A 115,343-nucleotide genomic window follows, 5' to 3' on the forward strand; every position below is an offset into this window, starting at 1 on the left:
CCGCCGAGCCAGGCCAACCGGGTGGAGCAGGCGCTGCTGGAGGCCCGGGACGAGGGGCGGATTCGGCTGCCATTGTTCGAGCTGGTCGCGGACACGTCGCGGGGGCCGCTGCGGTTGACGTCGTTGGAGTTTCCGCACCGCTACGCCGACGCCTACCTGCGCGACAGCGAGCTGGACGGGGTGCGGTTCGACAAGACCGAGGTGGGTCGGCGGCTGCGGTCGGCCTCGGCGGTGGACGTGCGCCCGCTGTACGAGTGGTCGCCGGAGTCTCTGCTGTTCGGCGCCTGGGACTCGCACCGCAAGGGCCGAGCCGCGAAGTTCCCACGCGTCTACTCCTCTTCGATTATCGGCCTGGACCCGGAGAAGGGGGAGCGGCGAAGCGGGCGGATGGACCCGCTCAACCTCACCGGTACGGTGAAGGACTCCTCCAAAGCCGCCGAGGACTGGGAGTTCGTCGCGGCCGGGGAGAAAACCAAGGGCAAGAAGCTGAGCGAGGCCGGACACGGCAACATCGCCCCGAACCCGGTGCACGGCGGAGTGACGATCACCAAGGCACTGCGGTCGGGCTGGCTGTCGCTGTCCGGGCTGGCACGGCTGCGGTTCGGCGACGCCCCGGCCGAGGCCGCCCGTCTGGCGCGGGCAGCACTGGCGGCGCTGGCGATCGCCGGGGACCGGTTGGCGTTCGGCGCACCGTCGGTGTGGCTGCGCTCGGGCTGCGATCTGGTGCGCACCGACGAGACGCTGGCCTTCGAGCCCGCGGACAATGGGAAACCGGAGAAGATCACCCTGTCGGCCGACGAGGCGATCGACGCCTTCCACGAGTTGTGCGACCGCGCCGCCGCCGCAGGCATCGCCATGTCGTCTGAGACCGTGACGCTGCGACCGATTCCCGGACTGGCCAAGGCGATCGAGTACTCCACCACCAAGGCCGCAGACGAGGGGGAGTAGCGCCGATGCCGCTGGTGATTGATGCGCGGCTGCGGGAGGGACGCTACGACGCCGCCGACGGGTGGCGGGACGTGGTGGAGTGGCCCCCGCACCCCTCCCGCCTGTTCTGCGCCCTGGTCGCCTCGGCCCACAGCGAACCGGAACGGGCGGCACTGCGCTGGCTGGAACAGCAGAAGCCCCCGCAGGTGTGGGCCAGCGAATCGGTGGAGACGTTCTCCTACCGCTCCTACGTAGTCACCAACCGCACCGAGAGCAAGGGCGGCAACCAGGCCTGGCCCGGCCGTACCGCCGCCCCCCGCCACCGGGTTGCGGGCCTGCCACGCAGTGCGGAGTTCGCCTTCGTGTGGCCCGACACCGACCCCGACCCGCAACTGGTGGAGGTGCTGGGCGAACTGGCGTGGCGGGTGCCCTACCTGGGACGGTCCACCAGCACGGTGGCGCTGCGCGTCCACACCTCCCCGAAACCGCGCGAGGAGTGGCGAATCCACGCCCCCGCCGCACTGGACAGCCCCAACACTGTCACCCTGGGAGTCCCCTATCCGGGCTACCTGGAGGAGTTGGACGCCGCCTTCGCGGACGGGCGGCGTGCCTGGGAGGTGCGGCGCACCATCGCCTACGCGCCCCTCGGCGAGGATCGTCCCGCCAACAGTGTCCAGGCGGTGCGGGGACCGTTCGCCCACATGCTGGTGTTCGCGTTCGCACCCGGCACGGTGCGGCCCGAGGGAAGCGAGTTGCTGGTGTTGACCCGGCGGCTGCGGGACGCGGTCATGGCGCGCATCGGCTCCGAAGTGCCGCCAGAGGTGTCGGGGCACGCCGCCGACGGGCAGCGCCACGTCGGCTATCTCGCGTTTCCCGACGTCGGGCACCGGCACGCGCGCGGCCACCTGTTGGGTGTCGGGCTGGCCCTGCCCGCCGGGATGAGCCCAGTGGCGTGGACGAAGATCCGCGCGGCCCTGGTGGACGATCCCCTGGAACGCCTGGTGCTGGGCCGCCGAGGCGCTTTCGACCTGGTCTACCAGCAGGTTCCCGACAACCGGCGGACACTGAACCCGCGGTACTGGTCGGCCGGACAGCGGGGCAGCCGCGAATGGGTGAGCGCGACCCCGCTCATGCTGGACCACTTCGCTCGCCGCAACTCCGATCTGGGCGAGTTCGTGCGCCGCTCGGTGGTCACCGCGGGCTACCCCGACCCCGTCGAGGTGGCCGTGTCGGTTCCGCCGCTCACCCGGGGCGCGATCCTGCGCCCGCCCAAGCAGACGTTTCCCCAGGACCGCCCGCGGCGGCGGATCGTGCACGCGCGCCTGCGGTTCGCCGAGCCGGTCATCGGCCCCGTGCTGGTCGGATCGATGCGCTACCTCGGCATGGGCCTTTTCGCCCCCACGACTTCTCCCGCGCAGGCTCCCGAGTCGGAGAGGAACGACTGATCGTGTCGAAGTTCGACGTCGCGGCGTTCGAGGAGTTCTACCGTGCCATCCACGGGGACCGGGAACCGTTTCCGTGGCAGAACGCGCTCATGAGCCGCCTGCTGGACGGGCAGGACTGGCCGGACGCGATCGACGTGCCCACCGGACTGGGCAAGACCAGCCTGCTCGACATCGCCGTCTTCGCCGCGGCCACGGGCGTGCCCGCCGCGCGCCGCCGCGTGTTCTTCGTGGTGGACCGCCGCCTGGTCGTGGACGAGGCCTACGACCACGCCGAGAACCTCGCCGCCAAACTCAACAACCCCGCTCCCGGGTCGCTCCTCGCCGAGATCGCCGACGCCCTGCGCCCCACCGGTGCCCGGGACGAGGAGTCCGTGGTGGAGGCCACCCGGATGCGCGGCGGCGCGACCTGGTCATGGCGATGGGTGGAGCGCCCCGACCGGTACGCCCTCGTGGTGGGCACGGTCGACCAGATCGGCTCGCGCCTGCTGATGCGCGGCTACGGCGTCAGCGAGGCGCTGCGGCCCGTCGACGCCGCCCTCGTGGGTACCGACAGCCTGATCCTGGTGGACGAGGCCCACCTGGCCGAAGCAATGATCGAGACCGTCCACACCGCCACCGCCAACCAACCCGACCACCGACTGGCCAGCCCCCGCCTGGTCCGCATGTCCGCCACCGTCGGCCACCACCCCCAGGCCGTGGTCCACCGCACCGACACCGAGGACGAACACCACCCCGTGGCCGGACGCCGTCTGGCCACGCCCCGCCGACTGCACCTGGTCGCCCCCAAGATGACCCGGAAGAACGCGCACACGGTGATGGCCGAGCAGTTGGCCGGGTGGGCCCGCGCCCTCGCCGGTGACGACGGTTGGGGGAAGGTGGTGCTGACCGTGTGCAACACCGTGGCCCGGGCCCGCGCCGTCTTCGACGCACTGGCTCGCAGCGGTGTCCCCGCAGAAGAGCGGGTGCTGCTGACCGGACGCATCCGCCCCATCGACCGCGACCGGCTGCTCCGCGACTACTATCCGCGCATGAAAGTCGGCCGCGATCCCGTCCCGGGACGTCCGTTCCACGTGGTGGCCACCCAGACCGTGGAGGTCGGGGCGAACATCGACGCCGACGCCCTGGTCACCGAATCGGCGTCCCTGCCCGCGCTGATCCAGCGGCTGGGCCGCCTGGCCCGGGCCGCAGAACGGCGGCCCGAGAACGAACAGTGGACCGCGCCGGCGGTCGTGGTCCACGACCCCACGTTCGGAACCGACGACCCCGTCTACGGAAGCGCCCGCCAGGCCACCTGGGACCTACTGGCCTCCCGCACCGGCGTCCTAGTCCCCAAGCCCACGGCGCGACCGCACCCCTCCATGCTGACCGACGGCATGGACGCCTCCCCGCTCGCGATGCGCCAACTGGTGGACGGCCTCGACCCCGCCACCCGCGACAGCCTGCGCGAACCGCGCAGGCGTCCTCCGCTGCTGTGGCCTTCCACCCTCAACGCTTGGACCCGTACCTCCCCGCCCCCGCACCCCGACCCGCCGGTGGCCCCCTACCTGCACGGCTTCGATACCCGCGACCCCGACGTGCAACTGCTCTGGCGCGACGACATCGACCCCGACCTCGCAAAGAGCAACAACGAAGCACTGGAGGCGCTGCGGCAACGCCTGCAGGCCCTGCCGCCCACCGCAGAGGAAATGCTGCAACTGCCCGTGGGGGCGCTGCGCCGCTGGTTCAACGGCCGCCGCCAGGACGCCGGCGGCGTGGCCGACGTGGAAGGCGGCCCCGCCGAACACGACACCACCGACTCGGCCACCCTGGTGGTGCGCTACCGCAACCGCGACACCATCGACGTCATCCCCGCCAGCCAGGTCCGCCCCGGCGACGTCGTCGTCCTGCCCACCCGCTTGGGCGGCTACGACGACTACGGCTGGGCACCCCACTCCACCGACCCGGTCACCGACGTGGCCGACCTGGCCGCCCGCCGCCAGCGTCCCGTCGTCCGACTGCACCCACGCCTACTCGACCACGCCCCCACCCCCGAGGACAAGGAGACGGTGCAGGCACTGCTCAAGCCCGGGACCGACCCTGAGGAGGACCTCGTCCCCGGTGACTACACCGAGGCACTGAAGAAATTCACCAAGGCATCCCAGGGATCTCCTCTGGTCGCCAACCTGCATCGACTCGCCGAAGTCGCCACCACAACCGGGAGCGAAGAGCGGCGCGGCAAAGCTCCAGCAGGGGGCAAAGGCAAGAACAGGAAGGAGCTCGTTGTCGTCTCGCTGCCCGCCGCCCCCGGCCACGACCGCGTCGTGCTCCTGAGCATCAACGGCCTGGGACAGCCTGGCGACGACGACGAGGCCTCCTCCTCGACCGCCCGCACACCTCTCGACCTGGACACCCACCAGGAGCAGGTCGCACGCCAGGCCGCCGAGTTCGCCCGCAACATCGGTCTGAGCGAACACGAGACCCATGCGGTGTACCTCGCCGCCCGCTGGCACGACGAAGGGAAGCGGGATCCCCGCTTCCAGGCCATGCTGTACAACCTGCCTCCTTCGGCTCTGGAGGGGAAGCAGGTGCTCGCCAAGTCCGGATTCGACCCGGCCGACCGGGACACCTACCGCCACGCGCTGTGGCAGTCCGGCTATCCGCGCGGCATGCGCCACGAAGGTCTCTCCGCCCGCATCGCCGCCTGCTACCTGGACCGCGACCGACCCGACACCGTCGACCACGACCTGGTGCTGCACCTCATCGCCACCCACCACGGTCGCTCCCGCCCGCTGCTGCCCGCCGTCACCGATCCCGACCCAGTCACGGTCGACGTCCCCGGAACCGACAGCACGGTCTCCAGCGCCGACCTCCTCGACTGGCAGGCCCCCGAACGCTTCGCCCGGCTCAACCGCACCTACGGGCCGTGGAAGCTCGCCCTGCTGGAGACCGTGGTGCGCCTGGCCGACATCTGGTGCTCCGCGGGTCATCGCCCCACCGAGGCGGAACACATTCCGCCCACCACTCCGCTGCCCCAACCTCCTGCGGAGCCGCGCCGCGCCCGGCACCCGGTCGCCCTGCCAGCCCTGGACGGCCGAGACCCGCTCGGCTTTCTCGCCAGTCTCGGCCTGCTGCGCCTTCTCACCCAGGAAGCAGACCTGCCCGTCCGATTGGCCTTCGACTCCGTCACTGCAACCGCGCACCTCACCAGCCCGCTCGCCGACCTCGACGCCATCGCCACCACGTTGAGCGAGATCGCCGCCGCCATCCCCGAACCCGGCGCCCTCCCCGGCATCGCCCCGGACTGGCCGCCCCAGATCGGCGTGGGCAAGGACCCACTCCGCGTCCGCCATCCCGACTACCGCGCCCTGGCCGCAACCGCCCGAGAGCAGGGCGGGCCCCGAGCCGACGAATGGCTGTCCTGCATCGTCACCGACCTGGCCGTTGACGACGCCGGCCGCGTGGCCCTCACCCCCTACATGGCACCCGCCGGGGGACAGAAGGCCGCCACCTTCTTCTCCAAACCCCTGGACGCGGTCCGCCGCAACCCTGAACGGCTCCACCAGGCTCTCGCCGGTTGGCGGCGTCTTGACGGCTTCACCGGGGAGAACCTCGACCACCGGGTCATCCACATCGCCGCCGACACCCCCACCGGCGAGTCCACACCCGCAGGAGTTCCCGGAGCCACCTGGCTGGCGGTCCAGGCCCTTCCCCTGCTGCGCTTGACCGGCGACGGCAACCGGCCGCAGGCCACCCTGTGGCACCGCCACCGCAAGAGCCGCATCATGGTCTGGCCCGTCTGGAAACCCGACCTCGACCTGGACGCCGTCCAGGCCCTCATCGAGCACCGCGCGCTCAGTCCCCGACCCCGTACTGACGACGACCAGGTCCCACCTGTGCTGTCCCGCCGCCGCCTCGCCCCCCTCGGCGTCATCACCGCCGCAGCCGCCCAGCGCCGACTCGTCCCGGGAGGAAAATCAGCAGGAGTCCTCGTCCCCACCCCCGTCCATCTCGAATAGAACACACGCCGCCCCGGTCAACTCGGCACAGACAGGAGCCCTCTTGCCCAGCCGCTTGGGAACCTCCAGTGCACACCACAACCCCAGGAGGTTCCCAAGCAGAAAAACAGACACCATGGTCGGTACTTCCCAAAACTCCAAGCGGTGTCAGTCGTCTACCAGACGAAAAACCCTGGTCAGACGGAGCGACAACGGCCCCAAGCGGGCCGTCCACATTGAAGGGAGGTGCTGTCCAGCGACGAGGAGGGCCGCCTCTAGCGACAACGGCCCCAAGCGGGCCGTCCACATTGAAGGGACCACTACCTGCGGGTGTTGCGTAGGGGGGGTGTGGCGACAACGGCCCCAAGCGGGCCGTCCACATTGAAGGTCCTGGGCGACCGGGCACAGGTCCTCGGGTGGCAGGCGACAACGGCCCCAAGCGGGCCGTCCACATTGAAGGACGCTGGCCCTGGTCGGGCTGCTCGGTCCAGTCAGGCGACAACGGCCCCAAGCGGGCCGTCCACATTGAAGGCGCCCGTATCTGAAGCCGTGGCTGGCCGGGGAGGCCGCGACAACGGCCCCAAGCGGGCCGTCCACATTGAAGGTTCTGCGGCTCCGGCACGGTGACGGCCGTGGGGGGCGGGCGACAACGGCCCCAAGCGGGCCGTCCACATTGAAGGGCCGCCGACAGCCCCCTGAACACCTGGACCGAGATGCGACAACGGCCCCAAGCGGGCCGTCCACGAGAAACCTGGAACGTGAGGGTATCCGTCCAACCCGGTCTTGCTGCCCCTCGTAGGGGCGATGAGGAACGGTGTCCGTCTCGTAGATCATCGCCCCTCCACCGGGTGGCTGTCCCTTGTAGGGGCGATGAGGAACCGAGACCTGCTTACTGCAGCCGCTCGCGCCCAACATATTGCTGCCCCTCGTAGGGGCGATGAGGAACCCCTGCGGCTCCCGCGGCTCCGGCGGCTCCGAGGCATTGCTGCTCCTCGTAGGGGCGATGAGGAACCCCTGCGGCTCCCGCGGCTCCGGCGGCTCCGAGGCATTGCTGCTCCTCGTAGGGGCGATGAGGAACCCGAGGGTAAAGCCGCCGGTCAGCCCCGGTGTCAGGGACTGGTTTCGGTGGTTTTTTCAGCGGACCTCCGGTAGTGCATCAGACCCCGGCGTGTCGCTGAAAACAGGGGTGGGAAGGCGTAGCAGCGGGACGGTGCTGGGAATGACCGCTGATCACGGTGGGATGACAGTTCTGGGAAAAGTGTTCTCCGTCCGTCACAGCCGACAACGATCGTTCCTCACCACTTGGGGAAGTGGGGGACTGGGGAGAGAATTTGAGTATGGCAGAGCCAAGCTTTGCCGATCTTGCGATCTTCCATGGAAGACTGGGCAGGGACGAGGACCTCGTCCCAGACCGTGTGCTCTCTTGGAGGGCACACGTGGCCCTGTGAGGGGTAGCAAAACTGTTGACGTGGTCTTGAAGCTGTCCTGAACCGCGTCATTGCTCACTCTCATCGCCCCTGCGAGGGGGAGGGCACCCTGACAGGGTGCCCTCCAGTGCGGCTATCGGCTTGTTCTCCGCTCTTCCCGGGTGGACTTCCGCTGCTGGAGGAGTCCCGGTTCCTGCAGGGTGATCGTGGCGCCTTGCAGGGAGATCCCGGACCCGGTCCAGGAGAGTCCCTCCAAGCTCAGGGTGGCGCTCTTGGCGGTCACCTCTGCCGTGTCGTCACTGTCCTGTGTGGTAGAGGCACTGCGGTGCTGGAGCCACATCATGGTCTCGCCCTTTCTTGCTCCGGAGGGAGAGGCTGGTTCGCCACGCCACAGCACGCTAGCGGAAGATTGTTCGACTGTCGACGTCGTCTTAGAAGAGCTAAGCTTTCTCCTAGGGTTGTCCGTGGCCTGTGGGGCGCAGACGCCTGGCAGGGACAAGCCATCCGTGTCAGCAAATTTTGTGATAACCAGCTGTTTTCCTGAGGTCTGCCGTAGGCCTCCTCTAGGTTGGCAAAGACCGCTGCAGTGGGCAGATCTCTGAGAAGGCGGGGTGTGGAATGCGATTGCGGCTGGGGATACGCACGTCGGCTTCGTCGCTGCCGTGGGCGCAGGTTCTCAAGCCGGGACGAAGCCTGGTCTACGAACTCCTGGCGCGGGGTGCTCCCGAGGTGGGAGCGCGCCTGCACTCCGGAGGAGTACCGCCGCACGGAATGGTTCCTTTCGGACACAGCGCCCCGGTGTTTCCGTCGGCGCGACGCAAACGGGGAGCCTATGCCGCTGGTGGCCTCGGTTGGCTGGAGTTGGGCAGTCCGCTGCCCGAGGTGGTCGAAGGGCTGGCCAAAGGATTGGCGGGGCGCGAAGTCCTGGACTGGGGTGGAATCGCGCTCCGGTTGGAGTCGGTGACCGCAGTGGATCCCCCGGAATTCAGTACCGGGCGGGTGCGGTGGCGAACCGCGACTCCGGTGGTGATGAAGGGCTCGGGACGCGACGACGACGGAGTGCGCACCAAACGCGAAGCCTGGGTGCTTCCGGGGGAACCCGAGTTCGCCGAGTACTTCGCACAGAATCTGCGCCGCAAGGCCGAGACGCTGGGACTCGACCCGGACGTGTCGCTGGAGGCGATCACGTGGGTGGGAGCCAAGAGGTCGTTCGCGGTCGGGGGCGGCCTCAAACCAGGGGCGCCGATCGAGGTCGAACTCCGCGGGACCGCTGAGACCCTGCAGGGCATCTGGAGTTGGGGGTTGGGCCAGGCCAACTCCGCGGGATTCGGGTGGGTCGCCGGATGAGCGTCACCACCTCTCGTGCAGAAGACGTGCTGTCGATACGGCTGACCGCTCACCCGATGCAGCGGGTGGGAGCGTTCGCCTTGGCTCTGCTGGCGGCTGACGGGCGGCGTCGCGCCATGAAGCACCCCGAGGAGCTGACACCGGAGGAGATCAGGTCCGCCAATGAGGTGATGACCAAGGACCTGGAAGCCACCGTCGATGCCGCTGACTCCAAACAGCCGGGCGGGTTTTGGCTGGGCGCCAGTTACCTGTTCTGGCCGAACTGTGCCATCAACACCACCAACCGCAAGAAGCGGAGCCGCGAGGAGCGGTGGGCCAAGCTCTATGAATGGCGTGACCTCCCCGAGACTGAGACGTTGCTGGAAGCCCCCTGCGTGCTGTGTGGACGCAGAGCCTGCGGCTGGTACGGCAAAGTCGATGTCCCGCTGGCGTCCAGTACCTCCTACCGCAACACCACGGTCCCCGGCCACGAAGGGCTGGCGCTGTGTCGGGGATGCCTGCTCAGCTTCTACGCGCTTCCATACGCGTGTGAGATCAGCGGTGGGCGCGCTGCCGTCGTACACAGTTGGGATGACCGCTTCCTGGCCCGAGTGGCAGGGCGGCAGGCGAAACGGATGCTCGGCCGTGCCTTGCTGTCATCCGCTGCTGCCTCCTCCCCGGTCCCCTACGCACGTCAACGCCGGGCTATCGCGGCACTGAGGGGATACGAAGAGGAGCTCACCGACGGTGTGGAGCTGCTGGTGTTCACCAACAGCAACAAAGAGCAGGAACTCACCGTCCACTCCCTTGAACAACCTCTGGCCGAGTGGATCAGCGGGTCCGCGCAGGGCCCGCACACTGTGGGATGGGGCTATCTGTGCCGGGCCCACCACACGGACAAAATCCCGGGAACCGCGTTGTTGGCCCGCAACCTCTTCGCCGAACCGCAGCGCGTGGTCTCCTCAGCCGCCTCGTATACGCGCCGCCTCCTCGAAGAAACCGAGCAGGTTCCGGGTGAGAGCCCGGTCCTGGCCGAGACCTGTTTCTCCTATTCCGCGAAGGTTCTGATGGTAACCGAGAACGAATCGCGTGAGATCCGCGAACTCGCGCACCGGATCGCCGCAACGGTGAGCGGCGAACTCACCGAACTGAAGAAGTACCTGCAGGCCCAGAGGACGGCCAAGACGCTGAAGGCGTGGCTGCGCCGTAAAGCCACCGACACCGCGCTGTTCTCGACAGCGCACGAGCCGTTCGTGACCGAACGCCAGTGGCTGCTGCTGTTCGACTCCGAAGAACGCAGCTATCTCCACCGCGACCTGCTGTTCCTCGGAGTGCTGGCGGAGCTGCACAAGCTGTCCCCCGGCTGGCGCGACGACCCCGAGGCGCGCAGCGTACTGGAGGAGGCCGCCGATCCCGACGACATCGACACCGACGACAGTGAGGACTGAGCAGTGACCTACCTGGTGGGCAAGATCGCTTTGGACGTCACCGCTGGCGCGCCCAACAACGGCCGTGGCGAGGACAACGTGGCCGTCACCAAGAAGCTGTACATCAACGGCAAGACCTACCCGTACATCTCGGCGCAGGCGTTCCGGCGGTGGCTGCGCGACTCGTTCCCCTCCTCAGAGGCACCCTCGCCGGTGGAGCGTTCCGGCACGGGCAAACGGCAGCAAGCTCACACCGCGGGACGCCCCGACCTATATCTGGACGACGACCTGTTCGGCTACATGGTCGCGGCGAAGAAGGAGAACTACCAACGCGACACCGTGCTGGCCACCGGAACCCTGGTCTCGGTCACCCCCGCCAAACCCAGAACGGACTTCGGGACGATGAGCCGCGGTTTCCCCGCCGGCGCCAACCCGGTCATCCACGAACACGAGCACTACACCGCCGAACTCGCCGGAGACGTGCTGCTGGACCTGCCTCGGGTGGGAGTGTTCGAACAGGAGGGCAGTGGACTGCGTCGCGCCCTGTCCCCGGCCGCTGAGGCCGAGGCCTTGGCCGCAGGCGCCGAAGAGGTGCAGTTCCGCGGAGTGAAGTCACTGCGGCTGGACATCGCCGAGCGGCGCCGCCGGGCCGCTGTGCTGCTGCGCACCCTGGCCGAGGTGCGGGGCGGCGCGAAGAAAGCGCTGCACTACGGCGACCGCGCCCCCGCCCTGGTGCTGCTGGCCCCGCTGAAAGGTGGCAACAACCCGTTCACCCGAGTGCTGGCCGCCACGTCGCGCGGGGTCGCCTTCGACGTCGACACTTTCCGGGAGGAGAAAAGCGCCTGGGCCGACGAACTGGACGGGCCGATCCAGATCGGCTGGGCCCCGGGTTTCCTGGGAGACCAGCGGGAACAGGTCCGCCGGGAACTCGCCGCCGAGATCGAGGCGGGCGAGGTCGTCATCGACCACCCCCGCCTGGTGCTGAAGGCGCTGGCCAAGAGCATCGAGGCCGGTGAATGCGACGCCTGGTTCGAGGACGCGCCCCGGTGACCGAAGCTCTGGAGATCACGGTCACCGCACCGATCGTGTCCTTCCGCAACCCTTTGTACGCCGCCGTGCAGGTCACGCTGCCCTGCCCGCCGCCCTCCACGGTGGCGGGCCTGCTGGCCTCCATGGTCGGCGGCTGGGATGCCATGCCCCGCGGCACCGCCTTCGCGATGGCGTTCACCGCCCAAGGCCAGGGAACCGACGTGGAGACCTTCCACCCACTGGAAGCCAAAGGGGGCCGGATCTCGCCCACGCCCAAGGACCGGGAGTTCCTCGCCGACGCCACCCTGACCGTGTGGTTCACCGACCACCTGGACCTGTGGGAGGCGGCGGTACGCCGACCGGTGTGGCCGCTGCGGTTCGGCCGCAGCCAGGACCTGGCTTCGGCCCGTGTCCGCAGGACCGTCCTGCGACCGCAACCAGGACGCCAGGGACACGCCCTCGTGCCCGACAGCGCTTCCAAAGCCGGAACCACACTGCGGCTTCCCACGGCGATCAGCCGCGACCGGGCCCGCACCACCTGGGCCGGATACCGTTACGCCACCTCGGGCAGCAACTACATGCTCACCACCGGGCACTCCACCCCCGAAGGCCAGGCGGTGGTGCTGCTGGAGGGCGTTCATCCCGACCTCGTCGCGGAGAACGCCGCGTGAATCCGCTGAACCGGATCTGGGCCAAGAGCGCTTCCCCCGGGCAGTCCTGGGGGGAGTTGCTCACCGAACACCTCGACGCGACCCTCACCGCACTGGACCTGCTGCGCCACCGCGTGGGACGTATCGCCGCGGTCCCCGACCGCTTCTGGACCTGGGCTGCCCTGGCCTGCCTCTTCCACGACGCAGGAAAGATCCCCGAGGGCTTCCAACGCATGGTTGGCAACCCGCGTCCCGCCCAGGTGTGGGGCCTGCGCCACGAGATCTACTCCCTCGGGTTCGTCGACCACGTCCTCGCCCACCTGGACGAGGACGAACGACAGTGGATCGCCCTGGGAGTACTCACCCACCACCGTCCTCTGAGCGGTGGTGCCCGGTCGATCCGGAAACAGAAAGGCTCCCTGCGCACCCCCCAAGCGGTGACCGATGCCTTCGGACCGGTGGACGAGCAGACAGCCAACGCCTTGACGGCATGGCTCGCCCAACGCTGCTACGCCCCCGTCCCGAAACCGGTGACCGCGACCGACCTGGGCAAGGCAACCCACCGGCTCCTCACCACCGTCCTGGACCACTGGGCCGAGGAGAGCCCCGACAACGAGGCGGGACTGCACGCGGTGCTGCTGCAGGGCGCGGTCACCCTCGCCGACCACGTGGCCTCCGCCCACACCACACTGCTGACCGACCACCCGCTGGACGCCGAGTATCCCGAACGGCTGCGCAAACGCCTCACCAACCAGGGGGCGACCTTGTTCCCCCACCAAGAGGCAGCAGCCCGAGCCTCGGGACACCTGCTGCTGCGCGCCCCGACCGGCAAGGGCAAGACCGAAGCCTCCCTGCTGTGGGCGCTCACCCAGATCGACCAGGTGCGCGCCACCACTGGAGGACAGCCCCGCCTGTTCTACACGCTGCCCTACCTGGCCTCGATCAACGCCATGGCCGACCGGCTCGGCGAAGAGTTGGACGACCCCGAACGGCAGAGCATCGGCGTGACACATTCGAAGGCCGCCGACTACCACCTGCGCCGCGCCATCAACGACGACCACGACGAGACCGAACCGCTGGAACACGCCACCCGCGCGGTCGCCAAGGCCAACGCCAGCCGCCTGTTCCGCGAACTCGTGCGGGTCACCACCCCCTACCAGCTGATGCGCGCCGCCCTGGCCGGCCCCGCACACTCCTCCACACTCATCGACTCGGTCAACTCGGTGTTCGTCTTCGACGAACTCCACGCCTACGACACCCACCGCCTCGGCATCATCCTGGCCATGACAGGCATGTGGGCACGCCTCGGCGGACGCATCGGCGTAGTCTCGGCGACCCTGCCCGACGCCCTCGCAGAGTTGATCGAGAAAACCCTGGGCGAGCCCTTGGCCGAGGTCGCCCCGGACAGCGGGCAGGCGTGGCCGCGCCGCCACCGACTGCACCTCGACGAAACCCACCTGACCAGTACAGAGAGCATCGCCGCCATCACCGAACAACTCGTCCAGGGCAACAGTGTGCTGGTGGTGGCCAACAACGTCGCCGACGCCCAGAACATCTACGACACACTCGCACCAACCGCCCGCGAGTTGTACGGCGACGACGGCGCGATTCTGCTGCACGCGCGCTTCCGCGCGAAGGACCGCGGGGAAATCGAACGCCGGATCCTGGAACGCTACGGCACCAACCAAAAGCATCACCCCGGTCTGGTGGTGGCCACCCAGGTCGTCGAGGTCTCTCTCGACCTGGACTTCGACATCCTGCACACTTCGGCCGCTCCTCTGGAAGCACTCATCCAGCGTTTCGGCCGCGTCAACCGCCTCAACGGACGGGACCAGTCCGCACCGGTGGTCGTGCACCGACCCGACTACGCCCCCCGTGCTCGGGGCGGAGGCGACGAGTACGCCGACAAGGTCTACGCGGCCGAACCCACCCGACTGGGATGGGACATCCTCATCCGCCACGACGGCGACCCACTCGACGAGCGCCTGTTCACCGACTGGCTCAACGAGGTCTACACCAGCCCTTGGGGACAGCGGTGGCGCAGCGACGTCGAGCGGGTGCGCACAGAGTTCACCCGGCGCTTCCTCACCTTCGACCCGCCCTTCGACGACCGCAGCGACCTCGCCGCCGCGTTCGACCAGATGTTCGACGGTGCCGAGGGGATTCTGGCCGAAGACCTCGAGGCCTACCGGGAGGCGCTCGATCAGGGCAGAGACCCGCAAACCCGCAAAGCCGCACGCCTCCTGGCATCCGGCTACCTCATTTCACTCCCCGACCACGCCCGCCGCCTGGGGCGGTGGGACAAGGAATTCGGACTCATCGTGATCGACGCCGACTACACCGAAGAAAAAGGGCTCGGCGCCCTCAACCGGGACGACCGCACAAGCTACGTGATGGGCGAAGTGCTGTGATCAGCGCCGAAGACGTGGGCGGCGTCCACGTCAAATACCTGTACCACTGCCCGCGCCAACTGTGGCTGTACGTGCGGGGATTCCGCCCCGAAGCGCTCAGCGAAGCAGTGCAGATGGGCGAGGCCGTCCACGACACCTCCTACCGCCGAGCCACCCCCATCGACCTGGGCGCGGCCAAGCTGGACGACCTCGACGGCGACCTGTGGGTTCACGAAATCAAGTCCGCCTCCAAACCCTCGACCGCCGATGAGGCCCAGGCCATCCACTACTGCTACCGGCTGCGCAAGGTCGGAGTGGAAGCCCAAGGCGCGGTCCTGCACTACCCCAAGACCCGCCGCACCCAGCGCATCACCTACACACCCGCCCACGAGGCCCGAGCAGAGGAGGACATCGTGAACGTCCTGGACACCGTGGCCTCTCCCACCTCCCCTCAACGCCTGGAACGCGCCGCCTGCCGAGGGTGCAGCTACCAGGACTACTGCTGGAGCGACTGACGATGCCCACCGCCGCCCGCACCTACTGGCTGACCTCCACCTGCCGCATCCGCCGCAAAGACCAGTCCCTGGTCATCGAGCGCGAGAGCGGTGACTCCGTGCACATCCCCATTACCGACGTTCGCGACCTCATCGCCTTTACGAGGCGTGGCAAGTGGTGAACGGGGACGCGCGTCATTGCCGTCTGCGGCACGGCCCAGGACCACAACCTGAAGATTCTGCGCACCTGCCGCCGCTGCCTGCACCATGTACAGCGCAGTGTTTTCGAAGGGCAACTCTCGCCAGCTCAACTCCGTCGTTTCCAGAGCGGTGTCAGCGACTTCATTGACCACGGGACGACCACGTCATCGTCTACAAGCTTCCTCTTGGTGCTGAGTTTCGCCACCACACCATCGGACTCGACCGACTAGCCCCAGCGATATCCTGTTACCCCGCCAGCCTCCGTTTTTCAGCGACACGCGGGGGTCTGATGCACGACCGGAGGCCCGCTGAACAAGCCGTCGAAACCGACCCCTGGGACCGGAAGCGACCAGCGGCTTTACCCTGGAATCTCTCATCATCCCTACGAGGGGTAGCAACTCGTAGGCGACGGTGCGCTTGAGTTGGTGGTGGTTCCTCATCGCCCCTACGAGGGGCAGCAACAGGTGCTCAGCTCCGACGAGGAGGGCCGCCTCTACGCGTTCCTCATCGCCCCTACGAGGGGCAGCAACTGGGGTTGCTCCCATGCGCACAGTGGGCATTCCACATCGTGTTCCTCATCGCCCCTACGAGGGGCAGCAACTGGGTTGGTGAGGAGGGCCCGGAACTGGTTCATGTGGGTTCCTCATCGCCCCTACGAGGGGCAGCAACGGGTGCTGGCGGATCGTGTTGATGTGGCCGGTGAGGTTCCTCATCGCCCCTACGAGGGGCAGCAACCCGACCCCGACCCCGACATCCCCACCCCGTCCCTGGTTCCTCATCGCCCCTACGAGGGGCAGCAACCCGCAGCTCTTTGCGCAGCTCGGACGGGAACTTCCGTTCCTCATCGCCCCTACGAGGGGCAGCAACGGCACGACGCCGATGCCCTCGCGGTCGGGGTGCCAGTTCCTCATCGCCCCTACGAGGGGCAGCAACTAGGCGTCCGCGGCCTCCACGAGGAAGCGTTGCGGTTCCTCATCGCCCCTACGAGGGGCAGCAACTGGTTATTGAACAGCGGAACCACCGTGGCCCCACGTTCCTCATCGCCCCTACGAGGGGCAGCAACCGGTGTGACTACGCCGCCGCGGGCGCGACGCCTGGGTTCCTCATCGCCCCTACGAGGGGCAGCAACACTCCAGATTTCGGTCCATCAGGTGCGCCAGCAGGGTTCCTCATCGCCCCTACGAGGGGTAGCAACCCTGCCTGTTCACCCGCGACTACACCGACTCCTACGGGTTCCTCATCGCCCCTACGAGGGGCAGCAACCTCCAGTAGGGCGACCGCCTGGCGGATGGTCCACGTTCCTCATCGCCCCTACGAGGGGCAGCAACTAGGCGTCCGCGGCCTCCACGAGGAAGCGTTGCGGTTCCTCATCGCCCCTACGAGGGGCAGCAACTGGTAGCCGGGCCACCGCCCGGTCCTGGCAGATCACGGGTTCCTCATCGCCCCTACGAGAGGCAGCAACAAGTTCCATTCCAATGAAGGAAGTGTGGTGAGGTGAGAGACGGGTTGTTCAGTTGTGCTCTGCGGTTTCGGTGCTTTTGATGATTTTTTCGCCCAGCGGCGGGATCTGCCGAATCTCTTCGCGAGTTTGCGTTCCGACAGTCGTTCTCCGGTTTCGATACTCTCCTTGTAGGCCGTCAGCGCCTGCTGGACCAGGTCTGGTCCGTGCTGGTCCCCGTGCTGCCGACTGGTGGAGCGCACCAGCCCCATGAACATCTCGTAGCAGCCGACCAGGGCGATGGCGGGCCACGCGGCGACCACGGCTCCAACAGGGCCGTGGTGGAGGCCGTGGGCGATGTTGGCCGCGAGTGTGGCGGTGATGCCCAGCCACAGCAGTAACCAGGCCAGGACCGGGGCATGTCGGGTGTTGCGCGCGGCGTCGAGCAGGACCATGGAGGAGGCGTACACCAGCCCGTCGATGGTCAGGGGGATCATGAACGCGGTGATGCCGTCCTCGCCGTAGGCGCTGACCACCGCGTAGCCGTGGCGGTAGGAGACCACGGCCGCGACAGCGGCAACTCCGCAGACCACGGCCTTGGTCATCTCACGGATCACCCGGTCGGCGCGGAGATCCTAGGGTTCCGGTTGGGTCGTCTGCCGCATACCACTCCTTCCTTCCGTCGAAAGAGAAGAGCGGACGGGGGCAGTTCCGTGACAGTAAAGACCGGTGGCTGTCGACAGAGCGCGAGAGCCCGTCCCAGTTGTTCGGACGTTGAGCGGGTACGCCACCTGGTCGAGGCTTCCAACCGAGTCAGGTCCCGGCTGAAAGCCCCGACTGGTCCGAGGAGGAGGACCGCACTCCTGTGCTGATGGGGCCGCATCCGAGTCGACACAGACCCACGACCGGTTCTCCGAGCCGGACAGGAAGGCCGAGTGAAGGCCGCCGCGGCGCAGTCCTCACGAGTCCTGCTTGACCTGAGTACATCCCCACGAGGCCCTTTTCAGGGGGTGTCCCGTGATCAACGGTCCGGGACAGCTCCTAGCTGATGGACCGCTGATCGGTGTACCTCCTAGCGCGTCCTCGGATGTTGGCGAGTGCGTCGAGTGCGGTGTCGTCGGCGTCGGGGAGCGTGTGCAGGTAGCGCTCGGTCGTGGTGATCGATGCGTGGCCGAGGCGCTCCTTGACGACCATGAGGTCGGCTCCGCCGGCCAGGAGCCAGGATGCGTGGGCGTGGCGGAGTTTGTATGGCGTGATGTCCTTGGGCAGGTCGGCCTCCTCGCGGGCCGGGTGCCAGATGTTGGTGCGGAAACACTGGGCGGGGATGTGGCCGTCGGTGTTGACCTGGCGGCGCCTGCGGGGCTGGTCCTTGCCTTCGGCCCGGCGCAGAGCCCGGTAGCGGGCGAACGCCGTGCGGCAGTACTCGCAGCGGCACTTGCCGTTGGTGTAGGCCGCTGTGGTCCCGTGCCGGTAGCGGCGGCCCTTGTCGTTGGGCGGGGTCATCCCCAGGTCCACCCCGTCGGGGAGTTCGGGGATCGGAGCATCGTCGTGGTCGGGGAACTGGAACAGCAGGTCCTCGTCCCTGATGCCGTTGGCCAGGGCGAACGCTGCGATCCTGGTCACCAGCGGGCGGCGTGGCTTCAGGCGGCGGAACTTGCCGTCCTTGGGATAGTCCTTGGCGAGGAACCGGCCGCCGGTGGAGTGGAGGCGAGGCGCGATCTCGACCGCGGCGCGGCTGGCGGTGAGGATGCCGCTCGGCCGCTCCAGGTCTTTCATCCGCAGCTCGCTCAGCTCGCCCCAGCGCAGCCCGGGCTCGATCGCGACCTCGACCAGAAGCTGGAAGACCTCACCGTCGATGTGGGAGTAGAACTCGCCGAACTGCTCCGGGGTGATGGTCTTCAGGGGCTTGCGGCCGACCTTCGGCAGGACGACGCCTTCGCACGGGTGGATGAAGATGATCTGGTTCAACAGGGCTGTAGAGAATATCGCGCCGAGGACGGTGACGATCCGCTGGATCGTCGAAGCCGCAAGGCCGTCCTGCTGCCGCGCACGCACCCATTCCTGGACATGGCCTGGACGAATCTCGTTCATTCTCACTGAGGTTTTCTCAACGAATTGGGTGTTCGTAGCGGTGGAGGACCAGGGCGGCCTGGACGATGCGGCCGACCACAGAGGGGCTGAGGCTGATGCGGCGCAGCGCGGTGTGGCGGCCCACCAGTACGGCCATGGCGCGTTCACCACCGCGCGCACGGCCCGCAGCAGTCGGTTGTCGGTCCGGTTGTCGGCGTGCATGCGCGCATACGACACCTCCCGGGAAGCCCGAATCGGCGTGTGGGCGCCTGGCTTCGGCGCCGTCGGTCAACACGACCAGGCCTTCGTGGGCGGCCGCATACCGCGGCAGCGGCAGGGCGTGGATGCGCGCGGCGGTGAGGCCGAACCGTGGATCCCGGCACGGCCTCAAAGGCCCACAGCGGATGGCCGGCGGCATCGGCGAGGAACCGCACGCCCGCACCATGGTGGTGCTTGTGCGCCGAATACCACACGTCTGTGCCGCGGTCGTTGGGTTCCGCACAGCCGGTGGTGGCGAAGACCTTGCCGTCCAGGACGACCGGGGACCTGCCCTGGTCACGGAGCTCGTCCAGGACCTGGCGTGGTTGCGGGACCTGGGCGGCCAGCACGTGGGTGCCTTCGTGCGCCTACCGGTAGGCGGTGGCCCGGCTGACGGCGTGGTCGCGGGCCGGGGCGGTGACGAGGCTGCCGCCACGGAACCAGCACAGCACCAGCAGTGCCTGACGAACCGGAGTCAGTGCCCGGGAGCGGCGGGGCGTGCCAAGAGCGCGGCGATGAGCGGCCAGCAGGCGAGCCAAGTAGGTGACCCCGGGACGGGGAACATCAAACACGGCAGAACAGGGAACCACCGTGAAGCCTCTGGTCCAGTGGACGCGGTCCTGTGGTGAGAACCGTCCTATCAGGGGCTTCACGCCTGTCAGGAGCCAGGGCCCCCTCTCACCATCCCGCCCTCGATCCCGCCCTCGCCCCACCGCCCAGCCCATATTCGTTGAGAAAACCTCAGTGTGCTCCCCGCGCGTGCGGGGATGGTCCCAGACACGGCGATGCTGGGATCTTCGTTACCGAATGCTCCCCGCGCATGAGTGAGTGTTTCCCCGTCAGACAAGACAGCAGGACGGTCAAACCACGCGGTCCGGGACTCGCCACTGCGTGGTTTCGTCTCCCTCGGAGAAGTTGAGCGAGAAAGATCCAGGCAGAGGCGTTCTTCTGGGTCACCGGGCGCCCCTTGCCGTATACGGGTTCACTGCCAGTGACTGTGGTTCCATCCATGGCCACCGGCCTCCCGCTTCCAGCACCTGCGGCCATTCACGCTCGTCACGGTCGCCGCGCCACGGCTCCAACTCCACACGCCGGTGGTGGGCGCCGTCCGCCCCCAGGCGGGGTTCGGTCTTGCGCAGCCCGTAGCCGAACTCCGGCCATCCCATCAGCGCCGAGGAGCCGCGCGGGCGCAGGTCCCGGGAGCCGCCCTGGCCGGTGGTGGCGTGTCCGGCGTGCGCTTCCAGCAGCACGCACGCCCCCCGGGCGCGGATCAGGTTCAGTGCGGCGAGGATCGGCGCTGCCTCGTCGTCGCTGTTGATGGCGCGGGGCACGAGCCGGTACAGCGGTCCGATGGTGACCACGTCCGGGCGGATCCGCGCGATCCGCTGCATCAGCCACGACACGTCCCGGTCCCGGGCCAGGTCCATGCCTTCGGGGCGGCATTCGATCCACAGGCCCGACGCGGGGATCGGGTATCCGATGCGGGCTGCTTGGTCGGTCAGGTCGCGCAGGCGGCGCCGTAGGTGCCGTTCGGAGTTCTCGCAGTCGATGATCAGTACCCGGCGCGGTGTGATGGGAGAGGCACCGAACGGGTGGCATCCCGCGGCGATGGTCAGGGCCAGTTGGCGGAAGAGGGTGGACTTGCCGGTGCCCTCCCCGCCGGTGAGGATGAGGCGGTCGCCGCGTTCCAGCAGGTGGGGGACGATCCAGTCGTATTCTTCGTCGTGGACGGCGAGGAATTCCTCGATGGTGGGGGTGGGGGTGTTGTCGTCCAGTTCGAAGTCGCGGACGGCTTCGAGGTCGCGTATGGCCGTGTCGGTGAGGCCGGCGACGGTGGCGATGGGGTCGTCGCCCATGGCGGCCTCGTAGCCGCGTTGGGCGATGTGGTGTCCGGCGGTGATGAGGCGGCGGGTCGCGGCGTATCCGCGTACCCGGTGGGCGTGGTAGGGGCCGCTCATGGGTGCTGCGACGGTGGCGACGAGGGTGTGCAGGTAGGGGGCTCCGCCGCACCGTTCGAGGTCGCCGTCGGCGCGCAGGATTTCTGCGGTGGCGACGGGGTCGGGGCCGCCGAGGTCGGTGCGGACCCGGTTGACGGCGGTGAAGATCAGTTGGTGGGCGGGCCGGTAGAAGTCGCCTGCGGTGAGGATCTCGCAGATCTGCAGGGCGGCGTATTCGGAGATGAGCATCGCGCCGAGGGTGGCCTGTTCGGCATCGATGCTGTGCGGGGGAAGGTCCGGGTCAGTCACGGTAGAGCCACCTGTCGCGGACCGGGATCCGGGTGAGGTCGGCAGGTCGGGGTTGGTTCGTCTCCCAGCGGATCGTCTCGAGGGCGTCGGTGAGGGTGTCGTTGGCGGCCATGGTGGTGAGGTAGCCGCGCATGGTGGTGGGGTTGTAGGTGCGGCGGATCAGGTCGACGACGGCGCGGGCTTCGGTTGCGGTTGCGTCGGTGTGGGCCATGACGATGTCGACGGGGTTCGTGCGGGCGGTGTGGCGTGCGGGGTGGGGATCATCACCACCCTGGTTTGGGGGGTGTGCGTGTCCGGGCGGACGTCCGTGTCCTGCCGTGTGGGGGGTGGTGACCTGCGGGGATTCCGGTGGGGTGGAGGTTGGGGTCGGGGTGGTGTCTGTGTCCGGGCTGGCGGGGGCGTCATGGTGGGTGTTTCTGGTGGGGGGTTGGTGGGGCGAGTTGCGGTTCTTTTTCGTGCCGTTTCCGGATGTCGGGGTTCGGGGGGAGGCGGGCGTCAGGTCGGCCCCGTCTCGTTCTCGGGGGGCGGTCTGTTCGATCGCCAGGTCGTAGACCTCTGGGCGTCGGTCGGCGGGGATGTGGGAAGCGAGGGTGGGGTCGCCGGGACGGATCAGCGTCAATTCCTTGAGTTCGCGCAGGTCCCGGCGGACCGTCCGGTGTGTTTTGCGTACGCGGGCCGCGATGGTGGGCACTGAGGGGTAGGAGCCGCGGCCGTTGCTGTCGGCGTGCCAGGCCAGCACCGTCAGCACGGCGAACAGGTGGGGTGGAAACGGCGGGGCCGACTCGATGACCCATCGGAGGGCTTCCTGGCTCACGGCGGTTCCCCCTTGTGGTTGCTGGTTCTGCGGGGCGGTGTCGGCGGGGCCGGTTTCCTGCGGCGGGCGGCCTCGGTGGTGCGGGCCGGTGACGCGGGCAGGGGTGTTGCCGCGCGTCCGGTCGCGCCGGGACAGGGCGGTGGGACAGTAGCCGTCACGGCGGGCGGGCAGGGGCGGATACCGTCCTGGCCGCCTCACGGGTAGCCCGAGGGGGCTGCTCTGGGTCGATCGTCCCGTTTCCGCGTGGCATGCTGACTCCTCTCACCGAGAAGGCAAGAGGGCGCGCGGCTGATCCTGTGACCGCCGGGGCCCGTGTCAGCGGCCACCAGGAATTCCGCGAGTACGGCCGGTTGTCGCTCCCCGTGGGCGGCCACTTGTGGTCCCCACTGGCGGCCATCACGACATTGGGTGACGACAACGGGCCGTCGAGAACGCATCGCACTGACGGCGGCCTCAGAACGCGCCAGGACAACTCCCGCGTCGGCGCTCTCGCTTACCCCCGCGGACCTGTGTCGTCGCCTTCCAGGGGCCGATCGCTGTGCGTCGGACCGCCCTCGCCACCACCACACGAATCAGTCCGACCTGCTCCACACGCTTGGCTACCCGATGTGGTGTCGGATGGCCAGATAGCTCCCCAGCAACTGGCCGCCTCCGGGGAATCTCAACTGGCCACTAACAGGCCCGGGCGGCATCAGGAAAAGACATATGGTGGCTGCTGTTTGTCGTGAAGCGCGCGGAGGCGCCGGTTCGAGATGCCCTGGGGCTGTGCTACGGGTCTTCCCGTGCCATCGGGTGCGGGCTCGGCGGCAGCGGCTTGCCGGCACCTTCCGCGACACCGCGGAGCCCGGTGGAACCGGGGCGTCGGGCTCCAACGTGCTCCGGGCGGGGGCGCTGATGCGGTGGGCACGCCGCGGGGCGGCGGTCCCGGCGGTCTTTTCCGGGAGATGACAGTGGACAGTAGATACGGCTCTGATCCAATCTGTGTGGAGCCGCCATGCAGGGTGACCATCGCTGCCAGGATGTCGGTTCGTGTGACCACGACCCCCTACGCACGCTCCTGCCCCATCTGCGTGACGTCCGTGTGGACGCCGTGACCGCCAGTGGCGGCGAGCTGCTCATCGAGGCCGCAACGACCACCCGCCAGGCCCCGTGCCCCGACTGCGGAACCGTCTCCACCCACGTCCACGGCCACTACCAGCGCCGACTCCAGGACACCCCCCATCGGTGGCCAGCCCACCGCCATCCACCTGCGCGTCCACCGGTTCCGCTGCGCCAGCACTGCGTGCGAACGCCGCACCTTCGCCGAACAGGTCGACGGACTCACCCGCCCCCACACCCCACCACCACCAGACTCTGGAGGCCGTCGCGCTCTGGCTGGTCGGACGCCCCGGAGCCCGCCTGGCCCGCACGCTCTGCGCCCCCACCAGCCCGAACTCCCTGATCAGGATCCTGCACGCCCTGCCCGACGAGCCGCCGACCAGCGTTTCCCGCCTCCTGGGGGCGGATGACTTCGCCCTCAAACGCGGCCACGTCCACGCCACGATCCTGCTGGACATGGAGACCGGCCGCCGCATCGACGTCCTTCCCGACCGCACGGCCGACCCCTTCGCCGCCTGGCTGCGCGACCACCCAGGCGTGGAGATCGTGTGCCGGGACCGGGCCAGCGCCTACGCCGAGGCCGCCCATTCCGCCGTACCCGGCGCGGTGCAGGTCGCGGACCGCTTCCACCTGTGGAAAAACCTGTGCGAGGCGGTCGACAAGTGCGTGGCCGCCCACCGCGGCTGCCTCGCCGAACCAGCCTCCGAACCCGCGCAGACCGACACGGAGCCAACGCCGACCCCGGCAGCGATAGAGGGTTCGGGCTGCTCACAGGCGGAAACGACATGCTGCGGTCCACGCCCTGCCGGACAAGGGGACCGGGTATCTCGGCGATCGCCGATGCCCTGGGTTTCGACCGCAGGACCGTCCGCCGCTACGCGCACGCCCCGACCCCGGAGGACCTGCCCGCCGGCGACGGACGCCGGGCCACCCTCCTCCACCCCTACCCGGCCTACCCGCACCAGTGGTGGAACGAGGGATACACGGACGCGGTCCGGCTGTGCGCGGAGATCCGCGAGCGGGGCTACCAGGGCAGCGAACACACCCGGCGACCTCGAGCCGCTCCGGACCAGCGGGCGGCCCGCACCCCCGGTGCCCGAGGCGCTGACCGTCCGCCAGGCCACCGGACCGATCACCAGCCCGCCCAGCCGGTTGAAACCCGAGGAGGAGGTGCGGTTGAAGGAGCTGCTGAGCCGGTGTCCGCAGCTGGAGCAGGTTGCTAAGTGCGTGCGCTCCTTCGCCACGATGATGCGGGAGAAAGAAGAGGCAGGACCTGAAGACGTGGCTGGCCAGCGCCGAGGCGACCGAGAGGCAGCCGATGCAGAGCCTCACCCGCGGGCTGCGCCAGGACTTCGACGCGGTGACCACCGGACTCACCCCGGAATGGAACTCCGACCGTGTGGAAGGCAACGTGTGCCGGATCAAGGCGCTCAAAAAGGGCCGGGGACGGCCGTGCCGGACTCGAGCTGCCGCGCCGCCGCATCCTCTACACACCGTGACAGAACGCGGCGGCCTCACACAGACTGGATCAGAGCCATTCCTGGTGGCCGCTGACAATCTACTCACCCAACCAGCTCCTTTCTGAAGCAAGGGCTACGCCAGGCCCGTTGCAAGACCACACCTCCACAGTGGACGGCCCCTGCTTTGGTGAACGCCTGGCGACCGAGTACCCGTCCCCTCGGGCAAATCCCGTCGGCATGGGAGGAATGTGCATGTGGTCACCTCCCCGGACGGGGAGTTGCTGCGAGCCTTCGAGGCACTGCTGGGAGCAGTGCAGCCTCCGGGCTGCCCGCATCCGGCGATTCGCCGAGTGGATCCAGACTGCGGGACTGCTCACCCTGGCCGGCAAGAGCCCGTGTCGGCCAGTCTCCGGGGGCGGTTTTGTACTCGTTCAGAAGAACTGGCATCCCTCCACCGGGTGCGGTACTGCCCGTATCGCACCCGGTGAACTCGTCAGAGCAGTGCTGGTCTTTCAACTCTGCGAAGCAGGATGAAAAATTCACTTATCCACCACTGAACAGAACTTGAAATTCACCCCCAAACCAAAGGAGATTTATTTTTCTTTCTCTCGCCTAAAAGCGGCTATATTGTAGAGCAAGCCAGCCATTGCAATAGAAGCCAGAAGAGTTGAAACCAGAAAGGCAAGAAACTTTGTAGCCACACCACTAAAATATTCATCAAGCAGCGGTTCAGAAATATCCCGAGAATAGTAGAAAGAGAAACAGAAAAACAAAAACCACAGCACTATGAGTAATTTTCTCATTTTTCTCCAGCCTGGGGTGTCGACTTCCAGGCAAGCCGACACCCCCTCTTTGCACATGAAAGGGACGTCTCGCCACGCGTGCCTCCCACCAAATCCCCAATGGTGGATGACATTGGACCGGCGATGCGCTCCAGGCCTATACCTAAATGGAAGATGCAAAGCCTCCCCGAAGGCAATATTGGGACCCACCTTTCCCAAAAGGGACGCAATCCATCTTCCGGCCCCCCTAAAATCATTGCCGACGCACCGGCCGTAGCAGCTTCTACAGCGTAGCTACCAAAAGTTTTCTCCCCTGGAGAGATAGTGGTTCACTGCATTCACCCCTGCACCGATCGCTCCCACGACAATCAAGCCACCCAGGCCAGCACATATTCCGGCAGTAGCAGCGAGGCACGCTGTAATCGCAATTCCAGAAACGATACCGACTCCGATTTTCGCCCAATCTTTCCAGGTCATTCCAGAGACGTGGTCGGTTACCGAGTTCCAAGAATCTCTTACCGAGTTCCCTGCGGACTGCCACCAACTCTGCCCACTTCTTGCGTTGCTGACCGCTTCTTCTCCGGGGTTCCTAGAGGGACCGGAGTAGGGGTTCCTCTGCTGTACCGCGGCATAACTGCTTCCCTTGGCCGAAACAGACATGGAGGGCGCACCGTAGTACCGGCCACGTAGGCCTCCAGCCAGGTGCAGGCGGTATCCGGTGTCAAGGGGGCGTCGCGTTCGCGTTTGGCGGCGGCCGCGGCCGCTCCCGGTGTCGGATCGGTCCACCCCCCGGTGGGGGTGCGAGTGTTGGTGAACAACACCTCCCCCGCCCGGTTGGTGATGTCCAGGCGTTGTATGTGGGGACTGTCCTCCAGGGCCTGAAGCGTGGCCGGGACCATCCGATAGGAGATCTCGTGCGCCTCTGCCGGGGTCCAGCGGGCCGCTGTTTCCGGGGCCTTCAAGAAACGGTCCACGGTGGACAGCAGGCTTGTGCGCTCGGGGACGGCCAGTCCGATCGCCTCCACCCGGTAGCCCGCCTCCTTGAACCTTTGCGCGGTCTGCACGATCATGAGCGGATTGCGGAAGGTTCCTTCCAGCAGGACGCTGTAGCGCTCCTGGAGGGCGTACTCCAGTGACCGTTTCACCCACTCCCCGGAGGCTTGGGCGGTGGCGTCGGGCATGGCCAGGATGTCCGTGCGCACGATCTCGCGATAGCGGGGGTGGAAGGGCCTCAGGTCGTCGCCGATGATCGGGACGAGACGATCGGGGTGGCGTTCCTTGACACTCTCGACGGCGCGGCTCTTGCCCGCCCCGGGTTGTCCTCCAAGAAGCACCAGCACCGGATCGTCCGGGGTGGCGGAGTACTCTCCGAAGACGAAGTCGCGGACACTGCGTCTGGGCCGTTCGAAGAAGTAGTCGAGTCGTTCGTGGCTGAGGGCGTATTCTTCGGGCACCGTCAACGTTCCAGTTCTTCCAGTTCGCGGACCCAGCGGCGGGTGTGTTCGCGGATGGCCTCACGGTCGTTGTGATCAACGCTGCGGCGTTCATTGCGCAGGGCCATGATCCTGCTGCTCCAGTACTCCTCTTCCTCGGGGGTCTTGGCGGCCCTGCCCAACTCGATGTAGCGGCCGGTGAGCGCGGTCGCGGTGTCGCAGAGGACGTCGTACAGAACGTTGATGTCGTCGGTGCTCAACGGAACCTCCGAAGGGGTCGTGTTCGTGTTCTGGTCGGCTTCACGGCGTTGACCGACCGTTACTGCTGCTCCTCGTCTCGGTGATCTCACCTCGTGTCGTCTCGGGGGTCAAGGGCGGGGCTGAGAATGGTTTCGTCGACGATCAGTCGACCACGCGCCGGGTGCCCCAGTAGCGGGCTCCTCCGCCCATGTAGTAGCCGCCCCGGTCGGCCTTCAAATCGATGATCTCGATGTCGCGTCGCGAGTTGGGGGCGTGGATCATCTGCCGGTTGCCCAGGTACATGCCGACGTGGGTCGGGGGAGCGCCGGGGGCGCCTTCGGAGGCGAAGTAGATGAGGTCTCCTGGTTGCAGGGCGGCCAGGTCCTGGTCGGTCAGTGCGGAGCCGCGGCCGTTGACCGGTTCGATGGCCAGCAGGTCGTCCTGCGCGAACTGCGTCGTGGTGGTGCGCGTCAGGGACACCCCGGCGGCGGCGTAGGCCTGCTGGACCAGGGAGGAGCAGTCGCAGTTGTGGTACCTGTCCTTCGCGGTGGGGTCGCCGCGCGGGCCCTCGATGGTTTTCAGGGGGTCCATGCACTGGCCGCCCCACACGTACGGCGATCCCACGTGCTGGGTGGCCCAGGCGATCGCCGTAGCGGCGGCTCCTGAGGCGCCCGCGCCGTAGCCTCCAGCCGTCGCCACGGGAATGGCGTCGTACTTACAGTGTCGACTGACCGTAATGTGAGAACGGCAGGATGCGATCCATGACCGAGAACTCGTCCTCTTCACTGTGGGACGTGGGGCGGTCGCAGGACTCCTTCAGAAGTCAGAGAAGGGCCTCCCACGATGCCGTGCTGATTCCTGCCGCCCCCGAACACCTCGGCCATGCGCTTCTCGTCCGGGACCTGCTGCAGGCGGTGGGAGAGGACATCCCCCTGACGCTGTACGTCGCCCAGGCACGCAGATTGGACGACGATCCCCACGTCCAGCAGGTGGTGGTGGCCCCCTCGACCGTGCGTGGACTGGTCGACGCCTCCGCGGTGATCTCCCGGTGGCCGCACACGCTGGCGCGTCCGGTGCTGCTGGTGGTGCGCGACGCCCCGCTGCCCCCACCGCCGACCGTGGTGCGGCACACCCACGCCCTGGCCGAGCGGGTGGAATGGACGCTGGAGGTTCCCTACCTGCCCGGCCTGCGCATGGTCTATGAGCCCGCCGAGGCACTGCGGGGCAGGGGCCGAAACGTCGCTCGGGCGCGCCGGACGCTGACCCGGATCCGCCAGATCCTGTGCACCGCGACGTACCTCGCCGCGCACTCCCCCCGCCCGGAGTCGGTGCCCTCTCTGGTTCTGGACACCTCCTCCTCCCCGCTCACCAGCGCGTGAGCCGACACGGAAGACCCCACCATGGAACCGCTCTTGCTGCTGACGGACGCTGCCCTGTTCCTGGCGGACACGACCGAGTCCCCGGCCCCGGGAGGCAACTATCCGGACTGGGACTCCCCGGCGGTCGCGCCGCCCGGCCTGGACGAGTACGCCACCACCTGGATCGGATGGGCCTACTGGATCGCCGCGCTCGTGGCGTTCTTCGGACTGGTCGCCTCGGGGATCATGCTGATGGTCGGCAAGTTGGCGTCCCGGTCGGCGACATCCGCTGACGGCCTGCGCCACGCGGTCTCGGTGATCTTCGGCGCCTGCCTGGTGGTCATGGCCACCTCCATCGTCGCCGGACTGTTCGCGACCTGATGTCCACACCCGCACAGATCGCCGCCCGGGCCGCACGCACCCGCCGCCGTCTTCTCCTGGCCGCCGCCGCGTTCCTGGTCGTGCTGGCCCTGGTCGTCGGCTGGCTGCTGGGCCGGGCCGGCACCGCGCAGACTCCGACGGCGTCTTCGAGCCCGCAGGCCAGCCCGGCCCCCTCCGCCACAGCGGACACCTTCGTGCCCCTGGCCGGAGAGAACCTGGCTCTGGGCCAGTACCAGGTGAACTATCCCCGCACCCCCGAAGGCGCCGTCTCGGCGGCCATCGCCGCCGTCCAGGCACTCTCGACCAATGACGCCCAGGCCCTGGCGGAGGCCATCGGCGTCTACCACGGCGGTGAGATCACCACCGAGGAGGTCAAGCAGTACATCCTGCCCCTTCGTGCCCATGAGATCGACTGGAACCGGCCCGACGGAACCACCTTCGATGAGGAATCCTTTCCCGCGGCGGGCTCCTATTTCTACATCACTCCCATCGGAGTGTGGTGGGAAGAGACCGACTCCTCCACGGTACGCGTGCAGATTCTGGCCACCGAGGAGATCAGCGACGGCAAGGGACTGGTGTTCAAGCGGCGCTACATCCACGGCCGCCTGATGCGCTGGAACCCCACGCTCCGCTCCGGCGACTGGGTGGTCGAGGAGAACCAGGACCCCTCCTCGGAGGACTTCTACGTGTACGAAGAGGAGAACTACACTCTGGACAACCCCGCATGGACGCCGATCTCCTTCCCTGAATGGGACGACAGCGAATGAAGCGCGCCTGGATCGTTGTTGTCTGCACGGTTCTCGCGGTGCTGATGACCGCGTCGTCGGCCGCCGCCGACGCCTTCGACCCGCACTCGCCAGAAGAACTGCGCGACCACGGATGGGCTGAACACACCGCAGATCTAGAGAACAGGCTCGGGTGGGAGACCGGTGAGCAGGCCACCATCTTCTGCAAGACAAAGACAGAAGTGACCGAGGACGACAACTGAGGTTAAATTTGTGGGGTTACGGCTCAAGGGTGAGTCCGGCTCCGGCGAGGAATCCATCAATCAGGGCGGGCCGGCACCGCACCGGTGCGAGCCGACGGGCGACCAGTTCGGCAAGCTCGTCGATGTGGGCAACCGCCAGGTTGCCCAGACCGCGTTTGAGGACCGCCCCCACACCCTCGACCGGGTTGAGTCCGGGTGAGTGAGCGGGCAGACGCACCACGCTGAGCCGGTCCCGACCACACAGGCGGCGGCGCATCGCCGCGCTGGTGTGCCGGTTGAGGTTGTCCCAGACCAGCACGACCGAGCCGCCCAACCGTCGATGCGCGGCATCGAGCAGTGCGATGGAGTCGGCCTCGGTGAAGGAGGCGTTCTCCCCGGACTTCTGGTGTTCCACGCGGGTGCGGGAGAACAGCCGGGACACACAGCCGCCGCGGTGGCAGGCCGGGGCGGCGGTGACCCGCCCCTGCTGTGCCGGCGCAGCACTCACCGGAGTGTGTCCGCGTCTGCTCCACGTCCGTGCCCCGGGCGGCCCTGAGCCCCTTGCCCGGACTCGTCCTCGACGACGATCCAGGCGCCCAGGTCGCCCGCAGTCTTTTGACCACCGGCCAGTCCCGGCACCCCCAGTCGGTGATCGCACTCTCGTCGCGCTGAACCGCCCGCGCCCGGTGCCCGGGCCCCAACAGCGTCGACCAGCAAATCAGAGAGGGGTTTAAAAAGTTCGACAGCATTAGAGGGGATTATTACGAGGAAGGAAATATTGCAGTCGACGCCAGGGGGAGTATATCGAAAGATGTCGCCATCCAAGGACTGGAGGGGCGAGTCGGTCGATACATCAAGGCGAACGATGAAAGGATTGGGTTTATTGGACAGATAGACATCTACACCCAGGATGGATCAAAGATAACCTACAAGAATAAAGAGATATACGAAAACGGAAACATTGTTCGATACTGGGATGGAGAAAGATGGCAAACTCCGTAAAGGTCTACACCCGAACTGGTCAGGGGATCGGGCGCGTCTCCTATCTGTTGGCGACGGTTCTGGGATCCAGACTCTGCAGTGTTTCCACCAAGTCTGCGTTCTTTAGATCGAATCTCGAATCGCTGACCGGGATCCCCGGGGATCTTGACGTGCTTCTGGGGCCGACAGATCTTCTGGAATTCGGAGATCCGGGCACACTGGAGGAGACGGCACTGGAAAGATTCGAGTACGAGATTTCCCTGGAGTTCAGGGGGGTGATCGAAGAGAGAACTGAGGAGTTTCTGAGGAGCCTCGGGAGTCTTGTATTTCCGAAGATGACCGAAACGAACCTCGCCATGGTCTATGCCGGAGACGGCGACACTGTGTACGATCTTTTCGTTCCCGGACGGGGCATACGCAGCATCTCTCCCCCCGCTGATATCTACGACGAGGCTTTTCGTCAGAAAATCACCTCGGTGTTGACTGAGTATCAAGAAGACCTGGGCAAACCGACTGGAACTCTCGACGGAAACTGTCGAATCTACGCTGCAGGGAGAAGAGTGGTCCTCGAACCCGTCACTCGAGGAGGAACCGAATCCACAGGGTCACCTCTGGTTGGCTTTATGGCAGAACACGTTGACGAGGCCATCGTCGGCCAGTTGGCCACCGCTATCCTCGAACGATCTGCAGTCGTCCAAGCCCCCGCGTCTATTCCTTTCGAGGACGTCATCCTGTCTTTTCTGCAGGTAACCAGGGAACAGTTTGTGGACAGAGTCTCCTGTTTCTTGATCCAGGCGACCGACCAGGAAATGAAAATCACTTCACAAATACTTCGTCTCGGCGAGGAGGGATTGTTCGCTCCGAAATCCGGATCTCCCCATAAACTGCTCTATCGGAGCCCGACTCCCGACACCGAGACAGAACTCGGGGAAGTGGTTCGGAAGATCCTTCTCCGGCAGGCTCCGAAGACACCCTGATGGACTTCACGCGGACGAACATTTCCATCCCAGAGGAGAGGAACTTGCTGCTCGGCCTGCTTCATCCTGGATCACCCAGTTTCCAGCAATTTTTCTACGACTACGACAACGAGGCAGAATCCGCTTTCTCCCCGATTGGCACCAGATAGGTCTAGGACATGAAGCACTTTCCGCACGGAGAGGAATACATCCCGGACTGGCTGTGTAAGAAATTCTGAGAGGGTGTCTAAAAAGGGTTACTTTGGTAGCTGGCTCAGGCGGCGTAGCAGAGTGGGGCTCATCGCGAGGTAGAGAACGTTCTCCGAAACCGAGGCCAGATACTCGTAGTCCTTGGCCGTGCGGCGGTAGCGGTCCAGCCACGCGAAGGTCCGTTCCACCACCCAGCGGCGGGGCACCACCGCGGCGGAAGCAGCCGCCGGGCACCTCCTGCGCCCACCCGACAGGCCAGCACGTTGCTGATCTCGCGGCGGCCACGAAACCGCGGGGCGCCCCCAGGTCTTGACCCGGGAAACCGGTACAGCGATCACCCTTCCGCGTCCAGCGGAGCGGCGGGACTAGCACGTCGTCGGGCCGTCACGGCTCCGCCACCCACCCCAGGACATTCCAGCCACCCTTTCAGAGCGGCCGGACTGGAGGAGAAGGAGCGGACGGCCCGCGAACTGCGGCACAGTTTTTGTCAGCCTGCTGTCGGACCGCGGCGTTCCGATCGAGGCGATCAGTCTGCTGGCCGACCACGACGGCACCACACCACCGAGCGGGTCACCGGCATCGGTCGCGGCCGGTGCGCCGCTCAGCGGTGCAGGCGATGGATCAGATCCTGGGAAAGAGGATGACGAGAGACACATCCGAAGGGGTGGAGTGGCGCTGAACGCCGCGACTCCACCAGACGCACAGAACGGGCTTCCCGAAGCTGGGAAACCCGTTCTGACCTGCGTCGGGACGGCGGGATTTGAACCCACGACCCCTTGACCCCCAGTCAAGTGCGCTGCCAAACTGCGCTACGTCCCGGTGCCAGCGGCCCTTGCGCCCGCCAACGGGTTCAACCTTAGCGCATCACACGGCATGGTCGTGACAGTTTTCGCGCCCCTGAAGGGGGCACGCACTCGGGACGTCGGAAGCGGTGCGGGAGGGCAACGACGGGACGCCCGGGCGGAACGCGGATGACCACGCCAGCCCTGCACACGTCCCGCAGAACCGCGGACCTATGTGTTCCGTGGAGTCGGATTCCTGGACTCTGGTACCACCTGACCAGAGGAGGGCATCGTGGGACGCCGCGGATACCCGACCGAGCTCCGGCGCAAGGTCCTGGACCTGGTCGAGACTGGTCGCGGACGTGGCACGCGATCTGGACATCAGCACCGAAACCGTCGACACCCGGCGCCGCCAGGACCGCATCGGCTGCGGCCTGACGCCCGGAGAAGCCACGCGGGCCGAACCGGAGCGCCGCCGCTGGCGGGCCGGGCGGTTGTGGCCGGGACTGCTTCTCCGGACCGGTCGGAACTCCGTTGACCGTGCTGCGCCAGTACATCGAGGACCGTCAGCGCCCGCTCCGGCAGCCGGGCGGGATATTCACAACTTGATTCACCTCCGGCCCGAAGGCCGGAGCATCCTCGGACGCCACCGGTGGGGACCGACCACGCCCGGAGCCGGGCCCTCTGGCCTCGAGCGCACCAGATCCCGTGGAGACCTGCCGGTCGCGTTCCACGAGACGGCTGCCGGATGCCCGTATCCGCTGCCCGCGCACCATGCTGGGACGGATTTCGGTCACTCAAAACCGCGCGATGGGATCTGACCGATCGTAGGAATCCGTCGACGTATATCCGGGAGGTCAGGCGGAGTGCGCCCTGCGGGATGCGGGTCTTAGGTCCGGCCACAGTTGCTGCGGTCTCATCCGGTCCTCGCGCAGATGTCGGAGGTTGATGCGGCGTCGGCGTCGAAGGCCCGCACCGTGACGGTGCCTGTGCGCCGAGTGCCCGTCCGCGCCGCGCTCACTCTGTTCCGCACACCGGGTGGGGGCAAAGACCCTGCCGTCCACAACGACCAGGAACTCGCCCAGCTCGCGCAGCTCATCCAGGGCCTGGTGCGAGTCGGGACCTGGGCGGCGAGCACGTGGATGCCTTCGCGCACATAGCGACAGGCGGTGGCCGGATTGGCGGCGTGGCCGCGGGCCGAAGTGTGGATGCGGCTGCCGTCGTGGAAGTGGCGCAGGACCAAGACCGCCTGGCGGAACGAAGTCAGTGCCTGGGAACAGCGCGGAGTACCGATGGTGCGGCGGTGGGCGGCCAACAGGCGGGCCAGGTGGCCGAGCACGGCAGAACAGGGAACCACCGTGAAGCCTCTGGCGCAGTGGACGCGGTCTTGTGGTGAGAACAGTCCTACCAGGAGTTCCACGGCTGTTGACAGCCAGGGACTCCCGGGGCTCGAGGGACCATCCCCACGTGCGTGGGGCTCATGGGGCACCCGCCTCCCCTGCGCAGCTCTGAATCGGTCCATCCCCACGTGCGTGGGGCTCACCTCCTCCCGGAGGACCCGGAGGCGGTGAACAACGGTCCATCCCCACGTGCGTGGGGCTCACCTTGCTGATGAAGTGGTTGTGGATGCTGAGGCCTTCACGGTTGTACTCCGGATCGTAGATCCGGTAGTTGCCGAAGGGCACGTTGCCCACGGCCGCGTCGAACTCCCCTTCGGGGATGAAGGTGTCTCCGAAGGACTCGTGCAGCACCTGGGCGTCGGGGTACAGGTAGAAGGCGATGGCCTCGGTGGTGGCGTCCAGCTCCACCCCCACCATGTGCACCGACACCGGGGTGTCTTGCGGAGCAAACCCGATGAAGTTGCCCGATCCGCAGCCCGGCTCCAAGACGTTGCCGCCCGCGAAGCCGAGTTCGCGCAGGCCCTGCCACATCGCCTGCACCAGTGAGGCGTCGGTGTAGTGGGCGTTGAGGGTGGTGCGGCGCGCAGCCGCGTAGTCGGCCACGCTCAGCAGGGAACGCAGCTCGGCGCGTTCGGCCACGAACTCCTCGTTGCGGGGGTCGAAGACCTGGGGGACTGCTCCCCAGCCCGACCAGCGGGCCAAGACCCGCTGTTCGTCCGCGGTGGGCGGGGTCTGCCGGGACTGCAGGACGCGCAGCAGACCCAGCGCGTCTAGGTTGGCACGCACCCGCTCCTTGGCCCCCTCGGGGGCCAAGGCGTGCTGTCCGGTGGGGCGAAACCGCGGCCTACTCAGGCTCTGGGACCCATCCCCAACTCCCGGGCCAGCCAGTCGCGGCTGTCCTCCATCTGGCTGCTGCTCGGTGCTGTCAGCTTCTCCTCGGCCTCCGGTTCGTCCTCCTCGCTCTCCCAGTCCTCTTCCACTGCCGAGCCGAACAGTTCCTCCAGCTTCTCCCTCACCACCTGGGAGGCTGCCTGCTGGCGTGCCCAGTTCAGCCGCGCCACCTTCTCCAGATGCGTCTCCTGCTCCGGATCCGGGCCCGCCAGCCTGGGCCACCGTTCGGTGATCTCCTCCTCGACATCCTCCCCCAATCGGGTCAGGTAGGCCTCCGGGTCGGACATCTGCTCGATCTCGCCCGGCCGTACCCTGCGCCAGGTCTCCTCGATGATCCGGGCGTACTCGTTCATCAGCGGTCTCCTCCTCGAAGGCGTCGAAATCCAGGCTGGTCTGCTCTGCCTCGGTCCATCCCCATGTGCGTGGGGCTCACGACGGCCAGCTCGTGCGCACCTGGCTGCCGGACGGTCCATCCCCACGTGCGTGGGGCTCACGGACCGCTGACGATCGGTGTGGACGTGGCGCGCGGTCCATCCCCACGTGCGTGGGGCTCACCGGTCGCGGGCTTGTGGGAGGTGTCCGCGGTTCGGTCCATCCCCACGTGCGTGGGGCTCACAGGTACACAGTGCAACCCACAGTTTGGCACAGCGGTCCATCCCCACGTGCGTGGGGCTCACGACCAGTCTTTGAACGCGAAACCGTCGTCAAACGGTCCATCCCCACGTGCGTGGGGCTCACAGTTGGCGCTCGGTGGTCACATGGTCGCCGGGCGGTCCATCCCCACGTGCGTGGGGCTCACCGCGCGCCACCACAAGCGGCACAACCTGAAGGCGGTCCATCCCCACGTGCGTGGGGCTCACTCCGCCAGCATGGCCGCCCGCGCCCTAGCCCCCGGTCCATCCCCACGTGCGTGGGGCTCACCTCTACGACAAGGACTCCATGTGGGGCGGGTTCGGTCCATCCCCACGTGCGTGGGGCTCACGCGGCGGGTCACGTCCCCGGAAGGCGAGCCGCCGGTCCATCCCCACGTGCGTGGGGCTCACAGCTCCAGCGCGATCACAGGGAACTGCTTCGTCGGTCCATCCCCACGTGCGTGGGGCTCACCGACCCGCCACCCTGGCGGCGACCCGTCACCCCGGTCCATCCCCACGTGCGTGGGGCTCACCACCGAGCCGCATCAACCGAGTGATCCGCCACCGGTCCATCCCCACGTGCGTGGGGCTCACCTCGCCTGGTACGTCACCATGACCGGCGCCGACGGTCCATCCCCACGTGCGTGGGGCTCACCACCCTGCTGGGACGGATGTCCACAACAATTCCGGTCCATCCCCACGTGCGTGGGGCTCACAGGCAGGGGCGAGAGTCCACAGAGTCGGAGATCGGTCCATCCCCACGTGCGTGGGGCTCACCTCGCCTCCGGGGTCCGCTACGTATGGCAGGCAGGTCCATCCCCACGTGCGTGGGGCTCACACGATAAAAGCCGTCTGCTTGCTGCTAGCTGGCGGTCCATCCCCACGTGCGTGGGGCTCACCCAAGGGGCAGCATGCGCCGGGTGACCTGGTGTGGTCCATCCCCACGTGCGTGGGGCTCACAGAAGCTGACCTGCGGTTTTGCGGGGCGTTATCTCCGCGTTATCCGCCCCGCGAGCAAACTCCAACCGCAGGAGCATTCTAGACCAATTCCACGCAAGCACCCCGTGCGTACCAGAGCGACGGCCGTGACCGATCGAGGAAGCGAACGCGAACCCCTGACCACTCCCCACCTCACGACACATCCCCACCCCGGAGCATGCACCGAAAGCGGTCAGACCCACACCGGTCACACGGCCGGGACAACCACGACCCAGCAAACCTCCCGGGACCCGCCACAGCGACCACGATCACCCCGACCGCCACACCGACACGGACCCGACCACTTCGACACCAACCCCTAGGGCAGCGACTCGACCAACTCCGCCACGCTCTTGCGCCTACCGGTGTAGAACGGAACCTCCAGACGGGTGTGACAACGGGCCTCCGCACCACGCAACTCACGCATCAGGTCGACGATACGGTGCAATTGCTCGGCCTCGAAGGCGAGCAGCCACTCGTAGTCGCTCAGAGCGAACGTGGACACCGTGTTGGCGCGCACGTCCGGGAAAGGAGCCGCCATCCGGCCGTGCTCAGCGAGCATCTGGCGGTCCTCTCCGCGCGGTCCCCGGGCACTGCCTCGGTGGCCCGGCGGCGTGCTTGCGAGCCGTGATCACCGCCGCGGTCGGCGCACTAGGATCGACCCGTGCTTGCAGAGATCACCCTCACCCGCTACGTCACTCCCCTGCGTGAGGGCGGTTCGCTTCCGGCCGTGGTCGAGGCGGACGACCTGGGGACCTACGTCATCAAGTTCGTGGGAGCGGGCCAGGGCCGCAAGTCCCTCGTCGCCGAGGTCGTCTCCGGCGAACTGGCCCGACGCCTGGACCTGCCCGTCCCCGACCTCGCGCTCATCCACCTCGACCCCCTCGTCGCCCGCGCCGAGCCCGACCCCGAGATCCAGGAACTGCTGCGCGCCAGCGCCGGGCTCAACCTCGCCATGGACTACCTGCCCGGCTCCATCGGCTACGACCCGGCCGTCCACTCCCTCGCCCCGGAACTGGCCGGGCGCGTCCTGTGGTTCGACGCCTTCACCACCAACGTCGACCGCACCTGGCGCAACCCCAACCTGCTGCTGTGGCACGGCCGCCCCTACCTCATCGACCACGGGGCCAGCCTGATCTTCCACCACAACTGGCCGGGGGCGGGCAGCGCCGCCGCCCGCCCCTACAGCGCCGCCGACCACGTCCTGGCCACCGCGCACCCCGACCTGGTCGCCGCCGACGCCGCGCTCGCCCCCCGCATCACCCGCGAGCTCCTCACCGAGGTCACCGCGCTCGTTCCCGACCGGTGGCTCGCCGACGAGCCCGGGTTCGACTCCCCCGACGAGGTGCGCGCCGCCTACGTCCGCCACCTGCTGGCCCGTGCCGCCGACCGTTCCTGGCTTCCGGAGACCACCCGATGACCCGCGTCCCCTACGAGTACGCCCTGCTGCGCGTCGTTCCCGACCTGCGACGCGGCGAGACCATGAACGCGGGAGTCGTCCTGTACTGCCAGTCCCGCCGTTTCCTGGCCGCGCGTGTCCACCTCGATTCCCGCCGCCTGCGCGCGCTGGCGGCCGACGCCGACACCGACGCCGTGCGCGCCGCGCTGCGCGCCGTCGAGGCCGTCTGCGCCGCCGCGCCCGGGGCCGGGCCGGCCGGGGCCGAGGACGCGGGCCGCCGGTTCCGCTGGCTGACCGCTCCCCGCAGCACCGTCGTGCAGCCCGGCCCCGTGCACACCGGTCTCACCCTCGACCCGGAAGCCGAGACCGACCGCCTGCTGGACCTGCTGGTGCGCTGAGCCGCCGCGCGGCCGTCAGTCGCAGGGACAGCAGCAGCAGTCGGCGTCGCACGAGCAGCAGCGGTCGCCGCAGTGCAGGCAGGTCCGGCAGCTCTCGCACCCCGGCGAGCAGGCGTCGCACGCGTCGCACACCGCCGAGCAGCACGACTGGCGGGGGCCGCCCTGCCACGGTCCGGGGAAGGGGTTTCGGCAGCACACCTGTCCGGTGCACAGCATGAACACCGCCACCCCGCAGCCCGCGAGGAGGCCGCGGCGCCGCGGCGGGTACTCGGTCTCGGGGGTGGTGCAGCACCAGGTGCCCTGGTCGGCGTGGCGTCCCCCGTCGTGTCCGGTCCCCTCGTGCGGGTCGTCGCCGTGCTCGCCGGGGCGGGTGTGCGGGTGGGGGCCGCCGGGGTGGTGGGCCGCGCAGCGCGCGTGCTCTGTTTCGTGTCCCGCCGCCGCGAACACCCGCCGCACCGATCTGCGCAGTTCGTGCACCAGCAGGGCGTGGACCAGGCGGCTGTCGGTGAACTCGGCCTCCGCCAGGGCCAGTCGCACTCCCAGCACCGCGTCGTCGCACAGCCCGCGTACCCGGGTGATGTCCGTTCCCGTGGCGGAGATGGGGTTCCACGCCCCCGACTCCCGGTCGGCTTCCAGGTCCTCCACCGCGTCCAGCAGGTGCGCCACCCGGCCGAACAGCCGTCCCGCCTCGCGCAGCGGGGCCTCGTTGCCGGGGCGTGCGGCCAGCAGCGCGGTGTGGGCGAACGCCTCGGCCGTCGCCTCCTCGGTCGGCGCGGTGACGGCCAGCAGGTCCGCGCCGGGTCCGGTCCGGGCCTCCACCTCGGCCTGCCGTTCCACCACCGCCATGAGCGCACCCGCGTCGAATCCCAGTCGCCGCCCGGTGTCCTGGGCGCCCGCCGCCCAGCGTGCGGCGACCCGCCGCGCCACGCCGCGCACCGGCCGCCGCCCGTACATGCCGTCGCCGTCCGCGAGGTGGTCGCTGACCTTGGCGGAGGCCAGCAGCAGCGACACCGACGCCGCCAGCCGGGCCCCCGCGCCCTCGGCGACCTCGGCCCGGCGCATTCCCCGCAGCGGGCACGGCCCCGCGATCCGGGTGCCTCCTTCCGTCCTGGTCTGGGCGGCCACCAGGACCGAGATCACCAGTCCGTCGTAGTTGGTGGCCACCCGCGCCGCCTGGCCGTGCTCGTCGCGCAGTGCCAGGCACAGGCCGCACAGGTGGGACAGCCACTGGGCGGCCAGGTCGCCGGGCAGGGAGTGCCGACACGGCCGCAGGATTCCGAACACCCGATCCGTCGCTTTCATCAGGAGAAATGTGATGAGCATTATGATGCCGGGCTCCCCGCCGCGGTTCCCGAGGTGAGCCCCCGACCGACCGGCGACCGTCCGTTCCCCGCCGCCCCCTTTACAGGACGGTTGTTTCATAAGATGCTGAAACTACTAGCCACGACAGAAAGCATCGGCCATGGCGGTCTCCGACTCCCCCGACCGAGCCGAGGTGCTGGAGTGGGTCGAACGGGTCTCGGCGTTCCTCGCGCCGGACGGCGTTCCGCCGATCGCGGGCCGCGTCCTGGGCTGGCTGATGGTCTGCGACCCACCGGAGCAGTCCGCCGCGCAGATCGGCGAGGCGATCGGCGCGAGCCGGGCCTCGCTGACCACGAACCTGCGGATGCTGATGACCATGGGGTTCGTGACCCGGCGCACCCGCCCCGGGCAGCGCACCGCCCACTACCGCCTCGACCCCGGCGCCTGGCACACGGTCGTCCAGCGGCAGGTCGCCTCGATCCGCTCCTACCTGGAGGTCACCGAGGACGGCCTGAACCTCGTCGGCCCCGACAGCGAACGCGCCGCGCGCATCCGCGAGGCCCACGAGGTCTTCTCCTGGATGGCGCGGGTGTTCGCCGACGCACCCCCGCCCCCACCCCCCGGAAGGAAGCGTTGAGCATGGCGCACGGAGCCGACCGGACCGCTCTGGGACCGATGGTCATCGCAGCGGTCGACCAGCACGAACCGCGCCCCCTGGTCCACGACGGCCTGGCCGCCCGGTTCCTGCCGCCGGGGGTCAGGGCGCTGGTGGCGGCCGCCCGGTGGGGGCGCGTCCGCCGGACGCTGGTCGCCGCCACCGAACGCAAGGTCCCCGGCCTGTGGGCGAGCGTGCTGTGCCGCAAACGCTACGCCGACGACCAGCTGCTCGCCGCCGTGGAGCGCGGGGCCGACTCCGTGGTGGTCCTGGGGGCGGGCCTGGACACCAGGGCCTACCGGCTCCCCGCCGGGGCGCGGGTCGCCGTCTGGGAGGTCGACCTGCCCGCCAACATCGACCGCAAGCGGGCCGCGCTGCGCAGGGTGTACGGGCGGGTGCCCGACCACGTCACCCTGGTGCCGGCCGACTTCGAGACCCGGGGCCTGGGCGACGTGCTCGCCGCCCACGGCCACCGCGTCGAGGAGCACCGCACCTGCTTCGTGTGGGAGGCGGTCACCCAGTACCTGACCGAGGAGGGGGTCCGCGCGACCCTGGACGTCCTCTCCGCGGCGCGCCCCGGCAGCCGACTGGTGTTCACCTACGTCCGCGAGGACTTCCTCACCGGGCGCGACCTCCACGGGGGCGGGGCCGCCCACGAGGAGTACGTCGTCGAACGCCGGCTGTGGCGCTTCGGCGCGGCCCCCGAGCGGGTCGCCTCCCTGCTCGCCGAGCACGGCTGGCGCGAGGTCGAGCAGATGGGGGCGCGGGAGTTCACCGACCGCTACCTCGCCCCCGCGGGCCGCGACCTGCCGGTCTCCGAGATCGAACGGTCCGTCTTCGCCGAGAGGGGCTGAGCCGAGGCCGGGGGCGGACAGCCCGCCCCGGCTCGCCATACTGGGTGCCGCACGCGAACGACGAGGGACGGGGGGCGGGCCGTGCTGGTGGTGCACGCGGTCTGGGCCGACGACGCGCTCACCCTGTGGGCCGAGGACTCCACCGGCTGCGCCGTCACCGCCTCGCGCGCCGCCGCGGCGGCGCACCCCTACGCGGCCGACGCCGAGACCCTGCGCGCCGCCCTGGCCGCGGCGGCCGGGGAGGATCCCGTCGCCAAGGCCGAGTCCGGGGAACTGGAGGTGTGCCTGCCCAGCACCGCACGGCACCCGCTGCCCTCCCCCGCGCTGCCGCCCCCTCCCGGCACGGTCGCCGCGCGCCCCCGCGCGCTGCGGCGCTGGCGGGTGGACGCCCTGGTCGTCCGCGCGGGCGCCTGCGCCCTGCTGGCCGCGCTGCGCGGGACCGCCTCTGCCGACCTGGCGCTCGGCGCGGACCTGGCCCACCTGACCGCGGTGCACGCCTTCGCCGAGCACCTGGTCGCCCACGCCCGCCTGGCCCCGCTCGTCGTCGGCGAGGAGCCGTGCGCCCGCTGGCGGCCCCTGCTGACCGGCGCCGACGCCGCGCACTTCGCCGACCTGGCCGCCGCCCTGCCCCCGGCCGCCTACGCCCACCTCGACCCCGCCGCGCCCCCCGACGCCGCCGCCCTGGTCCACGCCGTACTGGCCGCGCTGGTCGACGAGACCGCGCGCACCGCGCTCGCCGCCGACCCGCCGGCGGACGCGGCCCCGTGGACGGCCGCGCTCGTCGGCGACGAGGCGCGCGCCCGCCACCTCGACCCCGCGCTCGCCGACCGGCTGCGCGAGTCGTTCGACGCCGCCCACCGCACCACCCGCCCCCGGCTGCTGCTGCGCCTGGCCGAACCCGATCCGGAGGAGGCCGAGGACGCCTGGCGCCTGGAGTTGTGGGTGCAGTCGGCCGTCGACCCCAGCCTGCGGCTGCCGCTGCGCGACCTGTGGCGCGGCGAGGGCGGCGCCTGGCTCGGACCCGACGCCGAGACGGCGGCGCTGCGCGCACTCGACCGCGCCGCCCGCGTCTTCCCCCCGCTCACCCGCGCCCTGGAGATGCTGGCCCCCGACACGGTCCCCCTCACCCTGCGCGAGGCCCACGCCTTCGTCCGCGCCGCCGCGCCCCGCCTGGACGCGGCGGGCGTCACCGTGCTGCTGCCCGCCTGGAGCGAGCGGGCGGCACTCGGTCTGAGGCTGACCGTCCGCGACCGCCCCCCGGCGGGCCGCGGCGGCGTGGGCGCCGACGACCTGGTCGACTTCTCCCTGGAGGCCGCGCTCGGCGGCCAGCGGGTCGACCTCGACGCCCTCGCCGAACTGGCCCGCCTCAAGCAGCCCCTGGTGCGGCTGCGCGGCCGGTGGACGATGGTCGACCCGGCCGCGCTGCGCCAGACCCTGGAGTTCCTGCGCCGCCGGGGCCGCGGCCGGATGCGCCGCTCCCAGGCACTGGCGCTGGCGCTGTCCCCCGCGCCCGAGACTCCCGCCCCGATCGAGTCGGCCGACGCCGACGGCGCGCTGGGCGCGCTGCTCAGGGGCGACTCCGAGCACCGCCTCACCCCGCTCGCCACCCCGCCCGGCTTCCACGGCGAACTGCGCCCCTACCAGCGCAGGGGCGCGGCCTGGCTGCGTTTCCTCGGCGACCTCGGGCTCGGCGCGATCCTCGCCGACGACATGGGACTGGGCAAGACCGTGCAACTGCTGGCGCTGCTCGCCGACGAGCGCGCCCGCGGAACCGCCGGGCCGACCCTGATGGTCTGCCCCGTCTCCCTCACCGGCAACTGGCTGCGCGAGGCCGCCCGGTTCACCCCCGGTTTGCGGGTGCGCCTGCACCACGGCCCCGACCGCCCCCACGGCAACGACCTGGCCCGGCTGCTCGGGCGGACCGACCTGCTGGTGACCACCTACGGGGTGGTCTCCCGCGACGCCGACGAACTGGCCGCCATCCCGTGGCGGCGGGTGGTCTGCGACGAGGCGCAGGCGATCAAGAACAGCGGAACCCGCCAGGCCCGCGCGGTCCGCGGTCTGCGGGCCGAGACCCGGATCGCGCTGACCGGCACCCCGGTCGAGAACAACCTGGGCGAACTGTGGTCGATCATGGAGTTCGCCAACCCCGGCCTGCTGGGCCCGGCCGCGCGGTTCGACCGCGCCGCCGGGGCGGGCGACGACGGCGGGCGGGCCGCCGCCCTGCTGCGCCGCCGCACCGGCCCGTTCGTCCTGCGCCGCCTCAAGACCGACCGCGCGATCATCTCCGACCTGCCCGACAAGCAGGAGATGCGCACCTGGTGCACGCTCACCCCCGAACAGGCGTCGCTGTACCGGGCGGCGGTGGACGAGATGACCGAACGGCTCGACGACACCGACGGCATCCAGCGCAGGGGCCTGGTGCTGGCGACGCTGTCCCGGCTCAAGCAGATCTGCAACCACCCGGCGCAGTTCCTCGGCGACGGCTCGCCGCTGGCGGGGCGCTCCGGCAAACTGGAGCGGCTGGAACACCTGCTGGCCGAGGCGCTCGCCGCGGGCGACAAGGCGCTGTGCTTCACCCAGTACACCGCGTTCGGGGACCGGCTCGCCCCCCATCTCGCCGAGGTGCTGGGACGCGAGGTGCTGTGGCTGCACGGCGGCACGCCGCGGCCCCGCCGCGAGGAGATGATGCGCCGTTTCCAGGAGTCGCCGGAGCCGATGGTGTTCCTGCTGTCGCTGAAGGCCGCGGGCACCGGGCTGAATCTCACCGCCGCCAACCACGTGGTCCACGTGGACCGGTGGTGGAACCCGGCGGTGGAGAACCAGGCCACCGACCGCGCGTTTCGCATCGGGCAGCGGCGCGACGTGCAGGTGCGCAAGCTGGTGTGCGTGGGAACGGTGGAGGAGCGGGTGGACGAGCTGATCGAACGCAAAAAGGCGCTCGCCGAGAGCGCGGTGGGCGCCGGGGAGGAGTGGCTGACCGAACTGTCGGTGGCCGAACTGCGCGAGGTGGTGCGCCTGGCCCCCGAGGCGGTGGCCGGGTGAGCGGGCGGTACTGGTCGCACCTGCTGCGCGCGGCGCTGGACGCGAACGCCTGCGGCGGGGCGCCGCCCGCCGCGGGCACGGTGGTGGACCTGCGGGTCGCTTCCGGGGAGGTGCTGGCCCGTGTCGCGGTCGGGGGCCGGGTGCACCGGGTGAGTCTGATCCTTTCCGTCCTGGAGCCGCCGCAGTGGGACACGGTGGCGGCGGCGCTCGGCGGCCAGCCGCTGTTTCGCGCCCGGCTGCTCGCCGGCCGCCTGCCCGCCGAGGTGGCGCGGGTCTTCGACGTGCTGGGGCTGCCGCTGCTGCCGCGCGGACCCGCGGAACCGGTGGTGACCTGCTCGTGTCCGGAGTGGGGCGGGGTGTGCGGGCACGCGGCGGCGGTGCTGGACGCCCTGGCCGGGCGGGTGGACGCCGACCCGTTCCTGCTGACGGCGTGGCGGGGGTGCGACCGCGGCGCGCTGCTGGCGGCGGTGCGCGCGCACGCCCGCGCCGGGCGGGAGGCGGTCGGCGACGCCGACGCCGCGCCGCCGGTGCGGGTGGCGGCCCGCCCCCTGCCCGAGGACCCCGACGAGTTCTGGCGCGCCCCCGCGCTGCCCGCACCGCCCGCCCGCGCCGAACCGCCCCCGCCGCTGCCCGCCGACGGCCCCCTGGCGGCGCTGGCCCCGCTGTACGAGCGCCTGCGCCGCGGATGACCCCCGCACCCCGGGGCCGGTGCCGCACCCGGGTCGGGGCCGCTCGAAGCCCCGGCGCCGGTCGCGCCGCGCGGGTGCCGCCGGCGTCGGGGTATCCTCCACGGCGGCGCCGTGCGCGTGTGCCGGGCCCACCCGCCGACGGCACGGAGGGAGGGCGGCGTCCCGACAAGTCCGCCACGACCGAGGGGAACGCCATCCATGAACCCGTGGACCACCCGGACCGCGCACCGGGCCTGGCTGGACGCCGAGGCCCGGCGCCTGCTGGGCTTCGTCTCCGCCGCCACCCACCCCGAGCACGGCTTCGCCTGGCTGGACGCCGACGGCACGCCGGTGCCCGAGCAGGGCACGCAGACCTGGATCACCTGCCGCGTCACCCACGTGGCCGCGCTGGCGCACCTGGAGGGCGTCCCCGGCGCGGGAGCGCTCGCCGACCACGGGGTGCGGGCGCTGTCGGGCCCCGCGCGCGACCGCGACCACGACGGCTGGTTCGCCGCACTGGACGCCGACGGCACGCCCTCCTCACCGCGCAAGGAGGCCTACCAGCACGCGTTCGTGCTGCTGGCCGCCTCCAGCGCGGCGCTCGCCGGACGCCCGGGGGCGCGGGAACTGCTCGACGCGGCGGTCGACGTCGTCGAACGGCGCTTCTGGGACGAGGCGGCGGGCCGCTGCCGGGAGAGCTGGGAGCGGGACTGGAGCGCCGACGAGCCCTACCGGGGCGCCAACAGCAACATGCACCTGGTGGAGGCGTTCCTCGCCGTCGGCGACGCCACCGGTGAGCGGGTGTGGGCCGACCGGGCGCTGCGCATGGCCCGCTTCTTCGTCCACGAGGTGGCCGCCGCACGCGACTGGCGGCTGCCCGAGCACTTCACCGCCGACTGGCGGGTGGTGGCCGACTACAACACCGGCGACCGCGCCCACCCGTTCCGCCCCTACGGGGTGACGGTGGGCCACGTCCTGGAGTGGGCCCGCCTGCTGGTGCACCTGGAGGCGGCGCTGCCGGACGCCCCGGGGTGGCTGCTGGCCGACGCCGAGGCGATGTTCGCCGCCGCGGTGGAGCGCGGCTGGTCGGTGGACGGCTCCGAGGGCTTCGTCTACACCCTGGACTTCGACGACGCCCCCGTGGTGCGCGCCCGCATGCACTGGGTGGCGGCCGAGGCGGTCTCCGCGGCGGCCGTGCTGGGCCGGCGCACCGGCGACGAACGCTACGAGCACTGGTACCGGGTGTGGTGGGACCACGCCGCCGCGCACTTCGTGGACACCGCGCGCGGCAGTTGGCACCACGAACTGGACCCGTCGCTGCGGCCCCCGGCGGGCGGCACCTGGAGCGGCAAACCGGACGTGTACCACGCCTACCAGGCGACCCGCCTGCCGCTGCTGCCGCTCGCCCCCAGCCTGGCCGGGGCACTGGCCGCAGACGGCTGAGAACGCGGACGGGGCCGCCCGGTCGTACCGGGCGGCCCCGCCGAAGCCGAAGGCAGGCGCTAGAGAGCGCGGACGTTCTCGGCCTGCGGGCCCTTGGGGCCCTGGGTGACGTTGAACTCGACGCGCTGGTTGTCCTCGAGGTTGCGGAAACCGGCGCTGTCGATGTTGCTGTAGTGCACGAAGACGTCAGGCCCACCGGCGTCCTGGCTGATGAATCCGAAGCCCTTTTCGCCGTTGAACCACTTGACGGTCCCCTGGATCATGCGATCTTCCATTCTGTGATGCTGGGTCCAGACCCACACCCTGCGGGTCTGCGGGTGCTGCGAACCTTCTTCGGAAGAAAAACGCCCGCCGGTCAACAACTCCGCGGGCGATCGCGAACGATCAGGAGAAATCAACGACTGCAACCCGCTTGTCACGCTACCACACCGGTGCCGCCGTGGCACGGACCGTGCCGGATCCGCACTCTTAATCCTTGGCCCCCGTTCTTCTCCGAGGCCGCCCCACCGGGGACAATGGGAAACGCGGCCCGGCACCGCCCCGGACCGCGGGTGGACGACCAGCAACGGAAAAGAGCTCGACCATGTCACGCGCGCCGCACGAGGACCCACGCCAGGACGCACCCCGCATCGGCGCGCCCGGCGACTCGGCCGCGGGAGTCCCCGCGGTCGTCAACAGCCTGCGGGTGGTCGGCCGCCAGGCGGGAGTGGCCCGCGGCCTGCTGACGCTGCGCGACGTCAACCAGAAGAAGGGCTTCGACTGCCCCGGCTGCGCCTGGCCCGAGGGCGACCACCGGCACGCCGCCGAGTTCTGCGAGAACGGCGCCAAGGCCGTCGCCGAGGAGGCCACGCGCCGCGCCGTCACCCCGGAGTTCTTCGCCCGCCACTCCGTGGCCGACCTGGCCGACCGGTCGGGCTACTGGCTCGGCCAGCAGGGGCGGCTGACCCAGCCGATGTTCCTGGACGCGGGCGCCTCCCACTACGTCCCGGTGTCGTGGGAGCGCGCCTTCGACCTGGTCGCCGAGGAACTGGGCGCCCTGGACTCCCCCGACGGGGCGGTGTTCTACACCTCGGGCCGCACCAGCAACGAGGCCGCGTTCCTCTACCAGCTGTTCGCCCGCAGGTTCGGCACCAACAACCTGCCCGACTGCTCCAACATGTGCCACGAGTCCTCCGGGTTCGCGCTCACCGAGACGCTCGGCGTGGGCAAGGGCAGCGTGCTGCTGGAGGACCTGTACCGGGCAGACCTGATCATCGTGGCCGGGCAGAACCCGGGCACCAACCACCCGCGGATGCTCACCGCGCTGGAGAGGGCCAAACGCGGCGGCGCCCGGATCGTCACGGTCAACCCGCTGCCCGAGGCGGGCCTGCAGCAGTTCAAGAACCCGCAGACGGCGCGCGGCCTGGCCGGGGGCGGCACCCGGCTCACCGACCTGTTCCTGCAGATCCGCCTGGGCGGCGACCTCGCGCTGTTTCGCGCCTGGAACCGCATGCTGCTGGAGGCGGACCGGGCACGCCCCGGCTCGGCGCTGGACCGCGACTTCGTCGCCGAGCACACCCACGGCTTCGAGGAGTTCGCCGAGGAGCTGTGCTCGGCCGACGACGCCGCGTTCTGGGCCGACGTCGAGCGGGCCACCGGGCTGCCGCGTGAGCAGATCGACGAGGCGCTGGCCATGATCCTGGCCAGCAGACGGATCGTGGTGTGCTGGGCGATGGGCCTGACCCAGCACAGGCACTCGGTGCCCACCATCCGCGAGATCGTGAACTTCCTGCTGCTGCGCGGCAACGTGGGCCGCCCCGGCGCGGGCGTGTGCCCGGTGCGCGGACACAGCAACGTGCAGGGCGACCGCACGATGGGCATCGTGGAGCGGCCCACCGAGGAGTTCCTGGACGCCCTGGGCGCGGAGTTCGGCTTCGCGCCGCCGCGCGAGCACGGCCACGACACGGTGCGCGCGATCCGCGCGATGCGCGACGGAAAGGTGGGGGTGTTCTTCGCGATGGGCGGCAACTTCGTGTCCGCCTCCCCCGACACCCTGGCCACCGAGGACGCCATGCGCCGGTGCCGCCTCACCGTGCACGTGTCCACCAAGCTGAACCGCTCCCACGTGGTCACCGGCGCCCGCGCGCTCATCCTGCCCGCGCTGGGCCGCACCGACCGCGACCGCACCGGCGGCGTCGAGCAGTTCGTCACGGTGGAGGACTCGATGGGGATGGTGCACGCCTCACGCGGGTCGGTGCGCCCCCTGTCGGACCAGATGCGCTCGGAGGTGGCGATCGTGGCGGGCCTGGCCCGGCGCGTGCTGGGCGCACACGACCCGGTGCCCTGGGAGGACTTCACCCGCGACTACGACCTCATCCGCGACCGCATCGAACGCGTCGTCCCGGGCTTCGACGACTTCAACGCGCGGGCGCGCCGCCCCGGCGGGTTCGCGCTGCCGCACGCGCCCCGCGACGACCGCCGCTTCCCCACCGCCACCGGGAAGGCCAACTTCACGGTCAACCCGATGACCGCGCCCGAGGTGCCGCAGGGGCGGCTGCTGCTGCAGACCCTGCGCTCCCACGACCAGTTCAACACCACCGTCTACGGCCTGGACGACCGCTACCGGGGAGTGCGCGGCGGGCGGCGCGTGGTGCTGGTCAACCCCGACGACGCCGCGCGACTGGGCCTGGCCGACGGCTCCTACACCGACATCGTCAGCGAGTGGTCCGACGGCGTGGAGCGCCGCGCCGCCCACTACCTGGTGGTGCACTACCCCACGGCCCGCGGGTGCGCCGCCGCCTACTACCCGGAGACCAACGTCCTGGTGCCGCTGGACTCCACCGCCGAGGTGTCCAACACTCCGACGTCGAAGTCGGTCGTGGTGCGCTTCGAGCCCGACAGCGGCGCGGCCGCCACGGCCTGAGCGCCCCGCGCGGGGCCTTTCGGGCTGTTGGCCGCGGCTGAGCGGTTGGAGGGGCGGCGGTCCGGGTAGCCGCGTGGGCGGGTGTCGCCGCGCCCGGGGCGGCGCCGGTGGCCGGATGCGGCCACCGCGCGTCCGCGGACGCGGTCGCCCGCGTCACACGCAGGAGAGGCCGCCGATGAGGCACCCGCCACGGCCACCCCGCCCGGAAAGGACCGGCGATGTCCACAACCGTCCCGCACCCGTCCCGTCTCGACGCCTTCACGGTGGGAATCATCGCGCTGGTCGGCGACGCCAACGCCGCCGACCGCCGGGGCCGCGGCATGGCCCTGGCCGTCGCCCCGCACGACCACCACGTGGTGTCCGTCCAGCCCGCCGACGCGCCGCTGTGGACGCCGCTGATCAGCCGCGAGGAGGCGCTGGCCGCACTGCCGGGACGCGACGCCTCCGCCGCCGAGGTCCTGACCGCCGTGGAGGCGCTGGCCGAGCGGATCGCCCCGCCCGGCCGGTCGGTGGACGTGGGGGCGCGCGGCGTGTTCGTCGCCGCCGGGACGGCTCCCGCAGCCGCTCCCCCGGTGGTCGTCGCCCCGCGGAGCGGATGGAGCACGGCGCGGACCGCCGTGTCCGCCCGGGCGGCCTGAAATCCGCACCTGGTGCCGCGCTTTTCGCACCACATCCGATGATTCCGGCTCGAACTGGGAAGTTCCTTCATGGAAAGCGCGCGCCCGGCATCAACGAGGTGAGGCATGGACAGCGACACCGACGTCTTCGGAGGGATCTCCGGCGGTCCCGTCCCAGGGGGGAACATGCCCTCGGCCACGGTCGACGCGCACGGCACCGTCGTGGCCTGGAGCCACGGCGCCCAGTGGCTGTTCGGCCCCTCTCCCCCCGAGGCCGTGGGACGTCCGGTGGCCGACCTGCTGTCCGTGGACGCCTCGGAACTGGTCGACTTCGCCGACTATCCGGCGGCGTGGCTCGGCGAGGTCTCCGCCCGCGACCGCGACGACGCCCATCTGCGGCTGCGCCTGCACGCCCAGCCCCTCGTCGACGCCCGCGGCACCCTCCAGTGGCACCTGACCGTCCTCGGCAGGGTCTCCGAGCCCGCCCGGGCGACCTCCGTGGGCGACGTCGACGTGGAACAGTTGCGGGAGTGGACCCTGGCGCAGTCGCCGCTGCCCGTGACGATCTTCGACCACAAGGGGCGGGTCGTGGAGGCCAACGCGTCCATGGTCCGCCTGATGGGGGTCTCCGCCGAGCAGGCGGTCGGGCTGCGGCTGCGCGAACTCGCCCCCCTGCCCAGCTTCGCCGAGTTCGACCAACTGCTGGACCAGGCGCTGAGCAGCGGGAAACTGATCCGCCACGAGGTGTTCGGCCGTCTGGGCGAGGGGACCCGAGAGCGCTCCTGGACGATATTCTTCGCCCCGGTCAAGGACGGCACGGGGCAGGTGCACGGCGTCGCCTGCACGGTGTTCGACACCTCCGCGCAGCACTGGGCCCGCCGCCGCCTGTCCGTCCTGGACGAGGCGGGCACCCGCATCGGCACCACCCTGGACATGACCCGCACCGCCGAGGAGGCGGCGGAGGTGCTGGTGCCCCGGTTCGCCGACTCCGTCTTCGTGTCTCTCCTGGAGTCGGTCCACCTGGGCGGGGAGCCGACGACCGAGCCGTTCCGCGGCCCGGCCACGCTCCGCTGCGTCGCCCACCGCTCGGTCCTGGGCAGGGAACTGGAGGGCACTCCCACACCGGGCGACCTGGAGCACTACCCGGAGGACTCACCGATAGTCCTCTCCCTGACCGAGCGCCGCCATCTGGTACACCGGATCGGCGACCCCTACCTCATGCGGTGGCTGGCGCGGGTCCCGCACCACGCCGCCGCCATACGCGCGCACGGAATCCACTCGCTGATGCTGATCCCGCTGCTGGTCGGCGACGCGCCCATCGGCCTGGTCGGGCTCCTGCGGCACCGGCGCACCGACCCCTTCGGCGACGACGACATCACACTGGCCCGGGACATCGCCGCCAAGGCCGCGGTGCGCATCGACAACGCCCGCCGCTACACCCGGGAGCGCACCGCCGCCCTGACCCTGCAGCGCAGTCTGCTGCCGCAGCGGATGCCGCCCAACTCCGCGGTGGAGGTCGCCACCCGCTACCTGCCCGCCGGAACCGAGTTCGGCATCGGCGGCGACTGGTACGACGTCATCCCGCTGTCGGGCGCCCGCGTCGCCCTGGTCGTCGGCGACGTCACCGGCCACGGACTGCACGCCTCGGCCACGATGGGGCGGCTGCGCACCGCCGTACGCACCCTGTCCGACGTGGACCTGTCCCCGGAGGAGCTGCTCACCTACCTCGACGACCTGGTCCTGCACCTCAACACCGAGGAGGAGACCCACCACACCGCCGAGGAGGAGGCCCGGCTCGACCTGCACTCCGAGATCGGCGCCACCTGCCTGTACGCGATCTACGACCCGGTGTCGCGCCGCTGCTCCATGGCGGGGGCCGGACATCCGCCGCCCGCGGTCGTCTACCCCGACGGAACGGTCGACTTCGTCGACCTGCCGGTCAGCCCCCTTCTGGGGGTGGGCGGCATGCCGTTCGAGTCGGTGGAGTTCGAGCTGCCCGCGGGCAGCCTGCTGGTGTTCTACACCAACGGCCTCGTGGACTCCCGGGAGCACGGTCTGGAGCAGGGACTGGACCGGTTGCGCGACCTGCTGGCCGAACCGGCGGAGTCGCTGGAGGCCACCTGCGACTCCCTGGTGCACACCCTGCTTCCCGAGGGCACCTTCGACGACGCCGCCCTGCTGGTGGCCCGCACCCGCGCCCTCGACGCGCACAAGGTGGCCACGTGGGACCTGCCCTCCGACCCCTCGGTCGTCGGCGCGGTCCGGTCCTGGGCCACCGAGCAGCTCGCCGCCTGGGGGCTGGAGGAGTTGTCGTTCACCACCGAACTGGTCGTCAGCGAACTCGTCACCAACGCCATCCGCTACGCCAGCGCGCCCATCCAGGTGCGGCTGATCCAGAACGGCTCCCTCATCTGCGAGGTCTCCGACGCCAGCAACACCGCCCCGCACCTGCGCCGGGCGCGCACCTTCGATGAGGGGGGCCGCGGCCTGTTCCTGGTCGCCCAGCTCAGTCGGCGGTGGGGCACCCGGCACCGCAACAACGGCAAGACCATCTGGGCGGAGCAGCCCCTGCCCGACCGGGAGCCCGTTCCCGTGTGAGCCGCGGTGCGGCTCACACCCGGATGGCGCGGGCCGCGGCGCGCAGGGTGGCGACCATCGCGGGCACCGGGTCGCGTGGGCGCGGCCGGTGCACCAGGAAGATCCGCCGGGCCAGGCCGGTGCCGCGCAGGCGGCGCGCCCGCCACCCGCCCTCGGCGTGGGAGCGCAGGATCGTGGAGGGGACCAGGCCGATGCCCACGCCCGCGCGGATCAGGGCGAGGGCGACCTCGTAGTCGCGGGTCTCGTAGGCGACGTTCACGCTCGTGCCCGCCTCGGCCGCGGCGGTCTCCAACGCGATCCGGTTGTGGATTCCGGGCGCACCGCAGATCCACTCCTCCTCGGCGAGGTCGGCCAGCGCGACGCGGGGCCGTTTGACGGCGGGATGCCCGTCGGGCAGCACCAGCAGCAGCGGGTCGGTGAGCAGCGGTTCGCGGCGCAGGCCGGAGGCGGGCGGCAGCGCGACCCCGGGGTAGCGGTGCGTGATGAGCAGGTCGAGGTCGCCGGAGGTGACCAGGCCGTAGCCGTCGGGCGGTTCCACGTCGCTCAACGCCAGGCGCACGTGCGGGTGGGCGCGGCGGAAGTCCGCGAGGGCGCCGGGCAGCAGGGTCCTGCCCGCGCTGGCGAACGCGCCCAGGGTCAGAGTCGGCGGGTGCTGTTCGAGGGTGGCGCGCACGGCCCGCTCGGCGTCGCGCAACTCCCCGAGCACGCGTTCGCCGTGCTCCAGCAGCACCCGTCCGGCCTCGGTGAGGCGGACGCCGCTGCGGCCGCGTTCGACCAGCACACAGCCCAGTTCCCGTTCCAGTTTGGCCAACTGCTGGGAGACCGCGGGCGGGGTGAGGGACAGGCGTTCGGCCGCCGCGGTGACGGAGCCCGCGCGCGCCACCTCGACCAGGACGCGCAGCCGGTTGGCGTCCAGCACGGTCCCCTCCGGGAATAAGAAACGCTTAATCGTCTTTAGAAAACCCAACTTTAACTTAACGGCCGCGGTGGGCAGAGTGGGATCATGACTTCGAGCATCACCGTTCCGCGTCCGGTTCCCACGGCCCTCGACGTGCGCCTGGCCGCCGAACGCACCGCGCCGCACCTGCGCCGCACCCCGCTGCTCCGGGCCGAACTGCGGGGGCGTCCGCTACTGCTGAAACTGGAGCACCTGCAGACCACCGGCGCGTTCAAGCTGCGCGGCGCGCTCAACGCGCTGCTCGCCCGGGACTCGGGCGGGCGGGTCGTCACCGCCTCGGGCGGCAACCACGGCCTGGGGGTGGCCACCGCGGCCCGGATGCTGGGGGCGCGCGCCACCGTGTACGTGCCCGAGACCGTCCCCGAGGTCAAGGAGCGGCGGCTGCGGGAGGCCGGGGCCGAGATCGTGCGCGCCGGAGCCGACTACGCGACGGCCGCCGCGGCGGCCCGGGAGTACGCCGAGGCCGAGGGCGTGCGCTACCTGCACGCCTACGACGACCCGGACGTGGTGGCGGGCCAGGGCACTCTCGGTTACGAGATCGCCGCGGACGCGCCGGACTGCGACGCGGTGGCGGTGGCCGTAGGCGGGGGCGGACTGGTCGCCGGGGTGAGCCTGGGCATCGGCGAGGAGCGCACCGCGGTGGCGGTGGAGCCGCACGGCTGCGCCAGCCTGCACGCCGCGCTCGCCGCGGGCGGACCGGTGGACGCCCCCGTGGACTCGGTGGCGTCCTCGGCGCTGGGCGCGTCCCGGGTCGGCGACGTCCCGTTCGCGGTGCTGCGCGGCCGCCGCCTGGCCACGGCGCTGGTGTCCGACACCGAGATCCTGGCAGCGCGCGACCTGCTGTGGGAGGAGTTCCGCATCGCCGCCGAACCCGCCGCCGCCGCGCCGATGGCCGCCTGGCTGGCCGGGCGGGTCCCCGGGGAACTGCCGTGCGTGGTGGTCTGCGGCGCCAACGCCGACTGGCGGCCCGTCGACTGACCCCTCTGAAAGACGCTCCGGGACGGGCCGGGGTGGCGGAGGAGTGACGCGCTCCCCGTGCCCCCGCCTCCCCGCACCACGGGGTCTCCGGGTGGTCCTGCCCCTGGGGGGTAGGACCACCCGGACCTTCCCCGGGGCCGAGGTGGTCTGGACCTCCTTGCGGCACCGGTCAGGGGATGGGCCGTGCCTCCTCGGAGCGGGAGAACAGTTTGCGCAGCGACAGCGTGCCCTCGTACGGGGTGTAGGCGCGCAGCATCAGCGACACCGACGGGAACAGGAAGACCAGCCCGGCGAACTTGAACGCCCGCGCGCCCACCGCCGCCCGCCGCTCGCCGTGCAGCGCGTAGGTGTGGTGCCAGGTCCGCAGGTAGCGGTGGAGGTCCCGCAGCGAACCGCCGATGCGGCGTGCCGAGACCGGGGCGCGCATCCGGTCGGTGTAGCACACCTTGCGGCCCAGGCGGTGCAGGTGGATGGCCAGGTCCAGGTCCTCGAAGATGTCGGGGCCGGGGCAGGCGTGCTCGCGCAGTTCCCGCCAGCACTCCTTGGTCAGCGCCATGTTGGAGCCCCACAGCATCGGGTGCCCCGACAGCATGCGGTTGACCCGGTGGCAGAACAGGCGCTGGGCGACCAGCCCGGTGCGGTGCAGCGGCGCGTCGTAGAACCAGGACGGGCCGGTGGCCGCCGAGACCGTCGGGTCGGCGAACGCCTCGGCGAGCCGCTGCGACCAGTCCGGCTCGACCAGGGTGTCGGCGTCGATACGCCCCAGGATGTCACCGGTGGCCTCGTCGAAGCCGCGGTTGCGCGCCGGAACCAGTCCCTGGGTCGTCTCGCGAATCACCCGGACCCCGTGATCGCGGTACTTCTCGGCGATCTCACCGGTCCGGTCGCTGGAGTTGTTGTCGACGACCAGGATCTCGTCGACCGGCACGATCTGGCTCACCAACGCGTCCAGGCAGCGCCCGATCACCGCCTCCTCGTTGTAGGCGGGCACCACCACCGAGATCTTCATCTTCTCCCCATCGTCCAGTGTGTCGGATACCGCGGCCCGGTCGACGGTGGCCCGAGGCCGCGCCCGCCGTCAAGGCCGACACCCCACGGGCCGTCCCACCGCGCCCGCACGGTCGGATCCGCTGCGATCGCCTCCGGTTCCCACCGCAGGCAGGAGAGATACCTATCGCACGGATCCGAACACTGCTTGGATCGCGGGTGAAGTCTTCGCCCGCCGAGGTCAAAGTATCCCGAACCGGGCGCGACCACGAGACCCCGGGAGCGGAAGTTCGCCACACCCGGCCGCGGGACCGCGGACGACGGGCGCCGTGGTCAGTCGCGGGGCACCAGTGCGGTGTAATCTCCCCGCTCGTCGCGCTCCAGGTCGCACAGCGCCACCACGGCGGAGCGGTCGATCGGCCCGTAGACGTGCCGGAACACCACTCCCTCGTCGAATCCCGGCGGGGTGGGGACCGCCTCCTCGTCCCGCACCTCCACCTCCTTTCCGAGTCCCGCCTCGTCGATCACCAGCGCCACCACGGGGCTGGGCGGATTACGGAAGAACGCGTTGGCCACCCGCAGGGTCATCTCCTCGTCGGCCACGCCGTGTACGAAACCGTCCCGCTGCAGCGAGGCGGGCGCATAGGGGCGGTCGGGTTCGGACCGCCATCTCTCGATCGGTGCCACGTGATAGATCACCGGATATTTCTATCGCGATTTCGTCCCTCTTCGGCACATTCTGACGTGAGTCACCGTCTCTTCGCCAAGAAATCACTGGACAGACCGGGTGAGAGGTTTGTTGTCCAGTGGGCGGTACCGGATTTTCCGACACGCGTTTTCGCGATTCCAGACATGTCCGCATTTTGTCCGCGCCGTCCGGTGCGTTGGTGGAGATCCGACCGGAACGCGTCCGCGCCCCGGCGCGCGGACGCCGGGGCGCGGACAGGGCGGGTGACGGGGTCAGGAGCGGGGCAGCAGGTCCGCCAGCCACGCCTCGACGTCGGCGGAGGTACGCGGCAGCGCGGCGGACAGGTTGCGGTTGCCGTCGGGGGTGACGAGGATGTCGTCCTCGATGCGCACCCCGATGCCGCGCAGCTCCTCGGGCACGGTCAGGTCGTCGGGCTGGAAGTACAGGCCCGGCTCCACCGTCATGACCATGCCGGGCTCCAGGACGCCGTCCACATAGGCCTCGGTGCGCGCCACCGCGCAGTCGTGCACGTCCAGGCCGAGCATGTGGCCGGTGCCGTGCAGGGTGTAGCGGCGCTGCAGCCCCAGTTCGACGACGCGCTCGGCCGGCCCCTCCAGCAGCCCCCACTCCACCAGGCCCTCGGCGAGCACCCGCTGGGCGGCGTCGTGGTAGGCCCGGAACGGGCGCCCGGGCCGCACCTCGGCGATGCCCGCCTCCTGGGCGGCGTACACCAGGTCGTAGACGCGGCGCTGCACGTCGGTGAAGCGCCCGCTGACCGGGAGGGTGCGGGTGACGTCGGCGGTGTAGAGGGTGGTGGTCTCCACGCCCGCGTCGAGCAGCAGCAGCTCGCCGGGGCGCACCGGACCGTCGTTGCGCATCCAGTGCAGGGTGGTGGCGTTGGGGCCGGAGGCGGCGATGGTGCCGTAGCCGACGTCGTTGCCCTCCACGCGGGCGCGCAGGAAGAACGTGCCCTCGATGTAGCGCTCGGAGGTGGCCTGGGCCTGCGGCAGCACGCGGACCACGTCCTCGAAGCCGCGCACGGTGGAGTCGACGGCCCGCTGCAACTGGCCGACCTCCCACTCGTCCTTGACCAGGCGCGCGTCGTGCAGGAAGACCGCCAGTTCGGCGTCGCGGCGGGCGGCCTCCTCGGCGGCCTCGGGCTCCCCCGTCGAGCGGCGCAGGGTGAGCACGCCCTCCAGGGCGGCGTCGTGGCCGCGCACGATGCGGGTGGGCGCATCGGGCGCGTCGCGCAGCACGTCGGGCAGGGTGCGCACGTCACGGGTGGGCAGCCCGTACAGCGCGGCGGACTCGGCGAGGCTGTTGCGCCGCCCAGTCCACAGCTCGCCGTGCCCGTCCAGCCAGAACTCGCCGTTGTCGCGCTCGGAGCGCGGCAGCAGGTACAGCGCGGCGTCGTGGCCGCCGTCGGTGCGCGGCTCCAGGACCAGGCAGCCGTCCTCGGACTGGTCGCCGGTCAGGTAGACGTAGTCGCTGGCGGCGCGGAACGGGTACTCGGTGTCGTTGGAGCGGGTCTTGAGGTTGCCCGCGGGGATCACCAGCCGCTCGCCGGGGAAGCGGGCGCTGAGCGCGGCGCGCCGCTTGGCGGTGTAGGGGGCCTGCTCGACCGGGTCCAGGTCCCGCCGCTCGGTGTCGGCCCACCCGGTGCGCATCCACCGCTCCAGTTCGGGTGAGACGTCCCGGTAGGGGCCGTTCTTGCGGCCTCGGAACCGGGGTGCGGCCTTCTGCCGCTCCTGCTCCTCGCCGACCGGCTGTCCCTCGGAGTACTGCTGCTCACTCACGGCTGCCCTCCCTGTGCCTTCGCGTGCCTCACCTGGTGCCTACCCGGGCGGGTGCGGCCCTGCTTCCCATGCTAGGAGCAGGGCGCGACCCCGCGATGATCTTGACCCCCGGGGGGCTTCTCCGCGAAACACCGCCTCCTGTTGTCGAGACCATCGCGGTTCAGAGGCGGGGAGACGAGGAGACGAGGCATTCCACCCCACCCCCCGCAACGGCCCCCACGGGTTGGCAGCGCCTGGACTCGGCGCCGGGGCGCCTCGACCGGCCACCGGCAACCCGTGGCAACCCACCGCAGGGGCCGGACTGGACACCGTACCCTCCCCCGCATGCGGAAGAGGCCCCCGGAGGAAAAGGAAACACCCGAACGGCCGGGTCCGCTTCGGCCGGGAGGCGCGGCAGCCTTGAGGCAGCCCCCGCGATGATCTCGACCCCAGTGGGCCTTTTTCGCGAAACACCGCCCACTGGGGTCAAGATCATCGCGGTTCAGAGCACGTCGCGACGCGCGGCGGCAAGGAACGCCCCCCACGCGGCGGAAGGGAAGGCCAAGTGGCCGAGGGAAGGGTGCTTGGAGTCCCGGAGGGCGGCCCCGGGGGTAGGGAGGGGGGCGACTTCGAGGCAGTTCTGATCTTGGCCGCTGTGGCTGCTCTTGCGGAAGTCGGTGGAGATGGGGGCCACCTCGACACAGTTAACCCCTTGGCCGCTGTAACTACTCTTGCGGAACACCAGTTCGTGGCTCATTCACTGCTCTCTAGAGTTTTAAGGGCTTTGGAGACGATCGTGGCAGATTGTGCCGCACTGACCGCCGATCCCTGTATATCCCCGAAAGCAGCGATATACGGCTGCACGTCCTCGGGCAACTCCAGGTAGAGCGCTTCGTTCAGTGTCTCCACGCACACGATGGTGGGGTCGAGCGGACTGGGGAACTCCAGGATGGTGAACGGGGCGGTCAGCGCGGCGTGTGCGCCTGCGGCCAAGGGCAGGATCTGCACGTCGATGTGCGGCATCTTCGCCATGTGCAGTAGGTGACGGAGTTGACCGGCCATCACCTCTCGCCCACCGATCAGACGCAGCAGGGCTGATTCGTCGATGACCGCGCGCAGATGGACTGGGTCGAAGCGGGTGAGGATTTCCCGCCGCGTCATGCGGGCCTCCACCCGGCGTCGGATCACTCCGTGGTCGGTGTACCTGCCGCCCCGGAAGATGGCTTCGGCGTACTCGGGAGTCTGCAACAGCCCGGGAATGACCTGAGATTCGAATGCTCGGACGGTGGATGCCTCGGCCTCGAAGTCCGGAAGCGCCTCGTTGCCGAACACGTCGCGATACTTCATCCACCAGCCCCGCTCCTTGGCGTCGCGGGCGAGCTGGTGTAGGGCCTCACGCTTCTCAACTTCCTCAACCTTGTAGAGGTTCAGCAGTTTGTCGAGGTCAGCGGCCTTGATCGTCTGCGTCTCGGAATTCTCGATCTTGCTGAGCTTACCCACAGCCCACTTGAGTTCCTGGGCGACCTGCTTGGTGGTCAAACTCTGCTGGTGACGGGCTTGACGAAGTTCAGCAGACAGACGACGGCGACGGATGGACGGGCTGTGCGGCTGACGCATGGACACGGCTTCACCTCTACTCTCAAAGGAAATTTCACTATCCAACGTTGACTCTAGTGAAATTCACTTTTACTGTAAAAGTGTAGCCAGCGACCACCGCACCACAGACAGTCTTCCTGGTCAGGCTATGCCCCGTCCGCCCGCCGTGTCCGAGGAACCGGACTGTTTCGCGGACGCCCCTTACCGCACAGTCACAACCACTCCGAGGAGTCTGCATGCCGCTACTCGCACCACCCCCGCTACCCTCCGTCACTGTCCCGTTGGGACTGGTGATCCCGCCCGGCAAGGAGCACTACTTCGACACCACCGCCAAACCCGTGCACTACCGGTGCCGCTCCTTCGAGTTCCGAGGCGAGACGGCCTTCCTGCCCCTGGTCCACGCCTTCCTCACCACCTGCGCGGCCGGACGTGACCCCGACTACGCCTACCTCTTCCGCCTGCTCGGCGTGGAACTGGCCACCAACGCCATTCAGCACACCAACTCCGGCCAACCGGGCGGCACCTTCACCCTGCACGTGGTGCGCACCCCCACCCACATGAAGCTGACCTGCTCCGACTCCGGCGACGGCCGCATCCGTCCCATCCGCGACCCCGAGTACCTGGCCCCGCTGCCGATCGACCCCGACCGCGAGGGCGGCCACGGCCTGGCCCTCCTCGACGCCCTGGCCACCACCTGGGGCGACGACGGCCGCCAAGCCTTCCGCCGCGTCTGGTTCACCCTCGACCACGACCTGGCAGGAAGCGCCTGGCCCACCCTCTGATCACCAGACTGGCATCGTGCCTTGCCCGCCAGGCGCGAGAAACTTCGGTTGTCAACAGAGTGAGCGACGGACGCTACCGCCCCGTCCCCCCGTGCCCCCGCATCAGCGACAGCGGCAGCACAAGCAGGTGGTGATCCCCGCACACGCGGGGATGGTCCGACGTTGAACCGCCACCACGGCACCGCGTGGCCATGCTCCCCGTGTATGCGGGGATTGGGTCCCGCCCCGCTGGGGCGGGACCACGACAGCGGCTGGCCAATCCGCTGGGCGACGCCGAGGTGAAGACCCGCCTCGTCGAGCGCGGGCGGCCTCGGCCGCCGAGGTCTGCACCGCAGAAGAGCTGCGGCGGGCACAGCGGGAGCACGGCGGCGGCCTCGGCCGTCTGGTGCGCGTCCTGCTCGGGCTGGACCGCGACGCGGTCGAGGCGGCCTTCGCCGCCTTCCGCCAGGGCCGCTCCCTCGGTGCCGCGCAGGCCCGGTTCGTCGAGACCATGATCGGCTACCTGGAGGGCAACGGGACGCTGGACGTGGGCGCGCTGTACGAGTCGCCGTTCACCTCGCTGGCCCCCAACGGCCCCGAGGACCTGTTCGGCGAGGCCGACCTCGACGCGCTCGTCGCCGTCCTGGAGCGCATCGAGGCGACCGCCGTGCCCTCGTGAGGACACGGCGGTCGCCGAACAGGCACGGCCTCGCCCCGGCCGGGTCACCTCCCGCAGGAGGCCCGCCGGTGTCGAGGTCACCGCCGTCGGCGCACGTTCGGGCCGAACCTGGCCTCGCGTTCCCTCGGGTCGTCGGGGTCGGGGGAGTTGGCGATGAACACCGCCACCGGCGGGATGACCGCCGCGACCACGCACAGCGCGATGGCCCACTCCACGCCCGCGAGCATCCCCACCGGGACGGCCAGCGCGAACAGGAGCAGGCACACCGCCATCAGCACGACGTAGCGCCGTCTGCGGCGCGGCGCGTTGCGCCAGCGGTCGCGGACCACGGTTCTCATCTCCTCCGCGTCGTTCAGCCCCGCACCGGGCGCGGGGCCCGGGCCAGGTGGCCGGTGAACCAGTCGCGAGCCAGCTCCGCCACGGTGGTCAGCGCGCCCGGCTCCTCGAACAGGTGGGTGGCCCCGGGAATCACGGTGAGCCGGTGCTCGCAGCGCAGCCGCGCCTGGGCCTGCCGGTTGAGGTCGAGCACGTGCGGGTCGTCGCCGCCGACGATGAGCAGGGTGGCGGCGCGCACCGACTCCAGGGCCTCCCCCGCCAGGTCGGGGCGTCCGCCCCGGGACACCACGGCCTGGACGTCGCTGCGCGGTTCGGCCGCCGCCGCCAGCGCCGCCGCGGCCCCGGTGCTCGCGCCGAAGTAGCCGACCGGCAGCTTCGCCGTCTCGGGGCGTTCGCGCACCCACTCGGCCGCCACGGCGAGCCGTCCGGCCAGCAGGCCGATGTCGAACACGTTGTCCCGGTTCTCGGCCTCGGCCTCGCTGAGCAGGTCGAACAGCAGGGTGCCGAGTCCGCCCCGGTTCAGCGCCTCGGCGACCTCGCGGTTGCGCGGCGAGTGCCGTCCGCTGCCGCTGCCGTGCGCGAACACCACGACCCCCACGGCCTGCTCCGGCACGGTCAGGTGCCCCGGCAGCCGGATGGGACCGGCCTGGATCTCGACCTCCTCGTCCACCCCGCCGCTCGGCGGCGCGTGCTCGGTGCGGGGGCGCACCGCGGCGCGCGCCAGCAGTTCGGTGACCTCCAGGTCGGAGGTCTGGGTGAAGTCGGTGTACCACTGGCCGATGGAGGAGAAGTCGTCCGGTGTCTGCGGGCAGATCACCTCGTCGGCCTCCTGTTCCAGCCGTTCGACCGCGTCGGGCGCGCCCACCGGGGTGGCCACCACCACCCGGCGCGCTCCCAGGTGGCGGGCGACCTGGCAGGCGGCGCGCGCCGTGGAGCCGGTGGCGATCCCGTCGTCGACGACCACGGCGGTGCGGCCGCGCAGCGGCATCCGCGGCCGGTCTCCCCGGAACTGGCGTACCCGGCGCTCCAGTTCCTGCCGTTCGCGCTCCTCCACGGCGGCGAAGTCGCGTTCGTCGGCCCCGGCCATGGACATGACGCGCGCGTCGACGACGCGGGCGCGGTCCTCCCCGATCGCGCCCATCGCCAGCTCCGGTTGGAACGGCACGCCGATCTTGCGGACCACGATCACGTCCAGCGGCGCGGCGAGCGCGGTGGCGAGTTCGTAGGCCACGGGAACGCCGCCGCGCGGCAGGCCGAGGACGACGACGTCGTCGCCGTCCAGCCGCTGTGCCGCCTCCGTGGCGAGCCGCCGTCCCGCGTCCGTCCGGTTGGTGTACGTCATCTCCGCCCTCCCCGGCGAGACTTCCCATGGGGCGGGCACTACCCGAGCGGTCCGTGCTGATTCGGCTTCCCGGGCACGTATTCGTCGAGGAAGCGGGGGTCAGGAGGCGGGGTCGGCGCTCCAGGCGGCGCGGATCTCGGCCGGTGGCCAGGACGCGGGGTCGCGCAGTCCGGGCAGGCCGCGGCTGACGTCGTATCCGGCCGCGGCGAGGCGGCGGTCGGCGGCCTCGGCGCGGCGCACGGTGACCTCGTCGAACAGCAGGTTGTACAGCGGGGTCGGCACGGCGTGCAGCGCGGCGCGCAGCGCGCCCAGGGCCGCGGTGACGGCCACCTGTGTTCCCGGGGGTTCGGGCAGCAGGCGGTAGTCGCGGCGGGCCCAGTCGGGCAGCGTGTGGTAGGCGAGCGCGCCCACGGGCAGCCACAGCGGCTTGAGCGGCCGCAGCCAGGCGAGCCGGTCGGGCAGGGCGGGCCACATCAGGTAGCGCGCCGCCGCCACGGCCTCGGGCCCGGCCCGCAGCGCGGGCCGGGCGGCGGCGAGGTAGCGGCGCATCTGGTCGACCGAGGCGGGCACGTCGGCGGGGTCGAGTCCGACGTGGGCGGCGGTGCGGGCCTGCTCGGCGAGGTAGCGGTCGGCCTCGGCGCGGCTGAGCCGCAGCCCCGCGCGGGTCACCACCTCCAGGTAGGAGGTGACCTCGGCGCAGTGCACCCACAGCAGCAGGTCGGCCTCGTCGACGCGGTGCCGCCGTCCGGTGGCCGGGTCGGTGAAGGACAGCCTCGCGTGCACCCGGCGCACCCGGGCGGCGACCTGTTCGACCTCGGCGGGGCTGCCGTAGGTGGTGACGGCGACGTAGTCGGCGGTGCGCAGCAGGCGGCCGGTGGGGTCGGTCCGGAAGTCGGAGCGCTGCCACACGCCCTGCATGGCCACCGGGTGCAGCGCCTGGAGCATGAGGGCGCGCACCCCCGCCACCCACATGGCGCGGTCGAGGTGCACCCGCCAGGTGACGTCCTCGGGCAGGGCGGCGGTCGGCCGCGTCGACGCCGCGTCCGTCCGCTCCTGCCGCTCCTCACCGGCCCTCACACGCACGATGCTACCGCCCCGAAACATCCCATCATGGGGATACCCCTCGTGAGCAGGGCGGATGCGCGGTACGGCCCACGTTCTCGGCGTGGACGCGGTCCGCTTCCCTGCCCGCCCGAACCGGGCCGCCACCCCTCGGGGGATCCGTGCTCCGGAGCCGCCGCACCGCCTCCCGGTCCCCGCGCACGGGGAACCGGGCGCCGCCCTGCCGGACGGCCCGGTCGCCTCCGAGTCCGAGTCCGCCTGCCCGCTGTCGGCGCGGGGATCGGCGAGCTGTCCGGGACCGCCGACACGCGCGCGGCGGAGCCGAGCCGCGCGACGCACTGCGGCCGCCGCTCACCGCCGGTTCCGAGACGACGTCCTCGGTCCCGGCCGGCGGCGGCCGAGGTGCCGCGCCGGTCCGGCGGCGTGGCCGCGCCGCCGTTCCCGGACTCGGCGCGAAGGCGCCCTCACTCCCGGCCGCCCTGGGCGGGTGGCCTGCGGGAGAAGTGCCGGGCCCCGGGGGCGAGCGCGGCGGCCGCGGGCGCCAGGAAGCACACGAGGGCGCAGACGCCCAGAACGGTCGGCGCGCCCAGGGCGTCGGCGGCGGGGGCGATGAGGGCGAGTCCCACCGGGGCGAGCCCGTAGGACAGCAGGAAGTCCAGCGAGGAGACCCGGGCGAGGCGGCTCGGGTCGACCTCGCGCTGCGCGGCGGTGAACCACGGGACGTTGAACAGTTCGACCCCCACCCCCGCCACGACGTAGGCGGCGACCACCACCGCGGGATGCGCGGGGGCCAGCAGGCTCAGCGGCGCGAACCCGTAGCAGGCGAGTCCGGCCAGCGCGGCCCACCCCTGGGCGCGGGGCCTCCAGCGCGCCATGAGCAGCGCCCCCGCGAGCGCCCCGGCGGTGTAGCCGGTCAGCGCCGCGGCCAGCACCGCCTCCGTTCCGTAGTGCTCCCTGCTGGCCTCGGGGAGCAGGACCCCGGTCGCCGAGTAGCCGGTGGCGATGACGGCGGTGAGCGCGCCCAGTCCCGCGAGGAACCAGGGGTGGCGGCGCGCCTCCCGCAGGCCGTCGAGGAACTCGGTGTGGAAGGGGTCCCGTCGCGGCGGCGCCGTCGGCGCGGCGGCGCCCCGGGGTGGGAGCGCCGCCGCGGCCAGCCAGAGCAGGCCGGTGCCGACCAGCAGGGGCACGGTCCCGGTGACGGTGGCGAGCAGCGCGGTCAGGCCCGGCCCCAGCAGGGTGGTGACCCGCACGGCCAGCGTCATGGCGGCGTTGGCCTGCTGGCGGCGCGGTTCGTCGACGACCTCGCGGGTGAGGGCCTGGAAGGCGGGGCGGCAGGCGCCCTGCCCGACGCCGACCACGGCCGCGGCGGCGGCCATGACGGCGACGGACCCGTCCAGGCCGAGCGCGATGGCCGGGGAGGCCAGCGCCGATGCCGCTCCCGCCCAGCCCACGACCCGCCGGCGGGAGTAGCGGTCGGCCAGGACCCCGGCGACGGGGACCGCGGCGAGGAATCCGGCGGTGCGGACGGCGAGCACCAGGCCGAGGCCCGCGGCGGTGAGGGAGCCGTCGAGCACGGCGAGGCCGAGGACGAACGGCAGCGCCCAGGTGGCCAGTCCGGACGCGACGGTGCCCGCCCACAGGCGCAGGAAGGCGGTGTCGCGCAGCAGACCCGTCCGCTCCGCGGCGGGGGCGGCCAGGGCGGTGGGCGGTGGGGAGGGCACGGATCATCATCTCCTCGGACACGGGAGTGGGAACGGCCACCCACTGTAATGAAAACGATTATCAATCGCATACTGAACCCTCGCCCCGGAAAACTCCACCGCCGGGGCTAGGGACGAAAATGGTTTTCATTTATAGTGTGACCGCCTCCGGCCGAACCCGGGCAGAAGGCGCATACGGCATCCCGTGGACAATCCGGGAAGAGCACCGCCCCGGCCCCATCCGCGAACCACACACGAGAGGATCCGCGTGGACCACCCCCTGGTCGCCCAGCTCCCCCCTCCCCTGCCCGCCGACCGCGTCATCGCCGTCAACCAGCCCAGGACCGACCTGGCCTCCCACCGCTCCTACACCTGGAACGGCTGGACCCTCGACGTGCCGCCCGGCGTCTTCCTGCCCGGCGCCACCAGCCGGATGATCCACCAGCGCGTCCTCGACGGCGGGATCGACGTCCGCGGCCGACGCTACGCCGCCATGGGCGTCGGCCTGGGCGTCGAGGCGGTGGCCGCCGGACTGCGCGGAGCCCGGGAGATCTACGCCATCGACGTGCACGCCGACAGCGTCGCCACGACCGCGCGCCACTACGCCCGCCTCGTCGGCGACCGCCCCGCCACCAGGTTCGTCCCCGTCGTCGGGAACGTCTTCGACGGCCTCCCCGACGGAGTGCGACTCGACGTCGTCACCTTCAACCCGCCCGCCGTCAGCCAGCCCGTCAGCGACGACCCCGACGTCGTGCGCAACGTGTGCGTGGGCGCGTCGCTGCTGGAGACGTTCTTCGCCCAACTCGCCGGACGGGACCTGCTGGCCCCCGGCGGCGAGGTGTTCGTCATCGTCTCCAACACCGCCGACCTGCGCCGCATCGTCGGCGCCGCCCTCGACCACGGCCTCGCCCCCGAGATCGGCCACCGGCACGACTGGGGCGACGGCGTGGTGACCCTGCTGTTCCGCTTCACCCGCGGGGAGGGCGCGTGAACACCGTCGCCGCCCTGACCGACCGCGTGCTCGCCGGCCTGTCCGGCCTGTCCGGTCCGGCCGCGCCCACCGCCACCAGCGTGTTCTGGCTGCACCACGGCACCCGGCTGGCCGACGGGGACACCACCTACCTCAACCACTACGTCCTGGTCCGGGCGGGCCGCGCGTTCGGCGCGTGCGCCTTCGAACCCGGCGAGGTGGACGCCGCCGTCTGCGCCGAGGCGTCCGGCCGCCCCCTCGCCGACCTGCTGCGCGCGGGCCCGCTCCCGCTGCGCCTGGCCGCCCTCGACGCCTGCCTGGCCCGCTCCCTCCCCCACCGCGACGATCCCCGCGCCGAGGCGGTGCCCCTGCCCGCGGGCACCCCCCAGGAGCGGGCCCTGGCCCGCGACGCCGCCGTCGCCGGGCTCCTCGACATCCCGCCGGGCGCGAAGGTGGCCCTGATCGGCGTCGTCAACCCGCTGGTCGCGGCGATCCGCGAGCGCGGCGGCGAGTGCCTGCCCTGCGACCTCAACCTGCGCACCACCCGGTGGGGCGACCCCGTCACCGCCGACATGGACGAGGTCCTCGACGCCGCCGACGCCGTCGTCGCCACCGGCATGACCCTGGGCAACGGCACCTTCGACGAGATCCTGCGCCGCTGCCGCCTGCGCGGGACGCCGCTGGTGGTCTACGCCCAGAGCGGCAGCGCCGTGGCGCGCGCCTTCCTCGGCTCCGGCGTCACCGCCCTGTCCGCCGAGCCCTTCCCCTTCTCCCAGTTCAGCGCGGAGACCACGACGCTCTACCGCTACCGCGCGGAGCACGAGGCATGACCCCCGGGACCGGCCTGGCCCCCTGCCACCACGGCGAGATCCTCCAGGGGGTCTTCGCCGACGGGCGGAAGGAGCCGTGCCGGGGACTGGTCACCCTCCCCCTGGCCGCCCCCCTCACCCGCGCCGTGTTCGTCCCGCTGCCCGGCACGCCCGCCCGCCGGATCGCGGTCGCCCCCTCGGGGCGCGCCAAGGCCGCCCGGGCCGCGGCGCTGGCGGCCGCGGAGTGCGCCCGCCGCTCGGGGCTGCCCGCGTGCGGCGGACGGCTGCGGCTGAGCGGCGGCGTCCCCGTCGGTCTGGGCATGGGCTCCTCCACCAGCGACGTCATCGCCGCCGTCCGCGCGGTCGCGGCGGCCTTCGCCGTGGAGCTGTCGCCGGAGGAGGTGGCGCGGATCGCGGTGCGCGCCGAGACCGCCGCCGACCCGACCATGCTGGACGCGCGGCCGGTGCTGTTCGCCCAGCGCGAGGGACGCGTCCTGGAGGACCTCGGCCCCGCCCTGCCCCCCGGCGTCGTCGTGGGCTGCCTGACCGGCGGCGGACGCCCGGTCGACACGCTCACCCTGCCCCCGGACCCCTACGGTGCGGCTGACCTGGCCGCCTACGAGCACCTGCGCGCGCTGCTGCGGCGGGCGGTCGCCGACGCCGACCCGCTGCTGCTGGGCCGCGTCAGCACCGAGAGCGCCCGCCGCAACCAGCGCATCGCCCCCAAACCCGAGCTCGACCTGCTGGAGAGGGCCGCCCGGCACAGCGGCGGCACCGGGGTGCAGGTCGCCCACAGCGGCAACGTCGCCGGTGTGCTCTTCGACGCCGCGGCCCCCGACCTGACCGAACGCGTGCGCGAGTGCGTGTGCTTCCTGCGGGACAGCGACGTCCCCGTGACCCGGATCTTCCGATTCCCCTCTGGTGTGACGGAGCGTGAGCATGGACGACCACATCTGCGAAGCGATCGGCCGACCGGACCTGGTGAACCTCGACGGAGGACTCGTCTGCCTGCGGTTTGAGACGATGAAGGCGCTGTCGGCCCTGGCCGCGGTGCGCCACCTGCTCGACACGGGCACGGTACGGCCCGGCGACACCCTGATCGACAGCTCCAGCGGCATCTACGCCTACGCCCTCGCGCTGGCCTGCCACCGGTTCGGGCTGCGCTGCCACATCGTCGGCTCCACGACCGTCGACCATACGCTCCGCGTCCAACTGGAGGTCCTCGGGGCGCGCCTGGAGCAGATGGAGCCGTCCTCGGACCTGAAGCTCGACCAGAGCCGCCGGGTCCGCAGGATCAGGGAGATCCTGCGCGACCACCCCGACTACCACTGGATGCGCCAGTACCACGACCGCGTCCACTACCTGGGCTACCGCACCGTCGCCGACACCGTCGCCGAGCGGGTCGGCGGCGGCCCGCTGACCGTGGTCGGCGGCGTCGGCTCGGGGGCGTCCACCGGGGCGCTGGCCCGCTACCTGCGGGAGCGCTCCCGCGACACGGTCCTGGTCGGCGTGCAGCCGTTCGGCAGCGTCACCTTCGGCTGCGAGCACCTCACCGACCCCGAGATCATCATCGCCGGGATCGGCAGCTCGATCCCCTTCGGCAACGTCGACCACGCCCTCTACGACACCCTGCACTGGGTCGGGTTCCGGGCCGCCCTGGCCGGAAGCGTGGACCTGCTGCGGCGGCACGCGGTCTTCGCCGGACTGTCCGCGGGGGCCGCCTACCTCGCCGCGCGCTGGGAGCTGCGGCGCGCTCCGGAACGGACCGTGGTGTTCGTCGCCGCCGACACCGGCCACCGGTACGTGGACTCGGTGTTCGCCCGGCACCGCGAGGCCCCCGACATCGACTCCCTCGCGCCCCGCGAGACGGCCGATCCGTCCCGTCTCGCGCTGCCGTGGTCGCGGATGGACTGGGGCCGCGCCCCGGCTCCCGAGTCGGCCCGGTGGCCCGGCGACACCACCCCGTCCGGCACGGTCCCGGTCGCCTGACCGGCGCGCCGGGGCGGCCCCGTCGGCCGCCCCGGCTCCGGCCGCGCTACTCCTCGCGGTCCTGGTGGAACTCGCGCAGGTAGTCGGCGAACTTCTCCAGGCCGTCGACGTTGCGCGGCCCGCTGATGCCCTCGTTGTAGTCGAGGACGAAGAAGGCGTCGTTGACCACCGCGGGCAGGTCGGCGGTGATCGGCGAGGACTTCAGGAAGTCGATCTTGTCCTGGGCGGGCTGGTCCCCGTAGTCGAGGATGACGATGACCTCGGGACGCGCCTCGACGACCGCCTCCCAGCCCGCCTGGAACCAGCGTTCGTCGACGTCGCCGAAGATGTTCTCGCCGCCCGCGAAGCGGATGATGTCGTTGGGGGGCACCTGCCTTCCGGCGGTGAAGGGCTGGTCGGTGCCCGAGTCGTAGAGGAACACCGGGACCGGGTCGCCCTCGGGTGCCCGCTCGCGCACCGCCGCGACCCGTTCGCGGAAGTCGGCGACGACCCCGGCCGCCCGGTCCTGCACGCCGAAGATCGCCCCCAGGCGCTCCAGGTCGGTGTAGAGGGCCTCGAACGGCTCGACCCGCTCGGGGAAGCCCGGGTAGTTGTAGCAGGACTCGGTGTGCATGAAGCTCTGGATGCCGAGCCCGTCGAGGATCTCGGGGGTGATGCCGCGCTGGTCGCTGAAGCCCGAGTTCCAGCCGGCCACGACGAAGTCGGCCTCGACGTCGACGACCAGCTCCCGGTTGAGCAGGTCGTCGCTGAGAAACTCCACCTCGGCGTACTCGGCCGCCCACGGCGACTCCTCGACCGGCGGGTTGGCCGGGGGCATGACGTAGCCGAGCACGTGGTCGGTCAGGCCCAGGACGAACATCTTGTCGGCGCTGCCGCCCTCGTAGACGACCGCGCGCCGCGGCGTGGTGTACTCGACCTCCTCCCCGCACCGGCGCACGGTGACGGTGCGGGCCTCGCCGGCGGCCTCGATCTGGGCGCCGCACCCGGTGAGCAGGAGGGCTCCGGCGGCGGCGAGCAGCACCGGGCGCGGCAGGTCCGCACCCGTCCTCGGCCTGGTGGTCAAGGGTTCCCCTTCTCTGTGGTGTCGGAGGTGAGCGTGTAGAGCAGTTGCGGGGCGCCGGTCAGCGGGTGGGGGACCACCTCCGCGTCGACCCCGAAGACCTCACGGACCAGCGGCGGCGTCAGGACCTCCCGCGGCGTGCCCGAGGCGACCAGGCGCCCTTCGGAGAGCACCCCGACGCGGTCGCAGGCCGCCGCGGCCAGGTTGAGGTCGTGCAGCACCACGAGGACGGTGGTCCGGGTGCGGCGCAGCAGCGACAGCAGGTCGATCTGGTGGCGCACGTCGAGGTGGTTGGTGGGCTCGTCCAGGACGAGCACCCGGGGCTCCTGGGCGAGGGCGCGGGCCAGCAGCACCCGCTGGCGCTCTCCCCCGGACAGCTCCAGGACTCCGCGGCGGGCCAGGTGGGCGACGTCCATGCGCTCCATCGCCCACCGGCACAGCCGCCGTTCGCGCACGTCGAGCGGCCGGTTGCCGCGCAGGTGGGGGGTGCGGCCGAGCGCGACGACCTCCTCGACGGTGAAGTCGAGGTCGGTGCCGTTCTCCTGGGTCAGCGCGGCCACCGCCCGGGCGCTCTGCCGCAGGGCCAGGTCGGCCAGGTCGGTCCCGCCCAGCAGCACCGCTCCCCCGCTGGGCCGCAGCGCCCGGTAGACGCAGCGCAGGACCGTCGACTTGCCCGAGCCGTTGGGTCCCACCAGGCCGACGAGTTGGCCCTCGGGCACGTCCAGCGACAGGTCGTGGACGATCCGGCTACCGTCGACGTCCACGGACAACCGGTCGATGCGCAGTTCCACTACCGGCCTCCGAACAGGTAGGCCCTGCGGCGCATGAGCGTGATGAACACCGGGACGCCGACCAGCGCGGTGATGACGCCGACGGGCAGTTCCCGGGGCGCGGCGAGCACGCGGGAGACCAGGTCCACCCAGACCATGAAGACCGCGCCGACCAGGGGGGCGAGGGCGAGCACGCGCCGGTGCCCGGCTCCCGCGACGATGCGCACGACGTGGGGGACCACCAGTCCGACGAAGCCGATCACACCGCTGACCGCGACCATCGCCCCGGTCATGGCCGAGGTCAGGACGAACAGGCCGCGGCGCAGCCGGTCGGCGTCCACCCCGAGGCTCGCGGCGGTCTCGTCGCCCAGCGCCATGACGTCGAGCGGGCGGGCGAGGCGGCGCAGGACGAGGACGCCCGCGCCGACGGCGGCCGCGACCACCGGCAGCGCGCCCCAGGTGGCCGCTCCGAAGCCGCCCATGGTCCAGAACAGCACCGTGCTGGTGGCCTCGCTGTTGGGCGCGAGGTAGACGATGACGCTCATGACCGCCTGGAAGGCGAACGACAGCGCCACGCCGGTCAGCACCAGCCGCAGCGGGCTCACCCCGGTCCGCGTGCGGGCCACCAGGTAGACCAGCAGTGTGGCCGCCGCCGCGCCGAGGAAGGCGCCCACCGAGACCGCGTGGATCCCGAACGCCGCGAGCCCCCCGGAGACGGTGACGGCGACCGCGCCCACGGAGGCGCCGGAGGAGATGCCGAGGACGAAGGGGTCGGCGACCGCGTTGCGCACCATCGCCTGGACGGCCACGCCCACCGCGCCGAGTCCGGCGCCGACGACGGCGGCGAGCAGGACGCGGGGGGTGCGGATCTGCCAGATGATCTGGTAGCGCGACGCCTCGTCGGCGCCGATCGTCCCGCCGCTGAGCGCCGCCCACAGGTAGCGCGCCGTGTCCTCGGGCGGAACGACCGCCGCGCCCAGTCCGATCGCCGCGAGCACCGACGCGGCCAGGGCCGCCGCGAGGACGGCGACCGCGGCCCCGGTCGCCCACGCCGTCGCCGTCCACCGGGCGTCCGGCGGGCGGTCCGCGTCGTCGTCGGGGTCGTGGTCCCGCTGGTCGTCGCAGAGTGTCCCGGACGGGGGGTCGGCGTGGCGCACTCCGGGGCCTTTCCGTCGTCAGTATAGATAATGGATATCGTTTTCAAAATACTCCTGCGGACGGTTCAGTACCAAACGCGACGAAGTCCCCGAGAACGGACCGCGGGGGCGCGGTCCCGACCGCCGGACACGACGACGGCCCCCGTGAAGATCACGGGGGCCGTCGTCGAGGGGCCGGTCCGGGCGGCGGGCGCGCGGGCGCCCTCACTCCCCTCTGGGCACGGGGGAGCGGGCGAAGGGCGTGGCGAGCGCGACGAGCGCGGGCAGGACCGCCAGGGCGAGCACCGCGGGCAGGTAGGAGTCGGCCAGGTCGCGGCCGAACGAGAGCAGCAGCGGCGCCACCGCCGTGGAGGCCACCGCCACCGACTGGGTGAGTCCGCGCAGCGATCCGATGACACCGGTGCCGTAGTAGTGCGGGAACGCGACGGCCTCGACCGACCTGGCGCCGGAGGCCGCCGCGCCCAGCGAGACGCCGTAGAGCACCGCGGTGACCCCGGGCGAGACCAGCGGCAGCATGGCCAGCGCCCCCGCCTGCAGCGCCATGGAGCAGAAGATGAGCAGCTTGGGGGAGAACCGGTCGGCGGCCGCGCTGAACAGGAACGACGCGGCGAGTCCGGCGACGGTCTGCGGCAGGAAGTTGGCCGCCGCCTGCGCGGTGCTCAGCCCCCGCTCCCCCAGCAGCGCGATCTGGTGGAAGTACACCGCCGTGCTCACCAGCCCGCTGCAGGCGACCGCGCTGGTGACGACCCAGAACATGGAGGTGCGCACGACCGCGCGCAGCGGCCACGTGGTCCCGGCGGCCCCGGTCCCGTCCGGGGAGGAGTCGGCGGTCTCCTGCTGCTCCCGGGCGCCGTGGCGCACGCCGCGCAGCCCCCAGGCCGCGATGGGCAGCACGACCGCCCAGATCAGCGCCGCCTCGCCGAGCACGGTCCACCGCCAGCCGAACTCCGCGACGGCGCGCTCGCCCAGCAGGGGCACCAGCGAGATCCCGGCCGTCCCCACGGCGGTGGTCACGCCCAGCGCGGTGCCGCGCCCCCTGGTCACCGCCACGGCCACCGCCGTGGTGGACACCAGCGTCATCCCGCCCTGGCCCATCGCGCGCACGCCGACGAACGCGGCGGTCAGCCCGACCAGTTCCTGGGCCGTGGCCAGCAGGGTCAGGAAGGCGCCGAAGGCCACGGCGACCAGTGCCAGCACGGGGCGGACGCCGAACCGGTCGACCGCCCGGCCCAGCCAGGGCAGCGCCAGCGCGCCGCTGAGCGTGCCGACCAGGTAGGCGGTGGAGACCGCGGACCGGCTGATGTCGAGGTCGGCGATGAAGTGGTCGATGAGGATCGAGATCCCCGCGGTCTGTCCGGGGCCGCTCAGCGCCAGGACGACGGCGCACATGGCGACGACGGCGGTGCGGCGCGGCGGCGCGGCGGTCGGGGAAGGGGCGGTCGACGCTTCGGTGTCGGCGCGCGGGGTCAGGAGGGCCTCCCTCGTCGTGGTCGGACACGGGGCCGCGGGCACGGCGGACGGGCACCGACAGAGATGGGAGGATCGGACGTCTGCGTGCCACCGCCGCACGGCACGGGCGTTTAGACCCTACCCTGCCCGCTCCCGCCGCCGGTGTGACCTTGGTCGCGGTCGTGTCGCCCCGCGGCCCCGGGCGGGTAGGGTCGCCGACCGGTCCCCGTCCCCCGTCCCGGAGGAGTCCTCATGCCGGTCCTGCTCTCGGTCGTCCTGTTCGCCGTGGCGGCGCTGTTCGAGATCGGCGGGGCGTGGCTGGTCTGGCAGGGGGTGCGCGAGCACCGCGGCCTGGCGTGGATCGGCGCGGGCGTGATCGCACTGGGCGCCTACGGCTTCGTGGCCACCCTGCAACCGGACGCGCACTTCGGCCGCATCCTCGCCGCCTACGGCGGGGTGTTCGTGGCCGGCTCCCTGGCCTGGGGGATGGTCGTGGACGGCTACCGCCCCGACCGCTTCGACGTCGTCGGCGCGCTGATCTGCCTGCTGGGCGTCGCGGTCATCATGTACGCGCCGCGCTCGACCTGAGCCGCTCCCCGAGCGCCTCGCGCGCGGTCGGCGACTCGGCAAAAGGCGTGCGCGGAACCGCCGATTCGGTCGGTACGAAAGCGTCCTGGCGGCGCGCCGTCCCCCCGGCCCGCGGTGGCCGCGCCGGGAGCCGCGTCCGCCGCGCGCCCGGCCTCCCGGCCCTCCGTACTGCGGCGACCCGCGACGGCACCGGAGACGGATGCCGACCCCCGCCCTCCGCCATTCAAGTGACTTGGGTCACATCCGGTCGGTTGGCTCGAACCGGAGCGAAAACAGCGACAGCATAACGGACACAGGTGTCGACACGGCACGGAAGCTCCGCGCGAGGGCGCGTGGAGAACCGACGCCGAGGCGGCCGGGAATCCCGAAGGGGATGCCCACCTCTGACCCTGCCTGTAACATTTTATTAACACACTCGTCGCTCATCCCCCGCACCCGCAGCAAGCGCGCGAGCATCGGAACCAACCACCTCCACTCAGCAGCACTTCGCTTCTTGGAGACGTCCATGACCACGGGCTCAGTCGGCCTGTTCGCGCCCCAGCCCCAGCGCCCCCGCCTGGGAACCGTCGCGCTCGCCTCGGGTGCGGCCTGGGTGCTGGCCGGTAACGACACCGGAACCATGGTGACGGCCTCACCGCGCCTCTACCCGCACATGTGGAGCTGGGACGCCGCGTTCATCATGGTGGGCCTGGCCCAACTGGACGTGGACCGCGCCGCCCGTGAGATGGAGACCCTGCTGAGCGGACAGTGGGCCGACGGCATGATCCCGCACATCGTGTTCAGCGACGAGAACGGCTACTTCCCCGGCCCCGACCGCTGGCAGACCGCGGTGGTGTGCGAGCACGCGCCCGCGCGGCCGCACACGTCGGGCATCTGCCAGCCGCCGGTGCACGCCGTCGCGCTGCGCAAGATCGTGGACGCCGGACGGCGGCGCGGCGGCGCGGACCGCCGCCGCGCCGAGTCGCTGCTGCGCACGAGCTGGCCGCGGCTGTTCGCCTGGCAGCGGTGGCTGGCCACCCACCGCGACCCCCTGGGCACCGGGCTGATCGCGGTGACCCACGGCTGGGAGTCCGGCATGGACAACTCCCCCCGCTGGGACTCCGCCTACGCGTCGGTGCGGCCGGGCGGGGACCTGCCCCCCTACGTGCGCAAGGACCTGGACAAGGTGGGCGACGAGGGCGAGCGGCCCACCGACGACGAGTACGACCGCTACCTCTGGCTGATCGAGGAGATGCGCCGCGTCGGCTACCGCGCCGACGAGATCGTGCGCACGGGCAGCTTCCTGGTCGGCGACGTGTTCATGACCGCGCTGTTCGCGCTCTCCTGCGAGGTCCTGGCGGAACTCGGCGAGGAGTCCCGACAGCCGGGGGAGCAGGTCGCGCAGTTGCGTCACTGGGCCGCGCGCTCGCGCTCCGCGGTGCTCGCCACCCGCGACCCGGCCACCGGACTGGCCCGCGACTTCGACGTGCGCGCCGAGAAGTGGATCACCACCCCCAGCATCGCCGGGTTCTCCCCGCTGCTGTGCGGCGGCCTGAGCCCCGAGGACCAGACGGCGCTGGTCGCCGCCCTGGAGGGCCCCGACTGGATGGGGCACCCCGGTCTGGCCGTCGCCACCCCGCCCACGGTCTCCCCCTCGGCCCCCGAGTTCATGCCCAAGCAGTACTGGCGGGGCCCGCAGTGGCCGGTGATCAGCTGGCTGTTCAGCTGGGCGATGCGCCGCGGCGGCATGTACGACACCGCCGCCGACATCCGCGCCGAGACCCTGCGGCTGGTCTCCGACGGCACCTTCGCCGAGTACTACCACCCCCTCACCGGCGCCCCCCTGGGCAGCCTCAGCCAGTCCTGGACCGCCGCGGTCGTGCTGGACTGGCTCTACGAGGGTTGAACCCCTCCCCGAACGCCTTTCCGGGGTGCTCTTCCGCCCCCCTCGGGAACGTGTGGCCCCGGCTCCGGGAAGAGAGTTCTCGGCGGCTTCGGCCCCGAGGGGAGAGTTCCGAGGCGTCCTCGGCGCGAGAGGGGTCCGAAAACCCCTTCCCCGGCCTTCCGGCACCGGGTACCCGCCCTCACGGGCGGAGGTCTGCTCACCGCTTCTCCGAGACCGGGATCACACGGCACCGGGAGCCGGAGCCGCCCGGAATTCCTCTCGGGAGCGCCACGCACCGGAAATCCCCTCCCCCGGGGCTTCACGGGCCCTCCCGCCCCGCTCGTCGCCTGCCGTCCCCGCCGTCCCACCGGATCCGAATCCTGTTCGCCGGTACGCTGAAATGCACTGACATCCGATTTGTGGAATACGTGGCCACATGATCACGACCACGGTAGGATCTCAGCCCAATTTCATAGTCGCGTCGGATCCTGAGCACCCACAAATTCCGACATAAGGCAAAAAGAGGTAAATAACCATGGAAAATGGCGACCCGGGGGCGGCCAGCATGGGGACGTGGGACGAACGAGCAGCCAGTCTGGCAGCGGCGTTCAACAACATCGGAGAACACTACGACGACGCGTTCCCGCACAAGGAGGGGCAGGTCGAGTGCGTGCGCGGTCTCCTCGACCGACTCCCGGCAGGCGCCCGGGTCCTCGACCTCGGCTGCGGCACGGGAGTCCCCACCAGCCGCCAACTCGCCGCCGCGGGATACCGGGTGACCGGAACCGACATCTCACCGACCATGATCGACCTCGCCCGCCGCAACGTCCCCGAGGCGGACTTCGCGGTGGCCGACATCATGGACCTCGACGCCGACCAGCGCTACGACGCCGTGGTCGCGTTCTTCTCCCTGCTGGTCCTGCCGCGCGCCCGGATCCCGGAGGCACTGGCGGCCATCCACCGCGCGCTCGTACCCGGCGGCTGGTTCTGCCTGTCCATGGTCGAGGCCGACATCGACGACGTCCCCATCCACTTCCTCGGCAACCAGGTCCACGTCAGCGGCTACCTGCGCGACGAACTGCGCACCGTGGTCGAGTCCGCCGGATTCACCGTCGAGGACGAGAACGCGTTCTCCTACGCCCCAGCCAGTTCCCAGGCCTACCCAGAGGTCCAGCTGTTCCTGACCTGCCGACGCGCCGACTGACACGTTCTGCCTGGTCACCACGCCGTGGAAGCGAATAAGATCTTCATCGGGCACCGCCGCGCCGTTTCTTCGGGAAGGAGCTTCGAGAGATCTCAGACCCCGCTCGTCGAACGCGGAGAGCCCACACCGATGGAACCCACAGACCAGAGGCGCACCGCCTCACCCACCACCCGCAGCACCGGCGGCACGCGCGCCCGCGCCGCCGGAAGTCCCCGCGACGACCGGGAACAGCGGGCACTGCTGCGCCAGCGACTGGACTTCCTCAACGAGGCCACCATGGCGATCGGAGGAAGTCTCGACCCGGAGAAGAGCGCGTTCGGGTTCGCCGACGCACTGGTGCCGCTCCTGGCGGACTTCGCGGCGGTGCACCTCCACGACACCCTGCTGCCGCCCCACCCGCTCGACATCGGCCTTCCCGAATCCGCCAACGCGCTGCCCCGTACCCTGCGGCAGACCGCGGTCACCCACGACGGCGACGCCCGCTGGGCCGTCCTGGCCACCGAGGACGGCACCTGGACGCCGGACCCCGCGCACCCGGCCCACCGGGCGATGGCCACCGGGCGCCCCGTCGTCTGCGACGTGGACGAGACGGTCGCCCGCGCCCTGACCGGCGACCGGCCCGAAACACTCCTGGGCTGCCCGCTGCTCGCCGTCCCGCTGTCGGTGCGGGGACGGACCCTGGGCGCCGCGCTCCTGATGCGCGGCCCCGGCCATCCGCACTTCGACGAGGTGGACGTACTGACCGCGCGCCAGCTCGCCGCCCAGGCCAGCCTGGGCGTGGACAACGCCCACCTCTACCGGGCCCAGACCACCATCGGCGACGCCCTGCAGCACAGCATGCTGCCGACACTGCCCTCGCGCCTGTCCAGCGTGGACATCGCCTACCGGTACGTCAGCAGCAGCCACACCGCCCAGGTCGGCGGAGACTGGTTCGACGCGATCCCGCTGCCCGGCAGCCGGGTCGCGCTCGTGGTGGGCGACGTCATGGGCCACGGTCTGCGCTCCGCCGCGGTCATGGGCCAGTTCCGCACCGCCGTGCAGACCCTGGCCGCCATGGACCTGCCGCCCGACCACGTGCTGCGCCACCTGGACGACCTCGCCCACCAGCTCGGCGAGGGCTACCTGGCCACCTGCCTCTACGCGGTCTACGACCCGGTCACCCACCGCTGCTCGATCGCCAGCGCCGGACACGTCCCACCGGTCCTGCTGCACTCCGACGGCACCGCCGAGCTCCTGCGCCCGCCCACCGGCGCGCCGATCGGACTGGGCGGGGTGGCCTTCGAGTCGTTCGAGTTCACCGTGGACGACGGCGAGGTGCTGGTGCTGTGCACCGACGGACTGGTGGAGTCGCGCCACCGGGACGTCGACTCCGGGCTGGCCGCGCTGCGCGCCAACCTCGCCCACCCCGACCTGCCGCTGGACGACCAGTGCGAGACGCTGCTGCGGGCGCTGCACACACCCGAGCAGGAGGACGACGTGGCGCTGCTGCTCGCCCGGCTGCGCGGTGTCCCCAGCGGGGACTTCGCCCAGTGGATGCTGCAGCCGCGCCCCACCACCCCCGCGCTGGCGCGCCGCCTCATCCGCACCACGCTCACCGAGTGGGGCCTGCCCTCACTGATCGACCTGGTCGAACTGCTGGCCACCGAACTGGTCACCAACGCCGTCCGCTACGCCTCCCGGCCGATCGACCTGCGGCTGCTGCGCACCGACATCCTGCTGTGCGAGGTCACCGACGACGACCAGCACCGGCCGGTGCTGCGTCAGGCGTCGACCACCGACGAGGGCGGGCGCGGCCTGCAACTCGTCAGCAGCCTGTCCCGGCGGTGGGGCGCCAGCGCCAAGACGACCGGAAAGGTGGTCTGGTTCGAACTGGACCTGCCCGCCGACGGACACGCCTTCCCACCGGGTTGACCGGGCTTCGCCGGTGGGGTTCTCGTGGGGCGTCGGGGGCGGGGAGGTCGCGGACCGCTCCCGGCCCAGGAAACTTCGGCCCGACCCCCACGGCGAGACCCCACCACCGCCCCGGGTTCTCCGGGAAGAACCCGCACCCACCACAGAATCCCCGTGAGTCACCCGGCCAGCCGGTGGTCCAGTGCGGTGTGGCGACGCCCCGAGGCGGTGTTGCGCACCGCCTGGGCGACGGCCCGGCGCGACCCGACCAGGACCACCAGCCGTTTGGCGCGGGTGATGGCGGTGTAGAGCAGGTTGCGCTGCAGCATCATCCAGGCGCTGGTGGTCACGGGGATGACGACGCACGGGTACTCGCTGCCCTGGGAGCGGTGCACGGTCAGCGCGTAGGCGTGGGTCAGCTCGTCGAGTTCGGCGAAGTCGTAGCCGACCTCCTCGCTTTCGTCGGTGAGGACCGTCAGCGCCTGCTCGACCGGGTCGATGGCGGTGACGTTGCCCAGGGTGCCGTTGAACACCCCGTTGGCTCCCTTGTCGTAGTTGTTGCGAATCTGCACCACCTTGTCGCCGACCCGGAACACCCGGCCGCCCACGCGCCGCTCGGGCGCTCCCGGACGGGACGGGGTGAGCGCCTCCTGCAGCAGCACGTTGAGGTTGCCCGCTCCGGCGGGACCGCGGTGCATGGGGGCCAGGACCTGGATGTCGCGGCGCGGGTCGAGACCGAAGCGGCGGGGAACGCGGTTGGCGACCACGTCGACGGTCATCTCCGCGGCGGCCTCGGCGTCCTCGCAGGGAAAGAGGAAGAAGTCCGACATCCCCGCCAGTTCGACGGGCTTGCCGGTGTTGACGCGGTGCGCGTTGGTGACCACACCGGACTGGGCGGCCTGGCGGAACACCTGGGTGAGGCGGACGCTGGGCACGGGAGAGCCGTCGGCCAGCAGGTCGCGCAGCACCTGTCCGGCGCCCACCGAGGGAAGCTGGTCGACGTCGCCGACGAACAGGAGGTGCGCGCCGGGAGGGACGGCCTTGGCCAGCTTGTTGGCCAGCAGCAGGTCGAGCATGGACGCCTCGTCGACCACGAGCAGGTCGCAGTCGAGGGGGCGGTCCCGGTCGTAGGAGGCGTCGCCGCCGGGTCTGAGCTCCAGCAGCCGGTGCACGGTGGAGGCCTCGTGCCCGGTCAGCTCGGTCAACCGCTTGGCCGCGCGCCCGGTGGGGGCGGCCAGGACGATCCTGGCGCGTTTGGCCGCGGCCAGGGTGATGACGGAGGCGACGGTGAAGGACTTGCCGCAGCCCGGGCCGCCGGTGAGAACCGCGACCTTGCGGGTCAGTGCGAGCCGGACCGCCCGCTCCTGGGCGGGAGCCAGCTCGGCGCCGGTGCGCTCGCGCAGCCAGGACAGCGCCCGGTCCCAGTCCACGTCGGCGAAGGCGCCCAGGCGGTCCTCGGGGGCGTCCAGCAGGGCGCGCAACTGGTTGGCCAGCGACGTCTCGGCGCGGTGGAACGGAACCAGGTAGACGCCCGTCACCGTCTCGCCGTCGCGGTCGGGCAGCTTCTCGCGCACCACCCCCTCCTCGGCGACGAGTTCGGCCAGGCAGTCGATCACCAGGGCCGAGTCGACCTGCAGGATCTTGACAGCCTCGCTGATCAGCGTCTCCTCGGGCAGAAAGCAGTGGCCGTTGCCCGTGGACTCCGACAGGGTGAACTGGATTCCGGCCTTGACGCGCTGCGGGCTGTCGTGCGGGATGCCGACCGCGCGGGCGATGGAGTCGGCGGTCTTGAACCCGATGCCCCACACGTCGGCGGCCAGCGAGTAGGGCTCCTCGCGCACCACCCGGATCGAGTCGTCGCCGTACTTCTTGTAGATGCGCACCGCCAGTGACGTGGAGACCTCGATGCCCTGGAGGAAGACCATCACCTCCTTGATGGCTTTCTGCTCCTCCCACGCCTCGGTGATGATCTTCGTGCGCTTGGGGCCGAGCTTGGGCACCTCCATGAGCCGTTCGGGGGTGTGCTCGATGACGTCGAGCGCCTGGTCGCCGAAGTGGTTGACGATGTGCTCGGCCAGCCGCGGCCCCACCCCCTTGACCAGCCCCGAGCCCAGGTAGCGGCGGATGCCCTGCACGGTCGCGGGCAGCACCGTCGTGTAGTTGTCCACCTGGAACTGCCGCCCGTACTGGGGGTGGGAGGTCCAGCGCCCCTCCATGCGCAGCGACTCGCCGGGATGGGCGCCCAGCAGCGAGCCGACCGCGGTGACCAGGTCGCCGCCGCGCCCGGTGTCCACGCGGGCCACGGTGTAGCCGGTCTCCTCGTTGGCGTAGGTGATGCGCTCCAGCACCCCTTCGAGCACCGCCGTGCGGAACGGTTCACCGGAAGCCATCGAGGCACCTCCCCAGTGGTCGGAGCAACAGGGACACCGCTGACGGTATCCGACAGCGGTGACGTCCGACCCGGGGTCGCGGGGTGACGGGGGCCGCTGCGCCCCCGTCACCGGCGGCTCACCGGCTGCTTCCGCGCTCCCCCTTGGGGCCCAGGCCGCGCTCGGTGCGCAGCCGCGGCTCCCGGCCCTCCTCGCGGAGTTCCCGGTTGGCCTGCTCGCCTGCGCCCTGGTCGTTGGCTGTCCCCTCGTTCTCCAGCCGCTTGCGCCGACGGGCGCGCTCGGTGTCGTACTTGTGGCTTCCCGGTTGCGGCATGACGTCTTCCTCCTCGGTCTCCGGTCAGGGCTGCCGGTCGCCCTTGGGCCTGGCGGGCTGGGCGGGCACCCCGTGCGGCGGCGGGTTGCTGGACGGACTCTGGCTGGCCTCCCCGACCGGGGAGCCGCCCGACGCGGGCGGGGCCGTCTCCGGGGTCGCCGACTGGTCACCGGACGACGGCCGCCCTCCCTCCTGCAGACTCCTGATCCGCTGGTTCAGCAGTTCCAGCACCGGTGTGCGCTGGGCGTGCGCCTCCTCGTAGGCGACGAGCTCGCGCAACTGCTCCTCCGACAGCGAGCGGATGCGGTGCTGCAGGGTGCCCAGCGGCAGGTTCTCGTAGTCGGGAAGCACCAGGTCGCTGCGGTGTACTCGGGGCATCGGACCTCCTCGTCCTCGTGGTCGGCTGCCGGACCGGCGACCCGGTCACACGGTGGTGAGGGCCACCTTGGTCCATCCCGGCTCGTGCCGGTCGAACGCCTCGTAGGCGCGCAGGACGTCTCCGGTGATGGGCTCCTCCTGGGTCAGCACCGAGGTGATGTCGAGCTGCTGGGAGGCCACCATGTCCAGCAGTTTCGGGATGTACTTGCGGTGGTTGCAGTTGCCCATGTTGAGCGCCAGGTTCTTGTTCATGGCCTGCCCGATCGGGAAGGTGTCGGTTCCGGGCGGGTAGACCCCGATGATCGCCACCGTCCCGGCCTTGGCGACCGCGTCCACGGCCCACCTGAGGGCCTGCGCGGAGGCGCCGCCGACGGTCCGCTCGTCCCCGGTCCGGGCACTGGGCACCGAGGCCGCGTGCTCCTTCTCCAGGCGGTGCACGTCGTCTCCGGTGGAGGCCGCCGGGCCGCTGGTGGGCCGTTCGGCGTCCACGCCCACGGCGTCGATCACCCGGTCGGGGCCGATGCCGCCGGTCAGCTCCACCAGTGCGGCCACGGGGTCCTCACGGGTGTAGTCGATCACCTCGGCGTGCAGGGCACGCGCCTGCTCCAGCCTGCTGGGCACCGCGTCGACGGCCAGTACCCGGCCCGCCCCCTGCTGCCAGGCGCTCAGGATCGCGAACATGCCCACCGGGCCGCAGCCGAAGACCGCGACGGTGTCCCCGGTGGTGATCTCGGCCAGCCGGGCGCCGAACCAGCCGGTGGGGAAGATGTCGGAGAGCAGGATGCCCTCCTCGTCGCTGACCCGGTCGGGCAGGCCCACCAGGCCGATGTTGGCGTAGGGCACCCGGACCCGCTCGGCCTGCATGCCCTGGAAGGAGCCGGTGGACTGCGGGCCGCCGAAGAACGCCGTTCCGGCGCGGCGGCCGCCCGGGTTGGCGTTGTCGCACTGGGCGAAGTAGCCGGCGCGGCAGTAGCTGCAGGTACCGCAGCCGATCGTGGAGGGGATCACCACCCGGTCGCCGGGGCGGAAGTTGCGCACCTCGGAGCCGACCTCGGTGACCACTCCCACGCCCTCGTGGCCCATGACCGTGCCCGGTTCCATGCCCGGCATCGTGCCCCGCACCATGTGCAGGTCGGTGCCGCAGATCGCACTGGTGGTGACCTGGACGATCGCGTCCTGGGGGTCCTGGACGGTCGGCTCGGCGACCTCGTCCAGCCGGATGTCCCCCACTCCGTGCCACACCACGGCTCTCATGTCGTCTCCCCCTCGTGTCGGCGCGGAGCCGCTCGGCGGCGCGGCCCCGCCGGGTAGGCGCGTTCCGGCTCCGTTCGCGTCCGGACCGGAGGGCGCGTGTGCCCACTATCCGAGGTCACCGGTCTCAACCCTCACCACCGGAGAAACCGGGGCCCCGGGGCGGGCGCGTCCGCTCACCGCGGACGCACGGCCGCGGTGAGCACCTCGGCCAGCAGCCACGGGTCCGCGTTGCCGCCCGAGACCACCGCGACCGTGCGTCCGCGGGGGGTGCGGCCGGACAGGTAGGCCGCGGTCGCCAGGGCTCCGCTGGGCTCGGCGACCAGGCGGGCGCGCCGGGCCAGAACCCCCATCGCCGCGCGGATCTGCGCCTCGCCGACCGTCACCACCGAGTCCAGGCGCTCCCGCAGGTGGGCGAAGGTCAACTCGGAGTTGCCCACCCGCACCCCGTCGGCGATCGTGTGCCGGGTCCGCTCCGACGCCCACACCGTGCGCCGCCCCAGCGCGAGCCCTTCGGCGGTGTCGGCGGCGGCCTCCGGTTCCACTCCGACCACCCTCGCCGAGGGGCGCAGTGCCGTGACCGCCGTGGCCACGCCCGAGGCGAGACCCCCGCCGCCCACCGGGACCAGTACCACGTCGACCTCGGGCAGGTCCGCCACGATCTCCAGTCCGACCGTGCCCTGGCCCGCGATCACGTCGGGGTGGTCGAAGGGCGGCACGAGCGCGGCCCCCTCCTCGGCGGCCAGGGCGCGGGCCGTCTCCTCCCGCCGCTCGGGCGGGACCGTGACCACGCGCGCGCCCATCGCGCGCATCGCCTCGACCTTCACCGGTGAGGCGCCCTCGGGGGCCACCACCGTGCACCTCGCCCCCAGCGCCCTGGCCGCGTGGGCGAGGGCCTGGCCGTGGTTGCCCGAGGAGTGGGTGACCACGCCCCGGGCGCGGGTGGCCCCGTCCAGCAGCGCCACCGCGTTGGTCGCCCCGCGGATCTTGAAGGCTCCCGTCGGCTGCAGGTTCTCCGGTTTCACCCAGAACTCGCCGTCCGCCCACGGACACGGCACCACCGGTGTGCGCACCACGCCGCCCGTCAGCCGCTGTGCCGCCTCGCTGACCTGCCGCAGCCCGACCAGTTCCATGCCCTCGCCCTTCCTCTCCCCCGCACACCCCGAGCACGGGCCGTGCCGGCGCCGACCGCCGACCACCGTGGTCCTACCCCGCCCCGCCTTCCTCGCCCGGGGAACCGAACACACGGAAGGCGGGACAATGGGGGCATGCGCGCCAGTCGCCTCCTGTCCCTGCTCCTGCTGCTGCAGAACCGCGGCCGGTTGACCGCCGCACAGCTCGCCGCCGAACTGGAGGTCTCCGAACGCACCATCTACCGCGACGTGGAGTCGCTCAGCGCCGCGGGCATCCCCGTCTACGCCGAGCGGGGCGTGGGCGGCGGCTACCGGCTGGTGGACGGCTACCGCACCCGGCTGACCGGTCTCAACGACGGCGAGGCCGACTCGGTGTTCCTGACCGCGGTGCCCCAGGCCGCCGCCGAGCTGGGGCTGGGCGCGGAGATGGCCGCCGCCAACCGCAAGCTCCTGGCCGCCCTGCCCGACAGCATGCGCGAGCGCGCCGAGCGCGTGCGCGACCGGTTCCACCTGGACGCGCCCGCCTGGTTCCGCGAACCCGACCAGGCCCCGCACCTGGCGGCGATCGCCTCGGCGGTGTGGGAGCAGCGTGTCATCGCGGTGCGCTACCGGCGGTGGAACTCCGACCCGGTGGAGCGGGTCCTCGCCCCGCTCGGCCTGGTCCTCAAGAGCGGGCTGTGGTACTTCGTGGCCCTGCCCCATCCGGACACCTCCGGTCGCGGCCCGCGCACCTTCCGCGCCGCACGGGTCGACGAGGCCACCGGCACCGGCGAGCGCTTCTCCCGTCCCGACGACTTCGACCTGGCCGCCTACTGGGAGGAGTGGTCCCGCGAATTCGAGGCGGGACTCTACACCGGCACCGCCCGGGTGCTGCTCACCCCGGCGGGCCGCGACCTGCTGCGCGCCACCTGTCCGCCCGCGCTGCACGGCGCGCTGGACGCGGCCGAGCCGCGCCCCGACGGCCGACTGCACGCGGAGGTCCCGTTCGAGTCCCTGGAGCAGGCCACCGCGCAGTTCACGCAGTGCGGCCCCGACGCCGAGGTGCTGGAACCGGCGGAGCTGCGACAGCGGGTGGTGGAACGGGCCCGCGCCACCGTCCGCCGCTACGCGGAGTGAGCCGAGGGGGACTCGACCAGCGCGTGCCGCTTCTTCCAGGCGACCACCAGGACGAACGACACGGTCACCAGCAGCGCCCAGGACCCGAACTTGCTGAGCGACACCATCGTCCACACCTCGGCCTGGTCGGGGTAGTTCCAGGCGCCCAGCAGGGTGGCGATGTTCTCGGCGAGCCACAGGAAGAACCCGATCAGCACGAACGCCAGCGCCAGCGGCATGCGGTAGCGGGTCCGGCCCACCGTGAAGTACACCCACGTGCCCCAGGTCACCGCGAGCACCGCCACCGCGAGCGCGGAGCGCAGGTCGGGCAGCCAGTGGTGGGTGAAGAAGTTGAGGTAGACCGCGGCGGCCACGACCGCCGTGGCGGCGCGCCGGTAGCCGGTGAGCCGCAGGTCGAGCAGCCGCCAGGAGCGCACCACGTAGCTGCCCACCGCGGCGTACATGAACCCGCTGTACAGCGGGACCCCGCCGAGCTTGGTGAGGGCGGGCTCGGGGTAGACCCAGGAGCCCATCTGCACCTTGAACAGCTCGAAGACCAGGCCGACCACGTGGAAGCCGAGGATCGCCAGCAGTTCCCGGCCGCTCTCCAGGCGCAGCGCCCAGAACACCGCGGTCACCGCGACCAGGTAGACCAGCAGCGCGTCGTAGCGGGGGATCGGCAGCGGCAGAAGCATGGACAGTCCCAGACCGGCGAAGACGCACGCCGCGAACGCGCACGACCACGCCTGCGCCCAGCCGAAGCGCACGAACTGCGCGACGAGCCGCCCGGCCCGGCCCCGCGCCTCGATCCGCCCCAACACCGCTTCCAGCGGCCGCCACTCCAGCGACACCGGGCCCCCTTCACCGATCCGGCAGTGTTGGAGCACCCTAGCGAAGAAAACCCAACCATTGGGACTTCTGGCCTGTTTCGGCCAATTCGCCACATAAGCGACAGTTTGCAGAACGCGGCACTCCAGCCCCGAGGAGGAGGGCCGGGCGCCCCCGCCCCGGAGGATCGTGTGGCACCAGCCCCGAGAGGATCTCCGGGTGGCCCTGGCTCCCGAAGGTCTTGGAACCTCAGCCCCGAGGGGGTTTGCAGGCCGCCTCACCCCCAGGGGCGTGCGGCCTCAGCTCCGTGGGGGTGGGCGAGAAGCGTTGCGGGAGAGGCCCGCCCGAGGGGGTGGGCTGGCGCGGGAGTGGGGAGGCGCCCCCGGGCGCCGACCCACCCGCGCCCCCCCACAGGCGGAACAGGGAGAAGAACACCGGCCACCACGCAAGCCGGGAGCCGTGTGATGCGGGATGCCCTGAAGGACGCCCGAGGACGGGGGTACGGGCACCCACGCACCCGGGCGCTCCCGCGCGACACCCGCTCAGCCGAAGAAGCCGAAGTACCACAGCGCGCAGTTGGTGCCCAGGATGGTGGCCAGGGCCAGCATCACCCCGGTCACGAACCCCGTGCGCAGGCAGCGGATCAGGTACTCCACCGACACCACGTTGTTGAGCAGGAAGTATCCCAGGTACAGCGCCTGGAAGAACCCCTCGACGCTCAGCAGCCCCGGGTAGTGCCAGCCGTCACCGGTGTAGAACTCGGTGGTGGCGAACCACTCCCACGCGATCGAGGCGCCCCAGCCCAGGGGGATCTGGATGATCGGGATGATCAGCAGCGGCAGCAGTTTGACGAAGCTCCACAGGCTCGGCTGGTCGGCGACCCGGGAGGTGCGCTCGGCCCGCCGGTCGTACTCGCGTTCGGCGCGCATCCGCTCCCGATGGGCCCGTTCGGCCTCCCGGCGGCGCTGCTCCTCGTAGCGCTGCCGCTCCATCTCCTGGGCGCGGCGCTGCTGCTCCATCTCCTGGGCGCGCCACTGCTGCTCCTGGCGCATCCGCTCCTCGTGGAGGCGCAGCTCCTCGCGTTCGCGGCGGCGTTGCTCCTCGGTCGGAGAGGACCCCCGGTACAGGTCGGCGTAGGCGTCGTCGCGCGACGGCGGAGTGGCAGCGGAGTGGCCCGCGGGCGGCATCGCCGCCGTGGGCGGGGTCTGCCCGCCACTGTTTCCGTAGACGGCCGTGGGCGGAGTCTGCCCACCGGTCTGCCCGTAGCCCGCCGTGGGCGGGGTCTGCCCGCCACTGTTTCCGTAGACGGCCGTGGGCGGAGTCTGCCCACCGGTCTGCCCGTAGCCCGCCGTGGGCGGGGTCTGCCCACCGCTGTTTCCGTGGCCCGCCGTGGGCGGCGGCCCGTCGGCGCGTCCGGACTCCATGCCCAGCACCGAGGTCGGCTGCTGCGGTTCGGCGGGCTGGTCGTAGGCGACCGCACGGGTGGGCTGGTTGTCGCCCAGCACCTCGGTGGCGGAGTAGCCCGCGCTCTGCGAGCCCAGGGCGACGGTCGCGCCGCCGTCCGCGGGCGACGACCCGCTCAGCGCCGCGTTGACCCTGGCCACCTGCTCCCGGATGCCGCGCATGAACACCGGCGGCAGCCAGGAGGATCCCGCGGGGACGTCACCGAGCGCGTCGAGCACCTCGCCCGGCCCCGGGCGGCGCCCCTCGTCCTTGGCCAGACAGGCCGCCACCAGCCCGCGCAGCGACGCGGGCACCGACGACAGGTCCGGATCGTGCTGCAGGACCCGCATGACCATGGTGGGCATCGCGCCCTCACCGAACGGTCCCACCCCGCCCGCCGCGTAGACCAGCACCGCACCGTAGGCGAACATGTCGCTCTTGGGAGTGAGCGGGGCGCCCTGGATCTGCTCGGGCGACATGAACCCCGGAGTGCCGATGATCGACTGGGTGGCGGCGGTGCCCTCGGTGGCGCGGGCGATGCCGAAGTCGATGACGCGCGGCCCGTCGTCGGCCAGCAGGACGTTGCCGGGCTTGAGGTCGCGGTGGATCAGCCCCACCCGGTGGATCTCAGTGAGCGCCTCGGCCAGGCTCGCGGCCAGCACCCGCAGGCTCGGCTCGGGCAGCGGGCCGTACTCACGCACCGCCTGGTCCAGCGGCAGCGAGGGAACGTAGGAGGTGACCAGCCACGGAACCTCACCGTCGGGGTCGGCGTCGATCACCGGGGCGGTGAACGCCCCGCTGACCCGGCGGGCCGCGGTGACCTCGCGGGCGAAGCGCTCACGGAAGGACCGGTCGGTGGCCATGTGCGGGTGGATCCGCTTGACGGCCACCGGCCGACCTGCCGCGGAGCGGCCGAAGTACACCTGGCCCATGCCTCCGGCGCCCAGCCGCCCGATCAGCCGATAGCGGCCGATCCGCTCCGGATCGCCGTTCTCCAAGGGGCCCACGTTGACCTCCGCTGGTGTGCCGTGCCGTCACAACTCCTGCGATAGTAACGAAACCGACGACCTGCTCCGGGCGCTCGTCCGCGTCCGCCCCGTCCCCGCCGGGCGGCCGGACGGCGCGCACCGCCCGGCCGCCCGGCGGATGCGGCCCGCCGACTCCTAGCGCACGTCGGTCTCGATATCGGTGCACAGCCAACCGTATTCGGCGTAGACCACCCGCAGCGCCAGCGCCCGGTGCCGCTCCCCGTAGCCGACGACCCCACTCACCTCGGCGACCCCGGGCCGCGGACAGCCCAGCCGGGCCGCGCGCAGCCGGGGACGCAGCCGCACCCCGGGATAGCAGCCCGCCCGCAGCAGCAGGCGCCGGTAGGCGCCCTCGGACAGGCGCGGACGCAACTGCTCGGGCTCGCGCTGACCGGCCAGCACCTCGGCGACGAGCTGGGCGAAGCGCGGCAGGTCGTGTTCGGGGCGCACACGGCGGCGGGAGGGGCAGACCGGCACGCGCCGCGCCCGGCGGCCCCGGCTGTGGTCGTCTGCGGTGGTCGTCATGGCGTCTCCTTCGCATCGGCACCGGATCGCACAGTGATCCGTCACCCGTTCCAGAGTCGCCGCGGCCCCCGATCGACCACCGGATCCGGGACTTTCTCGCCGCCGCCCCCGCGCGGCACCGGGACGGCGGGGTCGGTACTCCCCGATCTGTCCTCTTCCGTACTCCCGCCGTTATCTCCGTCTCGCCATACTGGTCCGGTGAGCGACGTCTACCTTGCCTCCCCCACCCCCATCGGCCTGGCCCACCGGGGCGGTTGGTCCACCGACTCCTCGGGGCGGGTCCGCACCGACCTGGAGAACACCGCCGCGGCCTTCGAGCACGCGGTGCGCCTCGGCTACCGCTACCTGGAGACGGACGCGCGCGCCACCGCCGACGGGGTGCTGCTGGCCTTCCACGACCCCGTCCTGGACCGCGTCACCGACCGCGAGGGCACGGTCGCCGAACTTCCCCACTCGGAGGTGGCCCGGGCCCGGGTCGGCGGCAGCGAACCGGTGCCGCTGCTGGAGGACCTGCTCGGTTCACTGCCCGAGGCGCGCTTCAACATCGACGTCAAGGACGACTCCGCGGTGGAGCCGCTGCGCCGGGTGCTGCGCCGCACCAACGCCTGGGACCGGGTGTGCGTCGGCTCCTTCAACCAGTCGCGGCTGGAACGGGTGCGCCGGACCTTCGACCGCCCCGTGACCCTGTCCAGCGGCCCGGTGGACGTGCTGCGGCTGCGGTTGGCCTCGTTCGTCCCGCTGCTGCTGCCCCTGGTCCGACGCGACGTGTCCTGCGTGCAGATCCCCCTGCGCCACAGGGGTTTTCCGCTGCTGAGCCGCGACCTGGTGGCCGCCGCGCACCGCCTGGGCCTCCAGGTGCACGTGTGGACCGTCAACGATCCCACGCTGATGGGGCGCCTGCTGGACCTGGGCGTGGACGGCATCGTCACCGACAACACCGCGGCCCTGCGCCGCGTCCTCCTCGACCGGGGGCTGTGGCCCGCACCGACCCACTGACCGACCTTCCGAACTGCGGCACCCACCGCACTCCCAGAGAGAGCACCGCGTTGTCGACCGCCATCCCCGAACCCTCGCCCACCCCCGCCGACGAGGAGCGCACCCGCCGCTCCGAACGGCGCGCCTGGTACATGTACGACTGGGCGCAGTCGGTCTTCACCACCTCCGTCATCACCGTCTTCCTCGGCCCCTACCTCACCACGCTCGCCCAGAACGCCGCGGGAGCCGGCGACCGGATCAGCGTGCTCGGCTGGATGATCACCCCGGCCTCGCTCTACCCCTACGCCACGTCGCTGTCGGTGCTGCTGCAACTGGTGCTGCTGCCCGCCCTCGGGGCGATCGCCGACAGCAGCGGACGCAAACGGGAACTGCTGGGGGTGACCGCCTACCTCGGCGCGTTCGCCACCATGGGCCTGTACTTCGTGCACGGGGACCGCTACCTGCTCGGGGCGGGCCTGTTCGTCCTGGCCAACGTCGCGTTCGGCGCGTCCATCGTGGTCGCCAACTCCTTCCTGCCCGACATCGCCGACGAGGACGAGCGCGACGCGGTGTCCTCGCGCGGCTGGGCGATGGGCTACCTGGGCGGGGCGCTGCTGCTCACCCTCAACCTGGCGCTGTTCCTCGGCCACGAGCGCCTGGGCCTGGAGGAGGGGCACGCGGTGCGCATCTGCATGGTGTCGGCGGGCGTGTGGTGGGCGGTCTTCACCGTGATCCCGCTGGCCCGGCTGCGCAACCGGCGCGAGAGGTCACTGCGGGTCCCGGTGCGGCGGATCTCGGTGGGCCGCAGTTTCACCCAGTTGTGGCAGACCGTACGAAGCCTGCGCGCCTACCCCCGCACCCTGCTGTTCCTGGTGGCCTACATCCTGTTCAACGACGGCATCCAGACCGTCATCGCGTTCTCGGCGACCTTCGCCGACCAGGCCCTGGGCCTGGGGCAGACCGTGCAGATCGGCACCATCCTCATGGTGCAGTTCGTGGCGTTCGGCGGGGCGCTGCTGCTCGGCGCGATCGCCCGGCGCGTCGGCGCGAAGAAGGCCATCCTGGGCAGCCTGGTGGTGTGGACCGCCGTGGTGGCGGTGGCTCCGGTGCTGCAGGCGGGATCAGCCGTGCAGTTCTTCGCGCTGGGCTTTTTCATCGCGATCGTGCTGGGCGGCACCCAGGCGCTGTCGCGCTCCCTGTTCTCCCAGCTCATCCCCAGGGGCAAGGAGGCGGAGTACTTCGGGCTGTACGAGATCAGCGACAAGGGGTCGGCGTTTCTGGGGGCCCTCGTCCTCGGCGTGGTACTCGACGCCACGGGCGGCGACTACCGGCTGGCGATCCTGTCCCTGATCGTGTTCTTCGTCCTGGGCTTCGTCCTGCTGCTGACGATCAACATCCCCGCGGCGATCCGCGACGCGGGCAACCGGGTGCCCGAGAAGGTCTGAGGGTCCCGGGCACGGGGCCCGGGACCGGTCGGCCCCTCCCGTCCGCGTCCGACCCGCTATCCCCACCGGGTGAGGAGCCCTTCCAGCGGGTCGGGCCGCGCCTCCTCCGCGGCGGGAACGTGGTAGCGCGCTCCGGTCGCCCGCGAGGTGGGCGTGCCGACGCGCGCGTGGCGGGCGGAGGCGGCCCTGGAAGCGGTGTCCTCGATGGCGGCGCCGGGAGCGCTGTAGCGGGCGCCCTGCGCCCGGGGACGGCCCGCCCTCACCGGCAGCAGCCGCCGCCGGGCGCGGGGGGCGGGCTGCTCCGGAACGGCGGGGGCCGGTTCGGGCCGGAAGGTCACCGGCAGCGACACCAGCCCGTGCACCGACAGCGAGGCACGCCAGCGCAGGTCGTCGGGCGTCCCGTCCAGCACCGGGTCGAGGCGGTCGATGAGGGTGTCGATGGCGGTGATGGCGATCTCGCAGGCCAGCGCCTGGGCGGGGCAGCCGTGCGGTCCCGCCCCCCACATCAGGTGGGCGCGGTTGCCGACGAGGGCGTCGAAGGCGTCGCGGTCGCCCCGCCGGGTCGCGGGGTCGGCGTGCGCGGGGGCGAACCCCAGGACCAGCGCCTCGCCCTCCTTGATGTCGGCGCCGCCGATGCGCACGTCGCGGGTGGGATAGCGGGCCGCGAGGGTCTGCAGCGGCGGGTCGGCCCACATCACGTAGTCGAGGAAGTCGACGGAGGGCAGCGCCGCGCCCCGGTAGGCCGTGGCGACCTCGGACCTGGTGAGCAGCAGCCGCAGCGCGTTGCCGACGAGGTGCGCGGTGGGCTGCACGCCGGCCCGCAGCAGCATGGTCAGCTCGGCGGCGACCTCGTCGTCGGTGAGCCCGGCGGGATGGGCGAGCAGCCGTGAGACGAAGTCGTCGCCGGGTTCGGCGCGCCGCCGCTCCACCAGCGCGGTGACGTAGCGGTGGATGTCGGCGGCGGCGCGCGCGGCGGTGTCGGGGTCGCCGCCGTTGCGGGCCGCGCACAGCCTGGCCAGCAGGTCGCCGTACCGGGTGTCGAGGCCGAACAGGAAGTTCAGCACCATCGCGGGCAGCGGTACGGCGTAGTCGGCGATGAGGTCGGCCTGCCCCCTGGTCGCGAAGCGGTCGATGAGCGAGGTCGCCGTCTGCTTGATGGCTCCGGTGAGGCGGCGCCCGCTGAGCGCCCGCAGCCCCTCGACGATGGGCGCGCGCATCCGGCGGTGGCGCTCGCCGTCCACGGCCAGGGCGGCGCCGTGGACGCGGTCCGCCTGCCGTTCCTCGCGGGACTCCCGCCACCGGGCCGGATCGGTGGCGAAGCTGGCGGGGTTGCGCAGGACGTTCAGGTTCTCGTGGTAGCCCAGCAGCAGCCAGCCGGGGACACCGGGCCTGATCTCCACCGGGGCCACGGTGCCGAAGCGGGCGCGCAGCTCCTCCCACAGCAGCGCGTGGTCGGGGCGGTGGACGCTCTTGTAGAGGGGGACGGCCTGGGCGTGCACCGGGCAGCGCACTGGAGGGGTCGGTCCGGGCGTGGGGCGTGGACGGCTCAAACCATGGCTCACGGCAGTGCTCCTTGTGCGGGGAACGCCCCCGAAGCGTAGGAGCCAAATGTTTCGGTGATGCTTCCGCGCCGAAAGCACGTTTTTTCGACGCTGCGCCGTGCGACGCGGTCATCGCACAAAGTTTCCATCAAGCCTGTCTGAGCTGCGACGATTCATCTCCCGCAGGGAAGGTGGGATAGGTCACAATCCTGGGGTCGGTGGAACCGAAAACGGGACCCGCGTGAAACGGGGCATTCTCGCACGGTTGGGCACTCACCGTCCGGGGAATCCTGAGACCGACCACCGCGTTTACACCCACGAGACCGCAAGAGCGCCTGGAGGCACCCACACGATGGCCGAGCGAGCACTTCGCGGAACCCGACTCGGGGCGACAAGCTACGAAAACGACCGCAACACCGACCTGGCTCCGCGCCAGGAGGTCACCTACGACTGTCCTCGGGGCCATCGCTTCGCCGTCACCTTCGCCTCGGAGGCGGAGATCCCCGCGAACTGGGAATGCCGCTTCTGCGGCGACAACGCGCTGATGGTCGACGGCAAGCAGCCGCAGGCGAAGAAGACCAAACCCGCCCGCACCCACTGGGACATGCTGCTGGAGCGGCGCAGCATGGAGGACCTGGAGGAGGTTCTGGCCGAGCGGCTGGAACTGCTGCGGGCGCGGCGCCGCGAGGAGCAGAAGCACATGAGCTCGGTGTCCCAGCGGCGGAGCGCCTGACCGTACCGGGCAGCACGGGCAACCGTACGGACGACCACGCCGAGGGGCGGCCCCGGGGCCGCCCCTCGGCGTCTGCGTGTGCGCCCCGGGTCGGGGAAAGAGGTCAGGGCTGCTCCGCGGTGAAGGGGTCGTGGCTGCGTCCGACCAGGTCGGCCACTGATCCGAAGACGGCGGTGGGCCGGTAGGGGAACAGTTCCGCGGTGGTGGAGTCGGAGATCCCGGTGAGGACCAGGATGGTCTGCATGCCCGCCTCCAGCCCGGAGCGCACGTCGGTGTCCATCCGGTCGCCGATCATCACGGTGTTCTCCGAGTGCGTGCCCAGGGCGCGCAGCGCCGAACGCATCATCAGCGGGTTCGGCTTGCCCACGTAGTAGGGGGCCCGTCCGGTGGCCTTCTCGATGAGCGCGGCGACCGCGCCGGTGGCCGGGAGCGATCCCTCGCGGCTGGGGCCCTTCTCGTCGGGGTTGGTGGCGATGAACCGGGCGCCGCTCTCCACCAGCCGGATCGCGCGGGTGATCGCCTCGAAGCTGTAGGTGCGGGTCTCTCCCAGCACCACGTAGTCGGGGTCGCGTTCGGTCAGGATGTAACCGGCGTTGTGCAGCGCGGTGGTCAGTCCCGACTCCCCGATGACGTAGGCCGACCCTCCGGGCCGCTGCTCCTGCAGGAACCTGGCGGTGGCCAGCGCCGAGGTCCAGATGGACTCCTCGGGGATGTCCAGTCCGCTGCGCAGCAGCCGTGCCCTCAGGTCCCTCGGGGTGTAGATGGAGTTGTTGGTCAACACCATGAAGCGGGTGCCATGAGCCCGCAGCTCCGCGACGAGCTGGTCGGCCCCGGGGACGAGGTGCTCCTCCCGCACGAGCACGCCGTCCATGTCCATCAGGTAGTTGTAACCGGATTCATGCATCACACACCGATTGTCCCACCGGTCACCCGTGCAGCGTCCCGCCTCACGGGGGGGGACTCCCCCGTCCCCGGGGAGGGGAATCAGTTCTGCTCGGACTCGTCGTCGTGGATGACGCGGCCCTGGATGACGCGGCCCGCGCCGGGGCGGTCGTCGGGGACGCGGGCGCCGGGCGCGTGGTCGCGCAGGGTGAGCAGGTCGGCCTCCATCTGGGCGCGCGCCCGGTCCAGGTGGCGCCTGGCCCAACTCCTGACCAGCCAGCGCAGGGCGGGCCGGGTGAAGGGCAGCGCCATCAGCGCGCCCAGCAGCGCGGTGAGGAAGCCGGGGACGGCCAGCAGGACACCGCCCGCCAGCAGCATCAGCGTGTCGACCAGGTCGCCGCCCAGCGGCGTTCCGGTGCGCAGGGTCTGCTGGGCGTCGGCGTAGGCGCCGCGTCCGGCCCGGCGCGCCACCAGCACGCCGACGACGCTCAGCGCGCACAGCGACGCGATCGTCCAGGTGGCGCCGATCTGGCTGCCCACCAGGATCATCAGCCAGATCTCCAGGAACGGCAGCGCCATCAGCGCGATCAGGATCAACAGCGGCATGGTGCCCCATCCAACGCCCGGAAGTGAACTCTTACTGTGACAACGCGGCACGCCCGCCGCGCGTTCCCGGCGCGGGGAACGGAACGGCCGCCCGTCCGCACGCCCTGGGGCGGGGCCTGGAGACCTCCCCGTCCCTGACCTCTCCTCGCCGGCCGTGGTCGGCCCGGGGCCGCGGCACTCCCACCGTGCGGCTCAGCCGGCCGGAACGGGGTCGGTGTCCCTCTCCTCCGGTGTGCCCTGCTGCTTCGGCCTCTCCACCCCGCTCCGGGGGCCGCGGGCGCGCGCCAGCGCCGCGACGACCGCGCCCAGGCCCAGCAGGGTCAGCGCGGCCTCGGGCAGCGCGCCGAGCCGGGTGGCCGGGGTCAGGCCGCTCTTGGCGGGGACCTCGGCGACGTGGACGTCCGGCTCCGCCTCCGGGGAGCGGTAGCCGACCCGCCCCCGCTCGTCGACCACGGCACTGATTCCGCTGGTGGAGGCGACCACGGCGGGCCTGCCGTGCTCCACGGCGCGCAACTGGGTGATGGCCAACTGCTGGTCGGACTGGCCGGTGAAGTTGTAGTTGGCGTTGTTGGAGGGCACCACGATGATCTGCCCGCCCGCGTCCACCGACTCGCGCAGCGGACGGTCGAAGGCGACGTCGAAGCAGATGGCTGCGGCGACCGTGGTGCCGTTCAGCTCCAGCGCTCCCGGCTCGGTGCCGGGCACGGCGTCGCTGCCGACCTGCTGGAGGCGGGTGACGACGGTGGCGAACACGTCGCGGAAGGGGACGTACTCGCCGAAGGGCACCAGGTAGCGCTTGGTGTAGTGGTCGCCCGGGCCCGTCTCGGGGTCCCACACGACGCTGCGGATCTCGCGCTCGGTCCCGTCGGAGCTGTAGCGGGTGATGCCGAACAGCAGCGGGACCCCGATGTCCGCGGCGGCCTCGGAGATGAGCTCGGCCGCCAGCGGGTCGGCGTAGGCGTCGATGTCGCTGGCGTTCTCGGGCAGGACCACCAGGTCGGGCCGGGCGGCCTCGCCCTCGCGGACGAGCCGCGCCAACTCGTGCACGCCCTCGACGTGGTTGCGCAGCACCTGCATGCGTTCGCCCAGGATGTTCGTCTCGCCGGCGTTCGGAACGTCGCCCTGGACGAAGGCGACGGTGACGGTGTGGTCGTCCTCCAGTTCGGTCGCGCGCAGGGCCGCGGCTCCGCCCAGCGGGAGGAGCACCGTCGCGGCCAGGCCGCCGACCAGCGCGAGTTGCAGGCCCCGGTGTCGCTCCCCGCGGAGTGCGGCGTGGACCGCGCGGGCCGCGGCCACCAGTGCCGCGCCGGTCAGGGCCACCGCGAAGGTGACCAGCGCGGAGGAGCCGAGCGCGGCGTAGCCGGAGAAGGGCGTGTCGGGCTGGCTGAACGCCAGTTTCCCCCACGGGAAGCCGCCGAGGGGGAAGCGGGCGCGGCAGAACTCCTGGGCCACCCACAGGGCCGCGGTCCACAGCGGCCAGCCCGGAAGCCGGGACACCAGCGCGATCCCCATGGCCATCGGCACGAAGTAGACGGTCTCCGCGGCGGCGATGACCAGCCACACGTCGACACCGAAGACCTCCTGCCACCTGATGAGGGGAACCATGAGGCAGGCGCCAGACAGGGCTCCCAGCCAGGCCGCCCGCCGGGCGCGCACACCGTGGACGGCGGCCAGGAGCAGCGCCGGTCCCAGAACCGCCAGAGGCCACAGTCCGTACGGGGGGAGGGCGGCGAGCTGGGCCAGTCCGGACAGCGCGGCGGCCAGTGCCCGAAGGAGCAGGATCACGCCAGCAGCTTACGGGGTGGCGGCGGGATTCGGAACGCGGAGGGATGCGGGGAGCGCGGAGAAAGGCCCGAACACCCTTCGGACCGGTTCCGTCCCGTAGGCGGCGAGCTCGGAGACCGTTGTCTACTGGATGTTCAGGCCTTCTCCGGGTCCAACCCCCCGCCCGGCCGCGGTGTACTGGTCCTCCCACGCCGTGCGCCGAACCTGGTGGGTGGCGCGGCGTCCGACGCGCGAGTCTCCAGGCCGCCGACCGGTCCGTCCAGTGCTGGACTGGCCGTCAGCCTACCCAGACTCGGGCACTCGTCCACCACCGCGCAGTGCTCGTGTGTCGGCCCGCGGCGGCGGGGACGGCGCGCGGCTGCGGCGCTTCCGTCCAGTGACGGCGCGTGCCAGGCTAACGCACCGGTGCCGATGACGCCAATCCCCCCGAAACCGAAAGAACCGATCAACTCGATCAAAAAATCGATCATTAGCGAGGGAGATATAGACAAAACGATCGGTCATGGTGTTCGATCTGAGTGACACACCGATCCGTATCGGTCAGCTGCAAAGGAGCTGTTCACTCATGGCCGAGATCGTCCTCAGCGGCGTCGACAAGATCTACAGCGGCGGCGTCAAAGCCGTGGACAACCTCAACCTGGAGATCAAGGACGGCGAGTTCATGGTTCTCGTCGGCCCGTCCGGCTGCGGCAAGTCCACCGCGCTGCGGATGATCGCGGGTCTGGAGGAGATCAGCGCGGGCACCCTCAGCATCGGCGGCAAGGTCGTCAACGACCTGCCGCCCAAGAGCCGCGACATCGCCATGGTCTTCCAGAACTACGCCCTCTACCCGCACATGACGGTGGAGCAGAACCTGGCGTTCGGCCTGAAGCTGCGCAAGACCCCCAAGGCCGAGATCGAGCGCCGGGTCAAGGAGGCCGCGGCGATGCTCGGCCTGGAGCCCTACCTCAAGCGCAAGCCCGCCGCGCTCTCCGGTGGTCAGCGCCAGCGCGTGGCGATGGGCCGCGCGATCGTCCGCGAGCCGCAGGCCTTCCTCATGGACGAGCCGCTGTCCAACCTGGACGCCAAGCTGCGCGTGCAGATGCGCGCCTCCCTGCACCAGCTGCACGAGCGGCTGGGCGTGACCACCATCTACGTCACCCACGACCAGGTCGAGGCGATGACCCTGGGCGACCGCGTCGCGGTCCTCAAGGACGGCAAGCTGCAGCAGGTCGACACCCCCAAGAACCTCTTCGACCACCCGGTCAACCTGTTCGTCGCCGGCTTCATCGGCTCGCCCGCCATGAACTTCGTGGACGCCCGCATCGAGGACGCCGGGGACGGCGGCGCCCTCCTGCGCTTCGCCGACCACACCCTGAACGTGGGCGCCGACAGCGTGCGCGAGCACCCCGGCCTGTCCGACTACTTCGGCTCCGAGATCATCCTGGGCATCCGTCCCTCCGACTTCGAGGACGCCGAGTTCGCCGCGCACAACGGCAGCGCGATGAACATCGTCGCCGACGTCACCGAGGAACTGGGCACCGAGATCAACGTGATCTTCGGCGTGGACGCCCCGCCGGTGCAGCACGAGGCCGCCGCGGCCCTGGCCGCCGACGCCTCCGACGACGACAGCGACGAGGCCCTGCCGCTGTCGGGCGGCGGCAACAAGACGTTCTTCACCGCCCGGGTGAACCCGCGCAGCTCGGTGCGTCCCGGCCAGCCGGTCGCGCTGACCGTCGACACCCGCCGCCTGCACTACTTCGACTCCTCCAGCGGCCTGGCCATCGGCCACCCCGCCAACACCAAAGCCGCCGTGTAGTCCCCCCGTGCCGCGAGGGGCGCCCCGCACCGCGGGGCGCCCCTCCGCCTTTCCCGGACCGCCGCCGACTGCTCCTCCCGCCGCCGCCCTGCGGCGGAGCGCCTCCCGACCACGCGCCGAGAGGCCTCTCCCGGAGGACTCAGTCCAGCAGCGCGAACAGCCGCTCCGCCGACGCCTTCCACGTCCACTCGGCCAGCACCCAGGCGCGCCCCCGCTCCCCCATCGCCCCCGCCGCCGCGGGGTCGGCGAGCAGGGCCACCAGGTGCCCGGCCACCGCCCTGGGGTCGCGGCCGTCCACGACGAACCCGGTGCGGCCGTGCCGCACCGCGTCAGGCGCTCCCCCGGAGTCCCCGACGAGCACCGGAAGCCCACTGGCGGCCGCCTCCAGGTAGACGATGCCCAGCCCCTCGGCCTCCAGACCGAGGCGGCGGGTCCGCGAGGGCATCGCGAACACGTCGGCGGCGGCGAAGAAGGCGGGCAGCTCGGCGTGCGGATGCCCGCCCGCGAACACGACCTCCTCCTCCACCCCCGCCCACGCCGCCAGGTCGCGCAGCCGCCGCTCGTCGGGCCCCTCCCCCACCACCAGCAGCCGCGCCCCCGGAAGACGCCCCCGGACCCAGGTCATGGCCCGGATCAGGGCGTCCACCCCCTTGCGCGGCACCAGACGCGCCGCGCACAGCACCACCGGCGCCTCCCCCAACCCGTAGCGCGCGCGCACCCCCGAGCCGTCCACGCCCGGATGGAACAGGTCGGGGTCCACCCCGGGGGTGAGGCGGACCAGCTTGGCGCGGTCGGCGGGGGCCAGGGCGCGCTCCAGCTCCGCGCGGGTGAAGTCGCCCAGACAGGTGAGCACGTCGACCTCACGGCCGATCCGGCGCAGCAGCGCGCGGGAGCCGGGCAGCCGCGCCCACCACACCTCGTGCCCGTGCGTGATGGCCACGATCCGGCGCGCGCCCGCCGCGCGCAGCCGCCGCGCCGCCAGCCCCAGCGGCGCGGCGGCGCCGAACAGCACCCGGTCGCAGGCGTGCTCGCGCAGCAGCGCGGCGGCCCGGTCGGCCACCCGCCGGGTGGGCAGCAGGGTGGCGGTCGCCTCGCGCACCACCGGAAAGTCCAGGCCCGCGTCGAAGTCCCGGTCCCCGGGGGAGGTGGAGGTGTAGACGACAACACCGTCGCGGCGGGCCATGCGGACGGCCAACTCATAGCAGAACGTCTCGATCCCGCCCCGGCGCGGCGGGAAGTCGTTGGTCACCAGCAGTGTCCGACCCGGCATCGGCACGGCCCCCGTCCCTCGTCGCTTCCGTCCCCTGCCCCGTCCGCCCGGCTCCCGCACTCCGCGGGCCGTCCCGCCGTCTCGGGACGGCGTCCCGGAATTCTCCGGCGTTTTCGGGAAACACCGTCAGTGTCGCGCGAACCCGCGCTCCGATCCAGCCCGAACCGCGACACCTCCGACCGGAGCCGCAACGACCACGCACCGCGGGCGGCAGACTACCCTTCGCACTCCTTCGACTCCGCGATCCCGATGGGAGACCCATGAGGCAGGACTGGTGGCACGACGCCGTCATCTACCAGATCTACCCGCGAAGCTTCGCCGACTCCGACGGAGACGGCGTCGGCGACCTTCCCGGCATCACCCGACGCCTGCACCACGTCGCCGAACTCGGGGCGGACGCGGTCTGGCTGTCGCCCTTCTACCCCTCTCCGCTCGCCGACGGCGGCTACGACGTCGCCGACTTCCGCGGGGTGGATCCGCGGTTGGGCACCCTGGAGGACTTCGACGCCCTGGTGACCACCGCGGACCGCCTGGGACTGCGGGTCATCGTGGACATCGTCCCCAACCACACCTCCGACCGGCACGAGTGGTTCCAGCGGGCGCTGGCCGCCCCTCCCGGCTCCCCCGAGCGGAACCGCTACATCTTCCGCGACGGCCGCGGTCCCGACGGGTCGCTGCCGCCCAGCAACTGGCAGTCGATGTTCGGCGGCCCCGCCTGGACCCGGGTGGCCGACGGCCAGTGGTACCTGCACCTGTTCGCCCGCGAGCAGCCCGACCTGAACTGGTTCAGTTCCGAGGTGCGCGCGGAGTTCACCGACATCCTGCGCTTCTGGTGCCGCCGCGGCGTGGACGGGTTCCGCATCGACGTGGCCAACGCGCTGGTCAAGGACCTGAGCGAACCACTGCGCGAGGTGGTGCCGCACGACGATCCCACCGGGGTGGACCCCTTCACCACCAACCCCGACCACCCGCACTGGGACCGCCCCGAGGTGCACGACATCTACCGGGAGTGGCGGCGGGTCCTCGACGAGTTCGACCCGCCCCGGATCGCCGTGGCCGAGGCGTGGCTGCCCAGCGAACGCCTGGTCCGCTACCTGCGCTCCGACGAACTGCACCAGGCGTTCAACTTCGAGTTCCTGCGCTGCCCGTGGAACGCCGCCGCCTACCGCAGGGTCATCTCCACCAGCCTCGCCGACGCGGCGAGCGTGGACACCCGGGCCACCTGGGTACTGGCCAACCACGACGTGGTGCGGCCGGTGTCGCTGCTGGGCCTGCCCAAGGGCACCGACCTGAACGCCTGGCTGCTCAGCGACGGCGCCGACCCCAAGGCCGACCTGGCGCTGGGCCGGCGCCGGGCCCGCGCGGCGGCGCTGCTGGAGCTGGCGCTGCCCGGCTCCGCCTACCTCTACCAGGGCGAGGAACTGGGCCTGCCCGAGGTCGCGGACCTGCCCGCCGACGTGCTGCAGGACCCCACCTGGGAGCGCAGCGGCCACACCGGCAAGGGCCGCGACGGCTGCCGGGTGCCGATCCCCTGGGAGCGGACCGGGCCGTCCTTCGGTTTCGGCCCGGCTCCGGGGTGGCTGCCGCAACCGGACGACTGGGGCGAGATGTCGGTCGAGGCCCAGCGGGACGATCCCGCCTCCTTCCTGACGCTGTACCGGACCGCGCTGCGCCTGCGCCGGGGGTTCTCCCCCGATCCCGGCTTCTCCTGGGACGCGGAGTTCGACCGCGGCGACGTGCTGGCCTTCCGACGCGGCACGGACCTGCTGGTGCTGGTCAACACCGGCTCCGAACCGGTTCCCCTGCCGCGCGGGCAGGTGCTGCTGGCCAGTGCCGACCTGCGACCGCACGTCCTGCCCGGCAACACGGCGGTGTGGCTGCGCACCACGGTCGCGGACTGAGACCCCCTCCTTTGTGCCGTAGACCACAGGAGTCGCCCAGGTGAGGCAGCGCCCCCGGGCGGACCCCGTGCCGCCGGGGCGACGCGGTCAGGACCGCCGTCACCAGCAGCGTGAACCGGTGCCCGGGCGGCGCGGCGCCGCCCGGGCATGGCAGATGCCGTGCCCGGGGCAGGCGCGCAGCGCCCGCGTCCGCCCCTGCCTCCACAGACGGACGCGGGCGGAAGGGACGTCCCGCGCGGCGCGGGCGGTGGCGGCCCGGAAGCGCCCCGACCGCTCCGGCGCCCTCCCGGCGCCGGTCAGCCCACCGAGGAGTAGGCGACCACGCCGCGCAGCAGCGCGTCGGCGGCCTGCCGGGCCGTGGTGCGCACCCCGCCGTCGGCGGGGGCGGCCTGGGCGATCTGGCCGAGCAGGTCGATGAGCTGCTTGGTGGTGCGCACGAAGTCGCCGGCGGGCATGCCCGCCTCGTTGAGGATGAGGTCCAGCCGGTCGCCGCGCGCCCACCGATGGGTGGCCCACACGAACCCCAACTCCGGTTCGCGCAGGAACGACACGCGGTGCCGGTGCTCGATGTCGTGCAACTCCCCCCACAGCCGCACCATGTCGGTCAGCGCCTCCTCCACGGGCCCCGCCGGGACCCGGGGGAAGGCGTCGTCGGACCGCCGCGACTCGTACACCAGCGCCGACACGCACGAGGCCAGCTCCTCGGGGCCCAACTGCTCCCACACCCCGCGCCGCAGCGCCTCGGCGGCCAGCAGGTCCAGTTCGGAGTAGATGCGGCCGAGCAGCCGCCCCTCCTCGGTGACGGTGTCGTCTTCGAGGTAGTCCAGTTCCTCCAGCACCCCGCAGACCCGGTCGAAGGTGCGGGCGATGACGTGGGAGCGGCCCGCGATGCGGCGCTCCAGCTCGTCGGTCTCCTTCTTGAGCCGGAAGTAGCGCTCCGCCCAGCGCGCCCGGTCCTCGCGGCCCTCGCTGTGGTGGCAGGGGTGCTCCCGGATCCGTGCGCGCAGCTCGGCGATCTCGGGATCCTCGGCCGACCCGTCGCGGACGCGGTGCCGCACCGGGGCGGCCGGCAGCGTGTCGAGCTTGCTGCGCAGCGCCGACGCCAGGTCGCGGCGGGACTGGGCCGAGCGCGCCGAGAACGACTTGGGCAGCCGCATCCGCCCCGACGGCTCCACCGGGATCGGGAAGTCGCTGGCGTTGACCCGTTTGACCTGACGGTTGACGGTCAGCACCAGCGGCGCGGGCAGCGGGCCCTTGTCCAGGCCCGGGTCCAGCACGACGGCGTAGCCGGACTGGCGTCCCGAGGGGATGCGGATGATGTCGCCGGGTTTGAGGGACCGCAGGCTGCGCTCGGCCTCCCTGCGGCGCGCCGTGCGCCGGTTGCGCTGGGCGTCGCTCTCCAGGTCGCTGAGGCGGCGGCGCATCGCCGCGTACTCCATGAAGTCGCCGCGCGGGTCCTCGGCGGCCTTGGCGTAGCCCTCCAGCGCCTCCTGCTGCTTGCGCAGCTTGCGCACCAGGCCCACCACGGCGCGGTCGGCCTGGAACTGGGCGAAGGAGGACTCCAGCATGGCCCGGCCGCGTTCCCGGCCGACCTGCGCGACCAGGTTGACCGCCATGTTGTAGGACGGCTGGAAGCTGGAGTTGAGCGGATAGGTGCGGGTTCCGGCCAGGCCCGCGACCGCCTCGGGGTCGGTGCCCGGCTGCCACACCACGACCGCGTGCCCCTCCACGTCGATGCCGCGGCGCCCGGCGCGGCCGGTGAGCTGGGTGTACTCGCCCGGGGTGAGCGGGGCGTGGGTCTCGCCGTTCCACTTGTCCAGTTTCTCGATCACCACGGTCCGGGCGGGCATGTTGATGCCCAGCGCCAGCGTCTCGGTGGCGAAGACCGCGCGGATCAGCCCCTGGGAGAACAGCGTCTCCACCACCTCCTTGAAGGTGGGCAGCAGCCCGGCGTGGTGGGCGGCGATGCCGCACTCCAGCGCCTGCAGCCACTCGGAGTAGCCGAGCACCGCCAGGTCGGGCGGGGGGATGTCGGCGCACTGGCGTTCGGCGTACTCGCGGATCTGGGCGGCCTCGGTCGGGGTGGTCAGCACCAGCCCGCTCGCCACGCACTGGCGCACCGCGTCGTCGCAGCCCGCCCGGCTGAAGATGAAGGTGATGGCGGGCAGCAGGCCCTCGCGGTCGAGTTCCTCCACGATCTGCACGCGGCTGGGCGGCGCGAACTTGCTGCGGGGACGGGGAGCACCGCCGCGCGCCCGCGCCTGGGGGTGGCGGCGCTGGTAGGCCAACTGGGTGACGCGGGCGTCCTCCTCGGCCAGCCGGACGAGCCGCGGGTTGACCAGCAGCCGTTCCCCGTTGACCTCGATCTCGACCGCGCGCTGCGCGCCGGAGCGGTTGCGGCGGCGTTTGCGGGACCCGCGCCCCTTGTCGTCGGCCTCCGGCTCGGCGGCCCCGTTGTCGGGCTCCACGAACAGGTCGTGGATGCGGGTGCCCACCATCACGTGCTGCCACAGCGGCACCGGGCGCTTCTCGTCGACGATCACCGAGGTGTCGCCGCGCACCTGTTGCAGCCACTGCCCGAACTCCTCGGCGTTGCTGACCGTCGCGCTCAGCGCCACCATCTGCACCGACTCGGGCAGGTGGATGATGACCTCCTCCCACACCGCGCCGCGGAACCGGTCGGCGAGATAGTGCACCTCGTCCATGACCACGTAGGCCAGTCCCGACAGCGTGGCCGAGCCCGCGTACAGCATGTTGCGCAGCACCTCGGTGGTCATCACCACCACGGGCGCCTCGCCGTTGATGCTGTTGTCGCCGGTGAGCAGACCGACCTTCTCGGCGCCGTAGCGGCGCACCAGGTCGGTGTACTTCTGGTTGGACAGCGCCTTGATGGGGGTGGTGTAGAAGCACTTGCGGCCGTCGCGCAGCGCCAGGTGGACGGCGAACTCGCCCACGACGGTCTTTCCCGACCCGGTGGGCGCGGCCACCAGCACCCCGTGGCCCGTCTCCAACGCCTTGCAGGCCCGGACCTGGAAGTCGTCGAACTCGAATCCGTACAGGGCCTGGAAGTCCTCGATGGCGCGGCTGGACTCCTGCTGTCGCCTGCGGAACTCGGCGTAGCGAGCGGCATAAGTGCTCATACTGGTCAGCCTAGAGGGTGGTGGGGGCGGCGCGCTGCCACCGCCGTCCGCGCCCCGCTCCGGACCGGCCCGCCGGGGCGCCGGGTCAGCGCCGGGGCCGCGCCATCAACACGCGTACCGAGCCGGGAACCGCCTCGCAGGTCAGCGGAGGTTCGGCGAGGCGTTCGCCGTCAGCGTAGGCGACCACGCCGACGGGGCCGCGGACGGTGACGGTGACGCGACGGCCGCGCAGCATCTCCACCTCGGGCAGGCCCGGGTGGGAGCCGGTGAAGACCCGGGGGAACAGCCGCAGGAAGCGGGCCCGCCCCACCGCGCGCACCAGCACGACGTCGAGGAGTCCGTCGTCGTACCGGGCCTCGGGGCAGATGCGCATGCCGCCGCCGTAGCAGCGGGTGTTGCCGACCGCGACGAGCATCCCGTCGGCGGCCAGGCGGCGGCCGTCCACGTCCAGGGTGTAGTGGAGCGGGGTGAAGGAGCCCAGTTCGGCGAGCACCCCGGCGACGTAGTCGAGTCGGCCCAGCCGCAGCCGGAAACCGTTGACCCGTTCGTTCACCCTGGAGTCGAACCCGCAGGCGAGCACGCTGAGGTAGTGGCGGCCCGCCGCGGCGACGGTGTCGACCGCGACCGTGCGTCCGGCCAGGACCGCCCGGGCGGCCTCGTCCGGCGCGCGCGGCAGGCCCAGTTCGCGGGCGATGTCGTTGCCGGTCCCCGCGCCCACCACGCCCAGGGGGACGCCGGTGCCCGCCACCGCCTGCACCGCCAGGTGGGCCAGGCCGTCACCGCCGACGGTGACGAGCGCGTCGGGTCGGTCCGCGGCGAGTTCCCGGGCCAGGCGGGCGCTGTCGGAGGCCGAGTCTCCCGCGGCCACGTGGACCTCGGCGCCCCGGGCGCGCAGCCGTTCGAGCAGCGCGGCGGCGGCGACGGCGGCTCCGCGCCGTCCGGAGGCGGGGTTGACCAGCAGGGCGACGGTCGGCACGGGGGATTGGACCTCTTGTCCGGTTGTCCGGGGGGAGCGGCCGGTCGGCTACTCGGCCCCGGCGTCGGTGCTGTTGTGGGGCGAGGGCACCGCGGTCACCGGGACCTCGCCGCGCTGGATGGCGATCTCCTCGGGGCTCAGGTACTCCTCGGGAATGTCGAACTCGCCGTCCTTGGCGCCCAGCACGAACGCCTCCCACTCGGCGGGGGTGAAGAACAGGATGCCCTTGTCGGGGTTCTTGCCGTCGCGCACCGCGCGGTAGCCGTCGTCGAACTTGGCGACCTCGACGACGGCCTCGGAGTCCTCGCTGGACAGCGAGGAGCGCATCCACACCGCGTCGGTGGTGTCGTGCCACTTCTCGTTGCCCTGGGCCTCGGGCGGCAGGTCGCGGCGGGGCGTGTCGGCGGGGGTCTGCTCGCTCATGGGTCTCTCCTGCTGGCTGTCGTCCGGACCGGGGGCCTCCCGGCGGACCTAACGGTTCGGCGTGGTCCCGGCGGCGCTGTCGGCGTCGTCCAACGGGGAGAGCTCGTCGTCGTCGAGCTCGGCCAGCGGGTCGCGGTCCCTTCCCCTGCGCCGGTCGTTGACGAAGGCGATCAGCTCGGCGATCTCGAACAGCGCGACCACCGGGATCCCCAGCGCCAGCATAGTGAACGGGTCGCCTCCGGGGGTGGCGATCGCGGCGAACACGAAGGCGAGGAAGATGATGACCCGCCGCCACTTGGCGATCATCCGGTGCGGCAGCACCCCGAGGAAGTTCAGCAGCACCACGATGAGCGGCAGCACGAAGGCGGCGCCGAACACCGCCAGCATCATGATGATGTAGCCGAGGTAGTTGGGCAGGGTGATCAGCGCCGTCGCGCCCTCGGGGGCGAAGGAGAACATGATCTCCATCCCCTTGGCGGTGACGAAGTAGGCCACGGTCGCGCCCAGCAGGAACAGCGGGACCGCGAACCCCACGAACAGGTAGGTGTAGCGCTTCTCCTTGCCGCGCAGCGCCGGGGCGATGAACGCCCACAGTTGGTACAGCCAGAACGGGGAGGAGACCAGGAGGCCGACGATGAGGCTGACCTGGAAGTACAGGAAGAACCCGTCGAAGATGCCGGTGTAGTTGAGCCCGCAGCCGTCGTCGTTGCGCACCTCGGCCGGCAGCGAGCAGTAGGGCCGCTGCAGGAAGTCCCAGACCGGCTCGAAGACGGTGAAGCCGACTCCCATGCCCAGGGCGACGAACACCAACGCCTTGATGACCCGGTTGCGCAGTTCGCGCAGATGATCCATCAGCGGCATGCGCGCCTCGGGGTTCGCCTTCCGCTGTCGCCTCGTCCTCATCGCTGTGCTTGCTCTCCGACTCACCCGGTACCGACCTCGCCCGCGACCGCCGTGCGGCGGCGCGGTTGTGCTGTTGTGGCCGCCCGACGGTCAGGAACCGTAGGGGCGGTGGGCGGTCTCGCCCGAGCCGTCGACGATCCGCTGGCCGGGGGGAAGCTGCGGGTAGCCGTTCGGGCCGGGCTGCTGGGTACCGGGCTGCTCCGGGCGCGCCTCGGCCTGCCGGGTCTGGTCCTGGGCCTCCTGCTTGGAGGTGTCGTCGTCCTCGCTCAGCCCCTTGGCCTCGGCCCGGAGGATGCGGGCGCTGCGGCCCATGGAGCGCGCCAGTTCCGGCAGCTTCTTGGCGCCGAACAGCAGCAGCACGATCACCAGCAGGATGAGGATTTCTCTGGGCCCGATGCTCATGGTCTTGTCAGCCTCTCTGTGCGACGCCGCCTGCGCCACTGATGGTACGTCCTGGTCTGGCCGCTTTCCCGTCGGGTGGGCGTTGGCCGCCGGCCGGTGGCGCCGTGCGCAGCGCCGCCAGGCGCGGTCCCAGCGCGGCGCGGGCCGCCGCGAGTTCGGCTCCCAGCCCGCGCGAGAGCGCCGCAAGCCGCGCCGCGCTCACCGCCAGGGCGAGCGGTCCGGCGGCGGCCAACAGCGCGACAACGGTCCACAGCACGCATCGAGCCTACTCAATCCAGGGCACAACACCACCCGCCGCGAGGTGAACGTATGGTCTCAGCCCGAATACCGCAGCAGCGCCCGCTCGGCCTGTTCGCGGACCCGTCCGGCCAACTCGGCGGGCGCGACCAGCCGCCCGGTGGCACCCAGCCGCAGCGCCAGCCGCGCCGCCCAGGCGGGCTCGGGGGTGCGCAGGGTGGCGCGCAGCCCCCCTCCGGGCATCTCCCGCACGGCCTCGCACACGTAGTCCTCGGCGACCCAGCGCGCCCCGGGATCCAGCTCGAACGTGACGTAGGCGTCGCCGTCGGAGCGCTGCAGCACGCCGCCGCTCAGGTCGAGGCCGCGCACCCCCGCGGGGACCTCGGCGGACACCGGGAGCACGCTCAACTCCAGGACGCGGTCCAGGCGGAACAGCCGCACGTCCTCGCGCAGTCGGCACCAGCCCTCCAGGAAGACGTGCCCGTCCTGCACCACCAGCCGCATCGGGTCGACCTCGCGCTCGCTGACCCGGTCGGCGTAGCCGGACAGGTAGCGCAGGTGGAGCCGGTGTCCGGACTCCAGCGCCTTGCCCACCTGCTCACGCAGCCGGGCGACCTCCCCGTCGAGGTCGACGCGCACGTCCACGGAGTCGGCGAGTCCGACGGCCGTGCCCGCGACCGCGCGCAGCTTCCGCTCCACGCGGGTGAGCGCGTCGCTGTCCACCCCGGGCAGGTCGCGCAGCAGCCGCAGTCCGGCCACCAGGCTGGCGGCCTCGTCGGCGGTCAGCCGCAGCGGCGCGGCCAGGGTGTCGGCGTTGGCGATGATGATCTCCCCGGTCTCGGCGGCGGCCTCCACGTCCACGTCGATCAGGTCGCCGGGGGTGTAGCCGGGCAGTCCGCACATCCACAGCAGGCTCAGGTCCTTGAGCACCTGCTTCTCGGTCAGCCCGAAGTGCTCGGCGACCTCCGACACCCGCACGTCGTGGCTGAGCGCGTAGGGCACCAGCATGAGCAGGCGGCGCAACTGCTCGGCGGAGGTGCCCGCGCGCCGGGACGGGGCGGGCTGCCCGGCGGGCCGCGGCATCTCCTCCGGTTCGGCCCCGGGGGGCGCGGCGGCGACGGAGCGCAGGTGCTCGACCACGGCGGCGCGGGCCCGCTCGGGCTCGCGCACCACCACGTGCTCGCCGTACTCGGCGACCCGCGCGGCCAGGTCGGTCTCGTCGGTGTAGGGGTACTCCACCAGGTCCCAGCCCGACCCGCCGGAGCGCTCACCGGGCACGATGCGCAGGGCCGCGCGGCGCAGCGCGTGCGCGGCGTCGGTGCGCACCTCCAGCAGCGCCGTCTGCTCGGGTTCGGGGGGACGCGCGCTGACCAGGGAGCGCACGTCCACCCCGGGGGGCACCCGCACGGCCGGGCCGCTGGTGTGCACCCGCACGTCACCGACGATGCGGCTGAGCCGGAAGACGCGGCGGGCGGCGCGGTCCCGGTCGTGGCCCGCGACGTACCAGCGTCCCGCGACGTTGGCCACGCCCCACGGCTCCAGCTCCCGCCGGGTCGGCGCGTCCTGTCCGGGTTTGCGGTAGTCGAAGCTGACCGGGCGGCGGTCGCGGACCGCCTGCCAGATCGAGGGGAACGCCGGTTCGTCGGTGCCCAGCACCGGGGTGATGGCGGGCAGCGCCTCGGAGTCCACGGGGACCCCGGCGGTGCGCAGCTTCAGCAGGGCGTTGGCCGCGGCCTCGCCCAGCACGGCGTGCCGCCAGGCCCGCGCGGCCAGGCCCAGGACCGCGGCCTCGTCGGGACGCAGTTCGACGGGCTCCAGCTCGTAGTCGGCGCGGGAGATGCGGTAGCCGTCCTCGTCGCTGAAGGGGTCGTGGCGTCCCGTGGTGATCGGGATTCCGGCGGCGCGCAGTTCCCTCTTGTCGCGTTCGAACATGCGCTTGAAGGCGGCGTCGCTGTCGGCCTCGCCGTAGCCGTGCACGGTCGCCCGGATCTCCTGGGCGCTGAGGAAACGCCTGGTCGCCAGCAGGCAGATCACCAGATTGAGCTGCCGTTCGGTCTTGTCCTGCGACATTTCCCGCCTTTCTGGACGCTGCGTACCCGGTGTGCGCCGGTCTCCCGGCGTCAGGACACCACGAACGGTACCGTGACGCGCGTGATCAGATGGCGTGACGGACGGGTCCGCGGCCTCGGCCGCTCCTGGCCCGGTGTGGTGGAACTGGACGTGGTGCTGGCGGAGGACGGGGAGGAGTGCCGGGCGCTGGCCTATCCGATGCTGGTGGGCGAGCCGCGACCGGGCGACCGGGTGCTGCTGAACACCACGGCGCTGGCGATGGGGCTGGGCACGGGGGGCTACGCCCTGGTGGTGGCCGTCCCCGACCGGCTGCCGCCCGATCCGCGGGGACCGGGGCACCTGGTCAAGGCACGCTACACCCCGTTGCAGGCCACCGTGCTGGGCGCCGACGAGCAGGACTCCCCGCACCACGCGCCGCTGCGCGACGCCGACGGGGTGGGGGGCATGCCGGTGGTGACCGCGGACCTGCACTCGGCGCTTCCGGCGGTGGTGGCGGGGGTGCGGGCGGAGCGCCCGGACGCGCGCGTGGCCTACGTGATGCTGGACGGCGGGGCGCTGCCGCTGTGGTTCTCCCGGACGGTGGCGGGACTGCGCGAGGCGGGGGCGCTGGTGGGCTCCGTCACGGTCGGGCAGGCGTTCGGCGGTGACGTGGAGACCGTGACGGTGCACACCGGGCTGCTGGCGGCCCGGCACGTGCTGGACGCCGACGTCGCCGTGGTCGCGCAGGGGCCGGGGAACCTGGGCACGGGGACCCCCTGGGGGTTCTCGGGGGTGGCCGTGGGCGAGGCGGTCAACGCCGCCGCGGTGCTGGAGGGGCGCCCGGTGGGGGCGCTGCGGGTCAGCCGGGCCGACCCGCGGGAGCGGCACCGGGGGGTGTCGCACCACAGCCTGACCGCCTACGGGCGGGTGGCGCTGGCCCGCGCCGACGTGGTCGTGCCGCTGCTCGACGGGGACTTCGGGGCGCGGCTGCGTTCCGAGGCCGCCGTGCTGGGCGAGCGGCACACCCTGGTGGAGGTGGGGGTCGCGGGCCTGCGGGAGGCGCTGGAGGCGTCGCCGGTGCGGCTGTCCACCATGGGCCGCGGCCTGGCCGACGACACCGCCGCGTTCCTGGCCGCGGCCGCGGCGGGCCGCCACGCGGCCCGCCTGCTGGGCTGAGGACCGCAGTCGGAACCCCGGCCCCCCGGGGGGGCGTGGAACCTCGACCCCGACAAGGGGATTGCAGGTGACCTCGGCCGCAGGGGGCTGTGGAACCAGTGCCTGGAGGTCGGGAGAGGCGGCGGGGGCGCTTCGGGGGTGTGGTCCGGGGTGGGCGGCCACGGGGGCGTGTGGGCACCGTCCGGGAACGCCCGTGGGCGGGGCCGTGCGGCCCCGCCCACGGCGGACTTCGGTGACCGACCGGCTATTCCTCGGTCTCCTCCTGCGGAGCGGCCTCCTCGTCGGAGGCGGTCTCCTCCGCGCCCTCCTCGGCCTCGGGCTCCTCCTCCGGGGCGGTGTCGTAGGCGCCCAGGATGTCGATGACGAAGACGAGGGTGCCCGCGGGCTGGCCGTCGGCGACCTCGTCCTCGCTCCCGTACGCCTTGTCCTCGGGGATGACCAGCATGACGCGGCTGCCGACCCGCTGGCCGACCAGGCCCTCGTCCCAGCCCTCGATGACCCCGCCGACGCCGATCTGGAAGCTGAGCGGGTCGCCGTCGGTGTCCTCGTTCTCCATCGCGGCGCGCTCCTCCAGCCCGGTGTTCCAGGTGGAGTCGAACAGCTCCCCGTTGTCCCAGCGCACCCCGGTGTACTGGACGACGATCTGCTGGCCCTCGGCGACCTCGGGACCGCCGCCCTCGATCAGGGGGACGACGGTCAGCTCGCCGGGCGGGTCGGTGTCCTCGGGGATGTCGATGCCCGGCAGGGCCCGTCCGTTGTCGGTCACGGTGGGCAGGCCGTCGCCGCCGTCGGTGGTCTGCTCGCCGGGGACGACGTCGCCCTTGCCGTGGCGCGCGACGATGTCCACGACCGACACCGAGGCGCCCTCGGGGGCCGCCTGGCCCATCGCCTCGTACTGCGCGCGCTCCTCCTCGCTCAGCGGCGGGAAGTGGAAGACCAGCCGCGTGCCGACCGTCTGGTCGACGAACGAGTCCAGCAGCTCCTCCGACATCTGCGACATCTGCATCAGCGTCGGCGCGTCGTGCTCGTAGGTGGAGCTGCTCTGCTCGGCCTCGCCCTTGCCCGTCCACCGGTACTCGACGATGTGCGCGACCACCATGTCACTTCCGCGGATGAGGGTGCCCTCCCCCTCTCCCCGGTGCGCGACCCCCACCAACTGCTCGTCGGGCGGTTCGATCTCGGGGAAGGAGACCTCGGGCTCGGCCTCGCCGACGGTGCCGCTGATGGTCGGCAGGCGGCTGTCGTACTCCTGTTCGGTCCGCATCAGGGCGGGGGTCTGCCAGTCCTCGGGGATGACCCCGCATCCGGACGCCCCCAACAGCAGGGCGCTCAACGGCACCGCAAGGGCCACAGCCGCATGTCGACGCATCTTGTCACTACCTCAAGAGTTTGGCCAGAATCTCCGACACACTATCGGAGAGGAAAGAATGCCGTATACGAGTAAGAGGTCGTTAAGAACTCCGGGTATACGGCGTCCGGGACCGCTTCGCCCGTCCCCGCGGGCTCTCCCGCGTCGGCCGCCCGTCCGGGGAGGCGGGGGACGGCCGTGCGGCACGGCCGACGGCTTCGGCGGGAAGGCGGTGTTTTCCGCGACGGGTGAGGCGCGGTACAGGGCCCGCGCCCGCGCCGCGCCTCACCCGGTCTGCCTCCCGTGGTAGGCGTCCAGGACGTGCTGCGGAATCCTGCCCCGTTCGCTCACCTGGATGCCCCGGGACCTCGCCCACTCCCGGACGGCTCTGGTGTCGGTCCGCTCGGATCTGGCCCTGGTTCTGCGCCGGGACCTGTCGGTGACCTTCCGTCCGGCCCGCACGTAGGCCTCGAAGACCGAGCGCAGGTCCTCCGCGTGGTCGGCGGACAGGTCGATCTGGTAGACCGAGCCGTCGATCCCGAACTCGACCGTCTCATCCGCCCGGCTCCCGTCGAGATCGTCGACGAGTTCGACAACCGTCTTCCGAACCACTGTTTCCCCCCTTTGTCCGTCCGCGTTTATTATTGAAATACTACCGAATTCTCCGGAAAACCTGCCGGGGGTTTCCGCTGCGGCTCCGCTTTCCCGGGAAAGTTCCGGCACCCGGCTGCGGCGGTTCCGGCACCCGGGAAATCCGGACCGCGTCCCGCCCTGTTCCCGGCCTGCCGCCGCCCGCCTGTCCCGGTTCCGCAGTTTCCGGAAGCAAAGAAGACCCCACCTTTCGGCAGGGTCTTCAAAAGCCGGTGTCCGGGCTCCTGCGCCGTCGGCGTCTCCCCGTCCCGTGGACGGTCTCCTTCCGGCCGCCCGGCTATTTCTCGGAAAAACCGCTCCGGTGCGTGAATACGGGATTACGCGTCCGTTCCGGCTTCCCGCCCCGCGCCGCTCGACGGGCGGCGCGGGGCGGTGTCCTCCGCGCGGGGCCGGGTCAGAACACCACCAGGCTGCGCGCGCCGCGCCCGGAGCGCATGTCGGCGAAGGCGTCCTCCACGTCGTCCAGGCCGATGGTCCGGCTGACCAGGGACGACAGGTTGAGCTGGCCGTCGCGGTACAGCCGCAGCAGCTCCGGGACGTCGGTGGCCGGGTCGCTGCTTCCGTAGAGGCATCCCCGCAGGGTGCGGGCGAAGTGCGGGATCTCCAGCGCGTTCAGGGTCAGCTCGTCGTCGGCCGCGCCGAAGCCCACCACGGTGGCGGCGCCGCCGCGCCGGGTGCACGACCAGGCGGCGCGGATCGTGGCGGCCCGGCCCACGCACTCGACGGCGTGGTCGACGCCGCGGCCGTCGGCGAGTTTGCGCACGCGTCGGGCCAGGTCGTCGCCGGGGGTCAGAAAGTGGGTGGCCCCCAGGGAGCGGGCCAGCCCCTCCTTCTCCTCGACCGGGTCGATCGCGATGATCGTCGAGGCGCCCGCGATGCGCGCGCCCTGGACCGCGGCCAGCCCCACGCCGCCGAGGCCGATGACGGCCACCGACTGGCCGGGGCGCACCCCGGCGGCGTTGCGCACCGCGCCGACCCCGGTCAGGACCGCGCAGCCCAGCAGCGCGGCCTCGGTCGGGGGGATGTCGGCGGGAACGGTCACGCAGGCGTTCGCCGGGACGACGGTCTCCTGGGCGAACGCGGCCACTCCCAGGCAGGGGTGGGCCCCGGTGCCGTCGGCCAGCGTCCCCCAGACCCGGCGGGAGGCGTCGGCGGCGTTGGCGCACAGGTAGGGCTCGCCGTTGCGGCAGTGCCAGCAGTCGCGGCACGGCGGGTTCCAGTTGAGCAGCACCGTGTCCCCGACGGCCAGGTCCGTCACTCCCTCGCCGACCGCGACGACGCGTCCGGCCCCCTCGTGGCCCAGTGCGGCGGGCATGGGGTGGGCGAGCCTGCCCGAGGCCAGCGACAGGTCCGAGTGGCACACGCCGGCGGCGGCCATGCGCACCCGGACCTGGCCGGGGCCCGCGTCGGGCAGGGCGACCTCTTCGACGCGCACCGGTTCGCCGGGGGCGCGTACCACGGCTGCGAGTGTGGTGGACATGGTCCTCCTCGGGTTGGGATCGGTATCGGGGGAGGTCACGGAAGCTGGACCGCCTTGACTTCGCAGAACTCCTCCAGGCC

95 protein-coding genes, 1 tRNA gene, 3 pseudogenes and 3 CRISPR repeat arrays (2 of these 102 running past the window's edge) are annotated in these 115,343 nt (G+C 71.5%); of the genes and pseudogenes, 45 read left to right on the forward strand and 54 right to left on the reverse strand.

Features of this window, described 5'->3' with window-relative positions; genetic code table 11:
- From cas7g to NI17_RS10595, 11 genes are all read left to right on the forward strand, one after another.
- A protein-coding gene (gene cas7g, locus NI17_RS10545) for a type I-G CRISPR-associated RAMP protein Csb1/Cas7g (protein ID WP_068693496.1) crosses the window boundary here: on the forward strand, positions 1–948 show its 3' portion. It extends 216 nt beyond the left edge of the window; the window shows 948 of its 1,164 coding nt (coding positions 217–1,164); its start codon lies beyond the left edge, outside the window; its stop codon occupies positions 946–948.
- Positions 949–953: 5 nt separating this feature from the next.
- Positions 954–2,372: a type I-G CRISPR-associated protein Csb2 gene (gene csb2 / locus NI17_RS10550; protein ID WP_068693494.1), complete on the forward strand. Its 1,419-nt coding sequence runs from the start codon at positions 954–956 to the stop codon at positions 2,370–2,372.
- Positions 2,373–2,374: 2 nt separating this feature from the next.
- Positions 2,375–6,367 carry a type I-G CRISPR-associated helicase/endonuclease Cas3g gene (cas3g, locus tag NI17_RS10555; protein WP_068693492.1) on the forward strand — a complete coding sequence of 1,331 codons (3,993 nt, stop codon included), beginning with the start codon at positions 2,375–2,377 and terminating at the stop codon, positions 6,365–6,367.
- A 185-nt stretch (positions 6,368–6,552) separates the two neighbouring features.
- Positions 6,553–7,098: a CRISPR direct-repeat array (repeat unit 37 nt; unit sequence GCGACAACGGCCCCAAGCGGGCCGTCCACATTGAAGG).
- 1,293 nt (positions 7,099–8,391) lie between these two features.
- Positions 8,392–9,120 (forward strand): CRISPR-associated endoribonuclease Cas6, encoded by a 729-nt coding sequence (locus tag NI17_RS10560; protein WP_068693489.1) that lies wholly within the window; start codon positions 8,392–8,394, stop codon positions 9,118–9,120.
- Positions 9,117–10,547, forward strand: coding sequence for a hypothetical protein (locus tag NI17_RS10565; protein ID WP_147417008.1), 1,431 nt, complete (start codon positions 9,117–9,119; stop codon positions 10,545–10,547). Before NI17_RS10560 ends, NI17_RS10565 begins: the two co-directional genes overlap by 4 nt.
- Before the next feature lie 3 nt (positions 10,548–10,550).
- Entirely contained in the window at positions 10,551–11,576 is a 1,026-nt protein-coding gene (cas7i, locus tag NI17_RS10570) for a type I-B CRISPR-associated protein Cas7/Cst2/DevR (protein WP_068693485.1), read from the forward strand.
- Positions 11,573–12,226 carry a CRISPR-associated protein Cas5 gene (cas5, locus tag NI17_RS10575; RefSeq protein WP_199860166.1) on the forward strand — a complete coding sequence of 218 codons (654 nt, stop codon included), beginning with the start codon at positions 11,573–11,575 and terminating at the stop codon, positions 12,224–12,226. The genes cas7i and cas5 overlap by 4 nt, the downstream gene beginning before the upstream one ends.
- Complete coding sequence (locus tag NI17_RS10580; RefSeq protein ID WP_068693482.1) at positions 12,223–14,616, forward strand: CRISPR-associated helicase/endonuclease Cas3; 2,394 nt, start codon at positions 12,223–12,225, stop codon at positions 14,614–14,616. Before cas5 ends, NI17_RS10580 begins: the two co-directional genes overlap by 4 nt.
- Positions 14,613–15,110, forward strand: coding sequence for a CRISPR-associated protein Cas4 (locus NI17_RS10585; protein ID WP_068693481.1), 498 nt, complete (start codon positions 14,613–14,615; stop codon positions 15,108–15,110). Before NI17_RS10580 ends, NI17_RS10585 begins: the two co-directional genes overlap by 4 nt.
- A 2-nt stretch (positions 15,111–15,112) precedes the next feature.
- A complete protein-coding gene (locus NI17_RS10590; protein WP_243597678.1) occupies positions 15,113–15,271 on the forward strand; it encodes a hypothetical protein in 159 nt (52 codons plus the stop codon).
- A gap of 78 nt (positions 15,272–15,349) precedes the next feature.
- Entirely contained in the window at positions 15,350–15,520 is a 171-nt protein-coding gene (locus NI17_RS10595; protein WP_243597710.1) for a CRISPR-associated endonuclease Cas2, read from the forward strand.
- A gap of 138 nt (positions 15,521–15,658) precedes the next feature.
- A CRISPR array of direct repeats spans positions 15,659–16,752; the repeat unit is 31 nt; unit sequence GTTCCTCATCGCCCCTACGAGGGGCAGCAAC.
- A 263-nt stretch (positions 16,753–17,015) separates the two neighbouring features.
- Here the strand turns inward: NI17_RS10595 and NI17_RS10600 are convergent.
- From NI17_RS10600 to NI17_RS24450, 5 genes and pseudogenes are all read right to left on the reverse strand, one after another.
- A pseudogene (locus NI17_RS10600) lies at positions 17,016–17,333 on the reverse strand (DUF2637 domain-containing protein); the annotation flags it as partial.
- Positions 17,334–17,769: 436 nt separating this feature from the next.
- On the reverse strand, positions 17,770–18,819 hold the full coding sequence (locus NI17_RS10605) for a tyrosine-type recombinase/integrase (RefSeq protein WP_147417009.1): 1,050 nt from the start codon (positions 18,817–18,819) through the stop codon (positions 17,770–17,772).
- Between the two features lie 605 nt (positions 18,820–19,424).
- On the reverse strand, positions 19,425–19,595 hold the full coding sequence (locus NI17_RS10610) for a hypothetical protein (protein ID WP_243597679.1): 171 nt from the start codon (positions 19,593–19,595) through the stop codon (positions 19,425–19,427).
- Between the two features lie 414 nt (positions 19,596–20,009).
- Positions 20,010–21,302 (reverse strand): AAA family ATPase, encoded by a 1,293-nt coding sequence (locus tag NI17_RS10615; protein ID WP_068694295.1) that lies wholly within the window; start codon positions 21,300–21,302, stop codon positions 20,010–20,012.
- Positions 21,295–22,116, reverse strand: coding sequence for a helix-turn-helix domain-containing protein (locus NI17_RS24450; protein WP_068694293.1), 822 nt, complete (start codon positions 22,114–22,116; stop codon positions 21,295–21,297). The genes NI17_RS10615 and NI17_RS24450 overlap by 8 nt, the downstream gene beginning before the upstream one ends.
- Positions 22,117–23,340: 1,224 nt before the next feature.
- On the opposite strand from NI17_RS24450, the gene NI17_RS24705 reads away from it, so the two are divergent.
- The gene (locus NI17_RS24705; protein ID WP_170163095.1) at positions 23,341–24,768 is read left to right on the forward strand and encodes a transposase; all 1,428 of its coding nucleotides are present in this window, start codon (positions 23,341–23,343) and stop codon (positions 24,766–24,768) included.
- A gap of 1,203 nt (positions 24,769–25,971) precedes the next feature.
- Here the strand turns inward: NI17_RS24705 and NI17_RS10625 are convergent.
- The 3 genes from NI17_RS10625 to NI17_RS10635 form a co-directional block, all read right to left on the reverse strand.
- Complete coding sequence (locus tag NI17_RS10625; RefSeq protein WP_068694306.1) at positions 25,972–26,910, reverse strand: zeta toxin family protein; 939 nt, start codon at positions 26,908–26,910, stop codon at positions 25,972–25,974.
- A gap of 2 nt (positions 26,911–26,912) precedes the next feature.
- Entirely contained in the window at positions 26,913–27,149 is a 237-nt protein-coding gene (locus tag NI17_RS10630) for a hypothetical protein (protein ID WP_068694304.1), read from the reverse strand.
- A gap of 142 nt (positions 27,150–27,291) precedes the next feature.
- Entirely contained in the window at positions 27,292–27,828 is a 537-nt protein-coding gene (locus NI17_RS10635; RefSeq protein ID WP_243597680.1) for a C40 family peptidase, read from the reverse strand.
- Positions 27,829–27,890: 62 nt separating this feature from the next.
- Here NI17_RS10635 and NI17_RS10640 point away from each other — a divergent pair, with 62 nt between their 5' ends.
- Genes NI17_RS10640 through NI17_RS10655 form a run of 4 tightly spaced genes read left to right on the forward strand, consistent with a single transcriptional unit; the run spans position 27,891 to position 29,856 of the window.
- Positions 27,891–28,508, forward strand: a complete 618-nt coding sequence (locus tag NI17_RS10640) for a hypothetical protein (protein WP_147416987.1) — start codon at positions 27,891–27,893, stop codon at positions 28,506–28,508.
- A 21-nt stretch (positions 28,509–28,529) separates the two neighbouring features.
- Positions 28,530–28,868 (forward strand): hypothetical protein, encoded by a 339-nt coding sequence (locus NI17_RS10645; protein WP_119268108.1) that lies wholly within the window; start codon positions 28,530–28,532, stop codon positions 28,866–28,868.
- Entirely contained in the window at positions 28,868–29,635 is a 768-nt protein-coding gene (locus NI17_RS10650) for a hypothetical protein (RefSeq protein WP_119268071.1), read from the forward strand. Before NI17_RS10645 ends, NI17_RS10650 begins: the two co-directional genes overlap by 1 nt.
- Positions 29,632–29,856 (forward strand): hypothetical protein, encoded by a 225-nt coding sequence (locus NI17_RS10655; protein ID WP_119268070.1) that lies wholly within the window; start codon positions 29,632–29,634, stop codon positions 29,854–29,856. The genes NI17_RS10650 and NI17_RS10655 overlap by 4 nt, the downstream gene beginning before the upstream one ends.
- A gap of 16 nt (positions 29,857–29,872) precedes the next feature.
- Here the strand turns inward: NI17_RS10655 and NI17_RS10660 are convergent, their stop codons facing one another.
- Positions 29,873–30,493 carry a transposase gene (locus NI17_RS10660; RefSeq protein ID WP_341721521.1) on the reverse strand — a complete coding sequence of 207 codons (621 nt, stop codon included), beginning with the start codon at positions 30,491–30,493 and terminating at the stop codon, positions 29,873–29,875.
- Positions 30,494–30,821: 328 nt separating this feature from the next.
- On the opposite strand from NI17_RS10660, the gene NI17_RS10665 reads away from it, so the two are divergent.
- Complete coding sequence (locus NI17_RS10665; RefSeq protein ID WP_147416966.1) at positions 30,822–31,793, forward strand: hypothetical protein; 972 nt, start codon at positions 30,822–30,824, stop codon at positions 31,791–31,793.
- 236 nt (positions 31,794–32,029) lie between these two features.
- On the opposite strand, the gene NI17_RS10670 is transcribed toward NI17_RS10665, so the two are convergent.
- From NI17_RS10670 to NI17_RS10690, 5 genes and pseudogenes are all read right to left on the reverse strand, one after another.
- Complete coding sequence (locus NI17_RS10670) at positions 32,030–32,236, reverse strand: transposase (protein WP_267887194.1); 207 nt, start codon at positions 32,234–32,236, stop codon at positions 32,030–32,032.
- Between the two features lie 491 nt (positions 32,237–32,727).
- Positions 32,728–32,801, reverse strand: a tRNA-Pro gene (locus tag NI17_RS10675).
- 1,441 nt (positions 32,802–34,242) lie between these two features.
- Complete coding sequence (locus NI17_RS10680; RefSeq protein WP_119268068.1) at positions 34,243–34,950, reverse strand: class I SAM-dependent methyltransferase; 708 nt, start codon at positions 34,948–34,950, stop codon at positions 34,243–34,245.
- A gap of 62 nt (positions 34,951–35,012) precedes the next feature.
- Positions 35,013–35,408, reverse strand: coding sequence for a hypothetical protein (locus tag NI17_RS10685; RefSeq protein ID WP_068690989.1), 396 nt, complete (start codon positions 35,406–35,408; stop codon positions 35,013–35,015).
- A 51-nt stretch (positions 35,409–35,459) separates the two neighbouring features.
- Positions 35,460–36,647: direct repeats of the CRISPR family, unit length 29 nt; unit sequence CGGTCCATCCCCACGTGCGTGGGGCTCAC.
- Between the two features lie 337 nt (positions 36,648–36,984).
- Positions 36,985–37,248 (reverse strand): annotated as a pseudogene (locus tag NI17_RS10690) (chlorite dismutase family protein); the annotation flags it as partial.
- Positions 37,249–37,329: 81 nt separating this feature from the next.
- Between NI17_RS10690 and NI17_RS10695 the strand changes: the two are divergent.
- Positions 37,330–38,085: a HipA family kinase gene (locus NI17_RS10695; RefSeq protein ID WP_068690987.1), complete on the forward strand. Its 756-nt coding sequence runs from the start codon at positions 37,330–37,332 to the stop codon at positions 38,083–38,085.
- Positions 38,082–38,462 carry a DUF3037 domain-containing protein gene (locus tag NI17_RS10700; RefSeq protein WP_068690984.1) on the forward strand — a complete coding sequence of 127 codons (381 nt, stop codon included), beginning with the start codon at positions 38,082–38,084 and terminating at the stop codon, positions 38,460–38,462. Before NI17_RS10695 ends, NI17_RS10700 begins: the two co-directional genes overlap by 4 nt.
- A gap of 15 nt (positions 38,463–38,477) precedes the next feature.
- On the opposite strand, the gene NI17_RS10705 is transcribed toward NI17_RS10700, so the two are convergent.
- Positions 38,478–39,746 (reverse strand): DUF5685 family protein, encoded by a 1,269-nt coding sequence (locus NI17_RS10705; RefSeq protein ID WP_199860025.1) that lies wholly within the window; start codon positions 39,744–39,746, stop codon positions 38,478–38,480.
- 178 nt (positions 39,747–39,924) lie between these two features.
- Between NI17_RS10705 and NI17_RS10710 the strand changes: the two genes are divergently transcribed.
- The 5 genes from NI17_RS10710 to NI17_RS10730 all read left to right on the forward strand — a co-directional run bounded on the left by NI17_RS10710 (position 39,925) and on the right by NI17_RS10730 (position 46,429).
- A complete protein-coding gene (locus NI17_RS10710) occupies positions 39,925–40,401 on the forward strand; it encodes a GbsR/MarR family transcriptional regulator (RefSeq protein ID WP_068690982.1) in 477 nt (158 codons plus the stop codon).
- 2 nt (positions 40,402–40,403) lie between these two features.
- Entirely contained in the window at positions 40,404–41,273 is an 870-nt protein-coding gene (locus NI17_RS10715; protein ID WP_068690979.1) for an SAM-dependent methyltransferase, read from the forward strand.
- An 81-nt stretch (positions 41,274–41,354) separates the two neighbouring features.
- A complete protein-coding gene (locus NI17_RS10720; RefSeq protein ID WP_243597681.1) occupies positions 41,355–44,318 on the forward strand; it encodes a DEAD/DEAH box helicase in 2,964 nt (987 codons plus the stop codon).
- Positions 44,315–45,007 carry an SWIM zinc finger family protein gene (locus NI17_RS10725; protein ID WP_243597682.1) on the forward strand — a complete coding sequence of 231 codons (693 nt, stop codon included), beginning with the start codon at positions 44,315–44,317 and terminating at the stop codon, positions 45,005–45,007. The genes NI17_RS10720 and NI17_RS10725 overlap by 4 nt, the downstream gene beginning before the upstream one ends.
- 198 nt (positions 45,008–45,205) lie before the next feature.
- Positions 45,206–46,429, forward strand: a complete 1,224-nt coding sequence (locus NI17_RS10730; protein WP_068690975.1) for an AGE family epimerase/isomerase — start codon at positions 45,206–45,208, stop codon at positions 46,427–46,429.
- Positions 46,430–46,488: 59 nt separating this feature from the next.
- On the opposite strand, the gene NI17_RS10735 is transcribed toward NI17_RS10730, so the two are convergent.
- Positions 46,489–46,692, reverse strand: coding sequence for a cold-shock protein (locus NI17_RS10735; protein ID WP_068690973.1), 204 nt, complete (start codon positions 46,690–46,692; stop codon positions 46,489–46,491).
- A 320-nt stretch (positions 46,693–47,012) separates the two neighbouring features.
- Between NI17_RS10735 and NI17_RS10740 the strand changes: the two genes are divergently transcribed.
- From NI17_RS10740 to NI17_RS10750, 3 genes are all read left to right on the forward strand, one after another.
- Positions 47,013–49,331, forward strand: a complete 2,319-nt coding sequence (locus NI17_RS10740; protein ID WP_119267531.1) for an FdhF/YdeP family oxidoreductase — start codon at positions 47,013–47,015, stop codon at positions 49,329–49,331.
- A 218-nt stretch (positions 49,332–49,549) separates the two neighbouring features.
- A complete protein-coding gene (locus tag NI17_RS10745; protein WP_068690970.1) occupies positions 49,550–49,969 on the forward strand; it encodes a hypothetical protein in 420 nt (139 codons plus the stop codon).
- Positions 49,970–50,074: 105 nt separating this feature from the next.
- On the forward strand, positions 50,075–52,546 hold the full coding sequence (locus NI17_RS10750) for a SpoIIE family protein phosphatase (RefSeq protein ID WP_068690967.1): 2,472 nt from the start codon (positions 50,075–50,077) through the stop codon (positions 52,544–52,546).
- Positions 52,547–52,559: 13 nt separating this feature from the next.
- Here the strand turns inward: NI17_RS10750 and NI17_RS10755 are convergent, their stop codons facing one another.
- On the reverse strand, positions 52,560–53,465 hold the full coding sequence (locus NI17_RS10755; RefSeq protein ID WP_068690965.1) for a LysR family transcriptional regulator: 906 nt from the start codon (positions 53,463–53,465) through the stop codon (positions 52,560–52,562).
- Between the two features lie 84 nt (positions 53,466–53,549).
- Here NI17_RS10755 and NI17_RS10760 point away from each other — a divergent pair, with 84 nt between their 5' ends.
- Entirely contained in the window at positions 53,550–54,482 is a 933-nt protein-coding gene (locus NI17_RS10760) for a serine/threonine dehydratase (RefSeq protein WP_068690962.1), read from the forward strand.
- A 169-nt stretch (positions 54,483–54,651) separates the two neighbouring features.
- Here NI17_RS10760 and NI17_RS10765 read toward each other — a convergent pair whose 3' ends face one another.
- From NI17_RS10765 to NI17_RS10785, 5 genes are all read right to left on the reverse strand, one after another.
- The gene (locus NI17_RS10765) at positions 54,652–55,491 is read right to left on the reverse strand and encodes a glycosyltransferase family 2 protein (protein WP_068690960.1); all 840 of its coding nucleotides are present in this window, start codon (positions 55,489–55,491) and stop codon (positions 54,652–54,654) included.
- 311 nt (positions 55,492–55,802) lie between these two features.
- Complete coding sequence (locus tag NI17_RS10770) at positions 55,803–56,168, reverse strand: DUF952 domain-containing protein (protein ID WP_068690958.1); 366 nt, start codon at positions 56,166–56,168, stop codon at positions 55,803–55,805.
- 261 nt (positions 56,169–56,429) lie between these two features.
- Positions 56,430–57,953: an aminopeptidase P family protein gene (locus NI17_RS10775; protein WP_068690955.1), complete on the reverse strand. Its 1,524-nt coding sequence runs from the start codon at positions 57,951–57,953 to the stop codon at positions 56,430–56,432.
- Positions 57,954–58,434: 481 nt separating this feature from the next.
- The gene (locus NI17_RS10780) at positions 58,435–58,689 is read right to left on the reverse strand and encodes a DUF397 domain-containing protein (RefSeq protein ID WP_068690953.1); all 255 of its coding nucleotides are present in this window, start codon (positions 58,687–58,689) and stop codon (positions 58,435–58,437) included.
- The gene (locus tag NI17_RS10785; RefSeq protein ID WP_068691035.1) at positions 58,686–59,549 is read right to left on the reverse strand and encodes a helix-turn-helix domain-containing protein; all 864 of its coding nucleotides are present in this window, start codon (positions 59,547–59,549) and stop codon (positions 58,686–58,688) included. Before NI17_RS10785 ends, NI17_RS10780 begins: the two co-directional genes overlap by 4 nt.
- 215 nt (positions 59,550–59,764) lie before the next feature.
- Between NI17_RS10785 and NI17_RS10790 the strand changes: the two genes are divergently transcribed.
- Together NI17_RS10790 and NI17_RS10795 are read left to right on the forward strand one after the other, a co-directional pair.
- A complete protein-coding gene (locus tag NI17_RS10790) occupies positions 59,765–60,310 on the forward strand; it encodes an ATP-binding protein (protein ID WP_068690950.1) in 546 nt (181 codons plus the stop codon).
- Positions 60,311–60,647: 337 nt separating this feature from the next.
- Positions 60,648–60,968: pseudogene (locus NI17_RS10795) on the forward strand (type I restriction-modification enzyme R subunit C-terminal domain-containing protein); the annotation flags it as partial.
- Between the two features lie 77 nt (positions 60,969–61,045).
- Here NI17_RS10795 and NI17_RS10800 read toward each other — a convergent pair.
- The 4 genes from NI17_RS10800 to NI17_RS10815 form a co-directional block, all read right to left on the reverse strand.
- Complete coding sequence (locus NI17_RS10800) at positions 61,046–61,306, reverse strand: DUF3099 domain-containing protein (protein WP_068690944.1); 261 nt, start codon at positions 61,304–61,306, stop codon at positions 61,046–61,048.
- Between the two features lie 14 nt (positions 61,307–61,320).
- Positions 61,321–62,646, reverse strand: a complete 1,326-nt coding sequence (locus NI17_RS10805; protein ID WP_068690942.1) for a phosphoribosyltransferase family protein — start codon at positions 62,644–62,646, stop codon at positions 61,321–61,323.
- Positions 62,647–62,745: 99 nt separating this feature from the next.
- Positions 62,746–63,618, reverse strand: a complete 873-nt coding sequence (locus NI17_RS10810; protein ID WP_243597711.1) for an oxygenase MpaB family protein — start codon at positions 63,616–63,618, stop codon at positions 62,746–62,748.
- Positions 63,619–64,172: 554 nt separating this feature from the next.
- A complete protein-coding gene (locus NI17_RS10815) occupies positions 64,173–65,429 on the reverse strand; it encodes an MFS transporter (protein ID WP_369974866.1) in 1,257 nt (418 codons plus the stop codon).
- Between the two features lie 247 nt (positions 65,430–65,676).
- Between NI17_RS10815 and NI17_RS10820 the strand changes: the two genes are divergently transcribed.
- Genes NI17_RS10820 through NI17_RS10835 form a run of 4 tightly spaced genes read left to right on the forward strand, consistent with a single transcriptional unit; the run spans position 65,677 to position 69,176 of the window.
- Positions 65,677–66,399, forward strand: coding sequence for a class I SAM-dependent methyltransferase (locus NI17_RS10820; protein WP_068690939.1), 723 nt, complete (start codon positions 65,677–65,679; stop codon positions 66,397–66,399).
- 26 nt (positions 66,400–66,425) lie between these two features.
- Positions 66,426–67,208, forward strand: a complete 783-nt coding sequence (locus NI17_RS10825; RefSeq protein ID WP_068691031.1) for a Rossmann-like domain-containing protein — start codon at positions 66,426–66,428, stop codon at positions 67,206–67,208.
- Positions 67,205–68,206 carry a GHMP family kinase ATP-binding protein gene (locus tag NI17_RS10830; protein ID WP_243597683.1) on the forward strand — a complete coding sequence of 334 codons (1,002 nt, stop codon included), beginning with the start codon at positions 67,205–67,207 and terminating at the stop codon, positions 68,204–68,206. Before NI17_RS10825 ends, NI17_RS10830 begins: the two co-directional genes overlap by 4 nt.
- The gene (locus NI17_RS10835) at positions 68,127–69,176 is read left to right on the forward strand and encodes a pyridoxal-phosphate dependent enzyme (RefSeq protein ID WP_068690937.1); all 1,050 of its coding nucleotides are present in this window, start codon (positions 68,127–68,129) and stop codon (positions 69,174–69,176) included. The genes NI17_RS10830 and NI17_RS10835 overlap by 80 nt, the downstream gene beginning before the upstream one ends.
- Before the next feature lie 46 nt (positions 69,177–69,222).
- On the opposite strand, the gene NI17_RS10840 is transcribed toward NI17_RS10835, so the two are convergent.
- The 4 genes from NI17_RS10840 to NI17_RS10855 form a co-directional block, all read right to left on the reverse strand.
- The gene (locus NI17_RS10840) at positions 69,223–70,239 is read right to left on the reverse strand and encodes an ABC transporter substrate-binding protein (RefSeq protein ID WP_068690935.1); all 1,017 of its coding nucleotides are present in this window, start codon (positions 70,237–70,239) and stop codon (positions 69,223–69,225) included.
- Positions 70,236–71,027 (reverse strand): ABC transporter ATP-binding protein, encoded by a 792-nt coding sequence (locus NI17_RS10845; RefSeq protein ID WP_068690932.1) that lies wholly within the window; start codon positions 71,025–71,027, stop codon positions 70,236–70,238. Before NI17_RS10845 ends, NI17_RS10840 begins: the two co-directional genes overlap by 4 nt.
- The gene (locus tag NI17_RS10850) at positions 71,027–72,163 is read right to left on the reverse strand and encodes a FecCD family ABC transporter permease (RefSeq protein ID WP_084012578.1); all 1,137 of its coding nucleotides are present in this window, start codon (positions 72,161–72,163) and stop codon (positions 71,027–71,029) included. Before NI17_RS10850 ends, NI17_RS10845 begins: the two co-directional genes overlap by 1 nt.
- Before the next feature lie 204 nt (positions 72,164–72,367).
- Positions 72,368–73,675 carry an MFS transporter gene (locus NI17_RS10855; RefSeq protein ID WP_243597684.1) on the reverse strand — a complete coding sequence of 436 codons (1,308 nt, stop codon included), beginning with the start codon at positions 73,673–73,675 and terminating at the stop codon, positions 72,368–72,370.
- A 189-nt stretch (positions 73,676–73,864) separates the two neighbouring features.
- On the opposite strand from NI17_RS10855, the gene NI17_RS10860 reads away from it, so the two are divergent.
- The 4 genes from NI17_RS10860 to NI17_RS10875 all read left to right on the forward strand — a co-directional run bounded on the left by NI17_RS10860 (position 73,865) and on the right by NI17_RS10875 (position 79,179).
- On the forward strand, positions 73,865–74,200 hold the full coding sequence (locus NI17_RS10860) for a YnfA family protein (protein ID WP_068690930.1): 336 nt from the start codon (positions 73,865–73,867) through the stop codon (positions 74,198–74,200).
- Between the two features lie 505 nt (positions 74,201–74,705).
- On the forward strand, positions 74,706–76,085 hold the full coding sequence (gene ggh, locus NI17_RS10865) for a glucosylglycerate hydrolase (protein WP_119267608.1): 1,380 nt from the start codon (positions 74,706–74,708) through the stop codon (positions 76,083–76,085).
- A 514-nt stretch (positions 76,086–76,599) separates the two neighbouring features.
- The gene (locus tag NI17_RS10870; RefSeq protein WP_068690926.1) at positions 76,600–77,268 is read left to right on the forward strand and encodes a class I SAM-dependent DNA methyltransferase; all 669 of its coding nucleotides are present in this window, start codon (positions 76,600–76,602) and stop codon (positions 77,266–77,268) included.
- A 129-nt stretch (positions 77,269–77,397) separates the two neighbouring features.
- The gene (locus NI17_RS10875; RefSeq protein ID WP_068690923.1) at positions 77,398–79,179 is read left to right on the forward strand and encodes an ATP-binding SpoIIE family protein phosphatase; all 1,782 of its coding nucleotides are present in this window, start codon (positions 77,398–77,400) and stop codon (positions 79,177–79,179) included.
- Positions 79,180–79,337: 158 nt separating this feature from the next.
- On the opposite strand, the gene recD2 is transcribed toward NI17_RS10875, so the two are convergent.
- From recD2 to NI17_RS10900, 5 genes are all read right to left on the reverse strand, one after another.
- Positions 79,338–81,548 carry an SF1B family DNA helicase RecD2 gene (recD2, locus tag NI17_RS10880; RefSeq protein WP_068690921.1) on the reverse strand — a complete coding sequence of 737 codons (2,211 nt, stop codon included), beginning with the start codon at positions 81,546–81,548 and terminating at the stop codon, positions 79,338–79,340.
- A gap of 118 nt (positions 81,549–81,666) precedes the next feature.
- Positions 81,667–81,861, reverse strand: a complete 195-nt coding sequence (locus NI17_RS10885; RefSeq protein WP_068690919.1) for a hypothetical protein — start codon at positions 81,859–81,861, stop codon at positions 81,667–81,669.
- Between the two features lie 24 nt (positions 81,862–81,885).
- A complete protein-coding gene (locus tag NI17_RS10890; protein WP_068690917.1) occupies positions 81,886–82,239 on the reverse strand; it encodes a DUF8129 domain-containing protein in 354 nt (117 codons plus the stop codon).
- Between the two features lie 45 nt (positions 82,240–82,284).
- A complete protein-coding gene (locus tag NI17_RS10895) occupies positions 82,285–83,493 on the reverse strand; it encodes a zinc-dependent alcohol dehydrogenase (protein WP_068690915.1) in 1,209 nt (402 codons plus the stop codon).
- Positions 83,494–83,666: 173 nt separating this feature from the next.
- A complete protein-coding gene (locus NI17_RS10900) occupies positions 83,667–84,623 on the reverse strand; it encodes a threonine ammonia-lyase (RefSeq protein WP_068690913.1) in 957 nt (318 codons plus the stop codon).
- A 135-nt stretch (positions 84,624–84,758) separates the two neighbouring features.
- Here NI17_RS10900 and NI17_RS10905 point away from each other — a divergent pair, with 135 nt between their 5' ends.
- A complete protein-coding gene (locus NI17_RS10905; RefSeq protein ID WP_068690911.1) occupies positions 84,759–85,739 on the forward strand; it encodes a helix-turn-helix transcriptional regulator in 981 nt (326 codons plus the stop codon).
- On the opposite strand, the gene NI17_RS10910 is transcribed toward NI17_RS10905, so the two are convergent.
- The 3 genes from NI17_RS10910 to NI17_RS10920 form a co-directional block, all read right to left on the reverse strand.
- Positions 85,727–86,569, reverse strand: coding sequence for a DUF817 domain-containing protein (locus NI17_RS10910; RefSeq protein WP_234401889.1), 843 nt, complete (start codon positions 86,567–86,569; stop codon positions 85,727–85,729). The genes NI17_RS10905 and NI17_RS10910 overlap by 13 nt on opposite strands.
- A gap of 519 nt (positions 86,570–87,088) precedes the next feature.
- The gene (locus tag NI17_RS10915) at positions 87,089–88,996 is read right to left on the reverse strand and encodes a serine/threonine protein kinase (protein ID WP_243597685.1); all 1,908 of its coding nucleotides are present in this window, start codon (positions 88,994–88,996) and stop codon (positions 87,089–87,091) included.
- A gap of 156 nt (positions 88,997–89,152) precedes the next feature.
- A complete protein-coding gene (locus tag NI17_RS10920; RefSeq protein ID WP_234401887.1) occupies positions 89,153–89,542 on the reverse strand; it encodes an Rv3235 family protein in 390 nt (129 codons plus the stop codon).
- Positions 89,543–89,740: 198 nt separating this feature from the next.
- On the opposite strand from NI17_RS10920, the gene NI17_RS10925 reads away from it, so the two are divergent.
- Positions 89,741–90,538 (forward strand): glycerophosphodiester phosphodiesterase family protein, encoded by a 798-nt coding sequence (locus tag NI17_RS10925; RefSeq protein ID WP_068690908.1) that lies wholly within the window; start codon positions 89,741–89,743, stop codon positions 90,536–90,538.
- A 50-nt stretch (positions 90,539–90,588) separates the two neighbouring features.
- Complete coding sequence (locus NI17_RS10930) at positions 90,589–91,962, forward strand: MFS transporter (RefSeq protein ID WP_068691020.1); 1,374 nt, start codon at positions 90,589–90,591, stop codon at positions 91,960–91,962.
- A 56-nt stretch (positions 91,963–92,018) separates the two neighbouring features.
- On the opposite strand, the gene NI17_RS10935 is transcribed toward NI17_RS10930, so the two are convergent.
- A complete protein-coding gene (locus NI17_RS10935; protein ID WP_068690906.1) occupies positions 92,019–93,524 on the reverse strand; it encodes a cytochrome P450 family protein in 1,506 nt (501 codons plus the stop codon).
- Positions 93,525–93,855: 331 nt separating this feature from the next.
- Here NI17_RS10935 and NI17_RS10940 point away from each other — a divergent pair, with 331 nt between their 5' ends.
- Positions 93,856–94,236 (forward strand): RNA polymerase-binding protein RbpA, encoded by a 381-nt coding sequence (locus NI17_RS10940; RefSeq protein ID WP_068690903.1) that lies wholly within the window; start codon positions 93,856–93,858, stop codon positions 94,234–94,236.
- A gap of 103 nt (positions 94,237–94,339) precedes the next feature.
- On the opposite strand, the gene NI17_RS10945 is transcribed toward NI17_RS10940, so the two are convergent.
- The 3 genes from NI17_RS10945 to lnt form a co-directional block, all read right to left on the reverse strand.
- Positions 94,340–95,113: an HAD-IIA family hydrolase gene (locus NI17_RS10945; RefSeq protein WP_068691018.1), complete on the reverse strand. Its 774-nt coding sequence runs from the start codon at positions 95,111–95,113 to the stop codon at positions 94,340–94,342.
- A 107-nt stretch (positions 95,114–95,220) separates the two neighbouring features.
- The gene (locus NI17_RS10950; RefSeq protein WP_068690900.1) at positions 95,221–95,724 is read right to left on the reverse strand and encodes an FxsA family protein; all 504 of its coding nucleotides are present in this window, start codon (positions 95,722–95,724) and stop codon (positions 95,221–95,223) included.
- 192 nt (positions 95,725–95,916) lie between these two features.
- Positions 95,917–97,509: an apolipoprotein N-acyltransferase gene (lnt, locus tag NI17_RS10955; protein ID WP_084012576.1), complete on the reverse strand. Its 1,593-nt coding sequence runs from the start codon at positions 97,507–97,509 to the stop codon at positions 95,917–95,919.
- A 565-nt stretch (positions 97,510–98,074) separates the two neighbouring features.
- On the opposite strand from lnt, the gene NI17_RS10960 reads away from it, so the two are divergent.
- Positions 98,075–99,307, forward strand: a complete 1,233-nt coding sequence (locus tag NI17_RS10960; RefSeq protein ID WP_119267568.1) for an ABC transporter ATP-binding protein — start codon at positions 98,075–98,077, stop codon at positions 99,305–99,307.
- Between the two features lie 139 nt (positions 99,308–99,446).
- Here NI17_RS10960 and NI17_RS10965 read toward each other — a convergent pair whose 3' ends face one another.
- Entirely contained in the window at positions 99,447–100,577 is a 1,131-nt protein-coding gene (locus NI17_RS10965) for a glycosyltransferase family 4 protein (protein WP_068690895.1), read from the reverse strand.
- A gap of 260 nt (positions 100,578–100,837) precedes the next feature.
- Between NI17_RS10965 and NI17_RS10970 the strand changes: the two genes are divergently transcribed.
- Positions 100,838–102,478, forward strand: coding sequence for a glycoside hydrolase family 13 protein (locus NI17_RS10970; protein WP_068690893.1), 1,641 nt, complete (start codon positions 100,838–100,840; stop codon positions 102,476–102,478).
- Positions 102,479–102,774: 296 nt separating this feature from the next.
- Here the strand turns inward: NI17_RS10970 and NI17_RS10975 are convergent, their stop codons facing one another.
- The 7 genes from NI17_RS10975 to NI17_RS11005 all read right to left on the reverse strand — a co-directional run bounded on the left by NI17_RS10975 (position 102,775) and on the right by NI17_RS11005 (position 110,629).
- Entirely contained in the window at positions 102,775–105,618 is a 2,844-nt protein-coding gene (locus tag NI17_RS10975; RefSeq protein ID WP_068690891.1) for a DEAD/DEAH box helicase, read from the reverse strand.
- Between the two features lie 85 nt (positions 105,619–105,703).
- Positions 105,704–106,594 carry a diacylglycerol/lipid kinase family protein gene (locus NI17_RS10980; RefSeq protein WP_068690889.1) on the reverse strand — a complete coding sequence of 297 codons (891 nt, stop codon included), beginning with the start codon at positions 106,592–106,594 and terminating at the stop codon, positions 105,704–105,706.
- 48 nt (positions 106,595–106,642) lie between these two features.
- Entirely contained in the window at positions 106,643–107,017 is a 375-nt protein-coding gene (locus NI17_RS10985) for a DUF397 domain-containing protein (protein WP_068690887.1), read from the reverse strand.
- A gap of 48 nt (positions 107,018–107,065) precedes the next feature.
- Positions 107,066–107,878: a twin-arginine translocase subunit TatC gene (gene tatC, locus NI17_RS10990; RefSeq protein ID WP_068690885.1), complete on the reverse strand. Its 813-nt coding sequence runs from the start codon at positions 107,876–107,878 to the stop codon at positions 107,066–107,068.
- Positions 107,879–108,010: 132 nt separating this feature from the next.
- The gene (gene tatA, locus NI17_RS10995) at positions 108,011–108,322 is read right to left on the reverse strand and encodes a Sec-independent protein translocase subunit TatA (protein ID WP_068691015.1); all 312 of its coding nucleotides are present in this window, start codon (positions 108,320–108,322) and stop codon (positions 108,011–108,013) included.
- 7 nt (positions 108,323–108,329) lie between these two features.
- Positions 108,330–108,578 (reverse strand): hypothetical protein, encoded by a 249-nt coding sequence (locus NI17_RS11000; RefSeq protein WP_147416826.1) that lies wholly within the window; start codon positions 108,576–108,578, stop codon positions 108,330–108,332.
- Positions 108,579–108,637: 59 nt separating this feature from the next.
- On the reverse strand, positions 108,638–110,629 hold the full coding sequence (locus NI17_RS11005; protein ID WP_068690882.1) for a helix-turn-helix transcriptional regulator: 1,992 nt from the start codon (positions 110,627–110,629) through the stop codon (positions 108,638–108,640).
- A gap of 81 nt (positions 110,630–110,710) precedes the next feature.
- Between NI17_RS11005 and NI17_RS11010 the strand changes: the two genes are divergently transcribed.
- Entirely contained in the window at positions 110,711–111,784 is a 1,074-nt protein-coding gene (locus NI17_RS11010; RefSeq protein ID WP_119267529.1) for a DUF3866 family protein, read from the forward strand.
- Between the two features lie 244 nt (positions 111,785–112,028).
- On the opposite strand, the gene NI17_RS11015 is transcribed toward NI17_RS11010, so the two are convergent.
- From NI17_RS11015 to NI17_RS11030, 4 genes are all read right to left on the reverse strand, one after another.
- Complete coding sequence (locus tag NI17_RS11015; protein WP_068690880.1) at positions 112,029–113,153, reverse strand: FKBP-type peptidyl-prolyl cis-trans isomerase; 1,125 nt, start codon at positions 113,151–113,153, stop codon at positions 112,029–112,031.
- Between the two features lie 264 nt (positions 113,154–113,417).
- Entirely contained in the window at positions 113,418–113,744 is a 327-nt protein-coding gene (locus tag NI17_RS11020; protein ID WP_068690878.1) for a histone-like nucleoid-structuring protein Lsr2, read from the reverse strand.
- A gap of 433 nt (positions 113,745–114,177) precedes the next feature.
- A complete protein-coding gene (locus tag NI17_RS11025; protein ID WP_068690875.1) occupies positions 114,178–115,263 on the reverse strand; it encodes a Zn-dependent alcohol dehydrogenase in 1,086 nt (361 codons plus the stop codon).
- Between the two features lie 35 nt (positions 115,264–115,298).
- Positions 115,299–115,343, reverse strand: partial view of an aldehyde dehydrogenase family protein gene (locus tag NI17_RS11030; RefSeq protein WP_068690874.1) — the final stretch only. 1,374 nt of this gene lie beyond the right edge of the window; only the last 45 of its 1,419 coding nucleotides appear in the window; its start codon lies off the right edge, out of view; its stop codon occupies positions 115,299–115,301.

This window comes from Thermobifida halotolerans, assembly GCF_003574835.2.
In the GTDB taxonomy this organism is placed as follows: domain Bacteria; phylum Actinomycetota; class Actinomycetes; order Streptosporangiales; family Streptosporangiaceae; genus Thermobifida; species Thermobifida halotolerans.

Excerpts from the sequence above, each read along its gene's own strand:
- csb2 (WP_068693494.1), top strand. The coding sequence starts at position 954 with ATGCCGCTGGTGATTGATGCGCGGCTGCGGGAGGGACGCTACGACGCC.
- NI17_RS10560 (WP_068693489.1), top strand. The coding sequence starts at position 8,392 with ATGCGATTGCGGCTGGGGATACGCACGTCGGCTTCGTCGCTGCCGTGG.
- NI17_RS10565 (WP_147417008.1), top strand. The coding sequence starts at position 9,117 with ATGAGCGTCACCACCTCTCGTGCAGAAGACGTGCTGTCGATACGGCTG.
- NI17_RS10590 (WP_243597678.1), top strand. The coding sequence starts at position 15,113 with ATGCCCACCGCCGCCCGCACCTACTGGCTGACCTCCACCTGCCGCATC.
- NI17_RS10605 (WP_147417009.1), bottom strand. The coding sequence starts at position 18,819 with ATGAACGAGATTCGTCCAGGCCATGTCCAGGAATGGGTGCGTGCGCGG.
- NI17_RS10640 (WP_147416987.1), top strand. The coding sequence starts at position 27,891 with ATGACCGAGAACTCGTCCTCTTCACTGTGGGACGTGGGGCGGTCGCAG.
- NI17_RS10645 (WP_119268108.1), top strand. The coding sequence starts at position 28,530 with ATGGAACCGCTCTTGCTGCTGACGGACGCTGCCCTGTTCCTGGCGGAC.
- NI17_RS10650 (WP_119268071.1), top strand. The coding sequence starts at position 28,868 with ATGTCCACACCCGCACAGATCGCCGCCCGGGCCGCACGCACCCGCCGC.
- NI17_RS10655 (WP_119268070.1), top strand. The coding sequence starts at position 29,632 with ATGAAGCGCGCCTGGATCGTTGTTGTCTGCACGGTTCTCGCGGTGCTG.
- NI17_RS10665 (WP_147416966.1), top strand. The coding sequence starts at position 30,822 with ATGGCAAACTCCGTAAAGGTCTACACCCGAACTGGTCAGGGGATCGGG.
- NI17_RS10685 (WP_068690989.1), bottom strand. The coding sequence starts at position 35,408 with ATGAACGAGTACGCCCGGATCATCGAGGAGACCTGGCGCAGGGTACGG.
- NI17_RS10700 (WP_068690984.1), top strand. The coding sequence starts at position 38,082 with ATGACCCGCGTCCCCTACGAGTACGCCCTGCTGCGCGTCGTTCCCGAC.
- NI17_RS10710 (WP_068690982.1), top strand. The coding sequence starts at position 39,925 with ATGGCGGTCTCCGACTCCCCCGACCGAGCCGAGGTGCTGGAGTGGGTC.
- NI17_RS10715 (WP_068690979.1), top strand. The coding sequence starts at position 40,404 with ATGGCGCACGGAGCCGACCGGACCGCTCTGGGACCGATGGTCATCGCA.
- NI17_RS10730 (WP_068690975.1), top strand. The coding sequence starts at position 45,206 with ATGAACCCGTGGACCACCCGGACCGCGCACCGGGCCTGGCTGGACGCC.
- NI17_RS10735 (WP_068690973.1), bottom strand. The coding sequence starts at position 46,692 with ATGATCCAGGGGACCGTCAAGTGGTTCAACGGCGAAAAGGGCTTCGGA.
- NI17_RS10740 (WP_119267531.1), top strand. The coding sequence starts at position 47,013 with ATGTCACGCGCGCCGCACGAGGACCCACGCCAGGACGCACCCCGCATC.
- NI17_RS10745 (WP_068690970.1), top strand. The coding sequence starts at position 49,550 with ATGTCCACAACCGTCCCGCACCCGTCCCGTCTCGACGCCTTCACGGTG.
- NI17_RS10750 (WP_068690967.1), top strand. The coding sequence starts at position 50,075 with ATGGACAGCGACACCGACGTCTTCGGAGGGATCTCCGGCGGTCCCGTC.
- NI17_RS10760 (WP_068690962.1), top strand. The coding sequence starts at position 53,550 with ATGACTTCGAGCATCACCGTTCCGCGTCCGGTTCCCACGGCCCTCGAC.
- NI17_RS10765 (WP_068690960.1), bottom strand. The coding sequence starts at position 55,491 with ATGAAGATCTCGGTGGTGGTGCCCGCCTACAACGAGGAGGCGGTGATC.
- NI17_RS10780 (WP_068690953.1), bottom strand. The coding sequence starts at position 58,689 with ATGAGCCACGAACTGGTGTTCCGCAAGAGTAGTTACAGCGGCCAAGGG.
- NI17_RS10785 (WP_068691035.1), bottom strand. The coding sequence starts at position 59,549 with ATGCGTCAGCCGCACAGCCCGTCCATCCGTCGCCGTCGTCTGTCTGCT.
- NI17_RS10790 (WP_068690950.1), top strand. The coding sequence starts at position 59,765 with ATGCCGCTACTCGCACCACCCCCGCTACCCTCCGTCACTGTCCCGTTG.
- NI17_RS10800 (WP_068690944.1), bottom strand. The coding sequence starts at position 61,306 with ATGAGAACCGTGGTCCGCGACCGCTGGCGCAACGCGCCGCGCCGCAGA.
- NI17_RS10805 (WP_068690942.1), bottom strand. The coding sequence starts at position 62,646 with ATGACGTACACCAACCGGACGGACGCGGGACGGCGGCTCGCCACGGAG.
- NI17_RS10810 (WP_243597711.1), bottom strand. The coding sequence starts at position 63,618 with ATGTGGGTGGCGGGGGTGCGCGCCCTCATGCTCCAGGCGCTGCACCCG.
- NI17_RS10830 (WP_243597683.1), top strand. The coding sequence starts at position 67,205 with ATGACCCCCGGGACCGGCCTGGCCCCCTGCCACCACGGCGAGATCCTC.
- NI17_RS10835 (WP_068690937.1), top strand. The coding sequence starts at position 68,127 with ATGGACGACCACATCTGCGAAGCGATCGGCCGACCGGACCTGGTGAAC.
- NI17_RS10860 (WP_068690930.1), top strand. The coding sequence starts at position 73,865 with ATGCCGGTCCTGCTCTCGGTCGTCCTGTTCGCCGTGGCGGCGCTGTTC.
- ggh (WP_119267608.1), top strand. The coding sequence starts at position 74,706 with ATGACCACGGGCTCAGTCGGCCTGTTCGCGCCCCAGCCCCAGCGCCCC.
- NI17_RS10870 (WP_068690926.1), top strand. The coding sequence starts at position 76,600 with ATGGAAAATGGCGACCCGGGGGCGGCCAGCATGGGGACGTGGGACGAA.
- NI17_RS10875 (WP_068690923.1), top strand. The coding sequence starts at position 77,398 with ATGGAACCCACAGACCAGAGGCGCACCGCCTCACCCACCACCCGCAGC.
- recD2 (WP_068690921.1), bottom strand. The coding sequence starts at position 81,548 with ATGGCTTCCGGTGAACCGTTCCGCACGGCGGTGCTCGAAGGGGTGCTG.
- NI17_RS10885 (WP_068690919.1), bottom strand. The coding sequence starts at position 81,861 with ATGCCGCAACCGGGAAGCCACAAGTACGACACCGAGCGCGCCCGTCGG.
- NI17_RS10890 (WP_068690917.1), bottom strand. The coding sequence starts at position 82,239 with ATGCCCCGAGTACACCGCAGCGACCTGGTGCTTCCCGACTACGAGAAC.
- NI17_RS10895 (WP_068690915.1), bottom strand. The coding sequence starts at position 83,493 with ATGAGAGCCGTGGTGTGGCACGGAGTGGGGGACATCCGGCTGGACGAG.
- NI17_RS10900 (WP_068690913.1), bottom strand. The coding sequence starts at position 84,623 with ATGGAACTGGTCGGGCTGCGGCAGGTCAGCGAGGCGGCACAGCGGCTG.
- NI17_RS10905 (WP_068690911.1), top strand. The coding sequence starts at position 84,759 with ATGCGCGCCAGTCGCCTCCTGTCCCTGCTCCTGCTGCTGCAGAACCGC.
- NI17_RS10920 (WP_234401887.1), bottom strand. The coding sequence starts at position 89,542 with ATGACGACCACCGCAGACGACCACAGCCGGGGCCGCCGGGCGCGGCGC.
- NI17_RS10940 (WP_068690903.1), top strand. The coding sequence starts at position 93,856 with ATGGCCGAGCGAGCACTTCGCGGAACCCGACTCGGGGCGACAAGCTAC.
- NI17_RS10945 (WP_068691018.1), bottom strand. The coding sequence starts at position 95,113 with ATGGACATGGACGGCGTGCTCGTGCGGGAGGAGCACCTCGTCCCCGGG.
- NI17_RS10950 (WP_068690900.1), bottom strand. The coding sequence starts at position 95,724 with ATGCCGCTGTTGATCCTGATCGCGCTGATGGCGCTGCCGTTCCTGGAG.
- NI17_RS10960 (WP_119267568.1), top strand. The coding sequence starts at position 98,075 with ATGGCCGAGATCGTCCTCAGCGGCGTCGACAAGATCTACAGCGGCGGC.
- NI17_RS10965 (WP_068690895.1), bottom strand. The coding sequence starts at position 100,577 with ATGCCGGGTCGGACACTGCTGGTGACCAACGACTTCCCGCCGCGCCGG.
- NI17_RS10970 (WP_068690893.1), top strand. The coding sequence starts at position 100,838 with ATGAGGCAGGACTGGTGGCACGACGCCGTCATCTACCAGATCTACCCG.
- NI17_RS10975 (WP_068690891.1), bottom strand. The coding sequence starts at position 105,618 with ATGAGCACTTATGCCGCTCGCTACGCCGAGTTCCGCAGGCGACAGCAG.
- NI17_RS10985 (WP_068690887.1), bottom strand. The coding sequence starts at position 107,017 with ATGAGCGAGCAGACCCCCGCCGACACGCCCCGCCGCGACCTGCCGCCC.
- tatC (WP_068690885.1), bottom strand. The coding sequence starts at position 107,878 with ATGCCGCTGATGGATCATCTGCGCGAACTGCGCAACCGGGTCATCAAG.
- tatA (WP_068691015.1), bottom strand. The coding sequence starts at position 108,322 with ATGAGCATCGGGCCCAGAGAAATCCTCATCCTGCTGGTGATCGTGCTG.
- NI17_RS11005 (WP_068690882.1), bottom strand. The coding sequence starts at position 110,629 with ATGTCGCAGGACAAGACCGAACGGCAGCTCAATCTGGTGATCTGCCTG.
- NI17_RS11015 (WP_068690880.1), bottom strand. The coding sequence starts at position 113,153 with ATGCGTCGACATGCGGCTGTGGCCCTTGCGGTGCCGTTGAGCGCCCTG.
- NI17_RS11025 (WP_068690875.1), bottom strand. The coding sequence starts at position 115,263 with ATGTCCACCACACTCGCAGCCGTGGTACGCGCCCCCGGCGAACCGGTG.